The following is a 115,343-nucleotide window of genomic DNA, read 5'->3' as shown; positions in this document are numbered from 1 at the left end:
GTAGCTTCGGAGCCATAGTTGCGTTTCCATCATAAGACCACATGATAAATGAGCCTTTTTGATTTCCGGTCAGTTTGAAAGATATATTATTATTTCCAACGCCAGCAGGAAACATATCTATCAATAAATTGGTTACATCTGGTGTTGTATATTCTTTATTAGGTACACATACGGGAGTATCCCATACCACCGAAGCACCTGTATACTGACGTCCTCTTATAGAGGTAGCAGTATTTACGGTAGCAGAGGGAGGATATGCATCAGAATTTCCAATTTCGCCGGTTATGCCTATAGTGGTACCAACTGAACTTGCTGTTCTGCCATAGAATATGATATTTGCACTTTTTATAACTGCATCAGCAGGTAATGAAATTCCCTGAAAACGAAGATAGGTTTCAGTAGGTTCAGTAGAGGTTCCTCCATGTAAATACAAACCTGTACTTGTATAGTTAACAGCATTGGATGTAGTAGTTATTGCAACATCATTGTAGCTGTTTTTAAGAGGTAGCTGTGTTTTTTGTTGTGCAATTAGATAACTGCTACTAAAAAACAATAAAAACAAGAAAAAGGTGTAGTTTTTTTTCACCGCATTTGTAAGTTTATTATTTATAATCAATTTTAAAAAATCGAGTAAATTTATAAACATGTTTAAATGATATTTTCTCTTAAAAGTTTTTATTATATCATTTAAGGGTAAAAATTAAAATAATACCTATTTATGCGTAAGGTTTTGATAATTAAAGGGATTTATTTTGATTTTAAATAGGAGTGAGCAAATTTGTGTAAAAAAACAGAAGTTAAATTTGCTGTAAATAAAATTAGCCGGGAATTCACAAATTTGCTAACTTATGAATTCCCGGCTAAGAATTTTATTTTTTTTTGATTATCTGTTATTGTAAACCAATAAAGCTTCCTTTAAAATGTTTACGGCTGTAATCAAATCTTTTTTGTTTAGAACGTAAGCAATACGAACTTGATTAAGTCCCATTCCAGGTGTCGAGTAGAAGCCTTTCGCAGGAGCAATCATTACCGTTTCGCCATTTAAATGGTAACTTTCAAGAAGCCATTGTGCAAAATCGTCTGAGTCTTCGATCGGAAGTTCAGCAATGCAATAGAAAGCACCTTTTGGTTTGGTTACCACAACGCCTTCAATCTTATTTAATTCGGCAATTAAAGTATTGCGGCGTTCTTTGTATTCTCCAATTACTTCATCAAAATAACTTTGAGGTGTGTCAATGGCTGCTTCGCAAGCAATTTGCTCTATAGTTGGCGGACTCAAACGTGCTTGGGCAAACTTCATTACAGTTGCCAAAACATCTTTGTTTTTGGTTACCAAACAGCCAATTCTTGCTCCGCACATGCTGTAGCGTTTAGAAACAGAATCGACCATGATTACATTTTGCTGTACATCTTCTAGATTCATTACAGAAAAATGCACATCATCGCCATCATATAAAAACTCGCGATATACTTCATCGGCGATTAGGTATAAATCGTGTTTTTTAATTAAGCTGGCAAGCTGTTTAATTTCTGCTTCAGAATATAAATACCCAGTCGGATTTCCAGGATTGCAAATCAGAATGGCTTTTGTTTTCGGTGTAATTAATTTTTCAACTTCATCAATGCTTGGCAATGCAAATGCAGTTTCAATAGTAGAAACAAGAGGCACTACGGTTGCACTGGTAGAAGAAGCAAACGCATGATAATTAGCATAAAAAGGTTCCGGGATAATGATTTCATCTCCAGGATCTGTTATTGTGGCCAGTGCAAAAAGTAAGGCTTCAGAACCACCAGTTGTAACAATGATGTCTTCTGTGTTAACGTTTACATTTTGGCGCTGGTAAAAATGAGCTAATTTTTTTCTATAGCTTTCATATCCGGCAGACGGACTGTATTCTATAATACTCAAATCAATATTTTTTACCGCCTCGATGGCCACTTCCGGTGTTTTGATATCCGGTTGACCAATGTTTAAGTGATACACCTTGTGTCCTTTTTTCTTTGCTAAATCAGCAAAAGGAGCCAGCTTGCGTATCGGAGATTCGGGCATGTTTTTTCCCTTGAGTGAAATTGTCGGCATGAGTATAAATTATTGAAGTGCAAATTTGCATATTTTTTTCGTATTTACCGTAAATAATAAGGGGACTTCTGAAAATGTAACAATAATAAATATATTTGCTAATTTTATAATAAAATATTGTCAATGAAAAAATATATAGTATTGTTTTTTGGGTTATTCTTACCTTTTTTGCTTTTTGGACAAGGCGATTTTTTATTGGAAAACAATGCGACAAAGGCCATAATCCCTTTTAAATTGATTAATAACCTTGTTTTTATTCCTATAAAAGTGAATGGAGTAGAGCTAAATTTTCTGCTCGATTCTGGAGTTGAAGAAACAATTCTATTTAGTATGGAGGAAAAGCAGGAAGTCAGTTTTAATAATGTGGAGAAAATAAAACTTCGCGGTTTAGGTAGCGAAGAAGAAATAGAAGGCCTAAAATCGACAAAGAATATTTTAGAAACGCATGGTTTGAAATCGAATGACCATATGGTTTTTATTATCCTAGACCAAAGTTTTAATCTCTCTTCTCATATTGGAATTCCTGTTAATGGAATTATCGGCCATAAATTCTTTCGAAATAATTTGGTTGAAGTTAATTATCAGAAAAAGAAAATAATTGTTCACGCTAAGAGTGATAAGTATCAGGAAAAACTCGACAAGCAGTTTAAAATGGCTCCGATAACTATAGAAAAATCTAAGCCTTATATCATGACGACCGCTACAGTTAATAATGAAGAAATTCCGGCGAAGCTTTTAATTGATATTGGAAATAGCGATGCTTTCTGGGTTTTTGAAAATAACAAAATAAAACTCCCAAATAAAAATTTTCCTGATTTTTTAGGAAAAGGATTTAGCGGTGATATTGAAGGACATCGTGCCAAAATTGATAAGTTCGCTATTGATGAGTTTGTTTTTAAAAAGCCAATAGTTTCCTTTCCCGATTCGGCTTCGGTTCGTAACGTTAAGATGGTTCCAGGACGTATAGGATCTGTTGGAGGTGAAGTTTTGAAACGGTTTACTCTTGTTTTAGACTATCAAGGAAAAAGACTTTACTTAAAAAGAAACAGCAAATTTGGAGAACCTTTTACCTATAACAAGAGCGGAATCACAGTGCAGCACAACGGACTTCAGTGGGTACAGGAAACTGTGCATTTAGAAACTGTAAGAGTTGCTTCTACTATGGATGAGCTTCAGGAAAAAGATAAAAATGATAATAATTTTAAATACAAATTTGCTCTTAAGCCTGTTTACGAAATTGTAAATGTACGCCAGAATTCTGCTGCCGAAAAATGCGGACTGCAAAAGGGGGATATTATTATTAGCATCAATAAAACGCAACCCTACAAATACAGTCTTGAGCAGATAAATAATCTTTTGAAATCGGAAGATGATGTTTGGATTAATCTCGAAGTAGAACGCAATAGTGTGGTGCTTAAATTTAGATTTAAGCTAGAAGATGAATTGTAAAAAAACGTTTAATCGTGTTTTTTTAGATTTATGATAAAACTACGTTTTACGATGCTGTATTGCAGGAATGTCTTCTTTTTGTGAAAATAAGTTTACTAAAAAACATGATTTTTGTTAAATATTTTCTTATGTTTAACAAAAAATTAATCTATGGCAAAAAACTACATTAGCTACCTCCATTTTGTATTGTTTTTTATTTTTTTCACTCTAATTTCTTCAAAAGCATCTGCCCAATGTGCTGGCGACGATAATGTAAACGAATTAATTTGTGACATCGCCAATCCTATTTATCAATCGGTAAATTTATTTTCTCTATTAGGGGGTTCTCCAGTTCCTGGCGGAACATGGACAGATGATAATAATTTAAGAGGACTAGATACTGCTACTGGTATTTTGAATGCGCAGGTTATTCGCGCTGGAGGAACTTATCAGTATACTTACACAGCCCCTGTAACTTCAGGATGTACAGATAATAAAGCTGTAGTTACCATTACGATAGGAGCGTATGCTGGAGTGGGATCACAAGCGACAGTTTGTAACGACGAAGGAACTTTTAATCTTTTTACGGCTTTTGACAGCAAAGTAATGGGACCACACACAAACGGTAGATTTACTTACATTACGGGAGAGCCTGTAGAAAACCCAATAAAAATTGGGAATTTAAAAACCAAAACTACGTTTCGTTTTGTTTACACTGTACCTGCTGTGCTTGCCTGTTCTCCAGACGACAAATCGACTAATCTTGAAGTAACCGTTTTGATTGCTCCGAAAGAAGGAAAAGCAACAGATTTAATTTTATGCGGAACGACAGATTTGGCAGGATACACTGATTTAGATTTAAACGATCAGCTTGATGGTGAGGATAGCGGAGGAACTTGGACAGGAATAGGAATAACTTCTTTGACAGACCATAACATTAATCTTCAAGAATTGTTTGATACCAATGGACCTGGAGAATACGCTTATACTTATAAAGTTTTAGCAATTCCTGATAATAATATATGTCCAGATAAAGAAGCTACCGTAAAAATTACTCTTGAAAAAAGACTTGATTTTACAGGATCGAAAATTGAAGTTAGCAAAGATATTTGCGAATCTGAAATTGCAACGGCAACTTACTCCGCAAAAATTACGCAAGGCCCTGATGGTATTCCGAATGGAACATACGATGCTACTTTCAGCGTTGTTGGGCCAGGTGTATCTGGATTTGAAAACGTAAGGGGAAATTTTGTGAATGGAGAATTTAACTTTCCAATACGATCTTCTTATTTTAAACAAGTAGGGCAGTATACGATTACAGTTACGCGAATTGTATCGACATCGAGTAAAGGAAAATGTGTCAATATTTTTAGTCCGTTTTCGACTATTTTAACGATTTATCCTTTGCCTCTTTTGACTAATGCAACATTGACATCACTTCCAATTTGTCAAAATGATGCGGCAACAATTCAAGTTACAGCGCCTCAATTGTTAGACGGAACTTATCGTATTACGTACAATATAAACGGAGATAATCTGGCGTTAGGCGAAACAGCACAAATGCAGTCCGTTGGAGGAAAAGCAACTTTTACAATTCCAGGAAACTTGAGTACAAGAAGCGGACTATCCGTAATAAACATTTACAGCATAACCAATATTACAAATCCTTCGCCTCAGTGTACCAACATTGCTAATGTGGCAGGAAATCTAAATATAAATCCGTTGCCAAATGCTTTGACTGTAATTGCAAAAGTTAATGATTATTGTTTGAATGCGCCTGTTACCGTTGCAGTTTCAGGTTTGGGAACTTTAACCAATGCCAGTATTTCTTATGTGCTTTCAGACAGCAATACATCTGCGGTACAAACCATTGCTAAGGCAGTTGCAAATGGAAAATTAGATTTTGTTATTCCTGCCGAATTGCTTTTAAATACGGGTACAACAAAAATTACTTTACTGAATTTAACCAATACGGTTACAAATTGCGATGTAGATTTAATAAACGTTACAGACGATTTTATAATAAATCCAATTCCGTCTGCTCCCATTGTTGCAGATCAGAAATTCTGTAAGGTTGATGAAGCGGTTATCGCCAATTTAGAGCCAAAAGGATCGCAATACAAATGGTATAATTCTGCAACAGCAACTAAGCCGCTTGCAATTGATTATGTTTTAAAAACGGAAGACTATTTTGTTCGGGAAACTTCTCCTCAAGGCTGTACTTCAGAACCAGCAAAAATTTCGGTTGTTATCAATGACACGCCAGCTCCAGAAATGACCGAAGCGGCAGATTTCTGCGGATTGGCCAACCCGAAAATTAGCGATCTTTCTAACAAAACAAATGTCTCTTCGACCGTCTCGTGGTACGATGCTGTAGACGGAAATTTATTGTCTTCAACTACATTATTGGTTCATAATGCAATTTATTACGGATACGATTTAAACGCAGTAACAGGATGTCTGTCAGAAAACTATAAGGAAGTGAAAGTTTCGCTTCAGGACTGTGAGGTTGCCCAATACGAGTTCTTTGTTCCAGACGGATTTTCGCCAAATGGAGATGGTGTAAACGATTCGTTTGTGATAAAAGACATTGAATTTTTATACCCAAATTATACGCTTGAAATTTATAATAGATACGGAAACGGAATGTATAAAGGAGATAATAGTAAACCTGCTTGGGATGGCAAAAATTACGAGAAGAGCGGTATCGCTGGAGGCGTAGCACCCAATGGAGTTTATTTTTATGTATTGCATTTCAATAAAGACAATAAGCCGCCACAGCAGGGCCGTCTTTATTTAAATCGATAAATTCTCTTTTTACATTTAATATAATTTTCAAATGAAAAAAATCATACTCCTTATAAATTTCCTTTTCTATTTGTCCGTTTCTGCCCAGCAAGATCCAGAATACACGCATTATATGTATAATATGAGCGTGGTGAATCCGGCTTATGCGACAGGAGTTCCAGCCATGATGAATTTTGGCGGATTGTATAGAACGCAGTGGGTTGGCGCTTACGGTGCTCCCAAAACATTTACATTTTTTGGACATACGGCAATCAATGATAAAATAGAAGCGGGTATTTCATTCATTTCAGATGATATCGGAGACGGCGCCAAAAAAGAAAATAACGTTTATGCCGATTTTGCCTATGTTTTAAAATTAGGTGGAAAAAATAAATTGTCGCTGGGACTAAAAGCTGGATTTTCATCTATGCAAAGCAATTTTAACGGATTCAGATTTACAGATCCTCAAACAGATTATGCTTTTTCAGAAAATATAAATGCAACCAAACCTAATATTGGGGTTGGAGCTTACTATTTTAGAGACAATCTCTATGTTGGATTGTCTGCTCCGAATTTATTGAAATCCAAATATATTGAAGAAAAGTCGGGAGTTAATGCTTTTGGTTCCGAAGAGATACATACTTTTTTGACGGCTGGTTATGTTTTTCAAGTCAATGATAAATGGAAGTTGAAACCTGCATTTATGTCAAAATTTGTAAAAGGCGCACCCATAACTTTAGACGTTACAGCCAATGTCCTTTACAACGAAAAGTTCGAATTTGGAGCTGCCTACAGAATTGACGATTCGGTAAGTGCGCTTTTTAATATCAATGTCACGCCGACACTGAGAGTGGGCTATGCCTACGATTACACGCTTACAAACTTCGGACAGTTTAATTCGGGAACACACGAAATTATGCTGCTGTTTGATTTGGACTTGTTAGGAAAAGGATTTGATAAATCTCCAAGATTCTTCTAAAATGAAAAATAGGAAAAAATTACTCGTTATTATATTCGTGTTTTTAATGCAGTTTATAAACGCGCAAGATCAGGAACTGGCTAGAGCAAAACGTTTTTTTTATAAAACGTATTATAGCGAAGCCATTGTTTTGTACCAAAAATTAGCAGATGAAAAACCTTCACAAGAAGTCATTAAAAACCTAGCCGATTCTTATTTCTATACCAATGATTTAGTCAAAGCGCAACGCTATTATCGTCTTCTGATTTCAAATTACAGCAATAATTTGGATCGGGAATATTATTTTAGATATGCGCAGACTTTAAAAGCAACAAACAGCTACGAAGACGCAAATGCCAATTTAAAAGAATATTATTCTAAATCAGCGAATGCAGAAGATAGTGCCAATTTTGAAAAAGAGCTGAAAACCTTAGAAAATGTCACCGCCATTGGCAAACGTTTCGAAATTAAAAACCTTGCGATAAATACGCCAAATTCTGAGTTTGGAGCAGTAAAATACAAAGAGAATCTAGTTTTTGCAGGAGTAAAGCTGAAGCCTGGTTTGTTTGATAAGAAATACAAATGGGACAATGAAACCTATTTGAATCTCGTTTCGATTCCGCTCAAGAATATTAATTCGGCTGATTCTATCGTTCATTATTTTGCTAAAGAATTAAAAACCGGAATGCACGAATCGAATGCTGTTTTTACAAAAGATGGCAAAACCATGTATTTTACGAGAAACAATTCGAAAAACGGAAAAAAGAAAAAAGACGATAAGAAAATCTCCAATCTTCAGATTTTTAAAGCAGAATTAGTAGAAGGAAAATGGACGAATATTACAGCGCTTCCATTCAATAGTCCGAATTATTCTGTGGAGCACCCTGCTTTGAGTGCCAATGAAAAAGTACTGTATTTTGCTTCGGATATGCCGGGATCTTTCGGCTCTTTTGATATTTATTCGGTAAACATCAATAAAGGAGCTTTTGATACTCCGAAAAATTTGGGTCCAGAAATTAATACCAACAAAAGAGAGCAGTTTCCTTTTGTTTCGGCAGACAACAAACTATATTTTTCTTCAGACGGGCATTTGGGTTATGGCTCTTTAGATGTTTTTGTTTCTGAAATTAGTGGAAACGAGTATTCAAAACCAGTAAATGTTGGACTTCCCCTAAATTCTAATTTGGATGATTTTGCTTTTAATATTGATTCTAACACCAAAGAAGGATTTTTTGCTTCAAATAGAGAGGGAGGAAAGGGAAGCGATGATATTTATCAATTTAAAGAAATAAAAGATTTAATTGTGGAAGACTGCAAACAGTTTATTGCAGGAACGATTACAGATGTTGATACGCAATTGGCGCTAGAAAATGCAACAGTATTATTGCACGATTCTGAAAACAAGACTTTAAATACGATTACAACTTCTGCTGACGGAAAATTCAGTTTTACGGTTGCTTGCGAGGCTTCGTATAAGATTGCTGCTTTCAAAGAAAATTATACCAATGCTTCAAAAACGCTGACTTTAGATAAAACAAGAGACAAAGTGAATGACGCTTCTTTGGCATTAAGATCTTTAGAAGCCATCAAAAAAGAAGAAAAACAAATTGCTGAAAATAAGAGAAAGCAGGAAATTATAATTGAAGAAGAAAACAAGAAAAAAGAAGCTTTGGTTGCACTTGAGTTAAAAGAAAAAGAGAACAAAGCCAAAGAAGCGGCAATTGTTGCAGCTGAAGTTAAAAAGCAAGAAAAAGTTAAAGAAATTTTAGCTAAGGAAAAAGATGTTGTAAAAGACAAAGACCATTTGATCATCAAAACAGATCCGATTTACTTTGATTACGATTTGTGGTACATTCGTAAAGAATCCAAAGTGATTTTAGGAAGAGTGGTCGAATTGATGAAAAAGTATCCTGACATGGTAATCGAAATTGGATCGCATACCGATTCGAGAGGAAACGAAAAATACAATGCCGATTTATCTCAGAAAAGAGCCAATTCGACTAGAGAGTTTATCATTCAATCTGGAATAGAAGCCAGAAGGGTTTCTGCGAAAGGCTATGGAGAATCTGTGCCAATTATAAAATGCAAAACAGATGAATCTTGTTCGGAAGAAGAGCACGAATTGAACAGAAGGTCTGAATTTGTGATTAAAAATTTATAAAATTATGATTAGTAGAAAACCTTTTTTCTTAATTTTATATTGATATCAATAAAATGAAAAATATTATGAGAAATCTAACCTTGTCTTGTTTGCTTTTATCCTTCGTCGGATTGCAAAGCTGTAAAAATGAAGAAAAACAAAAAGCCGCTGAAGCTGCAAAAGCAGAAGGTGAAGTAGTCGTAAGCACCGCATGCTACAAAGCAATTTATGAAAAAGACACAATAGATTTAAAATTGAATACTTTAAAAAACGGAAAGTTAGCTGGTGATATGATTATGAGAGTCGCGCCTTCAACGGTTAGAACTGGAGAAGTGGCAGGTGAGTTTCATGGTGATACTTTGTTTGTAGATTATACCTTTAAAGACAATGTGAATGGAAACAAAACATTTAAAAACCCAATGGCATTGTTAAAACGTAATAATCAGCTTATTTTAGGAAACGGAACTATGCAGACTACAATGGGCGTTACTTATTTGGTAAAAGACAAACCAATTGATTTTGATAGCGTAAAATATAAATTCGATACAGCAGAATGTGCTGAGAAGAAGTAAAGAAGAAAGATTTGAGAAGCAAGATGCTTTTTTCTATAAAAATAAAGCCGTTTCTAAACTTAGAAACGGCTTTTGTATTTTAGGAATTTAAATTCTTATTGAACTTCACCCTTAATTTTAAGAGCTACTCTTCCGTCAGGATAGTTTACTGCGTTTGTTTCAACAGTAATTGTTTTACGAATAGGTCCTGTGACCATATTATATTTTACATCTATTTTTCCTTTTTTGCCTGGCAAAATTGCTGCCGCAGGTTTGGTTACAACGATCGAACTTAGTGTAGATTCTGCACCTGTAATTAATAAAGGCGCATCACCAGTGTTTGTAAATTCAAAGGAACGAAGTCCGCTGTCACTCTTAGAAATTTTTCCATAATCAATTGTATTGTCTGGGGCTGCAAATTCAATTTTAGGGCCATTTTGCGCAAAACTTATTGCACTAAACAATAAGACTGCAATAAAAGAGGCTGCATTTTTCATATGAAATTGTTTTTTAATTGTAAGTAAATATACATTCTTTTAATTAACACACAAATTATTATTTCTCTTTTTATAGTGTACTTAATTATTTACTTTTGCTGTCAGTTATAAATACAAAAATTGAACCATTTTTTTGTTTAACTGTTTAATCGTTTATTTGTTTAATCGTATGGATGATTTGTAAATGATAGCATTAAGACAGAAACAATTAAATGAGCAGTTAGCATTCCAATTAATCGAAAACGATTAAACAGTTAAACAAATAAACGATTAAACAACCTAAGTAAATGACAATTCCAGCACAATTTGACGCTAAGACGATTGAGAGTAAATGGTATGATTACTGGATGAAAAACAATTATTTTCATTCAGAACCTGATCATAGAACACCGTACACCATTGTAATCCCACCGCCAAACGTCACTGGAGTCCTTCACATGGGACATATGTTGAACAATACGATTCAAGATGTTTTAATTCGTCGTGCACGTCTTAAAGGATTCAATGCTTGTTGGGTTCCTGGAACAGACCATGCTTCTATTGCAACTGAGGCAAAAGTAGTAGCCAAATTAAAAGCAGAAGGAATCAATAAAAATGATTTGACCCGTGAAGAATTCCTAAAACATGCTTGGGAATGGACAGATAAATACGGTGGAACAATCTTAGAGCAACTTAAGAAATTAGGAGCTTCTTGCGATTGGGAACGCACAAAATTTACTATGGATCCAGATATGTCGGCATCTGTAATCCGTTCTTTTGTTGATTTGTACAACAAAGGATTAATTTACAGAGGATACCGAATGGTAAACTGGGATCCAGAAGCTAAAACGACTTTATCTGACGAAGAAGTAATTTATGAAGAACAGCAAGGAAAACTATTTTTCTTGAAATATAAAATAGAAGGTTCAGAAGATTTCTTAACTATCGCTACAACTCGTCCTGAAACTATTTTTGGAGATACTGCAATCTGTATCAATCCAAACGATGAGCGTTTTACACATTTAAAAGGTAAAAAAGCGATCGTTCCAATCTGCGGAAGAGTAATTCCAATTATCGAAGACGAATATGTAGATGTAGAATTCGGAACAGGATGTTTGAAAGTAACACCTGCACACGATATGAACGATAAAACGTTGGGTGAAAAACACAACCTAGAAATCGTTGATATTTTTAATGAAGATGCAACTTTAAACAGCTTCGGATTACATTATCAAGGAAAAGACCGTTTTGTAGTTCGTAAAGAAATTGAAAAAGAACTTCAAGAAATTGGAGCTTTAGCAAAAACAGAAGTTCACCTAAATAAAGTAGGGACTTCTGAGAGAACAAAAGCGGTAATCGAACCAAGATTATCTGACCAATGGTTCTTGAAAATGGAAGAATTAGTAAAACCAGCGATTAAGTCGGTTTTAGAAACAGGAGATATTAAATTACACCCAAAACGTTTCGAAAACACTTATGCGCACTGGTTAAACAATATTCGCGATTGGAACATTTCTCGTCAGTTATGGTGGGGACAGCAAATTCCAGCGTATTATTATGGAGACGGAAAAGAAGATTTCGTAGTTGCAGAAAACATCGACGATGCATTAGCGTTAGCCAAAGAAAAAACATCTAACAACTCACTTACAACATCTGACTTAAAACAAGATGTTGATGCATTAGATACTTGGTTTTCTTCTTGGTTATGGCCAATGTCTGTTTTCGGCGGAATTATGGATCCTGAAAGTCCAGATTTTAAATACTATTATCCAACAAATGATTTAGTAACGGGGCCAGATATTTTATTTTTCTGGGTTGCGAGAATGATCATTGCAGGTTATGAATATGCAGGCGAAAAACCATTTACTAATGTATATTTGACTGGTTTGGTTCGTGATAAACAACGCCGTAAAATGTCTAAATCATTAGGAAATTCTCCTGATCCTTTAGATTTAATCGATAAATTTAGTGCAGACGGAGTTCGTGTTGGATTGCTTTTAAGTGCTTCTGCAGGAAACGACATCATGTTTGATGAAGAATTATGCAGTCAAGGAAAAGCGTTTTCAAACAAAATCTGGAATGCCTTCAAATTGATTAAAGGATGGGAAGTTTCTGAAACTATTGCGCAGCCAGAATCATCAAAAGTGGCAATTGAGTGGTACGAAGCTAAATTGCAGCAGACTTTAGTTGATATCGAGGATAATTTCGAGAAATACAGAATTTCAGATTCTCTTATGGCCATTTATAAATTGGTGTGGGATGATTTCTGTTCTTGGTTCTTAGAAATGATCAAACCAGCGTACCAACAGCCAATTGATAGCGTAACTTTCGCGAAAGCGATCGAAATGTTAGAAAACAACTTGAAGTTATTGCATCCGTTCATGCCTTTCTTGACAGAGGAAATTTGGCAATTAATTGCTGAAAGAACGCCAGAAGAAGCTTTGATTGTTTCGACTTGGCCAGAAGTAAAACCATTTGACGCAAAATTAATTTCTGATTTTGAAAACTCAATTGAGGTAATTTCTGGGATCAGAACGATTCGTAAAGACAAAAATATTCCGTTTAAAGATGCAATAGAATTAAAAGGAATCAATAGCGAAAATGTTTCAACTTATTTCGATTCTATTATTACGAAATTAGGAAACGTTTCTGCTTTCGAATATGTTTCTGAAAAAGTAGATGGTGCTTTGTCTTTCCGTGTAAAATCGAATGAATATTTCATTCCGATTACAGGAAATATCGACGTTGAAGCTGAAATTGCAAAACTGACAGAAGAATTGAATTATACAAAAGGATTCTTAAAATCTGTTGAAGCAAAACTTTCAAACGAGAAATTCGTAAACGGAGCTCCAGAGAAAGTCCTTAATCTAGAAAAACAAAAACAAGCCGATGCGTTAGCAAAAATCGCTACGATCGAGCAGAGCTTGGCTGGTTTGAAATAAGAAATCAACTTGGCTTATAAAATTAAACCCGACAGTTTTTGAAAGCTGTCGGGTTTTTTGTTTTTTTTCGCCACGAATTCACAAATTTATTTTTTATAATCTTTGAGCAAAATAAATAATTCGTGAATTGCTACACGCATAGATAGTAAAAAATAAATTCGTGAATTCGTGGCTATTAAACATGCTATTTTACAGGTTCTCTGAGTATTGTTTTCAGTTTTTCAGGAGCTGTTTTTCGAAAATCTGAGAGATAAATTTCATGATGAAGTCCATTTTGCTGTAAATTGTTTTCGGTGCTAAATTCCAGAATTTTTTTTAGCGTTTGCGGTTCATCTTCAAAAGGGCCAATATGAAGAATCTGGATTGCTTTGCCTTCTGCCATTTCAAACAATTTGATGGTTTTTGCCAATTCATTTTGCTTTTTGTTTACCGCAACATTTATAGCTTCCTCAACTTGTTTTTGCGTTACAAAATCGGGAATTCTAATCATAATTCTGTAATTCCATTCAGAACGCGGAATTTTCAACGGAGCTTCTTCCATTGAAACATTTGCGTATTTTTCATTATCAAAACTCCACAAAGCTTCTAGCTTTGGAACAACAAAATCATTATCCAATGCTTTATGCATAAATTTAATGACATAAGCTGTAGTGTATAATGCTTGAATTTTTTCTGAAAATGCTTCACCCGACGGATCTCCTTTGCCTGTGATTGAGATATAATTTGTTTTTTCTATATAAACGATTTCAGGATTTGTTTTGGCATTATAGTATACTTTGTCGGTTTTGGTTAGATCTAATTTGCTCATCTTTTTTTGTTTTTATAATGCAAATTAAATAGCTTGAGGTGACAACGGTATGTCAGCAGAAATTCTATCGTGTCCTTTTAAGTAAACCAGACCCGACATGTTTTTAGTTTTTTCCCATCAATTACTCCATCTATTCGTTATCGCTTGGGGTACGAATTTTATTTTCATATAAAGATTGTAAAAAATAAAATTCGTGAATTCGTGGCTATCTTTTCTTCCTCAAAACCAAAAACAAAGGATAAGAAATAATCGCAATTCCGACTATAATCATAAAAGCTTTGGGATCACTGTAAATAAATCCTAATAAAAGACTAATCGACATAATAATTGCAATTATAGTACTCCAAGGATACCAAAACGAACGATAAGGTCGTGGTAAATTGGGTTCTTTGGTTCTTAATTTCAGAAGCGAATAATAAGCCAATCCCCAAACGATTATCGAGATAAAAGCGGCAAAAGAAAACAATATTTCAAAAGAGCCAATGCAAATTAAAAACAAGCTGAAAAATGATGAAACCAAAAGCGCAACAATTGGTGTGCCGCCTTTGTTTACGGTAGTTCCTTGTTTGATAAAAAATCCATCACGGCTTAATCCGTAAAGGATTCTTGGCGGAATCATCATAAAAGCATTCAAAATACTAATTAAAGAAAAGATCGAGATTACCGTTACGATTTTAGCCCCGCTTTCGCCAAAAAGAATTTTAGCCACATCGGCAGCAGCTAGATTTGATTTGGCTAATGTTTCAATTGGAAGAACATGAAAAAATGCGGCGTTAACCAAAATATAAATGGCTACGACAAGTAAAACTCCGCTGTATAAAGATTTCGGAATGTTTTTGCCTGGATCATCATTTTCTTCGGCAAAAAAGCAAACAGCATTCCAGCCATTATAAGTTCCAATAATAAGTTGTAAAGATTTAAAAAATCCAAAAATAAGTCCGATTTGAAAGATCGAATTGTCTGTTTTTATTGATGGAACTTCAATTCCAGAATACATAAAACAAGCCACAACCAGAGCTGCAAAGCAAACTACTTTTAGTAAACTGGTAATCTGCTGAATCAGGCTTCCGTTTTTAACGCCACTTAAGTGCAGCAATACAAATGCAACCAATAAAGAAATGGATAATACGGTAGAGTAATTGGCCAATTGCGGAAATAAAATAATCGTGTATTCGCTAATTACGATGCAATAGAAAGCAGGAGGAATGGCATTGACAATATAATCGTACCAACCGGAAAGAAAGCCCGCATACTCGCCCAAAGCTCTTTTGATGTAATTGTAAGATCCGCCGGCTTTTGGCAACATAGTTGCTAATTCCGAATACGAATTGGCTCCCAATAAAACATACAAACCTCCAAATAGCCACGAAGCGAGAATAAGCCAATAATTGTTTAGCATTTCTGCTATAGTACCGGGTGTTCTTAAGATTCCGACACCTATTGTTCCTCCAATTAAAACGGCGATATTAAAGCTAAGCCCTAAACTTTTTTGCAATTGGTTCTTCTTGGAATCTGACATTTTCAAGTTGGTTTTACGGATTATAATTTCGGACAAAAATAGTGTTAATTGAATTAGCATTTAATATAAAATAAAAATCCCAAGATTTTCAGTTTTACTCGAAAATCTTGGGATAAAATCAAAACTCTAATTCAATATTTTAGAACTTATAACGCAAGCTTGTCATAACTTGACGAGGAGCGATTGGGTTCACGCTATAATTCTCGTGAACGGTATAGTTTAATGTGTTTGTAATGTTTGATAATTTGCAAAGAATAGAGAATTTTTTCCAAGAATATCCAACAGATGCATCAATTGTAACGTAACCTTCTAATGGGATTTCTCTATGGTAGATTCCGTCAGGATATTTAGTTGTATCTGTGCTTATTTGATCATTCCATCCACCTAAACGATCACCGATATAATTTCCAACTGCTCCAACAGATAAATTTCTTAATATACCTTCTTGTACAGTGTAAAAGAAACTTAAGTTAGCTGTGTTTGCGGGAGTTCTAACAAGACGATCACCTTCAATAAAACTTCCGTTTAAACCAGATGTTTTAGTATAACGCATGTCGTTGTAGCTATATCCTGCCATGATGCTAAGTCCGTCAATTGGTCTTGCAGTAATGTCAACTTCAACACCTTTACTTTTAGTTTCTCCGCTTAAAACTTTCACGTTTGTATCTGTGTTTAAACTTCCATCAGCTTTAAATTCTGCAGTTTGAGCCAAGTTACTGTTTGTGATTTGATAAACAGTAACATTTGTGCTTAATAATCCTTTAAAGAAATCAGTTTTGATACCAGCTTCATATTGATCAATAATAGATGGTTCAATTGGTTTTAAATCTGCTGTAGTTCCTGTGTTTGGAGTAAACGAAGTAGAATAGCTACCAAATATAGAGACGTCTTTTCTTGGCTGGTATATTAATCCGAATTTTGGAGAAAATGCGTTGTCTAATTTTTTAGCTCCTACTGTTGGTACAGCATTTTCAGGTTTAACGGTTTGTTTGCCGTTAGCAAAAGTTTCTTTGTAAGTTGTAACTTCAGCTTCCTGCCATGACCAACGTAAACCTGCTAGTACTTTAAATTTATCCGTAATTGAAATTAAATCTTGAAAATAGACACCAAAACGATTTGTTTCTGTTTTTGCAATTTGAGTTGCTCTCGCGTCAGGAATATCATTTCTTTGTGTTGACGGATCAAAGTTAAAAAGATTAATTGTGTCATAATTTGCAGGAGTAAATGCAAAAGTATATGCTGTAGCAAATGAGTTTTCCCAGTCAGCACCTGTAAATACTTGATGTTTTATTGATCCTGTATTAAAGTTTCCTTGAAGGCTTAATTGATCTCCTAATATTTGTTCTAAATTTTCATTTTGAACTAAAGGTCTTGTCCAGTCTCCATTTGGTTGTACTGTAGATAATTGTGCTGTAGATTTTGAAGCTCTATTGTAAGTTTGATATGAGCTATTGAAGTTTAGCTTCCAGTTTTTATTGAAATCATGATTTAATAAGACAGATGCGCTAGCAGATTTTGTATTACCATTAGACCAAAGTGATCCGTAAAAAGCACTTCTAGGTAAATCAAGAATTTGTGTTCCAATGATTCCCGTTCCAAAATCTGGTGTCCAATCTGCGCTTAAATAATCTCCTTGTACAGTAATTTGAGTTTTAGGACTAATTACAAAAAGTAATGATGGATTTACATATATACGTTCGTTTTTTACAACATCTCTAAAGCTTTCAGAGTTTTCATAAGAACCATTGATTCTAAATGCGATTGATTTTGTTAAACCTCCATACAAATCAAATGCTGGTTTGTAGTAAGAATAGCTTCCAATTTGCATTGAAACTTCTCCTCCGCTTTTGAATTGAGGCGTTTTGGTAACCAAATTAAGAACTCCTCCAGGCGCTACGTTTCCGAATAATAAGGCGGAACCACCTTTAAGAAATTCTACTTTATCTAGACCAGAAACATCCGGAATTGATCCTGCATTATAACGGAATCCGTTTTTAAACATATTATTTGCCGACATGTCATAACCTCTAGAGAAGAAAGACTCTTGAGCACCACCACGAGCCGATCCTACATAAACACCATTAGCATTTTTAAGAACCTCGCTTAAACGGATAGCTTGCTGCTGTTCGATAACTTCAGAGCCAATTACTTGAATGCTTTGCGGGTTATCCATTGGTTTTAATCCAGAGCGAACTGCTGTTACTGGTTTTGGTTCTTTGGTTTTAGTAACAACTACTTCATTTAAAATTTCTCCTTTTTTATTCTTAACAGTATCGTTTACTGAAGAAGTAGCTTCGGCGCTTGAATAGTCTTGGCTATAAGATGCAAAACTCAATAATCCTAATACAAATAGTAAATTATATTTCATGGTATTTATTTAGATTCAATAAAAATAGATCGGCGCAAATATACAATTGCACGAATGTGTTAACGAAATTTAAGACACGTTTTCTTTCTTAAATCTTTCTTATTTTTTTCTTAAGATTAGCTTAAGTATTTTCTAATATTATTTTAATTTAGTACAAATAGCAACAAAAAAACCTTGCCGTTAAGCAAGGTTTTTCAATTGAAATTAAACTCTAAGAATGAAATTTTCGGATATTATTTTACTGCAATTTGGTAGGTAGCCATTTTCCAGATTTTGTCATATTTTTTGCCATTGTGCTCACCAGCAGATTTCTCTGTATAAGCAAACTCAACCATGTATTTTCCAGACCAGATAGGATTAAAAGAAATTTCTCCTTTGTCATTTGTCCATAATTCTTTTTCCCATCCGTTTGGAGCAATTACTTTAATTTTCTGAGATTTTGCTATAGCGCCTTCATACAAAGCAGAAACATTGATTATCGTATTTTTTTTCGCGATATCGGCATTTTCAGAGAAAACACTAATTTTATTAGGATTGGCTCCAGCTATATTTCCTGCCAACTTGTTTCCTACAACTACAGTTGCACTCGAATTATAGTCTAGCTTCATTGTTCCATAAATATCTCCAACCGTGTGATGCATTACAATGGTATAAACACCATCTTCATCTGGTGTAAAGAAAGCCTGATATTTATTTTCTAAAGCTTTTGCTGTAAGTTTTGTTTCTTTTTTTGAAGGGGAAATCACGACTAAAGAAAAATCTTTTAAATCAGAAAACCATTTATCCGCTTTTGTAATATCATTATCAGAGAATTCTCCAAAGTAAACAGAAATTTCCTGAGCTTTTCCTTTTGTTCCCGTTGCTTTAGTTTCGATCCAAAGCGCATGGGCAAAAAGTTGAGGTGCAGCAAAAAACATTAGAAATAAAAAGCTTGCTATTTTTAAAGTATTTGATTTCATGAGATGAAGTTTAAATTATTTAGAATGATATTATTTACAAACATAAGTTTTTATTTAGAATAATTAAAAATAAAAACTTAAAAAAGCGAAAACCTTTAGGTAAATCTAAAGGCTGTCTAGATAAAATTAAAATTTAATAGTCAGGTTAATTGCAAAGTTTGATGGTGTTTGTGCCATACCATAAGAGTCCCAATATTTTTTGTTGTTTAAATTATTAAATTTAAGACCAATTCTCCAGTTAGGCTGATCGTAAAATACGGTTGCGTTGTAAACAGAATAAGAAGGACTGTAGAAGCTCTGGTCTTCAAATTTATATTGCTTGTCTACATAGTTTCCGCCAAAACCAAGTCCGAAGTCTTTAAGTGTGTTTTGAAATTTGTAAGAGATCCAAAAATTAAATACATTCTCTGGCGCACCACTTGCTTTATTGCCTTCAATAGAAGCGTCCGATGATTTTACGATACGATTATCATTATGCGCATATCCTGCATTAAGGTTTAAACCAGCAAAAGGATTAGCAATAAGTTCAAAATCCAGACCTTTACTGACTTGTTTGCCGTCCTGAATGGTAATACCATCAGAGTTTGTTCTGGTAGCATTATCAATTGTGATGTTGTAATAGCTTAAGGTTGTGCTTAATTTATTATCAAAAGCTTCTACTTTAACACCACCTTCATACTGATTGGCGTAAATTGGTTTTAAAATCAATAGCGATCCGTCTGGCTGATTAACCGGTCCGGCATTTTGAAAACCATTCATATAATTTCCGAACAGAGAAATCTGATCTTTAACTAGCTGGTATACTAAACCTAATTTAGGCGATAAAGCGGTCTGATTATAACCAGGGGTATCGGCAAGTTTCTTTTGTACAAAATTATCCAGGCGAAGGCTTAGCATAGCCGATAAGCTATTTGTAAAACTAATGACATCTGAAGCGTAAATGCTGAAAGTTTCTTGATCTGGAACACCCCAGTTTTGCTGAGATACAACTGCATCTACTTGTTTTTTTCTAATAGGATCGAAGGGCTGAGTCACATCAACAACATCTATAAGTCCAGTTGTGCCATATGTAAATGTTCCTTTGGTAAACCTGTAATTTACACCAGTCAGTAATTTATGTTTAATACTTCCTGTAGAAAATTCACCGTTAATATTTTCCTGAATATTAGTAAACTGATTGTATATTGGTCCAAAAAGAGACACCATTCTTTGTACTTCGGTAGAGGAATTCCATACGGTATAGTATTGATAGCTATGATCTACATTTTCATCTATGAAAGAGAACAGAGTAGTAGATTTCCAATTATCTGCTAATTTATATTCGGCTTGAACAAAAACTTTTGCAGATGAGGTTTTGGCATCTAAATCATCATGAAACAAACTTTTTCTGTAATCGATAAGTAAATCTGTCGGGTTGGTAAGTCCGGCAGCATACGAACGTCCGTAAGTTGGGCGCGTATTGTTTGTGTTATACATTTCGGTGTCTAGCGTAAAAGTTAATCGTTCTGTTGCTTTAAAAATAAGGCTTGGAGCAAATAAGAAAGTTTTATTGAACCCGTAATCTAAGAAACTTTGTTCGGTATTGTAAGAAGTATTTAATCGAAATAATACTTTATTATCCTGTGTTAAAGGCGTATTCAAATCGATGGCGATTCGGTTTAAACCAAAACTTCCGCCAGTATATGATATTTCAGTTTTTTTAGCTTCAAAAGGCTTTTTTGTAACCAGATTGACTACACCGCCAAAAGAAGAAACTGAGGAACCAAACAAAGTTCCAGATGGACCTTTTAATACTTCAATACGTTCAGCATTATCAATAGAAATAGAGCTTCTTCCTGTCATGTTTTCCATGCCATTTCTGGCATTCACCCCTGTACTAAATCCTCTGAAAGAAATCTCAAGTCCGCCTGAAGGATAAATTTTTGTCGTTACGCCTGGCGAGTTTTGCACAGCATTTCTGATGTCTACTACAATTTGCTCTTTTAGGAGTTCTTTGCTTACAATACTATAAACCTGTGGGTTTTCGAGATTGTTTAATGGCATTCTGGCCACGTAATCTGTTTTTTTGGTTATCATTTTATTGTTTTTAATGATAACTTCCTGAAGTTCTTTATTCGAGACTTTTAATTGTAAATCGAGTGTTTTGGTTTCGTTTTCTGTAACTGTGATTTCCTGTTCCAAAGTTTCGTAACCAGATAAGGATATCTGTATCGTATACGAATTGGCTTTTACTTTGGCAAATTCAAAAGCGCCATATTCATTAGAGGTGGTGCCATATTTTGAATCTTTCAGAATTATATTAACGTCTGCTGCGGGTTTACCGTCAGAAGTAGAGATAATTCCTTTTATTTTTCCGTTATTCTGCTGTGCAAAAATGGATAAAAATGAGAATAGGAAACTGATTGAGAATAGTAAACGCGAAGTTTTCAAAGGGAGGTAATTCATTACTTTTTAAATTTGGTTTATAATAAATTTATTTAGAATAAATAAAAACAGTGCAAATGTAAAAATTAAAATAACGTTAACAATTTTTATTTTTGCCATTTGTAGGCTAAATTGTTAAATGTTGATTTTAGAGTGATTAATCCAAAATTCTTATTAGAAGTTGTAGTGAGATAAAGTATAAAAAGACTTAATTTTGCAGTCTGAAAAACGATTTCATGATTTTACCATTCTTTAAAAAGATTCAAAATACACCTCGAGGATATCGTATTGCCAACACTGTTTTTTTCTTTCTCTCCGGTTTTGGCTATTCTTCATGGGTTTCGAGAATTCCACATATACAAGCCCAATTGCATTTGTCTGAAGCCGAATTTGGTGCCGTTTTATTTGCTTTTCCAATTGGCTTGATGTTAACAATGCCTTTTACAGGAAAATTATTGAATAAATACAGTAGCCGATATATTATGCTTCTTGGTGCGGTTATGTTCAACGTGGCGCTGTCTTTGCCGGGTTTAGCAGCATTTGTTTGGCAGTTGGTTATTATCCTTTTGTTTTTTGGAGCTTCTCGTAACATTTTCAATTTATCGATAAATGCACAATCTCTCGAAGTCCAAAAATTATATCCAAAATCGATTATAACCCGTTTTCATGCCGTTTGGAGTATTGCCGTTTTTTCAGGTGCAGGCTTAGGGTATGTAATGGTTACCCAAAAAATTGCGCCGTCTCATCATTTACTCGGAGTGAGTATTTTTATGCTGGCACTAACAGCTTGCTTTTATCCGTTAAGTATTCACAACGAACCTGTTCCAGTTAAGAAAAAGTTCTTCTCGATGCCAGAAAAGAACCTGATTAAATTTGCTTTGATTTGTTTCGTTTCTATGGCTTGCGAAAATACCATGTACGACTGGAGCGGAATTTATTTCGAAAATATATTAAAAGCTTCACCAAAATTAACCAGTGCTGCGTTCGTCTTTTTTGCTTCGGCAGTAACGTTAGGACGTATTTTTGGAGATTATGGTGTAATGAAATTTGGGACTAAAAAAATCCTGCTTTATAGCGGAATATTAATCACAGCTGGTTTTGGTCTTTGTTTTATTCTGCCTTATGCGTATCCAACTATTTTTGGTTATGTTTTAATTGGATTTGGGGTTTCTTGTGTTGTTCCGTTAGTATTCAGCATTGCTGGAAGATCTTCAAAATTAAGCAGCGGTTCTGCTTTAACCTCTATTTCTACAATTGGTTATTTAGGATTCTTATTAGTTCCACCAATGGTTGGTTTTATCTCTGAATATTTAAGCATGAAATGGGCTTTTCTGATTATGGCTCTTCTTGGAATTCTAATGATCTTTATGGTAAATAAGATCGGGGAGAATGAGTGATTTTTTTTTGAGTTGCTAAGATTCTAAGGTTCTGAGTTTTTCTTATTGGGACTTTTTTTACCGCAAAGGCGCAAAGATTTACGCAAAGTTCGCTGGATTTTTTTTGTTTATTATGTGGAAAAAGCTCGCAAAGAATACGAATTCCGTAGGAATGCAGCATATTGTAGCAACGGATTTTAATCCGTTGGGATTTATGATCGCATAGTTAGAAGTTCCGGAGGAACGAACGATTTTTATCAAAAAAACTTTGCGACTCAGCGTCTTTGCGAGATTAAAAACTATTTCTTCGTCATTACAAACTTCTCAGAACTCGGTTTTCCGTTCAAATTTCCAGAAATTTCAGCTGTTAAAGTATTGTTCGCACCTTTTGTATACGTGATTTTTTGCGGGTAATCGTGTTTTGGATTTTCAAAAACCAATTGTTTGTCTGATTCTAAAGTAGAAGGAAAGAACACTGGTTTGTCGTCGTTTTGCCCTTTTACGGTTGCTTTGTAAGTCAATGTTTCCCCTAATTGCGCTAGAATGATTGTTTCAAAATGAAGCGTGTCTTTTCCTTTAATATAGTAAGAAGAAGCACTAAAAGTACTATCATTTAGTTTTTGCCAGTTTTCAGATAAAACCCCTTCTGGAGAAGTATTTTCCCAGTTTCCGATTAACCAATCTACTTTTTTGATTTTGTCTTTTTCAACTGTTTCTTTTTTCTGGCAAGAAACAAAAGCTATGATAAGGGCGATAAGAGTAATTTTCTGGAACATATTTATGGGTTTTGATTTTGTAATAAAGTACTAAAGTATGAATTTTTTTTTCAGCCACGAATTACTTTGTCTATTCGCTATCGCTCGGGTCATGAATTTTTTTTGATAAACGTAATGGCAATTTTTTTGCGAATTTCTCGGATTTTTTATTTCACGCAGATTTAAAAAGATTTAAGCTGATTTACGCAGATTAAATTAAATCGTCATGAAAAAATAGCCAAGAATTCACAAATTTTTTATTGATAAACTGGGTGTTTAGTTTGCCAGTAATTTTACTAATTGTAATCGAAAAAAATAGTCAAAAAAAATCGCGCTAATTTGTGTAATTTGAAAAAAATATAGTTGCAAATTTTTTGTTTTGCTCAAAGATTGTAAAAAATAAAATTCGTGAATTCGTGGCAGAAAAACTTCTAAACGCTTTCTGATAAAATCGAATAAACCAATTCTTTAGTAGGTTTTTGATCTTTTAATTTTTCGCGGACTTCATCAAAAGTGACTTTAAAATCGCAACCCGATTTATATTCGGCGCAACCATAAGCCGTTTTGCCTTTTAAGATGGTTCCTTTTTTACATTTCGGACAAACTAAAGCATCCGAGCTTTCTTTTGTTTCGGCTTTTTTATCTGTTTTCTTTGGTTCTAGTTTCAGTTTGTAGTTTTCTTCAAAACGAATTAAACCTTCAACAGTTCCAGAATCGGTTTTGAAGCCTTTTATGTTTACAGTCGAACCTTTCTGAACCAATCGTAAATATTGGCTTTCGGTAATTTTTTTATCATGAAAAACAAAAGGCAGAACAAAATCACAACCCGATTTGTATTCGCTGCATCCAAAAGCTGATTTTCCTTTAATAAGATTTCCTTTTTGACATTTCGGACAAGTTTCTGCTGAAATTCCGGAAGCTTTCTTTTTTTCTTTTTCTGCTTTTGCGACAGGTTTCTGAATCGTTGCGGCATGCGAAATATTAGCATGTTTGGTTTCGCTTCTCACTTCGTAAACCAAAGCTTCGACCATGCGTTTCATGTTTCTAATAAATGCTGCAGCAGTGAAAGTTCCTTTTTCAATATCTTTCAATTGCTTTTCCCAAGTTCCAGTAAGTTCGGCCGATTTTACCAGTTCGTTCTGAATCGTATCAATCAACTGAATTCCGGTTAAAGTCGGTAAAACCTGTTTTTTATTTCGAACAATATATTGGCGTTTGAAAAGCGTTTCGATAATATTCGCACGTGTTGACGGACGCCCGATTCCGTTTTCTTTCATCAATTCACGCAAATCTTCATCGTCAACCTGTTTTCCTGCAGTTTCCATTGCACGCAGTAAAGTCGCTTCGGTAAACTGATTGGGCGGTTTGGTTTCTTTTTTAAGAAACGAAGGTTCGTGCGGACCTTTTTCACCCACAGTAAAACTTGGCAATAAATCTGGTTCTTTTTCTTTAGCGTTTGGATCTTCAAAAACAACGCGGAAACCTTTCTTTAAGATTTCTTTTCCTGTTGCTTTAAAAGTCACATCGGCAGCTTTTCCGATTACTGTGGTATTCGCAACGAGACAGTCATCGTAAAAAACAGCAATAAAACGTCTTGTAATAATATCGTAAACCTGCTGCTGATTGTTCGGCAGATTATTTTGAACTCCCGTGGGAATAATCGCGTGGTGATCGGTTACTTTTTTATCGTTGAAAACCTTTGGCGATTTCTTTATTTTTTTCTCCAAAATAGGCTGAGTCAATTCGGCATAATTGGTTAATTTCTGCAGAATTCCAGGCACTTTTGGGTAAAGGTCTCCTGGTAAAAAAGTCGTATCTACTCTGGGATAGGTAATTACTTTCTGCTCGTACAAAGTCTGTGCAATCTTCAGCGTTTCTTCTGCCGAAAATCCAAATTTCTGATTGCAGTAAACCTGTAAACCAGTCAAATCGAAAAGCTTTGGAGCATATTCGTTTCCGTTCTTTTTGTCCACAGAAACAATTTCGAAATCACTTTCTTTAACTTTTGTCGCTATAATTTCTCCGTCTTCTTTGTTTAGAAAACGGCCTTCTTCATAACTAAAAAGCGTTTCTCTGTATAAAGTCTGCAATTCCCAATAGGGCTGAGGTTTAAAGTTTTCGATTTCTCTAAAACGTTCTACAACCATTGCCAATGTTGGCGTTTGTACGCGCCCGATAGACAAAACTTGTTTGTAGCCGCCATGTTTTACAGTATACAAACGTGTTGCATTCATTCCTAAAAGCCAATCTCCGATAGCTCTAGAAAATCCGGCGTAATATAAATTATCATAATTAGAAGAGGGTTTTAGGTTTTCAAAACCTTCTTTGATAGCTTCTGTCGTAAGAGACGAAATCCATAAACGCTGAATTTCGCCTTTATAATGCGCTTCGTTCATTACCCAACGCTGAATCAGCTCTCCTTCTTGTCCAGCATCCCCGCAGTTTATCACCACTTCGGCTTTTTCAAAAAGACTTTTAATGATTTTAAACTGTTTCTGGATTCCTGAATTCTGAACGACTTTGGTTTCAAATTTTTCTGGAAGCATCGGCAGATTGTTCAAATCCCAGCTTTTCCAGTGCGGTTTGTAATCGTTGGGTTCTTTTAAAGTGCATAAATGTCCGAAAGTGTAAGTCACCGCATAACCGTTGCCTTCGTAATAGCCATCGTGCTTGGTATTGGCACCTAAAACAGATGCGATTTCTCGTGCTACACTTGGTTTCTCGGCAATACAGACCTTCATTTTCTCCTTTCTTGATTAATAGGCGAAATTAGGGAATTTTCTTTGAAGAGGCAAAGAGACAATGGAGTTGCAAAGGTTTTTATCATTTTGGGTAAAATAAAAAGCCGATTAAAAAACTTTCATTGCACTTACGATTTGAACACATCGATTCTTTTCATTGAAGGAATATCCGATTCTAAAAACTGAAGTTTTGTCTCAACGACTTTATCACTTTTATCTCGAGGATTTTTAGCAATAAAACGTGCGGTTGAATTATTAAAATCTAAAATATATTTTGAGTCTAAATCTTCTTTTTTATTTGTCGAAAAAGTAATCAGATTGTCTTTTGCGTTCCATTTTCCTTTTCCATATTTATTTACTTCTGGCGGAACTCCACCTTGAATTTTAGAATACGAATGAAATTCAAAAGTTCCGTCTTGGTTTAAAGTCAATTTATATTCAATTATATGGTTTTCAGAAGAAAGTGAGCGCGTATAATCGCCTGCAAATTGATTGGATTGTGCAGATAAAGTTAAGGTAGAAACAAAAAGTAAAGTCGCAATTAGTAATTTCATTGATTCGGTTTTATTGGTTTTTTAATTATTAATCATCGGGTTCAAATTACCATCCTTATTTCTCAAATCTAATCCACCTTCGTAGACTGATTTAAGATTGGTAAGGTAAAAATGCCAACCATTTGAACAGCCTAATCTGATGTATTGTTTCGAATAATCATCTGTTGGAATATTATGATGGCGAAGTTCTACAATCGTGTAACCATTTGCTTCGCTGAGATTGATATCTACAAGACAGTTTCCTTCAAACGTAAATTGCAATTGATCTTTTCCGTTGGCCGAAACGATTTTTCCTTTCATAGCATCATCATACAAATACCAAAAACCATTCGTAAGTAATGCCTTCCTTTGCATTTTTATCTTTACTTATAGCTTCTTGATTGGCACCAAAAAAAGATACTTTTTCGAGAAACCATTTTTCCAACTCATTTGCCTTTGTCCAAGCATTATAAATGTCTGAAAGCTCAGCTCTAATGGCTATTTTTTTTGTGAAAGAAGTCCAATCGAAGTTTTCCATGATTTTAGTCTTTGGTTTGTGTTACTTAATTTATTTATTTACGGGATCTCATTGCTTGTACTTATTTTTGATTTTGATGTCTTCCCGTGCCTTCAGCATTTCTACAAACGTTAAAAAAGTTTAGCGATATATATTTATTTTCAAAAGTCTTATGTAAAAGTAGTTTTTTTACAAGAAACTAGGTTTTTTTTATCCTCTTCAGGTATTTATTTTAGAAAATTATAGTAAGAAAGTCAGTTGTTAATATAAAAAAAACACCTTAGAGGAATAAGGTGTTTTTTTTTGACTAGAATTGAAATGGTATTATTTTGGTATCAAAAAGCAAAAAATAAAGCAGTGTTAAGATCCAAAAAAAGAAGAACGTAAAGGATAAGAACTCATAAATTTTAAAAGATTTCTTTTTAGTTCGTTCTTTTCTTTGAAAATCTTCATCTGGCTGATAGAAAGCAGCATCTAAATGATGAGCAGATGGGACATTTTTAAATTGTGTAGAAGAAAGGCCACTTAAACTTTTCGGTTCGGAATTTTCATTAATAAAATTGAGGAATTCACGTTTGTTTTCATCGTAGAATGATTTTACTTCTTCAATTTTTTTATCAGAATTTAGATAATTGACAGCTTCTTTTATTTTTTTTGAAAATGCCATGTATTTATTCTCAATAGTTGTAACCTGTTTTCTGGATTCTTCGATTTTTTTTCCGTTTTGCTGATGTATTTCCGAGTTCCTTTGTATATTTTCTTTAAGTTTTATTATGCTGGCTTTTTTGTTTTCTTCAAGTTCTGATATTTCTTTTTCGAAATCTTTTATAAGCAATTGTCTTAGTTTCTTTTTTTCTTCTCTTGTAATTTGTATTTCATTTTCAAACCCATTTTCATCTGTGGTTCTGTAAAGGTTTTTGGCAAGAGTAAAGTCTACAATTTCTTTGTTATCAGTAAAAAAGATTGTATCAAAATTGTTTAGTAATTCAAGCGATTTTTTTAGATTTTGCTGCAGTGTATTTTCGTCTATATGAGAATAAACAACCAGGTTTGAATTGGATAATCTGAAATTATAAGGTTCGCTGATTCTTTTAAGATTAAAATTGAGTTTATCGAAATCTTTAGGAAGATCGACTTGAAAATCATCAGAGTGGTTTACCATAATGGTTTTATCGGAAATATTTCTGCTAACCAGCGTTTCATGAAATTCATTGAGTTTGGTGATAGTCAGATTATCTTCTGCAATTTCATTGGTAAACAAAATGCTGGCGCCTACAAAAGTTCCTCCTCTGTCTGAGTTTTTTTCTTTTGCAAATGAATATTTGGAGTAGGCAATGGTATTTAACCCATTTACAGATTCTTTTCGGATAGAGTACAGGATACTGTTTTCGAATAATTTTATAGCATTAGTATTCAGATCAAATGTTCTGATTGATTTAGCAATATTTTGATTTCCTAAGAAGAAAGTTTGTCTAAAACCATAAGGATTTCCAAATGTGCCAAAGGCTAGCAAATATATATTTTGTATCATTGAGTTTTAGAAGCTAAATTTTAATCGTTCCCAGAAAGTTCCTTCATAATCTAACGGATATCCTACAATGCTTTGGTAAAGCCAGTTGGACAATACTTCAGCAGGAGCGAGATTTAAAAGTGTAATTCTTTCGCCACCACCGTTATTTTCGATACTGCCAATTGTAAAATAAGTTTTATTAAGCTCATAAGAATTAATTCGAGTATTTGTTCTTGGTAGACGTTCGTTAATAAAATTTTCGAGTTCGTCTTCATTTGAGACGTCTGTTCTACCAGATTTGTCCCATTTAGAAATAACCAGAATAACATTTATCGATTTAAGGTTTTTTCCTTTTCTTTCAAGCTCATCTAAAAATTCATTTATTAAAGTATCTTCTAAATGTGCATTGTCATAACTGGTTACAATTATAAATGTAAGCGGAATATTGGCATTTAAATACGCTTCGATACTGCTGTGATATGTGCCGCCTCTACTAATATCTTTGTGGTTTTCTCCTGATGTTTCCAGAAAAGTCAAGTTAATAGGAGGCACTTTTTTAGATTTATTATTAGGTTCAAATATTAAATCTAATCTTGTTACTTGATCACGTGTCGTTCTGTTAGGCAGTATGCCTTGTCTGATATTTTCAAAAAAATCAGCAAGTAAAACTTGTGCTTCTTTGGTATTTGGAGTGCCTAATTTTGGACGTAAAACACCAGCCTGAGAACTTAAATAATACAAGATGGAGGAAAGAATAACTGATTTGCCTGATTCTCCTACGCCGAAGAAAAAAATAAAATTGCTGTCTTTATTTTTAATCTGGTTAGTACTAGCATTTGCTAAAGGAATAAAGTCAGATTTCGTATTAGTTGAACTATCTGTCGAAACTGGTTTTAGGTTTTTATCCTCAAGAATTAATGGTTTTAAAGTTTTGTTATCGGGAGTCATCTTGTTTAGTTTTTAGCAATTAATACTTTACCACTTCTTCTGCTTCCAGTAAATATGCTTGAATTATTACTGTTATTTTCATTGCTAGGAGTTGCCAGAAGTACAATGATTACAATAACAAAATCAAGAAGGATACATCCCATTAGTACAACAAACTGGTACATTCCAAAATTCTTAACAGCATGGTCAAAGGCAAAGCCAATTTTTCCGACATCTTGTGTCTTTGAAATTTCTGGAGTGAATTTAAATTTATCATCTCCCAAAACCGCATGTGCTCTATTTCCCAGCTTATTGTATTCAGATAAAGAATCATCGATTAATCCCTGAGATAGATCGTCTTTTTCTTTTTTAGAAAGCAGTAGTAAATCTTGAATTTTTTTATTCCATTTTAATACCGCATTGTTTATATCGTTTTTTAAGGCTTTTTCTTCAGGAGAAAGATCAGAAATCATATTGTCAATCTGCATTCCCATTCTTTCTGCTAAATCATTGTAATCATTGGCAACAGGAGTAAGAAAGTCAACTTTTTGTCCAGTCAATTTTTCGATATCTCGTATTAATGACTGAGCTCGTGAACCTATTCCTTTATTCCCAGGATCTTTAATTTGTTCCATCATCTGCTTCTTTTTTATTTCAATATCCTGAGCAGTTTCTTTGTTATATTTATAGCTTAATTTTGATTGGACATCGGCTTCAAGATTATTAAAACGTTCGTTAATATCTCTTAGCTCTGTTGTATAAATATCGGTTTTCATAAACCTTGTATACAAAGCATTAAAATTGGCGATGAAACAAAAAGAAGCTATAAAAACATAAATGCCTACTAAATTAGAAGTTGAGCGTCCATCTACTTTCGCACTTCTAATCATCCATACTAAAAACAATAGTAAAAACGATAAGACTAAAGCAATAATGAAGGATGCCGGACCAAAAATCTGATCTAATCCAAGCCAGGTCTGATAAAAACTGACACTGATTAACAAAACGGCAAGTATTGCCAGAAAAATGTCGGTAACGTGAATTGATTTTTTACTCATTTTTGTAAAATTTAAGATTAATTATGTGTTTTGGGTTTTATTCTTTGTAGAATATCTTTAACCCGTTAAGAAGTTTACGAAGCAAATGCTATTGTCAATTTGTTATCCAAAACTAAAGGCTTTTAAATCAGTGGTTTTACGGAAATCCGTAAATGGAGGAAATAATTACGGATTTCCTTTTTTTGTTAAGCAATGTCTTTCCTTTTTTTGTAAGAAAAAAAAGTCGTATCTTGCCCCGATAATTGATATTATAATGGTCACTGCAAATTTTTATTTAATAAACAGCTGTTTGATGTGCTTAGTGTGCACGTTGCTGTATTTGCATGACGATACTTTCTTAAAAAGTTCAAAAGAGTTTATTCCTTTTGCCCTGTCACAACTCTAGGCAGGGAAATCTTTTCCGATTTAATTACTCATTTATTTTAATCTTCATTTTTATTCAGGATATGATATCGCTGAATAACTCGTTTTTGCATATTTAGCGAAGAGTTGTGTCATGTTTTAGATAAAATGGAGCAAACAAGAAAGTCATGTCACCAAACATTATATTAACAACAGGAACATATGATTTAATTAAAGATCATATAAGAAGAAAAAAAGTAACCGCGCAGGAGGAAGAATTGTTATTGAATCAATTAAAAAATGCCTCTCAGGTATTGCGAAAAAATCTGCCTGAAGATATTGTTTCAATAAATAGAAGAGTTACGTATAAAGACCACACAAAAAATGAAGAAAAAACAATTTTGCTAGTTGGTCCAGAAAAAGTGAAAATAAGCAAAAACAAGATTTCGGTTCTTTCAGATGAAGGCATTGCAATGGTGGGCTATAAAGAAGGCGATATTATCGAATGGCCTGCTAAAAAAGGCAATTTAAAACTGGAAATTTTAAAAGTAGAAGAGGCGTAATCTTTTTGATACTTTCGTTTTAAGTTTAGTAGCATCCCAAAAGAAGAATTTCTTTTGGGATGTTTTTTTATGAAAGCATATTCTTGTAGAATTGAATTGTGTCATTCACATAAAGAACCACCTCAAAAACAACGTTAATCGAAAGCTTAAAATAAGTATATTCGTTTATCTCAATTTAATCATAACCAATTAATAATGAGTATGAAACAAGCAGAAAGTATAAACGAAGTAATTCTGTTTTTGGACGAAATAATAGAACGATCAAAAATAGAGCAGAGCAATCTAGGCTTATTTGCTATTTTATATCGTGAAGTTACGGTAAGAGTAAAAGAAGGCATTCACGCAGGCTCTTTTCAGAATGGCGAACGAATGGAAAAATTAGACGTGATTTTTGCCAATAGATATCTGAAAGCATATTATCAATATCAAGCCAAAGAAAAACCATCTGAATGTTGGGCATTTGCTTTTGAACAAGCCGAAAATTTTTGGCCCATTGTTTTACAGCATTTGCTTCTCGGAATTAATGCCCACATCAACCTCGATTTAGGAATAGCTTCGGCAGAAGTGAGCACCGCAGAAAATATCGAAGATTTAAAACATGATTTTGACCAAATAAACTTCATTCTCAGCAATTTGGTTGCGGGTGTTGAAAAATGCTTAATTAAAATCTGGCCAACGCTCACATGGATTCTAAAATTTACAGGCAAAGTAGACAATTTCTTCATCGATTTTAGTATGGAAACCGCGCGAAATGGTGCCTGGAAATTTGCCAACGAATTTGTGGCAGTTCCAGAAAACGAAAGAGAAGCCTGCACTCAGTTAAGAGATAAAAGAATAACCGAAATCGCTCGATTAGTTTCTAATCCAGGATATCTTGTTAGTGCTGTTTTCAAATTCATTCGTCTATTTGAACGAGGCACTATCGCTCAAAAAATAATCGATATGCAAATCATAGAAGAGAAGAATATGGAATGCGCTGTGGCTTGATTTATCGCTGAACTTAAATGGTTTCTGGAGCTATAAGCTTCTTTTTAGAATCGTTGGTTAAGGCGATAACCAAGGCAATTCCGCAGAAAAGCAAAGCAATAATTGCACGTACAATTTCATTTCCTCCGCCTACGGTTGGGTTTTCAACAGCATCCTGGATATGGAAGAAAAGGAAAAAAAGCATGAGCATTAAAGCCAGAAGAAGCGAAATGGGTTTGATCCAAAGTTTGAAAATAATAGAAATACCCGAACAAATTAGCGCAACGCCTACAAAATAAGTCCAAAACATAGTTCCTGGCAACCATTTCGGAACCATTGTAGAGACAAAAGCTGCAAAAAGAAAATGGCTTAACCCAAATAAGATCATTAAAAGTGAATAGAAAACTCGCCCAAACGGAATAAGTTTTTCGAGAAACGAAGCAAATTTGTTTTCGCTTAGACTTTGTTCTGTAAACGAACCTGCCAGTACAAAGGCGCCTCCGCTATACGTTAGTTCTTCCAGAGCGTTAATCCAGATTTGTGTGGCGTTGGTTTTATCGGTATTAAAAATAAAAATAAAAGGTAGGTGAGAAAGAATAAAAGCGGCAAGAAAACCAAATCCTAAATAAAGACAGACTTTTTTGGTATCGACGATTTTAATTTTGACTATTCCTGAAATAATAATTCCTACAGCTATTAAAATGATACTGGTAAGGATAGAAAAAATAGGATATTGATGTGCCCAAGCGGGAAAAGGAGCTAAAATTTCTGAACGAAAATCTTTGATAATAAGCTGATGTACTCCCAAAGCGATTATGCCGATACCGTAAAATAAACGGCCAATTTTGATAAGTCCTTTCATTAATAGTGGTTTTTAGATAGTAAATAATTTGTTTTTGGTGCAGATCAAATATATAAATTTATTACTAAAATACTGATTTAATGAGTGTTGGATTTTGTTTGGATTATGGTGATAAAAGTTTCATTTGTCACACAGTCTTATCTACAATAGTTTGTTATTTTGATGTAAGGAGGCTCGAGCGATAGCGAATAGGTGAAGCAAATCTTTGCAAGTAGCTCTATAAAGTGTTTCCGATACTAATTTGTACACATAGGATGACAAACTGTATGTATAAACTTTGTGTAGTCGTCTTCGCTAGCGCGGATTTGCAATCCGTGCTCGCAAAGATTGGCTCGTTTTCTTTTTGATTTACAAAGTGTCTTACTGTTGCGGGCACGGATTGCAAATCCGCGCTAACGGATTCAGTAAGTTGAAGGATGATTTTTTTTCTTTTTTTCAATGCCAATTTTATACAAATCTTCATCAAAGCAACTGACAATTGCATCTAATAAAGCTCTGCCCGCAGCACCACGTCCAAAAACATCTGCTGGAAAACACCCAGCAAAATTAATTTCATAAACTAATGGTATTCTTTTGCCTTTTATTGTACAAAACCAATTTGTGATAAATTCGGCATATTTTATAAGCTCTTGTTTAGCATATTCATAATTTTCTATAGGGAATTGATTTGGATCTACATTCCAATTAAAATAAGAATAGTAATAGTCAAATTTTAATTTATCTTTTTCAGGATGATTGTCAATATGATAGAGTTTTAATTCAATTAAGGCGTATTTATCATGTTTTCTACAGCAACCAATCCCATCTAATGTTTCAAAATTCCAATCTCTTGCCTTATCGATAATTTTAGATAAGCATTCATTACCATAAATTAAATTATTTAGTTGTTCCATTTTTAATATTTTAAAATATCAGTTGTATACACCCGATTGTTTACGATCACGTAAAAATAATCTATTCTTTCTAATTTCGATTCAAAGAAAAACAACTAAAAATCATGGAAATACAAAACAAAGAAAGAGCTGAAGAATTGTTAGAATTAATAAATAAAGGAAGATATTTTACGAAACTAAAACCAGAACCTAAAGAAAACAATTCGTTTACAATACCGCTAAAAGTATCTTCTTATAACGAATTAAATCTAATGGTTTCAGATTTACTAAAAGCAAGTATTATTTTGCTTAATCCTGAAGCTAAAACTTTGTCGAGTTTTACAAAAGACAATGATCTTAATGTAATGACGCTTCTTGAAATTGCTTTGCAGTTATTGCCAGAGGATGAAATGGAATTGTTAGATGAGGTTTATAAGGTTGGGAGTTGATTTCTGTGAATAAAAAAAACGCAAAGTTGTAGACATTTGCGTTTTTTTTCTGTTGTACACTTTGCGGAGCAAAGAGGCTATTTTATATTATTTTTGGTTTGTTTTGATTTGTTTTTTAAAAATTTAAATAACAAGTATATCGTATACAAGATAAATAAAGTAAATATAATTACAATGACTTGCCAAATACCGACAGATAGGCTAAAATCGTTAAATGTCTTTTCCATAAATTTATAATTTTAATTTCTAATTCCTGATTCAATATGTCCATTCAGATTGTTAACAACAATTTCGTAAGTGACAGTTTGAGAATATACGTCACCTATTTCTCCTATACCAGTTCCATATGTAATTTTACCTATGAGCGTTATATTTGTTTTATTTCCAACAGTAGCTTGGTAGTACGTTGTTTGATGCCAATTGTAACCTAATGTGAGCCCCCAACTATCACTAGTTACCGAATCTATTGAAAAAGGTTTTCCAATATTTTTATTCTGAACTACATTGACCGTAATTCCTGCCCAGGGAAGAAGATAAAAACTCACCTTGGCCAAAACTTGATTTTTTTGCTCCTGTGTTAATTCAAAAAAAGTCATATTAAAAGCTGATGGGTCACTTTCATTAATGGTTTGTAGTAATTGCCAATCTGATCCTACAGCACCACTTCCATCGGCACCACCGCCATATCCTCCGCCACCAGTGCCATCGCCAGTGCCACCACCGCAAGAAATCAAGTACATTATATCGAAACTACCATCATCATATGTTTTAACTAAATAAAGACAAGTTTCATCTTCAAGTTTTATTTTACTATTTATTGCAGATGATATTGTTTTATTTCCGCGAATACTAAAGTAATAAATTTTATTTTGAGAATCTAAAACAGTAATAAATCCTTCAAAATTCGATCTTATTTTATAAAAATTGAAGTTTTTATCATTTGTAGCGAAATCACTTTCGTTAGTTGAAATTACAATATGAGATAATTTATACAGATTGCTTTTATCTGTAACAAAAATCAATCTATTATATGTTTTAAGTGATTTGTCATCATTCTTTACAGCAATTTTGTCATCCAAAATTAAAGGAACTTCAACTATTTTTCCTTTTTCTCCATCTGTAACTATCGCTTGATCCCAATCTATTTTTTTTGTGTATTTGAGAATCGATAGTTCGGGTTTGCTTCGTTCCAACCATTTTTTTGCATTAACAATTGAAGAGTCTTGATTGCTGACATCAGTACTTTCATTTTCACAATTCGTTAGCATCATCGCAATGGTAAAAATAAGAATTACTCTTATCACATTTTTGATTTTTTTTCTCATCTTTTTGGTTTTTAAATTAATAATTAGCAAAACAGTACCTAGGTTTGTTAGATTTTTGTTAGTTTATGTTTTTCTAGTGTTTTGTTTTCTTTAGCCAGAAAATCAAAACTACATGATTTGTAAGCTAAGTCTTAACCTATAATCGGGTATCTTTAGTCGAAAATCGAATAAGGATCAATAAGCTGGATGAAATATTGACTTTCCTTGAAATTGTTTTGCAGTTATTACCAGAGGACGAAATGGAATTGTTGGATGAGGTTTATAAGGTTGGCAGTTGAATTTTAGGTATAAAAAAGCTACATGATTTATTTGTGGCTTTTGTATTTGATACTTTTCTATTGTGGTTTACTGTTGCGGGCACGGATTGCAAATCCGCGCTATCGGGTTTATAGTTAAAAAAAATACTTTGTCATTGATATGAATTGTAATTTGAAACTTTCAAGTTTGATTAAATAAAATGTAGAAAATAATACAATTCAACCAATAAGGGTCAAAAGTAAATTGGTTATGTTATGACCTTCGAATTCGGCATATTGACAAAAAAAGCCGAAGAAAATGAGCAAAATAAAATTATACAGAAACGCATTTTTTAAACTCATTCGAATGCATCCTGTTAAAAAATTCCAATTTTCTAAATGATCTAAAATTATGATTTTTGAAGGATTAGAAAAATCGATTACCACATTTTGTGAAAAGTCAAGAAAAACGACAATAGTTCCATTTTTAACTTCGAAGTTGTAATTATGTTTTTCTAAAACATCTACAATTGTATTAGGGACCATATTATGTTTAATTTTAGGTATTTTTGTACTAATTAAAATTCAAAAATATATAATTTGTAGATAAAAACCTACTTTTAATGAAGTATTGTTAGCCTACAAAACTTTATACAACTCATCCAACAACTCCATTTCATCATTTGGCAGAAGTTTTAGAACAATTTCAAGCAAAAGCATGGCATCGATAGCAGTTTGAGAATTTTCATGCTGTAGCGTGTTGATACTTGTTCTTACCAGAGAAAAAATTGTTTGCATCAATTCGTTGTAACATGTTATAGGGAGATTAGTTTTTAGAATATCGTCATCTTTTAGCTTCGGCTTCAGCTTTGTGAAATAATTGACATTGGTAGCAAATTTTAAAAAATCGTTTAGTTTTTCTTCTGATATTTCTTTCATGGCTTTTAGTGTTTTAGGTTAAATAATGAGTCAACTTTTTATTAGTCTAAAGCAAAGATAATAAAAATTCGACTTATAAGTCGAATTTCTTTTAAGGATTCATGATGTTACTTCTTTTTCTTTGTTTTATGAAGGCGATTGATAAATTAGAAGCAGAAATAGTTGATAGAATCTATAAACTTTTCCTAGAAAAATATGCAGGAAACAAGAGTGCTTTTGCAAAAGCAAGTAACTGCACAGAGACCACTGTACGAAGAATTTTAAGAAAAGAACAAGGTATTACGATAAATCTTCTGATTAGAATGGCGAAAGCGCTTGATACAACTTCTAGTGAGCTTTTGAAAGACTTATATCTTAAAAATGAAGTATAAATGGCGCTCTTAGAAGTGCGTTAATTTTTTACCATTAATAAAGTTGTTGAACTATACGAACGTTTGGTTCAAGCTGAAAAGGAGAAAAATGAATATTTAGAGAAAATGTTAGAAAAGAAATAGTTTTTTCTTATTTATAAAATAGAAATGCGCAAGAGTTTTTTAGACTTTGCGCATTTTTTTATTTACGATAGCGCAGATTTGCAATCCATGCTCATAAAGATTGGTTTTTCTATTTGATTAGAAAGTGTCTCACTGTTGCGGCACGAATTGCAAATCCGCTATCGGTTTTAAATTGGATTTGCAACCGAGATATCGGGTTTTCTGACAATCATTCTTCTAATCTGGCAATTTGTAATAAACTCTCTCCATCAGCTGTTATTGTATACATTTTTGCACTATTTACAGCATTTCTTAAAAATTTAATTAAACCAAGTTCTATAAATTTATCTGTAGATTCAATACTATTGGATATTGCATTTCCTTTATTAATTTGAGTACATATGTAAAGAAAATCCTTTAATAATTTTCTTTCTTTAAGTTTTTGTAATAATATCTCTGATGAAGTTACTACTGTTTTTTGATTAACAGTTTCACCACTTTGTTCTCTCATGCCTTCAGCATTTACTTTAGTTACTTCAATTATTTCATTTTCTAAATTTTTAATTCTTATCTCAAGTCTTGATTTCGCTTCTCGCTCTTTATCAAGTCTAACTTGTAAGTCATCATTTTCTGAACGAATTCTTTCGTATTCGGTTTTTAAAACAATAGACTTTGAATCAGTAATTTTATAAATTAAAGGTGTTAACTGTTTCTCAGAAAAGTTAACTATTAATCGCGATAAATTCAACAATATATAAGTTAGGATTAATAAGCCAAATGCCCATAAAATATTTATTAATAGATTGTCAATAAATGTATTGTCTTTGTAATATTTGAAAATAAAAGATTTCTTGTCATGTAGAGTAGAATTTTTATCAAAATTAAAAAGAGTGTATATTAATTCCCAATTTCTAACACTCCAAACTAATAAGTATGTTCCTAGAAATGGATTTTTTGTTTTTTCTTTAAAATTATCTGTAAATGAAATTAAAAAATCTTTGATCATAATATGCTATAAGTTACTTGGTATTTAATAGTTATGCAATTCATGTATCTTTATTATGCACTACACTCATTACTTTTTTGGTTTTGATTATTTGCATTTCACTCATAATGGTATGATTGTTCCAGTAGGAGATACATAGCAGAATTTAAGGAATGATTTATAGTTACAATTAATTTTTAGCTAGTATATCCAATCCACTGATTTGTATTGTCAAATACAACAAATTCCCCATTATTAGTTGGTTCCATATGCCCTAAATATGTATTGTTTAGATTAAAAATAGCATAACCACTTTTTGAATGTAGAATTCCAAATTTGATAAATTGATTGTTATTATAGTCAAAAATCAAAATAAAATTATTTGGTGTGGAAACTGTATATTCTATTGGAGAATTATTTCTATTGAATATATAATGCCCAGAAATTGAATTGTTATAAGCTGGTGATAGGTTGTGATTAAAAATGGGATTAATTGTATGATTAAATGCAGGATTGATTGTATGATTAAATGTTGGGTTGACTGTATGATTAAAAGTTGGATTAATCGTATGATTGAATGTTGGATTAATTGTGTGATCGAAAGTTGGATTAATCGTATGATTGAATGTTGGATTAATAGTATGGTTAAATGTTGGATTAATTGTGTGATTAAATATTGGATTTCTTGTATTTATCATAATATTAATTTTAAAAGTTTATATTCACGATCAGATTTTTATAATGCTCTATTGTATTTAATATTTGTACACGAGTCTTCCATAGACTTTTATATTGCTATTCGGAATAATTGTCAATCGAATTCCAGCTCCTAGACTAATACTAAAGCTAGAATTTTTAACAATTTTTCCTTTTGAATCGAAAAATTGTTTTGAAGAGGGACTATAAGCAATTCTGCCGTTATCATGAAATGCTACTCCTGAGGAATTTAAAGCAATTCTTCTATTGTCATGAAAAATTGTACCAGATGAATTTCGAGCGATTCTTCCACTTGAATGAAACGATACTCTAGAAGAACTTAAGGCAATTTTTCCGTTATCATGAAATGCTACTCCAGATGAGTTTAAGGCAATTTTTCCATTCGGATGAAAAGCTATACCATTATTATTCCATTGTACTTTTCCATTTTGATGATTTGTTTGCATATTTTATATATTTAGATTATTTAATTTCCTTCAACATTGTAAGTAATTCAGGAATTTTCGCCACTTGGGTTTCTGTCCAGAAATAATGCCTATAATCTGTCAAACCATTATCTTTAAGATATATTGATATTCTTCTTGTATTTTTTTGAATGTAAAAACTAAATGTTATTTCTTTAGAATTAAATATATATGTAGTCGATTGGTTTTTTTCAGTTTTGTCTTTAAGATTTGGAATAACATATTGTTCGATAAATAATATAAATTCATCAACTTCATTCAAATCAATCCAAGAAGATTTAAAATAATTTTCGGTTAATGCCATTTCTACCTGTAATGCTTTTATTTTAGTGTTTGATTTTAAATCAATTGCTTCAACAGGGAAGAAAACTAACACCTCTTTCAATCCAGTAGTAAATTCGGCTTTTATATTCCAATCCTTATTTATTTGCATGATTTCTGCGTTCTCGATAAACTTGCGGGCTTCAGAATTCTTATTTTGAGAATAATTTTGGTTTATTGCGAAGAGCAATAAGAATAGAGCAAATGGTTTTTTCATTTTAAAATGTATGGTTGTTAGTTTAGTATGTTTTTTAAAACTAAGGACTTAAAACCTAAATGCATTACGGAAAAACGTAAATGCCTTAATTGATAATCTAATTTGTCTAGCTTGTACAAACTTTATTTCATTTAGTTAGTTTAGTAAGTCAAACATCGTATAAAATTTAAATTCACGAGTAAGTAAAAACCCCTGATTTAAAAAAAGCAAAATCATCAAAATCCGCCTCAAAAACCACAAAAAAACAACACTAGAATTTTCCACAAAAATTTTGTAATTTTGCAGTCCAAATAAAGGAAAAAGAAAATGTTAGATAGACTTCAATATGTAAAGCAGCGATTTGATGAGATTTCGGATTTGATTATTCAGCCGGATGTTATTTCTGATCAAAAGCGTTATAAGCAGCTGAACCAAGAATATAAAAGTATTAAGGCTTTGGTTGAAAAGAGAGAAGAATACATTATAGTTTTGGCAAATATCGATGAGGCTAACGAAATTATTGCTGATGGTAGCGATGCCGAAATGGTAGAAATGGCCAAAATGCAGTTGGATGAAGCTAAGGATCGTTTACCAGAATTGGAAGACGAGATCAAATTTATGTTGATTCCGAAAGATCCTGAAGATGCTAAAAACGTGATGGTAGAGATTCGTGCGGGAACGGGTGGAGATGAAGCGAGTATTTTTGCAGGTGATTTATTCAGAATGTATACTAAATATTGCGAAAGTATGGGGTGGAGAACCTCTGTTGTAGATATGAACGAGGGTACTTCGGGTGGTTTCAAAGAGGTTATTTTTGAAGTTACTGGAGAGGATGTGTACGGAACTTTGAAGTTTGAAGCGGGTGTTCACCGTGTTCAGCGTGTTCCGCAGACAGAAACTCAAGGTCGTGTGCATACATCGGCTGCTACGGTTATGGTTTTGCCAGAAGCAGAGGAGTTTGATGTTCAGGTAGATATGAATGATGTTCGTGTCGATTTCTTCTGTTCGTCTGGTCCTGGAGGTCAGTCGGTAAATACAACAAAATCGGCTGTACGTTTAACGCACATTCCAACAGGATTGGTGGCGCAATGTCAGGATGAAAAATCGCAGCATAAGAATAAAGATAAAGCTTTGATGGTATTACGTTCTCGTTTATACGAAATGGAATTGGCTAAAAAGCAAGAGGAAGATGCTAAAAAACGTAGTTCTCAGGTAAGTTCTGGAGACCGTTCGGCTAAAATCCGTACGTACAACTACGCTCAAGGCCGTGTAACCGATCATAGAGTTGGTCTTACGCTTTACGATCTAGGAAACATCATGAATGGTGATATTCAGAAAATCGTAGCCGAGCTTCAGTTGGTAAACAATATGGAGAAATTGAAAGAAGCGTCAGAAGTTTACTAACGTAAACTTCTTAAGGTGCTAAGATACTAAGATGCTAAGGTTCTAAGTTTTTTACTTAGATGACATAATAAAAAAGCCGAACTTATGTTCGGCTTTTTTATTGTTAAAGATAAGGAGGAAAAACTCAGTGTCTTAGAGTCTTAGTATCTTAGAACCTCAGTACCTCAGTACCTTTAAAAAAAAATATATATTGAAGGTCTTTTTCATCAACCGTTTCCCCAAAAACGTATGATGAAATTAGACGCCTAAAAATACTCTCGTATATTCTAAACATTTATATAGATTCGAGTAAACGTATACACCTTTTTTTATCATTATTTCGCTAATTTTTTCCATAATAATTCAATTAAGTTTGACAAATTACTCTCTTGATGGTTCGTATTGTGATGATTCTTCTTCGTCATCAGAAGAAGTTTCATGATGAGGTTTCGAAACCAGATTGGTTACAATAAGCTGAACGATAGAGCCTAAAACTCCCTTAAACATCGAATCGCCTTTTCCGACAATAAATCTCTTTGCCAGATAACCAATTCCGATACTGATGGCCGATTGTGCAATATGGCTTTTAAAACCCACTGTTTCGTTGATTTCTTCAACTGTGTTTCTAATCAGGTTTATCGGCTTTAAATTGTCTTTAATCTCGTCAATATGATCCTTTATTGCACACCATTCTGTATTTTGGCGAACTTCTAATTCCTCAATTTTTCGATTTAACTGATCAATATTGTAAATGGCTTCCATAGTCTTTTAAGTATTAATTCGTTAAATCAGTTTTTTGTTTCTTTCAGTATGCTTGAAATAATAGTGTTTCCAATCGGAGTTTTTATCAATTTATGATGTGATTTTACCACCACAATTACCACAAGAAGATAAAATAGCGCCATGATAAAAAAACCATAGTAATACTCGCCAAGCTCTTTCCCGATCCATAAGCTAATTCCAATATTGAGGAACAAGGTAAAAAATGCAACAACAATACCAATCGCTATCTTTGATGCCAATGATGAAGCACCATCAGCAACTGAACATACCGTTTTTAGTTTTAATAATTCTAAACTTGTTTTAGCATAGTTTTCAGCTTTTTCATAAAGATTTAAGTCCTCGTTTGTTGTTGCATTTGGTTCCATGATATAGGGTTTTATGGTTTGAAAATTTCACTAATTAATACTGCAGATTAATAGTTTGATTTTACTGTTTTAGCATCATCTTTGATCGTATTGAAGTCATCTTTTACTTGGTTAAGTTTAGATTTTCCTTCTTCAATAATATCTTTACCATTTGAAGTAATCGTATTTACGATACCATCAAATTTGGTTTTAAGATTATCTCCGTAATCTTTAGATTTATCTTTGATTTTTTTTCTAGTGTTTGACCCTTTGTCTGGTGCAAATAAAACACCTATGAATGCTCCCGCCGCTGCGGCTCCTAAAATTCCTAAAATTGTGCTACTAGTTTTCATAATAAATTAATTTTAATGGATTAATATTTAATAATTTGTTGATTTAATAATGTGATTTTATACTTCTCGACCTTTAATTAGTCGAAGCAATACGGCAACGATGGCAATTACCAATAGAATATGGATAATGCTTCCGAAACTGTAAACAAAGAACCCAAGAGCCCAAAGTATTACCAGAATCACTGCGATTGTATATAATAAGTTTGACATGGTCTTTTATTTTAGCGGTTAATAATTGATTTTATCGTTTAGTTTAACTTGTACGATAGGTATAGTGTCAAGTTGCTATTTTTTGCATCAGGAAACGTGTATGTAGTTCCTGCAACAGTTCTTTCTTTACCCACAGTAGTTAAACCGTAATTGTAACGCAATCCTATGCTAATTGGATTAAAATCTACTCCAACACCAGCAGAAATACCTGCATCAAATTTGTTGAGATCATCTGTGTCAATGTCTTGGTCAAAATCAAAAGAACCATTTCCGCTTACTTTAGAGCTTACTAGATAAGAAGCATAACCACCGGCGTGAATGTTAAAGTTTTTAGTAACATTAACTCGCACTAAAAGCGGAAGCTCGATATAATTCAGTCTAAATTTTGCATCCCCACTTGCTAAAGCGTTATTGTACTCTAATTTTGCACCTTTTGTGGTAAACAAAAGCTCTGGCTGAATGGCAACAAAATCTGAGATTGGAAGCGTGGCATAAACCCCCGCGTTAAATCCGTATAAAACATTGTTGTCATCTACATTATCTCCGCTACCATATAAGTTAGACATGTTGAATCCTCCTTTTACTCCAAATTCGGTATTTACATTATTGTCTTGTGCGTGCAGCATTCCAAACGAAGCTGATAAAAAAAGTGTTAAGGCGCATAAAAAATTGGCTTGTAATTTCATAGTTAAAAATTTAGTTAATTGAATAAATAATTAATAGGCGTTTATTCATTTTGTTTTTTTATTCTTTCAGCCTCCCGTAAGAGTTTGTATTGTTCGGGCAAAAATCTAAGAACGAGTTCGAGAATTTGTTTGTCATTTGTTTCTCTAGAAATCGTTTCAAGTAACTCAATCTGATCGCATATCGCTTCTGTCGTCGTATCCAAATAAATACTGTTAAAGTCTTTACTGCTGGCATCAAGGAGGTTGTACAGGTCTCGTTTGTGCGTGGCGTTTATTTCAGTGATGACAATAAGCTTTGATGTTGCCATTTTGGTTATTTCATCTAGCAATTGATTTTCTTGAACTTCAATTCTTTTGCTTAATTCCTGAACAATAACATCTGAACTTTTTTGTTGTGCAATTTGACTTTTTGAAATAATAGATTTGCTAATATTCGCCGCTGAGATAAAAAAGAATACTTCTGTTTCTTCTCTATCATTTTTTGCAAAAGCTTGATTTTTCAAAGTGTTTTCGATCGGATTAATCTTTCTGCACGACGTGATGCAAACCACTAATACGAATAAGAAAAAGACTTTAAAATAAGTAGCTTTTAAAGGGGGAATTGCTTTCATTATTACTTCCTAAAGTATTACATTACAAAGATGCTAACGAATGAAAGATTTTGCTTTACAGCATAAAAAAGAAACGTTATATAATTCCCATAACGGATTTATATAACGTTTTTTATGTGTTTTTTTGAGGGTGTCTAATCGGGAAGAAACACTGTAAATACCGAGCCTTTTCCTAAAATACTGTCGGCAATAATGCTTCCTTTATGGTTCTCGACAATCTTCTTGCAGATCGCTAATCCGATTCCGGTTCCAGGATAATCTGTTTTAGAATGAAGACGCTGAAAAAGAATAAAAATAGTTTCTTTAAACTGCGGGTCAAATCCCATTCCGTTATCTGTAAAAGTGATTTTATGAAATTTCTTTACAGACTGTTCTAAAATTTCTGGATAATCGGCAGAGTTGACTTTTTCGCTAGAAATTGATATTTCAGGTTCAACATCAGGCTGACTGTATTTTAATGAATTTCCAATTAAATTGATAAACAGCTGTTCGATCTGATAGGGTATAACAGAAAGTTTTGGAAGTTTAGAAGCTTTAATAACTGCTTTCTTTTCTTCAATCATTTCAGCCAGTTCAGATTCGGCGTTGTGTAGAAGTTCGGTTAAGCTAACTTTAATGAATTCTTTTTTGGTGGTATTGGTTCTCGAAAACAGCAGCAGATCGTCTATTAAAACGCGCATTCTTTTGGCTGAGCTTTCAATTTTAGTGATGTAATTTTTACCGCTTTCAGACATTACTTCCTTATCGGCATCAGAAACTCTCGAAATAAAAGTCTGTATTTTTCTAAGCGGTTCCTGCAAATCGTGACTTGCAACGTGGTTAAAAGAAGCCAGCTCTTTATTGCTTTTTTCGAGTTCTTTATTTCGTTCCTGCAGTTCGATATTAAGAAGATGCTCGTCTGTAATGTCAAAATTAATACCAAGCAAAATTTTGCTGCCTTGCTCGTCGGTTACTAATTTTCCTGTTGTTTTAAAATAACGGACTTCAAAATCTGGGCGTACAATTTTGTAGTACACAAACGGAAGCCCTTTTTTGTTTACAATTTCGTCTATGGCTTTGGCAACAGATTCTTTGTCGTCTGGATGAACGTATTTTAAAAGTGTGGCTTTGTTTGGCGCAAAAGATTTTGGCTCTAGGCCTAATAAACGAAATTGGTTGTCTGAAAAATCTATTTTATCAGAATCTAAGTCCCATTGCCAAGTGCTGAATTTTCCAATATTTTCAGATTCAGAAATTAATCCGCTTGAGATTAAAAGTTTTTTGTTGAATATTTTTAAACGCTCAAAATCGCGGCTTATTTGTCTGTACGATAATAAAATAAAACTTAAGGCAACCAAGAATAGCGAAATTGAAAAAAGCGGACTTAATGAGATTTCCGCGTCGTAAATTTTAAGCCTTTTTTTTAGATATGCTTTTTCAATATCGTTCATTTCGTCGACCTTAAAACGAATGTTTTCCATTAAGATCCTGCCGCCAAACATGTGGTTGTCGAGCTTTCTTTTGTCGTATGTTTTGGGATCGCTGTATTTTAAACAGTTTTCAAAAGAAACAAATCGCAATGTTATAAGCTTAAAAAGTTTTTGGAGGTTTTCCTGTTGCGGCTTATTGTCGGCAGTAAGTTTTTTTAAGGTAATAAAAGAAGTATTTACCTTGTCGCGCGAATAGATGTAAGGTGTTAAAAAACGGGCATTGCGAGTGATAATATATCCTCGCTGGCCCGTTTCTGCATCTTTTATAGCCGACATTAATCGTTCGAGCTGGATGTTGATTTCGTATGTATGCATAACCAGCTTACTCGATTCGTTCAAGTCCTGATTATGTTTGTAAGCAATTGAAGAAAGAAATAACAGAATGAAAACTGCGATTACAAAAATAACTCTCAAAGAGTTTGAAGAATTAAAATTTGGTATCCATTTCATTGGTATGCTCTTATTTTAGTCGCAGCAAGAAATTATCACGGTTTAACCCAGATGTGTGATAGTGCCAATTTACAGTCACGACTTCATTAATTATTTTTTTCAATGTATTGAAATCGCTTGGCTTTTTGATATAAATATTAGCACCTTGAATAAACGTATCTTCAATATCTTCTTCAGAGGAAGAAGTGGAGTAAATGGCAATAATTATATCTTTTAAATGGTCCGTTTTTTTGATTTCAATTAAACATTCTTTACCTGTTTTCTTAGGCATGTTTAAATCTAGAAACAAAATATCAGGAAGTTTATTGTCTGGATTTAGTAAATGATCCATTAACTGCATCCCATCATGAACAAAACTTACGTTTGTCTGTATTTTTATTTCTTCAAACGCATCTTTAAAGAAAAGACGGTCATCTTCATCATCATCGGCCAATAAAATGTGTAATGCGTTTTTTTGCATTTTGATTGTGGTATTTGGGTTTTATTTTAAATTTTCTCTTCGTTTCTTAATAATTCTCTGAAAAGCAGACGGAGTAATACCGGTTGTATTTTTAAACTGTGTACTCAAATGGGCAACACTCGAATAGTTAAGTAAAAAAGCAATTTCGGTCAAACTCATTTCATTGATAATAATTAGCTGCTTTGCTCTTTCAATTTTTTGTAAAATTATAAAGTTTTCAATAGAAGAATAGGTTACTTCTGAGAAAACATTAGATAAGTAGCCGTAACTGTGGTTTAATTTTTCTGCCAAAAATACAGAACTCTTGTAATTGTTATTGTCGTCCATAAAAACAAGTTCGATAATGGCATCTTTAATTTTTTGAACAAGCACACTTTTTTGATTTTCAACTACTTCAAAACCGCATGGAGCCAATTTGGCTTTTAAATTCTCCAATGCTTCGGCATCCAGATTGTCTTCAATCTCAATTTCACCAAAACCTAGTGTTGTAAAATTTACATTGTTTTGTTCCAGGTTTTGTTTAAGATAAAGCGAGCAAATGGTATTAATGTCGAACTTTATAAATAGTTTCATTTTATAGAAATTTGGTTAAAGATACTTATTTTATTTGTTGTTTTTGCTTTTAATTGGCACTGAATTACAAGTAAATGTGATTTTAAAATAAATTTTTCAAAAAAATACCGTCTAATATTTTTACTAGACGGTATTTCCCTGATTGAGTTGCAAGGATTTACAATTCTGACAGGATTTGATGAAATTCCTCTTTTGTTTTTCCCAGTTTTTGCTGAAGTCTTCCGTACATTTCGTCTTCTTTTCCTTCAGCAAACATCAAATCGTCATCTGCTAACTCAGCATATTTTTGCTTTAGTTTTCCTTTCAGCTCATTCCAGTTTCCTTTTATCTCGGTGGTATTCATGATATTCTTTTTAAGTTTTTTTATTGTATTGTAAAATTGCAAATTGTCGGCCAGCTTAATGTTACATTTATTTTTCTGACTGTTGCATAATTTTCATTTCTGAATGGCTTTATTCTTGGTATCTTCTCAGGATCCAAGCCATTTTTTCGTGTTCTTGAAGCAATCCGGTTACAAAATCGGCAGAACCTGCATCATTGGTTTCGTTTTCAAAAACAGGAATATAATCTCTAAATTCTGTGATAAGCTGTTCGTGGTTTTCTAAAAGCTCAGATAGCATGTTTTTTTGCGAAGCATATTCTTTTGGAGATTCCTTCAAAGTAGAATTATCTATAAACTCTTTCATTGTTCCAATTGTTTTTTCTCCCAACTGGCTAATGCGTTCTGCAACTTCATCAATATTCGCCTCAAGAACACGATATTGTTCTTCAAACAATTTGTGAAGTTCCATAAAACTGTTTCCAGAAATATTCCAGTGAAATTTTCTTGTTTTTACATATAATGTCATTTCATTAGATAAAATCGTAGCTAAGATAGAAGCGCTCTTTTTTAAATTTTTTGGTGTAATTCCAATATTAGGGCTCATAATTTGTTTCTTTTTAAGTTGTATTCAAAGATACTTTTGAGTTCTTTTCTAGAATTACACAATTTTTAATAGTTGTTGTATGAATTCAATGTTAATTAGATTATTAGATAATATGTCAATTAGCCAATTAGAAAATGATTTAAGCATCGCTTATTAATTATCTAATTATCTCATTTTCTAATTGACACATTTTCTAATTGGCATATTTTCTAATTAGCACATTATCTAAATTATCTAATAGACACATTTTCTAATTATCATTTTGTAATTTTGCCGCACTAGTAAAATACAATATGACAACACAACAGCTACACGAACAAATTCTTCAAAAAAAATCATTTTTATGCGTAGGCTTGGATCCTGATTTAACTAAAATTCCACAGCATTTATTAGAAACCGAAGATCCTATTTTCGAATTTAGTAAAGCAATTATAGATGCTACACATGATTTAACTGTTGGTTACAAGCCCAATACCGCTTTTTTTGAAGCATACGGAATAAAAGGATGGATGTCTTTGCAGAAAACGATTAATTATATCAACGAAAATTATCCGGATATTTTTACTATTGCAGATGCAAAACGAGGCGATATCGGAAATACTTCTAGCATGTATGCAAAAGCCTTTTTTGAAGATTTAAATTTTGATAGTGTAACCGTTGCTCCTTATATGGGAAAAGATTCGGTTGAGCCTTTTCTTGCATTCGAAAATAAACATACCATAATGTTAGCTTTGACTTCTAATGAAGGAGCTTTCGATTTTCAGACTTTAAATACAAACGGAAAGGAACTTTACAAACAAGTTTTGGAAACATCTAAAACTTGGAAAAATAGTGAAAACCTAATGTATGTGGTTGGCGCTACCAAAGCAGAATATTTTACAGAAATTAGAAAAATCGTTCCAGATAGTTTCTTGCTAGTTCCAGGAATTGGCGCTCAAGGCGGAAGCTTATCTGAAGTGTGCAAATACGGAATGAATGATAAAGTGGGGCTTTTGGTAAATTCTGCTAGAGCCATTATCTACGCTTCAAAAGGAACCGATTTTGCTGAAAAGGCTAGAGAAGAAGCTTTGAAAGTGCAAAAGGAAATGGAAGAGATTATTGGTTCGAAGTTTCAGGTTTAATAATTGTTAGCCACGAATTCACGAATTTTATTTTGATATAGATTGCGATGATTATCTCAAATTTAATCAAATAATATTATTACAATAGATTTGGTAAAAATTAGAGAAATAAACCACAAAGTAGAATTAGAGAAAATTCGTGAATTCGTGGCGAAAAACTACACGAATTAAAAAAGAAATTCGTGAATTCGTGGCTGAAAAACTTCTTCTTAAATAAACATGAAACAATTAACCGACCAAATAGGAACTGTTCATACTTTTGAAACCGCTCCAAAACGCATTATTTCACTTGTTCCTTCGCAAACAGAATTATTATATGATTTGGGTTTAGAGGAGAAAATTATCGGAATAACGAAGTTCTGTGTTCATCCGTTTCATTTTAAATCGACCAAAAAGAGTGTTGGCGGAACGAAGAAAATTCATTTCGAAAAAATAAAACTTCTCGAACCCGATATTATCATTTGCAATAAAGAAGAAAACACGCAAGAAATTGTAGAGCAATTAAGAGCAATTTGTCCCGTTTGGGTTACGAATATCGTTTCTATTGAAGATAATTTTCAGATGATTTCAGATTTCGGACAATTGTTCAATTGCAGAACCGAAGCGCAAAAGTGGAACGACAAATTAGCTTTCGCTTTAAGCGATTTCAAAAATTATATTCAAAATATAGAAGAAAAGAAAGCAGCTTATTTTATTTGGAAAAACCCTTATATGGTTGCTGGAAAAGATACATATATAAATGAATTGCTGAAACTGAATCACTTTAAAAATATTTACGAAGATAAAGGACGCTATCCTGAAATCGAGTTAAAGAAAATGCGTTTAGAAGGCGATCCAGATTTAGTTTTTCTTTCTTCAGAACCGTATCCTTTCAAAGAAGAAGATGCTTTCGAAATAGGAAGATTTACACACCACGCCAAAACCATTTTCGTAGACGGCGAAATGTTCTCTTGGCATGGAAGCCGATTGTTAAAAGCATTCACGTATTTTAAACTGCTTCATGAAAGGTTGAAGAACTAGTTGTTTTGTTTCAGGTTTCAAGTTTCAGGTTTCTTTACTTTGAACATATTTTTTTAACGCAAAGCACGCAAGGATTTTTTGTCAAGTATTGTGAATATAAACGCAAAGTTCGCAAAGTTTTGTAGATAGAAACTTTGCGAACCTTGCGTAAATCTTAGCGAACTTTGCGGTTAGATCAACAGCCAAAGAAACCTGAAACTTGAAACCTGAAACAAATCAAACAAATTTAATAGAAAAAAAGAATGCCGGCATCTCGAAGACGCCGGCATCATTTAACTAACCAAAACCAAAATAATAAATAACCAGTTTATTACATTACAAATGTCCGACATATATCAATCTTATGCTGTTAAGGTTTTGTTATTACTTTGTTGGTCATAAGTTAAGATTTTTCTAATCCCTGTTTTGAGCTTTATGCAACGTTAAATATCGTTTGGCTATTATAATCTAATAACAATTGGTTTTGTTTATGAATCTGCTAAAGATGATTTTGTTTAGTTGTTAAAGCTTTAAAAGTCAATAGTATGTAGTTGTGAAAGAAATTAAGATTTTAGATAGAAATCCTTGTTTTTTATCTCTCTTTTTAGCTTTTAAGTTGCTGATATTCTGATGTAAAAGTTTTAAAAAAAAGAAAACCCAGCAAGTTTAAAAACCTGTCGGGTTTGTTATTTGTGTTCAAAGAATAGAAAAGCTTAGAATCTTAGTACCTCAGAACCTTAGCAACTTTTAAGAAAAAACAACCGTTTTATTGCTGTAAACCATAGTTTTTCTTTCAGCATGCAATTTAATTGCTCTAGCCAGAACGATACGTTCTAGATCACGCCCTTTCATGATAAAATCTTCTACAGAATGAATATGAGAAACTCTCGCAATATCTTGTTCGATAATCGGACCCTCGTCTAGTTCTTCTGTTACGTAATGGCTTGTTGCACCAATAATTTTTACACCACGTTTAAAAGCTGAATGATATGGTTTTGCACCTGGAAAAGCTGGTAAAAACGAGTGGTGGATATTGATGATTTTATTTTCGTAAAGCGAAATGACTTTTGGAGTAACAATCTGCATGTAACGCGCCAAAACAATAAAATTGATTTGATATCTTTTCAAAAGCTCTATTTGTCTTGCTTCGCCTTCTTCTTTGTTGTCTTTTGTAAACGGAACATAATGAAACGGAATATCAAAACGTTCTGCAATAGAACGCAAATCATTATGATTGCTGATAATCATCGGAATTTCGACACCTAATTCATCAGCGCTGTAACGGCCTAAAATGTCAAATAAACAGTGGTCGTATTTAGAAACAAACAACGCCATTTTTGGTTTTTGTTCCTTATTGTATAAGTCCCAAGACATATTAAAATCGGCAGCGATAGTCTTGCTGAACTCCTCTTTTACGTTTTCTATATTACTACCTTGGTTCGTAAATTCACACTCTAAACGCATAAAAAATACATTCTGCTCTACATCAACATGCTGGTCAATATAGGTAATGTTTCCTTCTACCTTTGCAATAAAAGTAGTCACTGCCGCTATAATTCCTTTCTGATCTTTACAGTGAATGAGTATTGTAATTTTTTGCATTTTAGTTGTTTTTTTTGGGTTAGTGACAAAGTAACAGAGTGACAAAGTTCCTAGGGCACTTTGTATCTTTGTCACTTTGTAACTCTGTATCTTGTATAAATTTATTTTCCATCCTGCATTGCAAAAACCTTCTGTAATAAAGGCGTTGTTCTTGCAGAAATATTATTTCGGATTTCTTTTTCTTCCACAGCAATCATTTTAAAAACTCCAGACAAAGCTTGATTGGTTGTGTAATCAGTCAAATCTGGATTTACTTTTTTTACTAATGGAATAGTGTTGTATTTTGTTATAATTTTTGTCCAAACTGCATCAGCGCCAACTTTAGCAAAAGAGTTTTTAATTACAGGATTAAATTTGGCATATAATGAAGTTGTCGTACTGCCTTGCAAATAATTTGTTGCGGCATTGTCGCTTCCTAAAAGAATGTTTTTAGCATCTGTAAAAGTCATGTTTTTTACAGCGGTTACAAAAATAGGAGTTGCTTCTTTTACAGCATCTTCAGCAGCGCGATTTAGCATTTTAATTCCTTCATCTGCTAGAGAGCTTAAACCCACTTTACGCAGGGTTGCATCTACTTTTTGTAATTCTTCTGGCATTAAAATTTTTACGGCTTCGTTTTTATAAAAACCATCTACCGCAGTTAATTTACTTACTTGTTGTGTAATTCCTTTGTTTAGCGCTTCTTTTAAACCTGAAGCAATGTCAACACCTCCAACTCCTGGAATTTGAGAAGATATTTGAGGGTATTGATTTAAAGTCTGTTGTACCTCTGCGCAAGAAGTAAGCGAAAATGTAACGGCTAATAGTAAAATCTTTTTCATTTGGGGGTTTTATTTAAGTTTCAAAAGTACTACTTATTCAAAAACAACGCCACAAATTTTATTTAAAGAAAACTAACATTTTGTTGCAAACTTAACAAGGATTGATTTGATATCATAAATCACGCTATGGCCAAGACATTCTAACAGTATTTTGCCAATATTCTTTTGATGAAATATAGCTAGGATGCTGTCGTGTTATGGGTTGATAGCTAGAGTCGAATAGACGAACGCGAATAATTTTCTCATTGCTATCGTCTTTCATATCAATATTACCTTCGGCATCGTCAATTAATTTCTTCTTTTTGAGATATAATTCGGGTTTTTCAATTGTGTATTCGATGACAGCTTCTCCATGTAGTTTTAAATTGCATCCAATTAATTTTCCGTTGCTATCAAACGATTCGATTTTTTTCAAATAGCTGTTTTCATAATAATATATTTCAAAAGCGATATTGCAGGAACCTGTTTGAATTTTGTGGTTTTTTAATCGAAAACGCAGTATCTGATTTTTAGGATTTGTAAATTCTATATAGCCATTTCCTTGTGCATCTACATGGTTGTAGAGTATTCTGGAAGGCTTAGAAAATTGTGCAATTCGCGTTGTATAAGCTTGGTAATTATTGCTTGATTGGGCAAATGATGTGATGTATAGAGCAAGTCCGAAGAGCAGACTAAAAAGAGATTTCATTCTAAAGTTGTATTTGATTACTAGATTTTATTTCTTCAATAAATCTATTTTCTCTTTTGTGTTTTCGATATAAACAGACATTTCACTGTATTTCCATGTTCCTCTTTTTTCACCCACAACAAACAAAGTTCCTTTGCCTTTAGGTCCTTTTAACGGAACTTGTACATCGCAAGTTCGAACATTGTTGTGAGAAGTAACAGTTCCAGAAACCATTCCGTCTGTTTCTACAGGAGATCCAAGTTTTTCAACTACGAGTTTATTATTCTCTACCGCTATCATAGATTCTTTATACGCCTCAGAATCTTTAAGAACCGAAGTTACTTCATAGAAAATTCCGCCAATAAATAAAGCAACTAATAATAAGAGAGTCAAGCACCCGCTGGGAATAAACCATTTCCAGTTTCTATTCAGCCAGCTTTGTTTTTGTACTAACTCGTTTGAATCTTCCATAAATTTGAGTTTTTGGTAAAATAACAAAGCTAAAATAAGGATAATTTCTTATTTATTTGGCATTTTTTTAATGGAAAATAGTGATGTTCAATTTTAAAAGTCTTTATTTTTTCTGATAACTTGGACAAAAAAAAATCACCCTATAAGAATATAAGATGATTTTTAGGAAAGTTTTTTGAGACTTACTAATAAGCTAATGTAAGTTGAGGCGTATAAATTGGACTATTGGTGTCTAAATCTTTTAATATAGTCTCAGTATAATCTTTCCCACCTTTCATTAGATAAAATAATGATTTCATGATGTAGATAGGCGTGTACGGAAAAATATGCCAGCTTAGAGACAAATTCAAAAAAAAAGTGTTTCAAGGCATACTTAAGTGTACTTTCGTTTGGGCGTATAAAATAGACATTCGAATCTTTGATCCTTTTTACCATTTCAGAAATAATAAAAGGAAACATAATAAACTTTCCTCCCTGCTGAATTAAAACGTTTATTTCAAACGCTGTAAGACCTTCTATATTATTTGTTTTCATAATAGTTTAGATTTTAAACATTTACAAAAAAAGGGGCTGAATTCTACTGCAAAATAAAGAAGGGATTAGAAATGTTTTTGCCCTTAAAAGATTTAAGAATAATACTTTACGGTATTTTTTTAACTATTATTAAAATAAAAAGAGAGAACCTATCAAAACTAAATTTGATAAACTCTCTCAACTTTAAAATAAGATTTTGCAAGTGCAAAAAATACTTTGTAATTTGATTGTAGTTTTTTTGATTTACTCTTTGCCTTGATGAATTTAATTTTGTTTGGGACAAAAAAGGGCTTTAAACGTATTGTAGGCAATATAAATTTGGATTGTAAATTGGATTGATTTGATTTAAATCGGCCAATACATCCAGCGTGTAATCTTTACCGCCTATTGCCATGTAAAATAAAGATTTGGAAATATAAAACGGTCTTAAAGGAATGTGTCGCCAACCATGAGATACATTTTTTAAAAAATGTTTTAAAGCATATTTGAATGTTTTTTCGTGAGGACGAACAAAGTAAATGCTTTTAAGTTTAGACATTAGATTAGGAAACATTACAAATCTTCCACCTTGTTGTATCAATAGATTAATTTCAAAAAGTGTCAATCCTTCAATATTTTCAGTTTTCATGATTAATAAAATTTAGTGGTATTAATATGAAGCAAAGGTCGGCAGGAACTAAAAATATTTTTAGACTTAAAAGTTTTAAAAACAATATATTAAGGTTTTTTTACTGCAAAAAAAATCGGAAACCCAACTGAATGGGTTTCCGATTTAATGTAATGCTAAAAAAGAATTAATTTACAGTAATAGATGTTTCCGTATTAGTTACATTAGCATCTCTTTCATAAACATCTTGAAAGAAACCTACTTCTCCCTTATCATTTACCAATGTAGTAAAATAAGTAATGTAAATCGGTACTTTTTTAGTAAGTTTAAAAGTGTTTTCTACTTTACCCGCCATAGCTTTATCAATTTTTGCCTGAGTCCATTCAGGATAATCTTTCAGCATCGCAACGGCTAATTCTTTGGCCATTTTCACATTAATGCATCCGTGGCTGAAAGTTCTTTTTTCAAAATCAAACAAAGTTTTAGATGGCGTATCGTGCATATAAATATCATCAGGATTTGGGAACATAAATTTTACCAATCCTAAAGAATTGTCTGGTCCTGGTTTTTGTCTTACTTGGCCGTTAATCATTTCCATGTTTTTCTCCGCAAGATAATTTGGATCTGAAGCAATTTTAGATTTTAATTCGTTTTGTACAATACTTTGCGGTACTGTCCAATAAGGGCTAAAAACGATTCTATCAATTTCGCCGTTAAAAATGGTTGTTTTTGTTAGCGGTGCTCCAACAAATACTGGCGAAGTCAGTTGAACTTTTCCGTTTTTCACATAAATCAATTCGTATGAAGGAACATTTACCAAAACATACTCGTCGCTAGCGGCAATAAGAGCCGAAATTTCACGGCATCTTTCCATATTAAGTTTTAAAGTTGCTACCTTATCTTCAAGCGGAGTATTCATTTCTTTAATATGCTCTTCAGACAAAATATAATTAGGTTTAAAACCATTACGGACTTTATATTTCATTACTGCATCCATCAATTCACGATCATAAACATCGCTTTTAGAATCGGTTTTCAAATCTCCTAACAAATACAAACGAGTTCTTACTTGGGCAATCGTATTAGAAACTGCATCTGGACGTAAATCTTTGTATGGCGTTTCTGCCGGAACAATTGGTTTCCATTTGCTTGATTTTTCTAATCTTTTGTATTTTTTAAGAACATCTTGCAATTTGTAATACTGGTCATATTCCACTTTTGCATCAGTACTGGCAGTTGTGGTACTTTCTTCTATTGTACTGTAATTCAAAAAGTCTTTCAGCATGGCATCATATGCAATTTTTTTCTTGTCTGCATTACTCTTTTTAGTATACACTATATACAAAGAACTTAAAAGCATATCTGCATCAGTTTGAGACAGCGTACTTTTGTCTGATGAAGCGCTAAACAACAGATCTATTTCTTTTTGATAAGGAATTACCAAATCATTTGTTTTTTTTGCTTTTTCATACAAAACAGATCCAAATTCATTGATTTCGTCTTCATCAAACCAAATCGTTCCAAGAGCTCTGTTTTTGTACAACGACATCACCTCAGATTTATATTTTTTCAAATCTGAATATCTTTTAAAGAAGCCGTTTGAAATTTTGTCTACTTCATTATCGTTGTAAACAGTTGAATGGTTTGAAGCTTTATATGTAAGTTTATTGTTTTCAATTCTGTTAAAAGAAAATACAAAAAAACTCAAACCTAAAATTACGGTGAATGAATAAAATGTTCTCATTTTTTTAATTTTTACGTTATTACTTTTGCGTAAGTTTTTAGGTAAAAATTTGGGGCTTTTCTACAATGCTAAATTAATTTAGGAGCGCTTAAAACACGTTTTCATATTTTATTTAAATGTTGCGAAATTGCCATGTCTTTAAGCTTTCTTTAACTATATCAATTATTTACGTAAATTGTTACCCCAGTGTTTTACGAAATCGATTTAATTTTGTTAACATAAAGCTATTGTCCTGATCAAATATTAAAATATTTTGTACATTGGTCGCTTAAAATTATCATATTCATAAAATGGAACAACAAATACCATATATTCCTAAAAATAAAGTAAGAATTGTTACTGCTGCTTCGCTTTTTGACGGACATGATGCTGCCATTAATATCATGCGTCGTATCATACAGTCTACAGGCGTTGAAGTGATTCACTTAGGCCACGACAGAAGTGTTGAAGAAGTGGTAAATACCGCAATTCAAGAAGATGCCAATGCGATTGCAATGACTTCTTATCAAGGCGGACACAACGAATACTTTAAATATATGTATGATTTGCTTCGCGAAAAAGGAGCAGGACACATTAAAATCTTTGGAGGCGGAGGTGGCGTTATTTTGCCTAGCGAAATCGAAGAATTGCATGAATATGGGATTACCAGAATTTATTCTCCAGATGATGGGCGTTCTTTAGGGCTTCAAGGAATGATTAATGATTTGGTGCAGCGTGCCGATTTTCCTATTGGAGACAAATTGAATGGAGAAATCGATCATATCGAAAATAAAGTGCCAACCGCAATTGCTCGTTTGATTTCTGCAGCAGAAAATTTCCCAGAAATTGCAAAACCTGTTTTCGATAAAATTCACGATAGCAACGCTACGTCTAAAATTCCGGTTTTGGGAATTACAGGAACAGGTGGAGCAGGAAAATCTTCTTTGGTGGACGAATTGGTTCGCCGTTTTTTAATTGATTTCCCAGAAAAAACAATCGGATTAATATCTGTCGATCCTTCGAAAAGAAAAACGGGAGGAGCGCTTTTAGGAGACAGAATCCGTATGAATGCGATTAATAATCCGAGAGTTTATATGCGTTCGCTGGCAACACGTCAGTCGAATTTGGCCTTATCTAAATATGTAGCCGAAGCAATTCAGGTTCTAAAAGCCGCAAAATACGATTTGATTATTTTGGAAACTTCAGGAATCGGACAGTCTGATACCGAAATTATGGATCATTCAGACGTTTCTTTATATGTAATGACACCAGAATTTGGAGCTGCAACACAATTGGAGAAAATCGACATGCTTGATTTTGCCGATTTAGTGGCTTTAAACAAATTTGATAAACGTGGCGCGCTTGATGCTTTACGCGATGTAAAAAAACAATACCAGCGCAATCATAATCTTTGGGATAAAAATCCTGATGAAATGCCAGTTTTCGGAACCATTGCTTCACAGTTCAACGATCCTGGAATGAATACGCTGTATAAAGCGATCATGGATAAAGTGGCTGAAAAAACCGATTCTGACTTGAAATCGACTTTTCAAATCACTAAAGAAATGAGCGAGAAAATATTTGTGATTCCGCCAGGAAGAACACGTTATTTATCTGAAATTGCCGAGAATAATAGAAATTATGATGAGACTGCAATTGCACAGCAAAAAGTAGCTCAGAAATTATACGGAATCTTTAAAACGATAGAATCGGTTTCTGGAAAAGTGCCACAAATTACAAAAGCAGGAATCGACGATTCGACTGTTTTATCTGGAGGATTTCAAGAACACGACGAAAACAGAATCTTTTTAAATCTTTTGCTTAATCAATTTGATAAAGTAAAAATGGATTTAGATCCGTACAATTGGGAAATTATCCTGAATTGGGCTGATAAAGTAGCCAAATACAAAAATCCAGTTTACTCATTTAAAGTTCGCGATAAAGAAATAAAAATCGCGACACATTCTGAAAGTTTATCGCACTTGCAAATTCCAAAAATTGCCTTGCCTAAATACGAAGGCTGGGGCGATATTCTGCGTTGGAATTTACAGGAAAATGTTCCTGGAGAGTTTCCTTTCGCATCTGGATTATATCCGTTTAAACGTGAAGGCGAAGATCCGTCAAGAATGTTTGCGGGCGAGGGCGGACCAGAAAGAACCAACAAACGTTTTCATTATGTAAGTGCAGGAATGCCTGCAAAACGTCTTTCTACGGCTTTTGACAGTGTGACTTTGTACGGAAACGATCCAGATTTGCGTCCGGATATTTATGGAAAAATTGGAAATGCGGGAGTTTCTATCTGCTGTTTAGACGATGCTAAAAAACTATATTCAGGTTTCGATTTGGTTCATGCGTTGACTTCGGTAAGTATGACGATCAATGGACCTGCGCCAATGCTTTTAGGTTTCTTTATGAATGCCGCAATCGATCAGCAATGTGAGATCTACATTAAAGAAAATGGTTTAGAAAAAGAAGTTGAGGCTAAAATCGCCAAATTATATGCAGCAAAAGGAATCGAAAGACCGAAGTACCAAGGCGAACTTCCTGCAGGAAACAACGGTTTGGGATTAATGCTTTTGGGCGTTACGGGAGATCAAGTTTTGCCTTTGGATGTTTACAACGAAATAAAAGTAAAAACCTTAGCTCAAGTTCGTGGAACTGTTCAGGCCGATATTTTAAAAGAAGATCAGGCACAGAATACTTGTATTTTCTCAACTGAATTTGCACTTAGATTGATGGGAGACGTTCAGGAATATTTTATTACCAAAAACGTTCGTAATTTCTATTCGGTTTCGATTTCAGGATACCATATTGCAGAGGCAGGAGCGAACCCAATTACGCAATTGGCGTTTACGCTTTCAAATGGTTTCACTTACGTGGAATATTATTTGAGCCGTGGCATGAACATCAACGATTTTGGACCAAACTTATCGTTCTTCTTCTCGAATGGAGTAGATCCAGAATATTCAGTTATTGGTCGTGTGGCACGTAAGATTTGGGCAAAAGCCATGAAATTGAAATACGGAGCCAACGAAAGAGCGCAAATGCTGAAATACCATATTCAGACTTCAGGACGTTCGTTGCACGCACAGGAAATTGATTTCAATGATATTAGAACCACTTTGCAAGCTTTGTATGCGATTTACGACAACTGTAATTCATTGCATACCAATGCTTACGACGAAGCTATTACAACTCCAACAGAAGAATCTGTACGTCGTGCCATGGCGATTCAGTTGATTATCAATAAAGAATTAGGTTTGGCGAAAAACGAAAATCCAATTCAAGGTTCGTTCATCATCGAAGAATTAACCGATTTGGTTGAAGAAGCCGTTTTACAAGAATTCGACAGAATTACAGAAAGAGGCGGAGTTCTAGGCGCAATGGAAACGATGTACCAGCGTTCTAAAATTCAGGAAGAAAGTTTGTACTACGAAACCTTAAAACACAACGGAGATTTTCCAATTGTGGGTGTCAATACGTTCTTGAGTTCAAAAGGTTCGCCAACGGTAATTCCGGCTGAGGTAATTCGTGCCACAGAAGAAGAAAAACAATACCAGATTACGATGCTGGATAACCTACATAATTTCCACGAAGCAAAAGTAAATGAGCATTTAAGCCAATTACAAGAAGCCGCAATTAAAAACGAAAACCTATTCGATTATTTAATGGAAGCTACAAAAGTTTGTTCGTTAGGTCAGATTACTTCAGCGTTGTTTGAAGTTGGTGGGCAGTATAGAAGGAATATGTAGAATTTATTATTTTATAGATTTATCGAAAACCTCTCAAGATTTTTTGAGAGGTTTTTTTGTTTTTAAGGTGAAAATTTAAGTAATTAATGATTTAAAGAAAAATACTATATTTAAATCAAAAAAACGGATGGATATTCTAATAGTATTTGTTTCTGGTCTAGTTCCAACTTTAATTACACTTTGGTTGAATGAAAGAGTAAAAGGAAGTGTTCAAAATACTTTCAATAAACAACTTGAAGAAATAAAAAAAGAACATTCAAAAGAACTTTCTCAATTCCAATCGGAACTTAATTATTTGAAATCAAAAGAAAGTTTCAAGTTTACTAAACTTCATGAAAAGAGATTTGAAGTGATGGCAGAAACTTATAAGTATTTGACTGATGTTTTGATTAAGCTGAGACTTTATGTAGCCCCATTAAAAAGTAGTCTTAATGATGAAACGGCTGAAGAAATTAATCATAAACAATCTTGTGATTATCATGATGCTCATAATAAATTTCATGAGTATTATAGTTTCAACAAAATTTATTTCAATGATGAAATTGAAGAATTGTTAGAAAAATATCTAGCTTCTTCATTAGAAATTTCTAATCAACATTTTCAAAAAGAGTATCTAGGCAGGGAAGGGACTTTTTATAATACTAAAGTCTTTATTTCGGATGGAACTGCATATGAAAAAGTTCGAGAATTAATAGAGCCAATTCAGTTTGAAATAAAAAATAAATTTAGGGAAGTTTTAGGTGAATAATTATATTCAGAAGTGTGTCATTTTAGAGAATCCAAAGTTTGTCATTAAGAATTTTTAATACAAGACAGATGAAAAAATGTATCTGGTGTTCAAAATCTGAAGAAAAAGTTGAATTTAAAAAATTAGCTCACACGATACCACAATCACTTGGAGGTAAAATGATTTGCGTAAATGTATGCGATGATTGTAATGCTTATTTTGGTAATATTCAATTTCAAACGCCTTCAATTGAAACAGTAATCAAAGAAACTTTTAATATAAGTAGAGCTAGATTTCTATCATCATTTGGCGAAATGGGTAAAAATAAAGCACTAGCAAAATTTACATCAATCTTCTTTAATGTAAATTTTAGAACAGGAACTATAACTGTTAAACAGAAGTATAAACTACAAAGGCATTTTCAAGAAAAAATTTCAATCCTATTAAAAAGGGGAATATATAAAATCTTTCTTGAGGAAACGGAAAGACAAAATGGCGATGCACACGATTCTAAATATGATTTTATAAGAGCTTTTAGTCGTTATGGTTTAGGAGAAGAGTTACCACTGTTTTATTTTGAACGAAAATATGGAATATATTTAAATGTACAAGACGATATTAAATATCCTGTATTATTATTTGACAAAGACAAAAGAATGAAATATTTAGTAAACGAGCCTTTTTTTTATGAATTTGAACTATTGGGGCATGTATTCGCAATACCAATATCTAAGAGTTGGCAAATTGGATTTGACAATTATATAACAGCATCACTTGAAGCTAAAAAAGATTTTTTCGTAGGTTATAAAGTAATTAAATATTTTAATGAAATTGATCTAACATTACAAATAATGAATGATTAAGTACTATCTATTCTATAGCGTGAGCATCTCGCTCTTGAACCCAAAGTTTATACTCTCCAATTTGTCATTTCGAGGGAGGAGAAATCTCCACAAGTAGCTCCGCACAGAATGTCGCCAATCTTTGTAGAGTTTCTCGCGGAGATTTCTCCTCCGTCGAAATGACAAGATTGCGAGTATTTCTTAACAAGTTCTATAAAAGTTCCGAAGGAACGTATTATATTATAGGGATGGATTTTAATCCATCCAGCGCATAGTTTGTCGCCAATCTTTGTAGAGTTTCTCGCGAAGATTCTTCGTTCCTCAGAATGACAATATTGGGAGGTATTTTCCAACGTGATTCTATAAAAAGTTCCGAAGGAACCAATCATATTGTAGGGATGGATTTTAATCCATCCAACGCGTGGTTTGGCAATTATCATTGTCGAGCTTCGATTGTCATTTCGACGTAAGGAGAAATGACAATATTGTGGTTAAATTCTATAAAGAATCATCCAATTGGCTTATATCACACCTCATGGTTGTCGTTATTGGTGCAAATCCCACCTTTTTATAAGCGTTGACTGCCGCTTCATTTTCAGAATAAACCTGTAATCTAACTTCGGTTATTCCTTGAGATCGAACCCATTTTTTAAGTTCGTTAATTAATAGTTTAATTAGACCTTTTCCTCTAAATTCTGGATCAACATACATAAAACCAAGATATCCGTATAGTTCATGTATTTGATAGGGTAGAGCAGTTCGAATTTGAGCATAGCCGCAACCAATAATCTGATTGTTAAAATCTACAACCAAAACTTCGCTCTTGCTGTCTAAAATAAGCTCCTTTATATCATAATAAAAAATCTCACCCTCTTTTAATGTTGGGTCGTAGGGTCTTTCTGCATTTACTAAAAATTGTAGAAATTCGGCAAGTTTAGGTAAATCTGCAATTACAGCTCGCCTTATTGTTATGTCTTTTGTATTTTCATTCATATTTCAAATATATTGAAAATAAACTTCTTTCACTAGCCAGTTTCCTCTTTCAAAATGAAAATGTTGCAGAAAATTTACAGGGTAAAAAAATAAAACCTCTCAGATTCTGAGAGGTTTTATTGTATCTGTTTTAAACCTTACTTTTTAAAGAACTTTTCGGTTTACGTTTTAATTTTTCGATAAGAGCATCGGCTTTTGCATTTTGCGAAATAGAACGCAACGATTCGGCGTAGCGGTAATAATAAACGGGATCTAAATCGGTAGTTAAGGCGAAGAGTTCGCTATACCATTCGGCTGCTTTTTCTAGTTCGCAATTAGAGTAAGAAGAATTTCCCAGTTTTTGAAATAAGTCTACAGATTTATAGCCTTTTGCAGCCACCTTTTCGTAGGTTTTTATGACATCAACATACACGTACTTTTCGCCGACTTTGTCAGTTTTATAATAGGTTTCATTTTGCGCAGCTGCACGAAATGAAAATACGATTAACGGTACTAAAAGGGCTAGTTTTCTCTGCATAGGTTTTAGTTTTGGTTGTGGTATTTAATCGTATTTTGAATTGTTTTTGAAAATCTTTTTCAACGCAAAAAATTGCATTAAGCAATTATAAACTTCAAAAAAATGGTTTTATTATATGCTTAATGCAATTTTTGCTACAAATATATGGAAATCAGTAACATGAATCGATTTTAGACGACGTTTTTTAAATAAACCTGTTGTATTGCACTTTTAGAATCAATTGATTATGAAAGTTTTGAATATAGATAAGATTTTATAGAGAAATAAAACAAAAAAAGCAGCTCCTGGTACGAGCTGCTTTTCTAATTTCTTAGGGGGCAAAAAATTAACGACGGAAAGATGGACTATGATTAACAGATTCGTCCAATTTTACTGCCTTTACTTTTTTAGCAGCAACTTTAATTTCGTGTTTCGCAACTTTGTCGTTTGCTTTCACTTCAAGAACATAAGTTCCAGCAGGAAAACTTTCTAAACTAATTGTTTTAGAAACCTCTAATTTGTCTGCTGCAGATTCTCCCGCATAAAGTAAATTGTGATTCTCGTCGTAGATAGAGAAAGATGCATTTTCGACAGTGTCTAAAGTAAAGCTAACTACTTTTCCGTTTCCTGTTCTGATATTTAAAATGTAATCACCTTTTCCATCAATGGCGTAGGTAAACACAGTCGCTAAAAAAAAGGCAGCAACTAAACCAGCTTTGGTAAATTTTGTCATGTTTTTTTTAAATTGTTAATTACTAAATGTGGAACGCGCAAAACTACAAATACAAATTTAATTTTTAGCAATAAATGGATATTTTTAAATGCTTAAGTTGTTGAATTGTAATCATTTCTGTATTTTGTTTGAATTATGTACGTAATTACTGGGCTTACGGATTGTTTTTTGAGAATATTTTTTAAGGCTTAAAAATCAAAGAGTTGTAATTAATAAGAATAATTTTCAGAAAATTTCTCTGTTTCAAGATTTGGATTTAAATCTTAAACAAAAAAACAGCTCTATAGCCAAAAATGCAGTTTAAATTTAACCGCAAAGTGCGCAAAGATTTACGCAAAGCACGCTAAGTTTTTTTTGAGTAAATTTTATAAAATAAAAAAATTCGCAAAGCTATATGGATAAACCTTTGTGAACTTTAAGCTTGCGAAATTCTTAAAAAAAAACTTTGCGAACTTTGCGTGACCTTAGCGTCTTTGCGGTAAAAAAAATCTTTGCAGAAAAAAAAACAGCTCCATAAGCAAAAATGCCGTATAAATTTAACCGCAAAGTGCGCAATTCCGATAGCTATCGGGAACGCAAAGCACGCTAAGTTTTTTTGAGAATAATGCAAATTGCTTGCAAAGTCGCTAAGACGCAAAGAATTTAAAAACTTCGCGTCTTAGCGACTTTACGAGATTAAAAAAATTGCGAACTTTGCGCGACCTTAGCGTCTTTGCGGTAAAAAAATCTTTGCAGTAAAAAAAAACAGCTCCTATAAACACAAAGAGCTGTTTCTTAAAACGTAATTTTTAAATTTTCTAAACTTAATTTATGCCTTTTTTGTGGGCATAAATCCTTAACGAGCAGCAACACTTGAATTTTTGGCAAAACCTGCTTTGTAAGCATAAGAAATTGCATTTCTAGATAAAACAGCGCTATCAGTTATTGTAATTTCATATTTTGCTTTTTTTACATTGTCTTCTACTTCTAAGAAATAAGTTCCTTCAGGAAATTCTTCTAGACTGAAAGTTCTTAAAATACCTTCTTTACCAGAAGCACTTTCAGAGTAAATTAAAGTCCCGTCTTTGTCGTAAATAGCTAAATTGGCTTTCTGTACTCTGTTAAGTGCGAAAGTGATTTGTTTTCCATTAGCTTTTAATACATGAAGATTAAATTCTCCATTTCCATCAATTGCGTAAGTGCTAATTCCTGTGAAAAGCAACGCCGCGACTAAACTCAATTTTGCAATCTTTTTCATGGTACTTAGTTTTTAAATTAATAGTTCTAATTCTCTGATGCTAAATTACTTATATAGTACGGTGAAAAGCGCAACTGTATTTTCCGATTTCTATGCTATATTCTCATTTACGAAACCGTTATAGGTTAAAATGTGAATTATATTTATCGTTTTTGTTAATTCAGTTATTATTTTTCAATGTTTTGGTTGATTTTAACTTTACAATGGATTAAGGATTTCTTTACAAAATACGGTATGGGTTTAACCGCAAAGTGCGCAAAGATTTACGCAAAGCACGCTAAGTTTTTTAGAATAAAAAAAGTTCGCAAAGTTTAAAAATAAACTTTGCGAACTTTGCGAAATCTTAGCGTCTTTGCGGTAAAAAAAAAGCAAAAAAAAACAGCTCAGTAACCACAAAGAGCTGTTTTTAAAACTTTTGAAAGTTTTTAAACTTACTAACTATCTAACCTCACTTTTTATACTTATGAAAAGCATAAACTTTTTTAGCGTGCTGCCACGCTTGTATTTTTAGCAAAACCTGGTTTGTAAACCGAAGAAATAGCGTTTTTAGATAAAACGGTAGCATCTTCAGTTATTGTGATTTCGTATTTTGCTTTTTTTGTATTGTTTTCTACTTCTAAGAAATAAGTTCCTTCAGGAAATTCTTCTAGACTGAAAGTTCTTAAGATACCTTCTTTACCAGAAGCGCTTTCAGAATAAATTAGAGATCCATCTTTATCATAAATAGCTAAGTGGGCTTTTTGCGTTTGGTTAAGACCGAAAGTAATCGATTTGCCATTAGCTTTAATTACATGCAGATTAAAATCTGCTGTTCCATCAATTGCATAAGTGCTAATTCCTGTGAAAAGCAACGCTGCTACTAAACTTAATTTTGCAATCTTTTTCATGGTACTTAGTTTTTAAATTAATAGTTCTAATTCTCTGATGCTAAATTACTTCAGTTGTAAGTAGAAAATCACAACTATATTTTCCAATTTATGTGCTATATTCTCATTTACGAAACCGTTATAGGTTAAAATTTGAATTATATTTATCGTTTTGACTAAAATGCCTATTATTTTTCAATGATTTTAACGCTTTTAAATTTATAATACCGTAAAAATTTCTTTGAAAATGTAAGAATTTCGAAAAATAGCTAGGATTCTAAGTAGAGGCGCACTACAGTGCGTCTTACTGATTGCAATTATATATTCGAGTGGAAGAAAAGACTTTTTAAATCTTTATTGTGTTGTTTACTTTACCGCAATCCTGATAGCTATCGGGAGCGGAGGTTTACGCAAAGAAAATAATTTGTATTTGAGTAAATTTTACAAAATAAAAAGTTTACAAAGCTATAACGATAAAGCTTTGCAAACTTTGAGCTTGCAAAATCTTAGAAAAAAACTTTGCGTCCTCTGCGACAGAATCTTTGCGAACTTTGCGTAACCTTAGCTCCCGATCACTATCGGGATTGCGGTAAAAAACAAAAAAAGTATAAAGCAAAAAAAAACAGCTCAGTAACCACAAAGAGCTGTTTTTAAAACTTTTGAAAGTTTTTAACTTACTAACTATCTAACCTCACTTTTTATACTGTATTAGAGTATAAAGTTTTAAGTGCCGTGAAGAATTGCACTTAACGTTTATATTTTCTTAGTTAACAGAAACCGTTCCTTTTGAAGACAAAACAGAACTGTTTGCATTTACCGTAATATCGTATTTTACTTTTTTGAAGCTATCAGCAACTTCCAAAATATATTTTCCTTCTGGAAATTGTTCTAAACTGAAAGTTCTAAGGATTCCGTCTTTACCAGAAGCATTTTCAGTATAGATTAATTCACCATTATCATCATATATACTAAGAACTGCTTTTTGCAATTGATTAATTCCAAAAGCAATTACCTTGCCATTTCCTTTTAATACATGAAGATTTAACGCTTCATTTCCATCAATTGCATAAGTACTTATTCCTGTTAGAAGTACTGCACATACTAAACTTAATTTCATAATCTTTTTCATATTCTATAGTATTAAATTTTTTTCGTTCATTTCTCTGAGGCAAAGTTATAGCAGCATGTGTGTTATTTTAACAACTATATTTTCCAATTTCTATGCTATATTCTCATTTACGAAACCGTTATATGTTAAAATTTAGCTTTAATGTTGTGTTTTTGTTAATTTGATTGTTTTTCTTTAAAGTTTTTTAAAAACTACATACTTCATAAAATTTCCATATTTCTTACAATTTTTAACAGATTGGTATAAAATCGGGTTTTAAATAAGATAAAGGAAAAAAAAGTCGCGAAAAAAAATAAGACCCTAAAAAAAAGCCGATTTTGATGTGGAATATTCAGTGTTATAAACGTTATTTTAATGTAAAATTCGCATTTACGAAACCGTTATAGGTTAAAATTTAAATTTTTTTAGGCGTTTTTGTTAAATTTGCTATTATTTTTTAAAGAAATTATCATGAAGACAATTGCCCCAGCTCTTGAAGTGATAACTAACTCATACGGAAGTTCTTTTACCTACACTAAACACGCCGAAAAGACCAATAGCAAAGCTCATTTATGGCACTATCATCCAGAAATTGAGTTGGTTTATATAAATGGTGGGGCCGGAAAAAGACAAATAGGAAGCCATGTTTCTTATTATACCAATGGTAGTTTAATTTTAATAGGAGCTAATTTGCCACATTGCGGTTTTACAAATGAACAAACAGGAAATACAACTGAAACCGTAATTCATATAAAACCTGAATTTTTAGGAAGCGATTTTTTTGTTGCTCCAGAAATGAGAAAGGTGCAGAATATTTTGAAACAAGCTAAAGGCGGAATCGCTTTTGGCGGTGAGACAAAAAAACGTATCGGAAATAAAATTGAAATGATGGAAAATGAACCGCCATTTCAAAGACTGATTACGCTTTTGAGCGTTTTGGACGAATTGGAATCGGCTGAAGAATATACCATCTTAAATGCAGACGGATTTTCGATGGAACTTCAAACTCAGGATAACGATCGTATGAATGTGGTTTTCAATTTTGTGAAAGATCATTTTCAGGAATCAATCTCGATAGATGAGGTTTCGAGTCTGGTAAGCATGACCACGCCTTCGTTCTGCCGTTATTTCAAAAAGATTTCGAACAAAACATTTACCGAATTTGTAAACGAATACAGATTGGTGCATGCTTCTAAGCTTTTGGCGGAACAGCCTATGAGTATTAATGAAGTTTGTTATGAAAGCGGATTTAATAATTTTAGCCACTTTAGCAAATCATTCAAACAATATACAGGTAAAAGCGCCTCGCAATACCGTCACGAACATAAGATTATAATTAGTTGAATTTTATTATTTGCCACGAATTGCACAGATTTGCACGAATTGAATTTTATAAAGTAAGACGAACTCATAATTCATATCCGATCAGCCCTAAGCTGGTCGGATTTTTTTTGTCTGTTTTATTGAGATGATTTTTTTTATCTAAATATATAATAACTCCAATTAATTAGTGGAAATTCGTGCAATTAGTGGCATCAAAAACGAGTCGGATTTTTCATATGTTTTATTCTGAAAAAAGTTATATTTACAAACCCTAATCAGAAAAAATATCGAAAATGAAAAAAATCAAAATGTTATTGTCTGCATTTTTGCTCTGTCTTACCACCATGACATACGCAGCAAAAGTAGATACCTTACAAGTTGCCAGCACCGCTATGGGAAAAACCTATAAAGCTGCGGTGGTTTTACCCAATTCTTATGCGAAAAGTAAAACTGCTTTTCCTGTTATGTACTTGTTGCATGGCGCATACGGACACTTTAGCGATTGGCTTAAAAATACGCCAAACAAAAAGCTGGTTCACAATCTGGCAGATCAATACAATATGATTATTGTAATGCCAGAAGGAGAAACATTTAGTTTTTATATTGATAGTCCTGTAAATAAAGAAAGTCAGTTTGAAACTTTTATTACGCAGGAAGTGATTCAGAAAGTAGATAAAACCTATAAAACAATTGCCAACAAAAGCGGTAGAGTTATTACAGGCCTTTCTATGGGCGGGCACGGCGCGCTGTATCTCTCTGCAAGGCATCCTGACTTGTTTTGTGCAGCAGGAAGCATGAGTGGGGCGGTAGATATGAGTACAATGCTTAACAGAGATTCTTCGGCACAAATTGTAAAATTGATGCAACCTGTTTTTGGAGATAAAAGCGGAAATACAGAATTGTATGAGCAAAATTCTGTTTTGAGAATGGCTGATAAATTAAAAGCAAATAAACTTCCCTTAATTATAGATTGTGGTGTAGATGATTTTTTAATTGAGCCGAATAGAGAACTGCACAGAAGGTTGGTTTATAATAAAGTGGATCACGATTATACCGAAAGACCAGGAGCTCATACATGGGACTATTGGGAAAATTCGCTTCCGTATCATGTATTGTTTTTCAGTAAAATATTATTTAAAGCTAAAACGAAATAATTACAAGAATAAATGCTTTGTTTTAGAAATTAATAAAAAAAACAGCTCTTCATTTCTCAAAAATAAAGAGCTGTTTTTTTATATGTTAAATTGTAGCATGTTACTTTTCTTACTTGTCCTATTCCGTTCATCGATTATTTTTGAATAATATCGATTTTACTTCTTTTTAATGAAGAGCATTTATGTTATTAACTAATTTTAACAAATGTTTATCCCCCCTGATCGTTAATGTCAGATTTTTTTCTGAGGGTCAAGTCTTTTTATAAGAGTTTTTTAGATTTTGTGCTTCATAACTTTTGAAGATGGTTTATTATTTAAATGTAATTGCCAAATCTCTAAACTTTCTGGTTTTTACTAATGTAATGGTATTCTAAATACTATTATCATGAAAAAAACTATTTTTTATCACATGAAGATTATACATGAATTATGTAAAATCATTCGTTGTTCTTTTATTAGTTTAATTTTCTCAAATTTTAATTTGCTGAAAATTATTATGCGCAAAAAGTATCAATTTTATTTGATGGTACTTTTTATGCTATTGGCTTTCCATCCTTTTTCGTATTCGCAAGCGATATCTGGAGCAGCTGTACAGGCTAACTTTGGTATCGATGCTGACGTTTATGCAAACAAAGAGCAATTTTTAGTTCCCCCGACGGTTTCAGGTATTTATGATGACTGGTTTTTTAGCTCGGCTTTTGCTACTGGAAGCGGTCAAAATGTTATCGATCAGACCAATGCGGCGGCACTAAAAACATCAATCCAGGCTAACAATAATTTTACATTCGAAAAAAGAATGTCGAAACCCAAAAATACCATGGTTGGTAATTTTTTGTGGATTGATGCTGTTTATGGACGCGATGGAAATTCAACTCAAAGCAACAACGACTCTAATACTTTTGCCGGAAATTCTAACAAGAATGGTGACAACCCAGCTACTTGGGCTTTAGGCGCAGGGAGTATTCCTCAAAAAGATGATATTATTGATGTGTACGGCTATTTAAGAAGAGATTTATCTCCAGCTGCTTTAGCAATTAATCCTAATGGAGTTTTATGGGGATATGGAGGAGCATCTAAAATTTCTTCTGATGGGAATTCACATTTTGATTTTGAATTTTTCAGAACAGAAGTTTCCTTCAATGGTAGTGCATTAGTTGGTACAGGTAACCAAGCAGGGCACACCGCATGGACTTTTGATGCCACTGGAAAAATACTTGTCCCTGGAGACGTACTTGTAGCCATCGATTTTGAAAATGGTGGTACAAAACCACTTGGTAGTGTAAGAGTTTGGATGTCTAGTGCTGATGTTGCCAATTTTAACTCAAAAACCAACAGACCTTTTGATCTTACTGGTGTTTTTGACCAAGGCAATGGCGCGCCTCCTTACGGATATGCTGAAATAAAAGCAAAGGGAGGAGGTATACTTACAAATGTTTTTGCAGTTGTTAATGTAACGGCTACTACATTAGGGCCGCCTTGGGGAACCTTAGAAGGTTCGCAAGCCTCTTTTCAAGATAATTATAAAGCATTGCAATTTACAGAGTTCGGGCTTAATTTGACAGCATTAGGACTCGATAGCCGAAATGTTAACCAAGAACCATGTTCCAATTTATTAGGTAGCCTAATAGTAAAAACAAGATCATCATCATCATTTACTGCAGAATTAAAAGATTTTTCAGGACCTTATTTATTCGGAAATATTACGGATGTAGCCGTAGCAGGTAATGTTAGCAATCCATTGACTTGTACTACTACAACGGCTACGTTAACAGCAACGCCAACTCCGGCAAATGCTACTATAAAATGGTACGGACCATCACCTGATGGTATAGCCGATGGGCCTTTTATAGCAGGAAATGCACCGGTTGTATCTGTTAAGGGAGTTTATACGGTATATGCTTATACAAATTTGGAAGGCTGTTTTGCAAAAAAAACAGTCACAGTTCTGGAAAATAAAGAACCGCCAAATGTTAATGCAGGAGATGATAAAGCCTTAACTTGTTTGATAACGTCAATAAAATTGTCTGGTTCATCAAGTACGCCTAATGCTACCTATTTATGGAGTACATTGGATGGAAACATTGTTTCGGGCGGTACAACCCTCACACCAACAGTTGATAAGGCAGGAACATACACATTAACAGTTACCGACCCAGCAAACGGATGCCAGAAAGCAGATACGGCAGTTGTGGTAAATACTCCGCCAACACCTATTAATATAACTTGTCCTGGAGATAATATAAAAAGTTCTTGTTTTTATGCCGATCAGGCAGCAGTTAATGCCGCTTTTGATACCTTTAAGCAAGGCTTTACAGCTTCAGGCGGTAACGGAACCTTAACAATTACAGGATTAGAGAATCTGACTCCCCCAGCTTTATGCGGAGGAACAGTAACCGTAAATTACAATGTCACTGATGCTTGCGGATTACAGAAATCATGTTCTGCAACTTTCACCATTACCGCTCCATCGGCTGTAGTTCCTGTGGCGCCTGATGCAGTCAGCGCCTCAGCCTGCGCGTATGCCGATCAGGGCGCATTGGATGCCGCTTTCGAAACCTTCAAAGCGGGCTTTAAAGTGAGCGGCGGCTGCGATGCCAAAGGAGAGATCCAAGGCAGTCCGATTGCGCCAAAATTGTGCGACGGAGGAACCGTGACCGTAAGCTATAAAGTGACAGACAAATGCTATGAGGCTACCATCAGCAGAGACTTCACCATTACCGCTCCGTCAGCCGTAGTTCCGGTGGCGCCTGATGCAGTCAGCGCTTCAGCCTGCGCGTATGTCGACCAGGCCGCATTGGATGCCGCTTTCGAAAGCTTCAAAGCGGGCTTTAAAGTGAGTGGCGGCTGCGATGCCAAAGGAGCGATCCAAGGCAGTCCCACAGCGCCGAAACTGTGCGACGGAGGAACCGTGACCGTAAGCTATAAAGTGACCGACAAATGCTATGAGGCTACAATCACAAGAGACTTCACCATTACCGCTCCATCGGCCGTGGTTCCGGTGGCGCCTGATGCAGTCAGCGCTTCAGCCTGCGCGTATGCCGATCAGGCCGCATTGGATGCCGCTTTCGAAACTTTCAAAGGGGGCTTTAAAGTGAGCGGCGGATGCGATGCCAAAGGAGCGATCCAAGGCAGTCCGACTGCGCCAAAATTGTGCGACGGAGGAACAGTGACCGTTACCTATAAAGTGACCGACAAATGCTACGAGGCTACAATCACAAGAGACTTCACCATTACCGCTCCTTCAGCCGTGGTTCCGGTGGCGCCTGAAGCTGTCAATGCCTCAGCCTGCGCGTATGCCGATCAGGCCGCATTGGATGCCGCTTTCGAAACCTTCAAAGCTGGCTTTAAAGTGAGCGGGGGCTGCGATGCCAAAGGAGCGATCCAAGGCAGTCCGACAGCTCCGAAACTGTGCGACGGAGGAACAGTTACAGTCTCTTACAAAGTGACCGACAAATGCTACGAGGCTACAATCACCAGAGACTTCACCATCACTGCTCCATCAGCCGTAGTTCCTGTGGCGCCTGATGCAGTCAATGCCTCAGCCTGCGCTTATGCCGATCAGGCCGCATTGGATGCAGCGTTCGAAACCTTCAAAGCAGGCTTTAAAGTGAGCGGCGGCTGCGATGCCAAAGGGGCGATCCAAGGCAGTCCGACAGCTCCAAAACTGTGCGACGGAGGAACCGTGACCGTGAGCTATAAAGTGACCGACAAGTGTTATGAGACTACAATCACCAGAGACTTCACCATTACCGCTCCGTCAGCCGTGGTTCCGGTGGCGCCTGATGCTGTCAATGCTTCAGCCTGCGCGTATGCCGATCAGGCCGCATTGGATGCCGCTTTCGCAACCTTCAAAGCGGGCTTTAAGGTGAGCGGCGGCTGCGATGCCAAAGGGGCGATCCAAGGCAGTCCGACAGCTCCAAAACTGTGCGACGGAGGAACCGTGACCGTGAGCTATAAAGTGACCGACAAGTGTTATGAGACTACAATCACCAGAGACTTCACCATTACCGCTCCGTCAGCCGTGGTTCCGGTGGCGCCTGATGCTGTCAATGCTTCAGCCTGCGCGTATGCCGATCAGGCCGCATTGGATGCCGCTTTCGCAACCTTCAAAGCGGGCTTTAAGGTGAGCGGCGGCTGCGATGCCAAAGGGGCGATCCAAGGCAGTCCGACAGCTCCAAAACTGTGCGACGGAGGAACCGTGACCGTGAGCTATAAAGTGACCGACAAATGCTATGAAACCACAATAAGCAGAGACTTCACCATTACCGCTCCATCGGCCGTAGTTCCGGTGGCGCCTGATGCAGTCAGCGCTTCAGCCTGTGCGTATGCCGATCAGGCCGCATTGGATGCGGCTTTCGCAGCTTTCAAAGCGGGCTTTAAAGTGAGCGGCGGTTGCGATGCGAAAGGGGAGATCCAAGGAGATCCAATTGCTCCGAAATTGTGCAACGGAGGAACCGTGACCGTGAGCTATAAAGTGACCGATAAATGCTATGAGGCCACAATCAGCAGAGACTTCACCATCACGGCTCCTTCAGCAGTAAGCGTGGAAGCTCCGACAGCAGTGAATGCCTCAGCCTGCGCTTATGCCGATCAGGCCGCATTGGATGCCGCTTTTGCAGCTTTCAAAGCGGGCTTTAAAGTGAGCGGCGGCTGCGATGCCAAAGGAGCGATCCAAGGCAGTCCCGTTGCGCCGAAACTGTGCGACGGAGGAACAGTGACCGTGAGCTATAAAGTGACCGATAAATGCTATGAGGCCACAATCAGCAGAGACTTCACCATCACGGCTCCTTCAGCAGTAAGCGTGGAAGCTCCGACAGCAGTGAATGCCTCAGCCTGCGCTTATGCCGATCAGGCCGCATTGGATGCCGCCTTCGCAACTTTCAAAGCGGGCTTTAAAGTGAGTGGCGGCTGCGATGCCAAAGGAGCAATCCAAGGCAGTCCCGTTGCTCCGAAATTATGCGACGGAGGAACAGTTACAGTCACTTACAAAGTGACCGACAAATGCTATGAGACTACCATCAGCAGAGACTTCACCATTACCGCTCCGTCAGCCGTAGTTCCGGTGGCGCCTGATGCAGTGAATGCCTCAGCCTGCGCGTATGCCGATCAGGCCGCATTGGATGCCGCTTTCGCAACCTTCAAAGCGGGTTTTAAAGTGAGCGGTGGCTGCGATGCCAAAGGAGCAATCCAAGGCAGTCCTGTTGCGCCGAAACTATGCGACGGAGGAACAGTGACCGTAAGCTATAAAGTGACCGACAAATGCTATGAGACTACAATCAGCAGAGACTTCACTATTACTAAAATTAGCTTGCTTGATGTTTTAAGCCCTCCCAACAAAACAGTTGCTTGCGGTGAAAATCCAGATACTGCATTTGCAGCTTGGATTGCTGGATTTAAATTCACTGGTGGATGTGCTGGAAATGTTCAGGTTACAGATTTATCTCAATTTGTGAAACCTCAGATAGGAACGCCATTAGTAATTGAATATGTTGTTTCGAACAATTGTGGAACGATTAAAAAAGTATCAACATTTTTGATCACTCCATGTACGACTCCAATTTGTACTTATACTCAAGGAGCTTATGGAAGCCTTGGCGGTACTGCATGTGCAGGAGGCCAATCTTACAATACCGTACAGCTTATTTCGAAAGCATTAAGTAGTTATCCAGGAGGAACAATGACAATTGGTTTAGTTGGAAAATCTGTTTTAGTATCTAATAATCAAACTGATATTAACGGTGTTATAGCAGTTTTACCAGGAGGAGGAGGAAGCAGTGTGTTGGCAAATGGAAATCCTCATATTAGCGCATTACCTGCATCTTATCTTAAAAAAGGGAAAATCAATAATACCTTATTGGCTCAAACCATCACTTTAGGACTTAATTTGGGTATTGATAGTCAGTTGAGCACATTCAAATTGCAGGCAGGTATATTGGCAGTAGCTCAACCTGAAGGTGGTTGCGGATCTAAAACTCCAAAAACACGTTCTTGCAATCCTGACGGAACAGTAAGTAATGAATACAAATATTACAACATTCCGAACAATGTGGTTAGTAAACTAGGAGGAAATAAAACAGTTGGTGATTTGTTTAACTTAGCTAATCAAGCATTAGGAGGCGGAAACACTTATGGACTTTCACTTTCTGATATTGCAAGCTTGGTAGATTTGATAAATAATGCATTTGATGAATGTAGAATCGCAATAGGATACAACATTCAACCACTTGCGTGTGGAGCTAGTCAACAGTCAATTGTTACTCAAGCGCCTACTACTAAGGAAACAACTGTAGTGGAAACCACAGCAAAAGAAAGTAAAAAACCTAGTTTTGATGTTTATCCTGTTCCATTCAAAAATTACATTACCATTCGTTATAACTTTGATTATGCTAGCAATGTTAAAATTGAATTGTTTGATATAACAGGAAAATTATTGTCTTCAAAAACTGATACAGATTCTTATCTAGGAAAAGAATATAACTTTAATATTGATTTCTACGTAGGTAAATTCCAAGTTTACATTCTACAAGTTACGACTAACAGAGGCAGTAGTACTAAAAAAATCATTTCTGACGGTAATTAAATTAATTTATAAATCTTATTTTAAAGCATCCGCTAAAAGCGGGTGCTTTTTTTTGAAAGTTATTTTTTTTTGTTTATCCCTTAATTACATGTGTTTTACAAGTGGAATACTTTAGCCAATACAGATGCGATTAAAAAAAATAAGGGAAAAATGATGCTTTTCTTTTTTTTGGTTTAATTTTTGAAATACCTTTATAGTATAATCCTTAAAAAAAATAATTATGAAAAAGATACTTACCTTATTTGCAGTTATCGGTTTAATTGCATTTTCTAGCTGTGAAGGACCAGAAGGACCTCCAGGGCCTCCAGGGCCAGAAGGACCAGCGGCTGAAGTTATTGATGTAAATAATGTTTCGTTTGATGCAAATGGAAATGGTGGCGTTAGATCTTTTGGTTTTACACTTTTCCCTGGCGATGTGGTTTTGGCTTATAGGGCAGATGGAATATCTGCAGGCCGTACTGTTTGGGTCCAAATCCCAGAATCTCATTATTATAATGATGGAACTTTGTTTTTTACATACAAGTTTAATTTTACTTTAGTTGATTATGAACTTTATCTGCAAGGTTTTGAATTAAATACTGTTCCAACTGATTTAAGAACCGGACAAAAATTCCGTATTGTAGTTGTTCCAGGAAATAATCCTGTAAATACTAATAAATCAGTTAATGCGCCTGATTACTCTGATTATTATGCTGTAATTAAAAAATATAACATTGATGATAGTAATGTTAAACAAGTGAATTAGTTTTTTTAAAATTAATATAAAAAAGGAAATCTTAACGATTTCCTTTTTTATTAATATCGATTAATCTGTTTTACGATTATAGATTAAACAATAAATTTTTACCGACGGCCTGGAGGTGGACTTGTTACCAATGAATTATCAAAAGGTTTTTCTGTAATAGTAATGTTTTTTAATAACATTGTGTATGAATTTTTTGGTATTTTTGCGTTAATACCATTTATACCCATTGATGGAATTAATGAAATTAAAAGTGCTTTCTTAGCTTCGGTTGTAAGGAAGTTAAATTTTAAATTTTTATTTTCTTTAATATTATTATCGAGTGTATATGATTTTATATAGTTTGAATTAGGTTCTCTAGATTGAAGAATTTTATCTGTTTCACATGACTCTGCATTGTCTACTATTATGCCAGAGTCCCTTAATTGGGCATACAAGGTTGGGAAGCCATTACTATGTTTACTTTCAGTAATTGGAATATTGTCATTAAAGTATGTTGTTATTGAAACTTCATAAGTTTTGTTTTCTTTGAATGGAAATTCTATTGAAATATTTGATCCACGACTTATGTTACAATTAATAATTTGTTTTCTATTATCCTCGATTTGTCCTCCCCTATTGCTGGCGATTAAAACTAATGATCCATAATAGAGATTTTGATGAGGTAATCCAAAACCTCTTACTAAACATGAATTGCCATCTGAAGTTGGATGAGGATACGGGTTAAATCCATATACTCCTTGATCTGTATAGTATGCTTCGGTGGTGCCATATTTGTATCTTTTCACCTGACATCCACTTTGTGTAGATTCGCCTATTCCGTAATTAAAGTTTAAAACGGTAGTTTCGTTTGATGCTTTTAATGTTTGTTTTTTTATTGTTCCATTATCGGTACTTTTAGGAATATCATATATAAATATAGGCTTTTTAGGTTTTGAACCATCGGTAATTTCAGCTTCATATACAATGTCTCCGTTAATAATATAAGTTTGAGTAGGGTTCTTTGTAGATTGACTTTTTGATGATAATTCTTCTTTGCTATCGCATCCTGTAATAATGAAAGGGGCTAATAAATAAAAACAGATCTTTTTCATAATACTTTGTTTTAAATGGTTTATAGTGAGATAAATATATTTAAAATAAAGATTAGTTTTACTTTTTTATTGTTAAAATGTAGGTTTTTATTTATTTTTTTTCAAATGGTTTAAATAAAAAAGGAAATCACTACGATTTCCTTTTTTTATATCTATGTGTTTTTTTTAAAACTATTCTTTCTCAGAATCTGTCAATACTTTTTCTGGTCCAAATTTTAGAGAAACCAAAACTCCAACTAGAAGAGAGAGAGCGATAAATCCTAACGAAGCCCATTCTGGAACTTCAATAAAATCGTGCAACAGCATTTTTAATCCAACAAAGGCTAAAATAGCAACTAAGCTGTATTCTAAATAGCTGAATTTTGCCAGCATATTTGCTAAGAAGAAATACATAGAACGCAATCCTAAAATGGCAAAAATATTAGAGCTAAATACTAAAAAAGGATCTTTTGTAATAGCTAAAATTGCAGGAACACTGTCTACTGCGAAAAGCACATCCATAACTTCAATTACGATTAAAGCAACAAATAATGGAGTAGCCGCTTTTTTTGCTGTTTTGGTTGCGATAAAGAATTTTTCTCCATCTGTTTCTGAAGTAATCGGAATAACTTTCCCTAATGTTTTGTATATAAAAGAGTCTTTCGGGTGAAAGTCTTCTTCTTCGCCAGAAAATAACATTTTTATAGCGGTAAAAATCAGGAATATACCAAAAAGATAAGTTGTCCAAGTAAATTTGCTAATTAGCATTACGCCAAAGAAAATCATTAAACCACGGAAAACAATAGCTCCCAGAATTCCCCAGAATAAAACGCGGTGCTGGTATTTTTGCGGAATTTTGAATGAAGCAAAAATAATAGCAATCACAAAGATATTATCGACACTTAACGAAAGCTCAATCAAATAACCTGTAATAAACTTCATAGAAGCAACCGCTGGTTTCAATTTGTCAGGGTTTGCAATATAGTCTGTGGTGTAGAGCCAATAAATTACTCCCGAAAACAGGAACGATAAAGTAACCCAAACCAAGGTCCATTTGCTGGCTTCTTTAGTGCTGATAATATGGGGTGTTTTGTTGAAGACACCTAAGTCTAAAGCAAGAATAAAAATTACAGCAAGTAAAAAGAGAGTCCAGACTATCATAATAATTTTGTTTAAATGATTTACAAAGATAAGTTTTGAAGTTTAACTTAAAAATTAAATTTATAAGAAACTTACTTTTAAAATTATAAGTTATGAGTTATGAGTGAACTTTGTCAAAGTTTGAAACTTTGACAAAGTTGAACTTGTTAAGATTGTTTCAAAAAAAAAGTGCCAGCAAATAAATGTGGCACTTTTTAGAGTATAATTTAAGCTTTGAATTATAGCGCTGATTTAACAGTTTTGATAATTCTAGCAGCAATTTTGTAAGGGTCTCCGTTTGAAGCTGGTCTTCTGTCTTCTAACCAACCTTTCCACCCTTTTTGAACAGTCATTAAAGGGATTCTGATAGAACATCCTCTGTCTGAAACTCCATAAGAGAAATCGTGGATAGAAGCAGTTTCGTGCTTACCAGTTAAACGCTGATCGTTGTAAGCTCCGTAAACTGCGATGTGCTCAGCAGTAACAGGACGGAAAGCTTCGCAAATTCTTTCGTAAGTTGCTTGGTCTCCACATGTTCTTAATACAGTGTTAGAGAAGTTAGCGTGCATTCCAGAACCATTCCAGTCAGTATCTCCTAGAGGTTTTGGGTGATATTCGATATAGTAACCATATTTCTCAGTTAAACGGTCTAATAAGTAACGAGCAACCCAGATTTCGTCTCCAGCTTTTTTAGCTCCTTTAGCAAATAATTGGAATTCCCATTGTCCGCAAGCAACCTCTTGGTTGATTCCTTCAAAGTTGATTCCTGCAGCGATACATAAGTCAGCATGCTCTTCAACTAATTTTCTACCGTGTGTGTTTTTTCCACCTACAGAACAGTAGTACATCCCTTGTGGAGCAGGGTATCCTCCAACTGGGAAACCAAGTGGAAGTTGAGTTTTAGTATCCATGATGAAATACTCTTGTTCGAATCCAAACCAAAAATCATCATTATCATCATCAATTGTAGCTCTACCGTTAGAAGGGTGTGGAGTTCCATCAGCATACATAACTTCAGACATTACTAACCATCCGTTGATACGAGTTGGATCTGGATAAATTGCAACAGGCACTAAAAGACAGTCAGAAGAACCACCTTCAGCTTGTTTAGTTGACGAACCATCAAATGACCAGTTTCCAAGTTCTTCTAATGTTCCTTTGAAGTTTTCATGCTCTTCAACTTTAGTTTTACTTCTAAGATTTTGAGTTGGTTCATATCCGTCTAACCAAATGTACTCTAACTTAATTTTAGCCATAATAATATAAATTAATTTTTTTGTTTTTTTTCGTTGGGTCAAATATAGATTTATTTTTTTAGTCCCAAAAATTAGGGGGCTATTTTGTTTTGCTAAGTATAATTTTTTGGATAAGCGTAATTTTGAGAGGGGTATATTTTAAAAAAAGCAATTTTAATAAGCTTAAAAAAACAAATTCGTAATAATTACGGCCGATTTTTGAATTTATAAGTTAAGGAATTATGAAAAAATGTTTATTTAATCAATATTACCGTACAGTTTTGTTATATTTCTGTAATTTGAATTCATTATTCTTCATAAAAAGCGTCTTATGTTGATAAATCGTCGACTAAAAATGTATAATTTATCTTTACAATAGGCTTATTTATTGTTTATATTTGTCTCTTCTTTTTTTAATGAAAATTATTACGAATTTAAACTTTACATACCATGTCAACATTACGTTTTCAAGCTTTACAGCAAGCTTCAAACAGAAAGCCGGTGCACTTTGAAGAAATGGGCCGAAAATCAAATCTTTTTGGATCAAATGTGTTTAATGAAAAAGCAATGAAGCAATACTTGACTCCTGATGCTTTTAGAGGTGTAAGAGATGCCATTCAGCACGGGACTAAAATCGACAGAAAGATGGCAGATTATATCGCCATGGGAATGAAAGAATGGGCTCTGGCGAAAGGAGTTACGCATTACACGCATTGGTTTCAGCCTTTAACGGGAACTACTGCAGAAAAACATGATGCTTTTTTTGAAACTTCTTATGATGGGAGTGATCCTGTAGAGAAATTTGGCGGAGCGCAATTGGTGCAGCAAGAACCAGATGCATCAAGTTTTCCAAACGGCGGAATCAGAAATACTTTTGAAGCAAGAGGTTACACCGCTTGGGATCCTACATCTCCAGCCTTTATATATGGTACCACTTTATGTATTCCAACGGTTTTTATCGCTTATACAGGTGAAGCTTTAGATAATAAAATACCTTTATTAAGAGCATTGTCTGCAATTGACGAAGCGGCTACAGAGGTTTGTAAATACTTTGACAAAAACGTAAAAAAAGTAACGGCAACTTTAGGATGGGAGCAAGAATATTTCTTGATTGATAAAGCTTTGGCAAATTCTCGTCCTGACTTAATGATGACAGGAAGAACATTATTAGGACACACTTCGGCAAAAGGACAGCAGTTAGACGATCACTATTTTGGCTCTATTCCAACTCGTGCTCTTACTTATATGAGAGATTTAGAGCAAGAATGCATGTTGTTGGGCATTCCAGTAAAAACGCGTCACAACGAGGTAGCGCCAAATCAGTTTGAGCTGGCTCCAATTTTTGAAGAAACAAATTTAGCGGTAGACCACAACTCTTTATTAATGGATGTAATGCAGAGAGTGGCAGAACGTCATGATTTTAAAGTTTTATTTCACGAAAAACCATTTAAAGGAGTAAACGGTTCTGGAAAACACAATAACTGGTCGTTGGCTACAGATACGGGAGTTAATTTATTGAGTCCGAGCAAAACGCCAATGAGCAATTTACAGTTTTTGACTTTCTTTATTAATACCATAAAAGCGGTAAACGATAACGAAACTTTATTAAGAGCTTCTATTGCAACAGCAAGTAACGACCACAGATTAGGAGCAAACGAAGCGCCGCCAGCAATTATGTCGGTATTTATTGGAGCTCAGTTGACTAAGGTTTTATCTGAATTGGAAAGTGTAACAACAGGAAAACTTTCGCCAGAAGAAAAAACAGATTTAAAACTAAACGTGGTGGGTAAAATTCCAGACGTATTATTAGACAACACTGATCGTAACAGGACTTCGCCTTTTGCTTTTACAGGAAATAAATTTGAGTTTAGAGCAGTAGGTTCAAATTCAAACTGTTCCAATGCGATGACAACTTTGAACGCGATTGTGGCAAAACAATTAATTGACTTTAAAAACGAAGTGGAAAACTTGATCGAGTCGAAAGACATGAAAAAGGACGATGCTATTTTTAATGTCTTAAGAGAATACATTAAACAATCTAAAAAAATCCTTTTTGAAGGAGACGGATATAGTGAAGCTTGGGAAAAAGAAGCGGCTAAAAGAGGATTAAGCAATTTTAAAACAACTCCAGAAGCTATTAAAGCAAAAGTTTCTAAACAAGCTTTAGATTTATTTGAGCAATTAGGAATTTTTAATCATGTTGAAGCCGAAGCGCGTTACGAAATCGAATTGGAAGAATACACTAAAAAAATCCAAATCGAAGGACGAGTTTTAGGAGATATTGCAAGAAACCACGTTATTCCAACTGCAATTCGTTACCAAAATACATTAATTGACAATGTAAAAGGATTGAAAGAAATTTTTGGAAAAGACTTTGAAGCTTTAGCTAAAGAGCAGATCGTTTTAATTAAAGAAATTTCAGGCCATATTGAAGGAATCAATTCTAAAGTGTTGGCCATGACTAACGAAAGAAAGAAAGCAAATCAATTGACTGATGCTCAAAAAATGGCAGAAGCATATTGCAATAACGTAAAACCTTATTTTGAAGATATTCGTAATCACTGCGATAAATTAGAGTTATTAGTAGATGACGAAAGTTGGACATTAACAAAATACAGAGAATTATTATTTACGAAATAATCGTTTTTATTAAATAGCTTTTTGCCACGAGTTGCACAAATTCACACCTGTTTATTTTTTACAAAGAATAGAAATTGGTGAAAATTAGTGTAATTCGTGGCAAACTTTTTTTGAATCAAGCATACGAATCATTCAAAGAATTAAAAAAAGGGATTATCTTTGCAGCACATCAACACAAACTAATTTTCATGAGTTCAGATTCTAGCAAGAGATATGCACAAAGAGGTGTTTCGGCATCAAAAGAAGACGTACATAACGCTATAAAAAATATTGACAAAGGTTTATTTCCGCAGGCATTCTGTAAAATTGTTCCCGATTATTTAACTCAAGACGACGAGCATTGCCTTATTATGCACGCCGACGGAGCGGGTACAAAGTCATCTTTGGCTTATATGTACTGGAAAGAAACAGGAGATCTTTCTGTTTGGAAAGGAATTGCTCAAGATGCCTTAATCATGAATATTGATGATTTATTATGTGTTGGTGCAACAGATAATATTTTGCTTTCTTCTACAATTGGAAGAAATAAAAACTTAATTCCAGCTGAAGTGATTTCGGCAATCATCAACGGAACAGAAGAATTAATCAACGAATTAAAATCTTTTGGCGTTACGATTCACTCAACGGGTGGAGAAACTGCTGATGTTGGAGATGTAGTTCGTACTATTATAGTAGATTCTACTGTAACCGCTCGTATGAAACGCAGCGATGTTGTAGATAATGCAAACATCAAAGCAGGAGACGTAATTGTTGGTTTGGCTTCTTTCGGACAGGCAACTTATGAAAAAGGTTATAACGGAGGAATGGGAAGCAACGGACTTACTTCTGCACGTCATGATGTTTTCGGAAAATATTTGGCAAAAAAATACCCAGAAAGTTACGATGCAGCAGTTCCAGAAGAATTAATTTATTCTGGACAAGTTAATTTGACTGATGAAGTAGAAAACAGCCCAATCAACGCAGGACAATTAGTGCTATCTCCAACGAGAACTTACGCTCCAATTATCAAGAAAATTTTAGATAAATATACTCCAGAAGATATTCACGGAATGGTACACTGCAGCGGCGGTGCACAAACTAAAATTTTGCATTTCGTAAAAGATTTACATGTTATAAAAGACAATTTATTTCCAGTGCCGCCATTGTTCAAGTTAATTCAAGAACAATCAAAAACAGATTGGAAAGAAATGTATCAGGTTTTCAACTGTGGTCACCGTATGGAGCTTTATGTTCCAGAAAATATTGCACAAGATATTATTGAGATTTCAAAATCATTCAATGTTGATGCACAAATCGTAGGTAGAGTAGAAGCTTCAGATGCTAAAAAACTGACTATCACAAGCGAATACGGAACATTCAATTATTAAAAAATACTTAAACCATATAAGTTATATAAGTTCATTTTAATTTGACAGATCAGATTGTCAGGCTGAGAAGTCGAAGCCCAATTTTTTTTCAGAAAGAATTTATATTTACTTATATAACTTATATGGTTTCAAAAAACACATAATATGTACGAATTACTTTTTTGGAGATATCTAGATGAAATTTACCTGAACAATCAGGAAGTTTATGAAGCTCTTGTAGAAAAACAAGAAGTTGAAGGTCTGGCTGAACTTCAAGTTGAAGTAATCGTAAACAGAATCAATTCAGTCTTTTCTGAATGGGAAAGAGTAGATCAAAACAGTTGGAAAAATCCAAAAGGCAAAGGTGCATTTCAAGTTATTACCACGCCTCAAAGCATAAAAATTGACTGCTACGGAACAGAAGGAAAAACCATGAACAAATTAGTAGACATCATGGAAGAATTCAAATGTCCGCTTTATGACCCTCAAGTTCCAGAACGTTATGATGAAATGAGCGAGTAGGTTTTTGAGTTTTTTTTTGTTTCAAGTTTCAAGTTTTTCCGCAAAGTTTGGAATTTGGAATTTTAAAAAATTGGAGTTTTAAATCTACCCATTTTTCAAAAGCAAATCCTGTTCTTTTCTCATTTTTTCTAATAACTGATTAACATACGTTTTTATTTTCTGCGGAAGCGTATTCCAATTTTGATCTTTTTCAAAACTTCTGCAACTGTCCAAATCGCATTCTACTGCTCGGATAACGTATTTTTTGTTCTTATAAACCGTAATAATTTTAACGCGACGTATATAACCATCTTCCGTTCTACTTCCATAAACGATTACAGGATCAATATAGCCGTCGCCATCAACATCTTTGGTGCTGCAATATTTTGTCCAAAACCAGATGTTTGTTTCTTTCGGAGTAGTATTTTCCAGCAAATCGTTAATTCTCCATTTTTCTAAGAATCCGCCGTGATCGTTAATTACACAAATCGCCTGTATTTTGGTGTTTAAAGTATCTTTCTTAGAAATTGTTTTCTGGTTTTCGCCTAAAACCAATTCGTACATACCGCCTTTATCGCTGAATTCAAATGCTTTATAAATGGGAAATTCAGTTGCATTTTCAAGTTCACGTTGTGAAATTTCTGGTTTAGTTAATCTGCGGCTTTCTACTTTTTGAGAAAAAATAAACGGCGAGTAAAAAGAAAGTATAATTAAAATATATTTTTTCATGCTTTGGTTGCGCTTTTAGTATATCAAAGATATTTAAACCTTTCGATTCCTGCTAAATTTATGTTTTTTAAAAATAGATTTTGTTGTACTTTTCTGCATTAAAATATCAGTAAAGATTTCTAAGAAAAACGATAAAAATGATTCAAACAAAGTGCAGTAATTTTCTTCTTGGAGCATTGGCTCTACTACTCTCTACAAATGCAGTTGTAGGACAAAAGAAGACAGGCGAAAAGCAAAACCTTATTCAATACGTAGACCCAATGATTGGTACAGCCAGAATGGGACATACTTATCCAGGAGCGACAGTTCCTTTTGGGAGCGTGCAATTAAGCCCAGAAACCGACACCATTGCGTACAGTTTAAATGGGAAATACAACGGAGAAGTGTATAAATACTGCGCTGGTTATCAATACGAAGATAAAACAATTGTGGGTTTTAGCCATACGCATTTCAGCGGAACAGGACATTCTGATTTAGGCGATTTCTTAATCATGCCCACAACAGGAAAACTGCAATTGAATCCAGGCGTGGCGTCAAAACCTTTGTCGGGTTATAGATCGGCATTTTCGCATTCGACAGAAAAAGCGGAGCCAGCTTATTACAGCGTCTTTTTAGAGGATCATAAAATTAAAGCAGAATTGACGGCAACAACTCGCGTGGGAATGCATCAATACACTTTCCCAAAATCTAGTGATGCGCATATAATTTTAGATTTGACTTCAGGAATCTACAATTACGATAAAAAGAATGTTTGGACGTTTGTTCGTGTAGAAAATGATACTTTAATAACAGGTTACCGTCAGACCAACGGATGGGCGAGAACGAGAACGGTTTATTTTGCCATGTCTTTCAATAAGCCAATTAAAAGCTACGGACAAGCCGCACAAGAAAAAAGCGTTTACAGAGGTTTTTGGGGAAGATTTGACCAAACAAAAAACTTTCCTGAAATGGCAGGCCAAAACCTAAAATTGTTCTTTGATTTTGATACCAATGAGGGAGAAAAAATCAAAATTAAAATGGCGCTGTCTCCTGTGAGTTCTGCGGGTGCATTAGAAAATATGAAAAAAGAAACTCCAGGTTGGGATTTCGAAAAAGTAAAAAAACAAAGTCAGGACGTTTGGAATAGAGAATTGAATAAGGTTCAAGTTGAAACCATTCAAAAAGAAGACTTGGTTAATTTTTATACCGCAATGTATCATGCCTTTTTAGGTCCAACAGAATACATGGATTTAGACCGAAATTACAAAGGTTTGGATATGAATGTGCATAAAGCTGAAAACTTTACCAATTACACCAGTTATTCGCTTTGGGATACGTATCGCGCTTTGCATCCTTTATTCAACATTGTGCAACCAAAAAGAAATGCCGATATGGTAAGCTCCATGCTAGCGCATTCTGATCAAAGCGTTCATAAAATGCTTCCCATCTGGTCACATTATGCCAATGAAAATTGGTGTATGATTGGTTATCATTCCGTTTCGGTTGTGGCAGATGCCATTGTAAAAGGGAATATCAATTTTGACGCAGAAAAAGCGCTTCAAGCCTGTGTGAATACCGCAAAAGTGCCATATTATGACGGTTTGGAGTTTTACATGGACAAAGGATATGTTCCTGAAGATAAAAACGGAGCTTCAGTTTCTAAAACTTTAGAATATGCCTATGACGATTGGGCAATTGCGCAAGCTGCTAAGAAATTAGGGAAAACTGAGGTTTATAATGAATTCATCAAAAGATCGAAAAATTATAAAAATGTCTATGACGAAAAAACGGGTTTTATGCGTCCGAAATTGAATGACGGAACTTTCAAGAAAGAATTTGATCCGTTAGACACACACGGACAAGGTTTTATTGAAGGAAACTCTTGGAATTACAGCTTATATGTTCCGCAAGATCCTGCCGATATGATTCAATTGATGGGAGGAAACGAGAAGTTTAAAGTCCGTCTAGATTCGCTGTTCAATATGCATCTTCCAGATAAATATTTTGAAAACACTGAAGATATTACCAGAGACGGAATCATCGGGAATTATGTTCATGGAAACGAACCTTCGCACCACGTAGTTTATTTGTACAATTGGACCGATTCTCCATGGAAAGCCCAAGATAAAATTAGAATGATCTTGAAAAAAATGTACAGAAATGGCGCTGATGGTTTAGGCGGAAATGACGATTTCGGGCAAATGAGCGCTTGGTATATTTTCAGCAGTTTAGGGTTTTATCCAGTTGCTCCAGGCTCTGATGAATATGCTTTAGGAAGTCCGTTATTGAAAAACGCGGTTTTAAGTTTAGAAAACGGAAAAACTTTTGAAGTCGCAACAATTAACCAATCCGATAAAAATGTGTTTGTTTCAAAAGTGCTTTTAAACGGAAAAGAACTTTCTAGACCTTTCTTAAAACATGAAGATGTTATGAATGGCGGAAAAATTATTTTTTATATGGCGAGTAAACCGAATAAGAAGAATTATAAAAATTAAACATTCGATGCGTTATTAAACCCGACAGGTTTTAAAAACCTGTCGGGTTTATGTTAAGATATTTAAAATCGAGAAAATTTATCCAATTCATGGCAAAACAACAAAAAACTTCACGAAATTTGCACTTCAAATAAAGAAAACGAGATATGAAAATAAATCTAAAATCAGGAATTGATAAACTGCTTTTCGGAATGAAGCAGAATGATGTAACAGCAGTTTTAGGAAAACCTGATAAAAACTATAAAGACGAAGACGACAACGTAATTTTTGTTTACAATGCTCATAAAATGAGATTAACTTTTTATGAGGAAGAAGATCTTAAATTGGGATATATTGTAGCATCAAGCAGTAGCCTAGAAGTTTTCGGATTCCAATTAATCGGAAGAAAAATTGCTGATGTAAAGAAAGATTTCGCAGCAAAAGGAATCACAAAATACACTCAAGAAACTTTTGATACTTTCGAAAATTACTTCAACGAAGACAATTGGTTTATCCTTCAAACAGAATTTGATGAAGTGGTTAAGTTTGAAATTGGAGCCATCATCAACGGCAAAGATGAGTTTGACTGGAAATTTCCGGTGAAGAAGTAGTTTTAAATAATTCTACACAAAGTCATTGCGAGGAACGAAGCAATCTCACTAACATAAGTGAATTTTGTGAATAAAGATATTCTATATGTGATTGCTTCGTTCCTCGCAATGACATAAAAAAAACCGTCTCGTTAATAAAACGAGACGGTTTTTTTTATGTCGTAAAAAGAAATTATCCTTTTAACCATGCATTTTTAAGTTTCTCTTTTGAAGCGTCTGTTGCTTTAAAAGTTTCTGATTCTTCAAAAGGCAATTTTACAGTTCCTTTTATAGTTTCTTCTTTTGTGCCACGTTTGATTTTAAGCGTGATAGGATCGTTTTCTTTCCAGTTTTCACTTTCTGTAATCAAATCGTAAATGTTATCCAGACTGTATGATTTATTATTTACAGCAAGAATTTTATCGCCACCTTTTAAGTTCAGATTTTTAAAGAACGCTATTGATTCAGAGTCAGGACGAACCATGATTTCTTTTGTTTGCTTATCAACTGTAATGTAAGGAGTTTGTCCTTTTATAAACGGATTTCCAGCTTTTTTCTCGCTTGCTTTTGTAACACCAACTTTAGCTAAATAAAAATCGTAAGGAATTGGAGTAGTTCCTGCAACATACTTGTTTAAGAATTCGCCCACTTCAGGATACGTCAAGGAAGTGATTTTAGCAAATAATTCGTCATCGTTGAAAGGTTTTTCAATACCATATTCATCAGATAATTTGTGCATTAAGTCTAGAATTCCTCTTTCTCCATTGCTTTTTTCTCTAATGATAATATCGATGCACATACCAATTAAAGCACCTTTTTGGTATACATTTAAGTATTGGTCTTTGTAAGGCTGTTCTAAAACATTTTTACTCATTAGAGTAAATGACATTGTATCATTTAAACCTTTAGCTTGTTCAATTTTATCAGCAATACGAGTATAGAATTCTGCTTCGGTAATTAAACCTTGATTGATTTGGAAAAGATTAGCAAAATACTCAGTAACACCTTCATACATCCATAAATGCTCAGACATTTTTGGTGCATTGTAATCAAAATATTGGATTTCTTTTGAGTGAATAGTTAACGGAGTAACGATGTGGAAGAATTCGTGAGAAACGACATCTTTCATAGATTCTACCAATTTTTCTTTTGGCATAGACTCTGGTAAAACCACAGTTGTTGCAGTTGGATGCTCTAAAGCACCAAAACCGTGAGCATCATCTTTTGCCATGCTTGACAAATACAATAAAACAGTGTATTTTTTAGTCGAGTTTACTTTTCCTAAAAAGTTTTTCTGCGCTGTCATCATTGTTTTCATCTCTGGAGTAATGCTCTCCGCAGTATATTTTCCAGTAGGCGAGTACACCGCGATTAAGATATCCATTCCGTTTACATTAAAAGTAGTGTAATCAGGTTTAGAATACATAATTGGATTTTCTACCAAAATAGCATAACGAGAAGTTGTAAATACATCAGACGTATTGCTTGCATCTTGATCTGTCATGGAAGTTGCTCCCCAAAGCGTTTCAGGATGCGTAATCGTAACTTTGTACGGAACATCTAGTTTATCTTGAAAATACCCTACAAAACCATGTGTATTAACCATGAAATTTTTTCCTGCATCGATATTTGTTCCTGCTGGAGAAAAAACGTCATCATTTCCAAATCCAGTTCCTTTTTCAGTATCGAAAGTATCGTTTACCAGATAAGTGATTCTTTTTAATGTTTTTGCGTTTGAGATAGACCAAGAATTATCGTCTAATCTTTTTACCGTAAGCGGATTTCCTTTGGCATCAAATGCTCTAAAATCTTCAGAATATTTTCCGTAATTATCTGTAGAATAAGTACCCGGAACGGTTTTTGGAATGCTATAAACAATTTCGTCTGTTTTTATAGCTGGTGGAGTAACAGTTACTAAAACTTTATCGTCTTTAACATCGGTAAGATTGATATTAACTTCAACTATATTGCTTTTTGCGGCTCCAGTGCTCCCTGTTTTACAGCTCCAAAAAGTTACCGCTAGAGCTAAGGTGTAAAGTATTTTTTTCATTTGTATATGTTTAGTTAATTATATTTGACACAAAAAGTGACGAAAAGTTACTGAAAAATAACATTATTTTTAAAATAAAAAAAACTCCTGCAAAAACAGGAGCTTTATGTTAGTCTAATTTATTCTTGATATAATATTTTCCGTCCAAATCTTCATCAAAATCATCTATTTTTACTGGTTTTGGTTTCGGTTTATTTGCAATTGCCTTCTTTTTCCACATTTCAAATTTTTCAAGAGGCATTTTCTTTTTCATGAGGTCTAGGACTTCTTTCTCTGCCAATCCAAATTCTTTTTTAATAATTTCAAATGGATTTCTTTCTTCTAAAGCTAACGAAACAAGTCTTTCGGTTTGTTCCGGAGTTAATTCTTTGCGGCTACTCTTTTTCATCTCGTGAAAATTAATTCAAAATAGGGTGTTAATTATTAATAGATTGATTTTCAATTCTTGTATCAATATTATAAAAAAAAATAATAAGTTGTTTCAGTAAAGTATACTTTTTTTAATGATTTTGGCTGTTTTTGAAGGATCTTGATTTTTGAAATGGAATTTTTAGCAGATTCGCCAATTGATTATTTTCTTCGGCTGTCATATGAGTATCTACACCGTATACGAGCTGATCTTTTGGCAGATAAGTAAAGGTTCCAAAAAGCCTGTCCCATACAGAAAATATATTTCCGTAATTACTATCTGTGTAAGGCAGAACATAATGGTGGTGTACTTTGTGCATATTGGGAGAGACAATAAAATAACTTAAGAATACATCCAACTTTTCTGGAAGCGAAATGTTGGCGTGATTAAATTGTGAAGCAATAACAGATAATGACTGATAAAGAAAGACCATCCACATTGGAGTTCCCACAATTAAAACGCCTAAAGTGGTAAAGACAAAACGTACGACACTTTCTCCTGGATGATGCCTGTTTGCTGTTGTTGTATCGATCCAAGTATCGGTATGGTGCACTAAATGGAATTGCCAAAGAATTTTTACTTTATGTTCTACAAAATGCGCTAAATAAGCCCCAATTAAATCCAAGAGCAATAAACCAATTAAGGTATAAAGCCACATTGGCATTTGTGGTAGCCATTGCAGAATTCCAAAATTATGATCTACAGTCCAAGCTGCAGTTTTTATTAAAATAAAGGCCAAGATAAAATTGACAACAATAGTAGTAAAGGTAAAAAACAAATTTATTCCGGCATGAGGCCACTTTTTGTACTGCATTTTAAACAAAGGGAAACTGTTTTCAATGAGCCAGAAAATAGTAATGCCGCCCACTAAAATCAAACTTCTATGCGAAGAAGGAATCGTAGAAAAATAATTAATAATGTCATTCATGATCCATAAATATTTGAATTAATTAAAGCTTTCTTTCGGTTTTCCTCAAAGAAAAAAGAGAAAACCAAATATAAATATATCTGATTTTCTCTTTCAAAATTATTATTTAAGGCATTATTTTTTGATAAGGCTTATTATAAACAATAAAACCCAAGCGCCTCCAACAGCAATTATAATCTGCCAGAGAAGTCCGCCACCGCCAATACCAAGTTTGCCGGCAATCCATCCGCCTATAAATCCGCCAATAATTCCAACTACAATATTACCAATTAGCCCAAAGCCGCCGCCTTTCCAAATTTGGCCAGCTAGCCATCCAGAAATAGCGCCAATGAGCAAGAAATATAAAAATCCCATGATTCTGTTTAGTTTATTTGTTAGTGATTTCTAAAGATACATTATGCTTCTGCATGATTTTGCAAGAGCGTTTTATAAAGGAAACCTCCAGCTAATGCACCAAGAATAGGGGCAACCCAAAACAGCCAAACTTGAGACAATGGCTCTCCACCCACAAAAATAGCTTGAGATAAAGATCTCGCTGGGTTTACAGAAGTGTTGGTAATTGGAATACTGATTAAGTGAATTAAAGTTAAAGCCAAACCAATTGCAATTCCTGCAAATCTGCCGTTTGCAAATTTATCTGTTGCTCCTAAAATCACTAATAAAAAGAATAAAGTAAGAACAAATTCAGCGATGAAACAAGCTTGAAGCGAATAACCATCAGGAGAAAAAGCTCCAAAACCATTAGATGCAAAGGCTCCCGCTTTTGTACTATCAATTGCAAAACCCGCTTTTCCAGACGCTATTGTGTATAAAGTTCCCGCAGCAGCAGCAGCTCCTACGCATTGTGCAATGATATAAGGAATAAGATCTTTGGCAGAAAATCTTCCGCCAGCCCATAAGCCAAAAGAAACAGCTGGATTAAAATGACCGCCAGAAATATGGCCAACAGCGTACGCCATTGTAAGTACCGTTAAACCAAAAGCTAGTGCAACACCTGCAAATCCAATTCCTAAATCTGGAATTCCTGCTGCAAATAGTGCGCTTCCGCATCCTCCAAAAACAAGCCAATAAGTTCCAAAAAACTCTGCAAATAATTTTTTCATAATAAAATAATTTTAATGGTTAATGTTTAGACTGTATATTGGTAAGCCCAATAAATTAAAACAATTTGTAAGGGCAAACGTACAAATAAAATCCATGATGGTAAACCAAAACCTGCTTTTTTATTTTGATACATGTACAAATTGGCAGGGAAAACAGCAATTAATAGCATTATAATTCCCCAGGCGGCAATATGTGTTGAAAAAGGCAGAATTAGAAAGATGCCCAGAATAATTTCAGAAGCACCACTTAAAATATTTATTAATTTGGGGTTTTTAAATGCGGGCGGAATGATTTTGATATACATTCCAGGTTTTCTAAAATGATTTATCCCAGCAAGAATATATAAAGAAGCCATTAAATATAAATGCCAAGGTAAAATCATGATATTTAGTTGTTTATCACTAAATTATAAAAAAATTAACAATTATTGCATTACAGATGTGATTTTTTTAATAATGTGTATTTGGCGTTATTTTTTGGACTTGAAATTTACATTCATAATAATTATGGCAAGTATAATCAAAACAATACCAACCCATTGAGAAAAGATTACTTTTTCGTTTAATAATACAAAGGCCATCATTACCGAAACCGGAAGTTCAAGAGCAGAAACAATGCTCCCCAATCCGATTCCTGTTAAAGGAAAACCTGCTGTCATTAAAAGTGGCGGAATAATAGTTCCAAACAAAGACAATACAATTCCCCATTTTAAGAAAATGTCTAGGTTAAAAGCAGTTACTTGTGTAGCAAATGCAAACGAAAAAACAATAATAGCACCACCCAAAAGCATATAAAGGCTTCTTTGTGCTGATGAAATTTCAGTTGCAACACGATTGGCAGTAAACATTGTTGTAGTAAAAGAAGCTGCAGCCAGCATTCCCCAAACCAAACCTCTCCAGTCTAATTCGATATCATTATTAATGATGTTGGTGGCTAAAACAGTCCCAAAAAGTACTATAAAAACCGCAATGACTTTTTGTTTTGAAGGCAGTTTTTTTTCTAAAAACATTTCGAGTAAAACTCCCATCCAAACCGTTTGCATCAATAAAACGATTCCGATAGAAACTGGAATGTATTTTACAGCCAAGTAATAGAATAAACTTGTCATTCCTAACGAAGTTCCTGCAAGCATTAAACTGAAAATGTTTTTTGAAGAAGCTTTTACAGCTGTATTTTTGTTTTTAACGCGCTGAAAAAGATTGATGATAAGAATACCTAGAATTCCGTATATGAACTGTGATGTCGTTACCTCTGCAGTTGTGTATCCTTCGGAATAGGCCATTTTTACAAAAGTAGCTAGCATTCCGTAAGTAGTGGCTCCTAAAGCAACCAAAAAAACACCCTTTAATACATTGTTTTGCGACGTCATAAATTATCTGTTTTAAAAAAATTAGCCGGCAAAGGTAAGCTATTTTGTTTAGGATTTTATCGTACTATGTTGAAAATAGTAATTTAATGGCAATAAAATTGATTTTTAAACTCTTGAAATAAGAATTCTTTAAAAAGTGAAAATATAGAAAAAGAGAAAGCCATCAAAAATATTTCTGATGGCTTTTTATCTGTAAAGAAGAAATGTTCTCTGTATTAATTATTTAGGCTGATTTTGATATGTTTCGATCTCGAAAATCAAAGTAGCATTTGGTGGAATCACACCTCCAGCACCTTTTTCGCCATAAGCTAAATTTGAAGGTAAGAAGAAAATTGCTTTTTCTCCGTCAGTCATCATATCCAAAGCTTCAAGAAACCCTGGAATCATTCCGTCTTTTTTACCTACTGTAAAAGGAAAAGCTTTATAACCGCCTTGAGCATCTCTACTAGCATCATATTTTCCGTAAGCTTTTGCTACTGGAGCCATGCTGCTGTCGAATAAGTTGCCATCTTCAAAATATCCAGCGTAGTGAAAGTAGATTGAAGAGCCTTCTGCACCTTTAACACCAGTGCCTTTTTGAGTAATTACGTATTTTAAACCAGAAGCTGTTGTAGTTGCTTTTGCTTTTGCATCTTTAAAATAGGCCGCTTTAGCACTTATAACTTTTTTTGCCTCTTCTTTTTTAGCAGCTTCTTTTTTGACATCATCGCTTAAAACTTTTAAAGCATCAAATTTCTTTGCTGCTGCACCTTTGCGTGTAATAACAATTTTTGTCATTACATCATCCTGAACAATTTTATTTACGACATCCATTCCAGAAACTACATGGCCGAAGATAGTATGTTTTCCATTTAACCAAGGCGTATCTTTATGCGTAATGAAAAATTGGCTTCCGTTTGTTGCTGGACCAGAATTTGCCATTGCAAGCACACCGCCTTTTTCAAATTTTAATTCGTCTACAAATTCATCTTTAAACGAATATCCAGGACCGCCAGAACCATTTCCGTCAGGATCTCCACCCTGAATCATGAAATCATTAATAACTCTGTGAAATTTTAATCCGTTGTAAAATGGTTTTCCTTTAAGTGACGCTTTAACGTTAGGATTTGTACCTTCTGCCAAAGTAATAAAATTTGCCACTGTAACCGGAGCTTTTACATATTCTAAAGAAAGAACGATATCTCCTTTTGTAGTAGAGATAGTAGCAAAAATTCCGTCATCAGGATTTGATGCTGCAACTGCTTTAGTAGTAGGTTTTGCTGCTGGCTTGGCAACAGGCTTTTTAGTTTGAGCCTGAATATTTACTATGGCTAAGCAGAATAAAAATAGAAATTTAAATTTCATTGCTTTTTAAATTTTAAGTCTATAATTCAATTATGGTTTGTCTGAAATCTGGATCTCGAAAATAATATTTGCATTTGGCGGAATCACTCCTCCAGCACCAGTTGCTCCATAAGCTAAATGCGATGGAATGAAAAGAACAGCTTTGTCTCCATAAGACAATTGCTCAACTCCTTCGATAAACCCAGGAATTAGACCGTCTTTTTTACCCGCTTGAAATTGAATTGGCTGATATCCATGCTGTGCTGCTCTTGCTGGGTCAAGTTTTCCAAATTGTTTTGCCACTTCTTCAATGCTAGTGTCAAATAAAGTTCCGTTTTCTAAGAAACCAGCGTAGTGAATGTAGATTTGACTTCCTGCAGCAGGTTTTTTACCGCTTCCTTTTTCTGTAATTACATATTCTAAACCGCTTGTTGTTTTAGTAGCTTTTGCTTTTAAAGCAGCGTAAGAATCTACTTTTTCTTTTTGAACTCCAGCATATTTTTGCTGTTCTTTTGCGATGTCAGCAAAATAATCGTGGAATACTTTTACAGCGTCAAATTTTTTCGCTGCTTCACCATTTCTGATAATAGTTACAGAAACGATATTATCACCCTGAACTACTTTGTTTACCACTTCCTGATCTTTTGCACTTACAACATGACCAAAAATAGTATGCAGGTTATCTAACCAAGGAGTTTCAACGTGAGTGATAAAAAATTGACTGCTGTTTGTTCCAGGACCATTGTTTGCCATTGCTAAAACTCCAGCTTTGTCAAACTTTAAATCTGAGAATTCGTCTTTAAATTTGTATCCAGTATCTCCAGAACCAGTTCCTAAAGGATCACCACTCTGAATCATGAAATTTTCAATAACTCTGTGAAATTTTAAGCCATCAAAAAAAGGTTTATTTTTTAATTGTTCGTGCGTTACAAACTCATTTTTACCTTCAGCTAAAGTCACAAAATTAGCTACTGTTATAGGTGCTTTTTTGTAATCAAGTTCTACAATGATGTGGCCTTTGTTTGTCTCGATATCGGCGTATAAACCATCTGGCAGATTGCCGTGATCGTCTTTACAAGAATAAAATGAGCTTACTGCTAATAGTAATAATAAAATACTCTTTTTCATTTTAAGATGTTGTTTTTATGGAGTTAATGTGTCTTTTTTAGCTGGAACAGCGGGTTTTGCCACTGCTGGCTTTGGTGTTGCGGTTTGTGCTGGCTGTGCAGCAGGCTTTACTGTTTGTGCCGCAGGATCTGGAACAAAATTTCTAAGTGTTACCGTAACCATTAAAGATTCGTTCGGCCCAATTTTTTTGTTGTCACCATGGTAGCCGTAAGCCATGTGCGATGGAAATAAAAACGTAACGGTTTCGTTTTTATGCATTCTTTTAATTCCGTCACGAAGCCCCATCATGATGTCTTGCTTGTCAACATAATACGTTTGTGGGCCAAGATCTGAGTCTGAATAAATGGTAGCGCCTTTTATGTCTTTTATTTCCATGTTAAAGTAAGCAATATCGCCTTTTCTTGGAGCTGCCGTTTCATTCACGTTTTTTTCGTCGTAACAAAACCAATAGCCTTTTGGCGTAGCGTAATACTTTACTTTCGGATTGCTTTTTATTATTTTTTTAATGACATCTTCTTCATTGGCCACTAATTTTTTATTGCGATCAGCCGATTTTTTCATGAATGTTCCCGAAGCTCTAGAAATGGGTCTTCTGGCTTCTTCATGATGTTTACAGCTGCTTAATAAAACGGTAAAAAGCAAAGTGTAAATGCTAAGTTTTAGGTAATTCATGATTTGGACTATAATTTTAGTTTTTTTACTAAATCTTCAAATTTATTAACTGTTTCTTCCATTGAAGCCTCAGATCTTCCGCCAGCAGCATTACTGTGTCCGCCGCCGTTGAAATGATCTCGTGCAAACTGATTTACATCAAAACCTCCTTGCGAACGGAATGAAATCTTGATAATGCCTTCTTCTTTATTTTCGATAAAAATAGCAGTAAAAACAATACCTTTTATGCTTAAACCATAATTAACAATTCCTTCGGTATCACCTTTAACATAATTAAAAGAATCTAGTTCTTCTTGTGTTAACGTAGTATAGGAAGTTTTATGATCTTCAAATATTTTCATGTTTTGCAAAGCGCGACCTAATAGCTGCAATCTGCTGAAAGAACTATTGTCGAAAAGCAATACGGGAATCTGAGTATTTTCAACTCCTAAATCAATTAATTCGGCTATGATTCTATGCGTGTTTCCTGTGGTTCCCGGAAAACGGAACGAGCCTGAATCGGTTAGAATTCCTGTATATATGCAAGTTGCAATGGTTTTGTCAATATCTTCTTTTTTGTTTAAAAAAGTGATAAAGTTATAGACCATTTCGCAAGTAGATCCGTATGAAGTGTCTGAGTAGGTGTATGTAGCGTAATCATCAGGTTTTTGATGATGATCGATCATAATAAAAGTGGCCTTCAATTTTTGTAAAACTTGCTCCATCATTTCGCCTGTACGGTGAAAAGCATTAAAATCAAGCGTAAAAATAATTTCGGCTTCTTCTAAAATCTGCGTGCAGATTTCGGTTTCTTTTTCGAATATTTTTACCGTTTCAGATCCTGGAAGCCAAGCTAAAAAATTAGGAAAATCATTCGGAGCAATTACTGTTGCCTGATGATTGTTTTTTATTAAAAAATGGTATAAACCCAACGTAGAACCCATTGCATCGCCATCTGGTCCTCGGTGCGGAATGATGACAATTTTCTTTGGGGTGGCGAGTAATAATTGAATCGCTTGAATATCTTGTATTTTCATAGTGTGCGAATTTACATTTTTTTAGTGTAATGCTGAAAATAATTTTAGTACTCAGCGATAGTGGTCAGTGTTCCGTTTTTTTGTGTTCTGTCTTATTAAATGTTTTTTTAAATTTTTAGATGCTTAGTTTTTGAACGCTGATTTAACGGATTCGCTATTGCGAAGGCGCTGATTTAAACCGATTTTATTTCTAATTGGGAACGCTTTGTTTTTTGGCAACTTGAAATTTGAACGCTGATGAAACAGATTCGCTATCGCGAAGACGCTGATTTACACGGATTTTTATTTATGTAGTTTATAAGTTCCGTAGGAAGACTCTATTTTGTAGCAACTCCCGATAGCTATCGGGATTAATCCGTTGAGAATTATAAACGCACCAGTGCAAAAGTTCCGGAGGAACGAAACATATAAATTGAAGGAATTTGGAATTTTAATTTTAGATTTTGGGATTTGGATTTTAAAAAATTGGAATTTAACTAAAGATTCTGTAGTTCTTCTTTACGAAACTTTTGATACAATTTGTATTTCGCGCCTTTCACGATTTGCGATTTGTAAATTCCCACAGAACCAGAAGAGAAATACGCAATTGTACAGGCAATGGCAATGAAGATTCCAGGAGCGATTCCGAATAATTCCATTCCCATAATGGTGCAGGCAATAGGAGTGTGGGTTGCGCCAGAGAAAACAGCAACAAATCCGATTCCTGCTAAAAGAGCGATTGGCATCGGAATTACAGTTGATAAAGCACTTCCTAAAGTAGCGCCAACAAAGAATAATGGCGTTACCTCACCACCTTTAAAACCTGCTCCTAAAGTAAATCCAGTAAACAAGATTTTCAGCAGAAAATCGTACCACTGATTCGGATTTGAAAATGAATCGACAATTACGGGAACTCCTAATCCAGAGAATTTGGTATAACCTAAACCGGCAATTGCAATAGCCAAAACAACGCCGCCAATTACGGGACGAAGTGGCGGATATTTGATGTTTTTTGAAAAAAGCGAACCCCAAAAGTGAGTACTTCTTGAAAATAACAAAGCGGCAAAACCAGATAAAACACCAACAATAATGGTATAGAAAACATTGCTTAAACTAAGTGCTGGAATTGTTGGAATATTGTAATGCGTATGTTTTATTTCCCAAAATTCGACGGTGAAATAGGCCGCATAAGCAACTAAAAAAGAAAGTACAACGCTTTTGAAATTGATTTTACTAAAATATAAAACCTCCAAAGCGAAAATGGCACCAGCTAATGGAGTTCCAAATACCGAAGCGAAACCCGCACTAATTCCGAGAATGATTAAAATTCTGCGTTCTGAATTATCAAGTTTAAAAAGTTTTGTAAACTGATCGGCAATTGCTCCTCCCATTTGCACTGCAGTCCCCTCACGTCCTGCAGATCCTCCAAATAAATGAGTAAGCAAGGTTCCTAAAAGTACTAAAGGCGCCATTTTAAACGGAATCACTTTTTTAGGATTTTCGTATTCTTCGAGTAAAAGATTATTTCCTTTTGAAACAGATTCTCCCCAATAATAATAGCTCAATCCAACCAGGAATCCGCCGAAAGGCAAAAGCCAAATAATCCAATCGTGCTGAATTCTAAACTGCCTAACCCATTCTAAAGAAACTAAAAAAAATGCTGAAGCCGATCCTGACAGAATGCCAATTAAAGCACAAATGAGAATCCATTTCGGAATATCAAGCAGTAATTGTTTTGGATTTAGGGAATTCATTAAAAGGTAAAATGTTTTAGCCACGAATTTCGCTAATTTTCACGAATTAAAAGAAATAATTAGTGCAAATTAGCGAAATTCGTGGCTATAAAATAATTACTGAACCACGGCAGTAAATTCTATTTCAACCAAATATTCTGGAGCAACCAGTTTGCTGATTTCATAAAATCCTGTGGTTGGTTTTATATCTTTAAAGAAAGCAGAGTGCGCTCTTGCTACTTCTTCGAAAGTAGTAACATCGGTTGTGAAAATTCTCGTTCTAATAACATCTTTCATGCCTACATTTAAATCTTCTAAAACTTTCTCAACTCGCTCTAAAATATTATAGGTTTGAGCATAAGCGTCATCAGCTTTTACTTTTTCGCCGTCAACAATGGCTACAGTTCCAGAAACTTCAACGATGTTGCCAATTCTTACCGCTCGGCAATATCCCATTTTGTCTTCCCACGGAGATCCAGTTAAGATGTTTTCTCTTTTCATTTTTTGTAATTTTTGCGAATTTGATTGTCTGATTTTAAAAGCAAATTCAAGTTAGTTAAAGATGCTGCAATTTAAGGATTATGGTTGTCGTAGCCATTAAAAAAAGCTTGAAATCAATCGAGAAATCAAGCTTTTTTGTGATATTAATTGTTATTCGGTTTGCTTTTCTTCGTAAAGGCGAAGCTTGTTTTGAACTGTATTTAAATTTTGCTGTAGTGCCTCAATTTTATTTAGAAGATTGGCAATGGCATCAATTCCTTCGAGATTAATTTTGAGATCATAATGCATACGTATCATTTTTTCTATCGTAGGAAGCTGTTCAGTCTCTAGATATTCGTCATTTTCTTCGGTAATAATATGAATGAGTCCGTAATTATGAAGTTCGGTTATAAAAGTATTTTCAATTTCGTGATAGATACAAAACTGTTTGATCTGGATTAAGTTTTTATTTTTCATGACTTTCTTAGTTTTGCTAATTCTTCAAATAACTCTTTTTCTTTGTCCGACAGTTTTGTTGGAATTTTTATAGTGTACGTGATGTACAAATCACCAAACTGATTTTCTTTTTTGTAAACAGGAAAACCTTTTCCTTTCAGCTTTACCTTAGTTCCAGGTTGTGTTTCTGGTGGGACTTTAATTTTTACTTTCCCATCAAAAGTATTAATGTGCGTTTCTCCGCCTAAAACAGCTGTGTACAAATCAATCGGCGCTTTGGCATATAAATTGTTGCCTTCACGTTTAAAATCTGAATTATTAGAAATTATAAAAGTAATGTACAAATCGCCGTTTGGACCGCCATTTACACCAGGCCCACCATGATTTGGAATTTTAATTACCTGTCCGTTTTCTACTCCTGCAGGAATGGTGATTCGGATATTTTTGCCGTTTACAGTTAGATTTTGTTTGTGTGTGGTATAAGCAGATTTAAGATCCAGTTCCAATTCCGCATTAAAATCCTGACCTCTATATTTAGATTGCGATCTGCTGCTTCTCCCGCTGCCATACATCGAATTGAAGAAATCAGAGAAATCGCTTCCAGAAAAGTCTCCGCCAAAACCAGAAAAATCACCTCCTGAATATTGAGAACTGCTTTGTCTGCTTTGCTGCTGATTTGGGTCGTAGCCTGCTTTTTCAAATTCGTCAGCATGTTGCCAGTCTTTTCCGTACTTGTCGTATTTTTTTCGGTTTTCGGGATTGCTTAAAACTTCGTTGGCTTCATTGATTTCTTTGAACTTTTTTTCGGCTTCCTTATCATTCGGATTCAAATCAGGATGGTATTTCCTCGCCAGTTTTCTATATGCTTTTTTGATGTCTGCCTCAGTAGCAGATTTGGTAACATCCAATACTTTGTAGTAATCTATATAATCCATTTTAGTATGATTTTATAAATGGTAAATAAAGACTTCAAGGTAAGAATAAGTTGCTAATTATCAAAATACTGCTTTAAGTTTTGAAGTAAAAATAACATTCGTTGGGATAGTTCTTGGAATTTGGATTTTTAAAAAGTTGGAATTTATTTTTCGTGAAGCGAAAAATCAGTTTGGCAGGTTTTTTGATTCCAAAAATTAGCTTAATTATATGTTATAAAACTCCTAAAGTTGTAGCAACTAACGAAATTATACTATTTTTGTGATGCTAGACTTTTGGTTTATATTAATTATAAAAGCCGATTCGATAATACTTTTTTCAATGAAGCACATTTTATTTTTCATATTATTTTTTACTGCACTGTCTGTATCAGCCCAAATTGAGTCTAGTACTAAATTCAAAACTATTCCGGGTGGTAAATTTACCGCAAAGCCTAAAAAGACTCCAATTCCTGACGTAAAAGATCCGCAGGCAAATACTTTGGATGTTCCGAGTATCAAAACACCAAATGTTTTTGAAAACACAACTATAACTCCAAAATCAAAATTTCAGATTGGAGAAGAAAAAAGCAAATTTACCATGTCTACAGAAACCGATTTTGCCAATCCTGGCGATCGTTACGTAGCAAAAATGGAAAAAGATTTGGATAAGGCTCTCAAAGATGCTGGTTTGCGAGAAGGACGAGGCGTACTGGTAAAGAAAAATATTTCGTTGGGTGATTTTAAAACCAAATCGGAATATTTTATCGTAAAGTTCCGAGACTTCGGGGCAATTGATGGCGATTTAGTAAGAGTGTCTTGTAATGAAACAGTAATCAGAGAACGCATTTTATTGGATTCCAACTTTCAGCAAGTTAGAATCAATCTCGGCCAAGGATTTAATAAATTAGATTTCGAAGCCTTAAACATTGGTTCGCTAGGAGGAAACACAGCAGAAATACAAGTCTACGACGATAAAGGAAATCTAGTAACAAATGATTATTGGGATAACCTTGCAGCAGGATTTAAAGCGTCGATAGTGGTGACGAAAGAATAGCGCGCTTTTGGCGCTAGTTACAAAGTAACAAAGGTTCAAAGCGACAAAGTTTTTACACTTCGTTTCTTTGAACCTTTGAACCTTTGTCACTTTGTTACTTTGTCACTTTGAACCTCAGACTAAAACGGATCCGCAGTAACCTTAAACTTCATATCTGCTCTTACAGTTACATCTTGCGTTAGAGTTTCTTTTAAAGTTACTTTAGTTCTTATTTTGTAGCTGTCTGCTTTAATGTATTCGTCCAATCTTTTATCTGTACAGGTCAAATCGATTGAATTGCTAGATACATTGATATTGTCTGCATAAGCTAATTCGATTTCTTCTGAATTGGCTGTTGAGATGTACAAATGAACCGATTTTAAAAACGTAAAAGTTTTATCAGACGGATCTGTAATCGACAATTTAAGCGATTTGATTCTAACATCTTTCACTAAGCTTGCCTTCGTTTTATTGTTTTGAAATTCAGCCGAAGAATTGGTAGTTACTTCTGGCGTAATAATCTCAGAAGGCAAATTAATTGGCGAAGTGCTTTGAATCTTAATCGAAGTATTATTCGAAATGGTAAAAGTCAATAAATCATCAACAGTGTTGCAAGATGAAAATAAAATTGACAGAAAAGCAGTCAGGGCAATAAGTTTTGATTTCATAGTTAATTTAAATGGGTTTTTGTCTAAATACGAATTTTTGGATCTGTTGGTTTTTTCTTTTTTAAGTTTCTAAGTTTTGAAGGTGCTAAGATGCTAAGTTTTTTGTTCATTTTAAAGAGAATAACTCAGAAAATTAGCAGCTTAGTATGTCGGTACTTAAAAAGAAAAAAAAATCAAAAATCAATTTTTCAATTTCAAATATAAAAAGTACTTTTGCGCATGCAACACAACGTACTTATTTTAGATTTCGGATCGCAATATACTCAGCTTATTGCGCGTAGAGTTCGCGAATTAAATATATTCTGCGAAATTTTTCCTTACAATCACATTCCAAGTGATTTATCAAGTTATAAAGCCGTAATTTTAGGAGGAAGCCCTTTCTCTGTAAGAGGAGAAGATGCTCCACATCCTGATTTATCGCAAATTAGAGGTAAAATGCCTTTGCTTGCTGTTTGTTATGGAGCTCAATATTTGGCTCATTTCAGCGGTGGAGAAGTGGCTGCTTCAAATACAAGAGAATACGGTAGAGCTAACTTGTCTTATATTAAAGAAAATGAAACTTTCTTTGATGGAGTTTCTCCAAACAGTCAAGTTTGGATGAGCCATAGTGATAGTATCAAAGCTCTTCCAACAAATGCTATAAAATTAGCAAGTACGCATGATGTAGAATTCGCAGCTTATAAAATTGAAGGCGAAACTACTTATGCAATTCAATATCATCCAGAAGTTTACCACTCTACTGAAGGAGCAAAAATGTTAGAGAATTTCTTGGTGAAAATTGCTGAAGTTCCTCAAAATTTCACTCCAAATGCTTTCGTAGAAGAAATGGTGGCCGAATTGAAAGAAAAACTAGGAAACGACAAAGTAGTTCTTGGTCTATCTGGAGGAGTAGATTCTACTGTAGCAGCTGTTTTATTAAACAAAGCAATCGGACAAAACTTATACTGTATTTTCGTTAACAACGGACTTTTACGTAAAAACGAATTCCAAAATGTATTAGATCAATACAAAGGAATGGGATTAAATGTAAAAGGAGTTGATGCTGGAGATCGTTTTCTTGGCGAATTAGCCGGAATCAGTGATCCTGAAACAAAACGTAAAACAATTGGTCGTGTATTTATCGAAGTTTTTGATGATGAATCGCACTTATTAGAAGACGTAAAATGGTTGGCGCAAGGAACAATTTACCCAGACGTTATCGAATCTGTTTCGGTAAAAGGACCATCTGCTACCATTAAATCACACCACAACGTGGGTGGATTGCCAGATTATATGAAGTTGAAAATTGTAGAACCTCTTAGAATGCTTTTCAAAGATGAAGTAAGACGAGTAGGAGCTTCATTAGGAATAGATCCAGAATTATTAGGAAGACATCCTTTCCCAGGACCTGGATTATCAATTAGAATTTTAGGAGATATTACGCCAGAGAAAGTTAGAATTTTACAAGATGTAGATTCTGTTTTCATCGAAGGATTAAAATCTTGGGGATTATACGATAAAGTTTGGCAAGCTGGAGCAATTTTGCTTCCTGTAAACTCTGTTGGTGTTATGGGCGATGAGCGTACTTACGAAAAAGTAGTAGCGCTTAGAGCTGTAGAATCTACAGATGGTATGACGGCTGACTGGGTTCATTTACCTTACGATTTCTTGATGAAAGTGTCAAACGACATTATCAATAAAGTAAAAGGCGTGAATCGTGTAGTTTACGATATTAGTTCAAAACCACCTGCAACAATTGAGTGGGAATAGTAGCATAATTTAAAATTAAGGTCTTACATTTGTAAGGCCTTAATTTTTTATAACCTACTATTTATGAGAGAACTTTTAACGATTTCTCTTGTGTTTATTTTGTCTTTTAACAAAATAACTGCACAAGATGCAATAATTGAACACAGAATTCAAAAAGGAGAAACCGCTTTTTTCATTGCCCAAAAATACAAGGTTTCTATAGACGAGATTTACAAACTCAACCCCGAATCGCAAAACGGAATCAAGGACAATCAGATTATAAAGATTCCAATTCATCCCTCAGAAAATACAAATTTAAAGCAGCAAACCCATATTGTTGCGCCCAAAGAAACATTGTTTGGTTTATCTAAACAATATCATGTTTCGGTAGAAGCTATTCAAAATGCCAATCAAGAAATTCTAGCCAACGGACTCCAAATTGGTCAAGAATTAATCATTCCTCAAAATTCAGATCATACGGCAAAATCAGAAGTTGCTGTTTCTTCCAAAACGACACATCAAGTTGTAGCAAAAGAATCTTTGTTCAGCATTGCTAGAGAATATAATGTTTCGGTTCAGGATTTGGAAAATCTAAATAAAGACATTTTGATTAATGGATTGCAGATCGGACAGACGATTTCAATTCCGAATAAAAGAAAAACGCTCGACGGAAGAGTTCGCGTAATTAATCAGGAAACGGTTTTTCATGTGGTAGAACCCAAAGAAACAAAGTTTTCAATTACTAAGAAATACGGAATTTCAATTGATCAATTAGAATCTCAAAATCCAGAAATTGTAAACGGATTAATTGTCGGAAATAAATTAGCCATCAATACCAAAGCAATTAAACCGGCAAACGAAAGCGAAGAGTTGATGTTGGCTTTGGCCGAAAAACAAGTTGTAGTTGAAAAAACAAAAGCCAAAACAGTTGAAATCGAAGATTTGAAAGATCGCTTGGTTGTTCAGAGAGAAATGAATCACAAAATTATAAAAATTAACGATCTGAAAGTGAATCTGAATGATATGAACGGTTCTAAAGAAAATTCGGTAGAAAAATTACGTTTGGTCCTAGAAGCAAACAAAAATGTTCAAGATGTTTTAATGGCAAAATTAGATTCGCTTGTTACGGCAATGAACGATGATTTGAAGGAATTAAAGCGAATGGATATTTTGAATGTTGAAGAATCAAAGAGATTGGAAAAACAATCTTCTGAAGGAATTAATAAAACCAACGAATTATCATCTCAGCTGAAAACGGAACTGGCAGAAAACAGAAAAGTGTATGCCGGTTTGATGAATAAAGTGGAAAAAATTGCAGTTGAGGAAAATCAGGAGTATAAGAGGAAAATCCGCGAAAGCGAAAAGAATAATAATACATCTTCTTTGCAGCAGCGCTTGTCTTTAGAAGAAATAAAAAAATATAAAGCAGAGCAGGAGAAAGGCGATGCGCAAAATCAGCTTTTGATTGCAAAAATCGATTCGTTGGATACTCAGAAAAAAATTGAAGTTAAAAGACATATTAGCAAAGCTTCTTATTATAGCATGGAAGCGAGAAAATTTGATGATAAACTGGCTTTGGTTAAATTGAAAAAATATCAGGACGAAGCGGTTAAAAAGCATCAAAAAAATAATTCGGGAGAAAATTCAAAAACAATTTCATTGGAAGAAATGAAACAAGAATTGAAAGACAATCCGTTGAGGACTGATAAAACCGTAAAAGTAGAAGTTTATGATAATCTTAGAGAAGTTTCAAACGGGTATTACTTAGTTTTAGGTATATTTACAGACGCAGTTGACCGAGATAAGCTCATTATGAAACTCATTGATTCTGGTGAATTTAACGCTAGTTTCTTTTTCAATATCAACAGCCTTTCCTACTATGTTTACACGGATAAATTCGAAAACATGGAAGAAGTGCTATACAAATGCAAGAAAAAAGAAGAAGATGAGTTATATAAAGAAATCATTATTGCTAAAGTAGAAATCGATTTGAGGTAATTTTTACGGCAATAGACAAACGGCGCGAATTTTGCTTTTGGTAAAATTGTAACTTATTTTAGAATTAGAAATTAAATTGTTTTTAGCCATATTATGAAATATTATTTAACAGTATTGTCTCTCGTGTTTTTTATGACTTCAAGCGCGTTTTCGCAAGAAAAAGTAGTGAAGTACAAAGTATCGAGCGGTGAGACGATTAATCAGATTGCACAAAAATTTAAGGTAACGCCTTATGATATTTACCAGCTTAATCCAGATGCTAGAACGGGATTGGTTCCAAATTCTGTGCTGTTGATTCCAACAAAAACAGGAGAAGCAAAAAAAGAAGTTTCTGAAACTAAAACTGCTGTTGCTTCAGGAAAAGAGATTATTCATGAGGTACAGCCAAAAGAAACGTTTTATAGCATTGAACATAAATACGGAATTTCGGATGAAGCTTTAAAAGCTGCAAATCCCTTTTTGGAAAAAACAGGTGTTCAAATCGGACAGAAATTGGTTATTCCTGCAAAAGGATCTGCTCCAAAAGCTGCAGCAAAACCTGCAAAAGAAAAAGGTCCTGAAAAATATGTATATCACGATGTACAACCAAAAGAAACAAAATTTGGCATTGCAAAACAGTACAATATGACTGTTGACGAATTGGAAAAACGCAATCCAGATATCGTGAGCAATTTGCCTGTTGGTTATAGATTGACTATAAAAGGAACTGCTCCGAAAACAGAAGCGCCTGTAGAAACGGCAAAAGCTGTAGAAAGCAAAAAGCCTGCTGAAACGTCTAAAAAAGCGGTGACTTATATGGAGTATCAGGTAAAACCAAAAGAGACTTTTTATAGTTTAGGGAGAGTTTTCCATTTATCGCAAGACGAATTAGTGGCTTTAAACCCGTCACTTTCTGAAGGTGTAAAAGAAGGAATGGTTTTGAAAGTGCCTGCTGGATATATAGCTCCGGCTCCAATTGTTACAGCTCAAATACCTGATAAACCAGCTGATTCTTCAGTAAACAAACCAGTTGAAAATACAGGAGGCGGAATTAAAATTGTTGATAAAGTAAAATCGACTGAAAACGAAGATGCAGAAATTGTAGAATTAACGAAAAAGAAAGGAGTTGAACGCAAAAAAGTAGTTTTATTGCTTCCTTTTAACATGGCAAAAGTGCAAAGCGATACTTCTGGAACAGCTAACAGAATTAAAAACGATAAGTTCTTAAACATGACTTTAGATTTTTATGCTGGAGCTATGATGGCGATCGATTCTGCAAAAGTTTTAAAACTGCCAATTGATGTTGCGATTTATGATTCTCAAGAAACTAAAACTACTTCTAATGTGGTAGGTTTAACTCCAAAACTTCAAGATGCAGATGCTGTAATTGGACCATTTTACCAAACTAATGCTGAGACGACTGCCAATATGCTGCGTTCGTATAATGTTCCTGTAATTTCGCCTTTATCAAAAGATATCGCCAATCCGATTGAAAATTTATACCAAACTATACCTTCGAATGACGTGATCAAAAATGCAGTTTTTGATTATATGCGTTCTAAAAACGGAAATATTGTAGCTGTGGTAGATAAGAAAAAAGAATCGGTTATCAATTACATCAAACAAAACCAAAAAGGTGTTGCCTTTGCTTCTTTAACAGAAACAGGTGGTTTGGATGTGGCTAATTTAAAAAGCTTGCTGATTCCAAATCGTATGAATTATGTGGTGATGGAAACGGGTAATACGGCGATGGTAAAAGCTACGATTAAAGCATTGCTTGATTCTCAAAAGACATGTCAGGTGCAATTGGTAATTTTAGAGCCAAACAGCACATTAGATACAGACGAAATCAGTTTTGATAATTTGGTGAAGTTGAAATTAATGTATCCTTCTGTAACGCGTGAAAGCGACGAGCAGCCGGTTTTAATTTATGAGAAACAATACCGTTTGAAAAACAAAGCCAATCCGACAACTTATGCAACGAGAGGATTTGACGTGACGTTTGACACAATGATGCGTTTATCTCAAGGAAAAACATTTCAAGAAACAGCTGATTTGATGACAACTCAGCAAGTAGATAATAAATTTCAATATTATAGAAAAGAAGATGGCGGACACGCTAATAAAGGTGTTTATATCTTATATTATGATAGTGACTTAACTTTAAAAGTAGCAAATTAATGACATCAAAAGTAACCTATTTAGGAGATTTAAGAACAAGTTCAATTCATGTGCAATCAGGAAGCGAAATCATTTCCGACGCACCATTAGATAATAACGGAAAAGGTGAAGCATTTTCTCCAACAGATACTGTAGCTAACGCACTAGCAAGCTGCATGATGACAATTATGGGAATTAAAGCTCGTGATATGGAAGTAGATTTTGTTGGTTCTACGGCTGAAGTAACAAAAATCATGAACGCTGAACCAAGAAGAATCGGTGCAATCGAAATTGTATTTGAAATGCAAGGTGTAGCCGATGAGAAAAGCAAAACAATCTTAGAGCGCGCTGCAATGACTTGCCCTGTTTTCTTAAGTTTAAGCAGTGAAATCGAAAAAAGAATTACGTTCAACTGGAACTAATTTTTTAACCAAATAATAAAAGCCATCTGAAAATATCGGATGGCTTTTTTGTTTTTACGTATGGTCTAAAACAGACAAGAGAGCAACATCTACTTTGCCCTCTTGTCCCTCTCTAACTAACCAATATATTTATTCTGAAAACTCTAGTTTTTTAAGTTTGTTCCAGCCGCCACGAGTAAAATCGGGTATTTCTACAGGAGCAGAATTATGATCTAATGAAATTTCTGTTAATGGTCCAAGGCAAGACCATTCGGCTAAATCGTAAACGTCCATATCCAGCGGAAGTCCTTTTTGAAGGCAATGAATTAAACGATAATCCATAATAAAATCCATTCCGCCGTGACCGCCTACTTTTTTGGCTTGTTCTTCAATTCCTTTTGCAATCGGGTGTTTGTATTTTTCCATTAAAGCCTTTTTCACTTCTTCAGGAACGAAAGAATGGGCGCTTAATTTTTCATGATTTGGTTTTACATCGTCGCTTAATTCTTTTCCGTCAAGCGCATAACCTTCAAGCGGATATTTGTTTGCAAAACCTTTTGTTCCACTCAACTGATACATTCTGCTGTACGGACGTGGAGAAGTAACATCATGCTGAATTTGAATTGTTTTTCCGTTTTCAGTACGAATCATCGTCATGGTATGATCTCCGTTTCTAAAATCTTTAATTTCCTGTCCTGATTTTTCTTTAATGTAAGCAGGATTTCCAACGGCTTTGGTATCCATAGAAACCAAGAAATTCATTTTGTCACCACGATGAATGTTTAATGCCTGACAAGCTGGTCCCATCCCGTGTGTGGCGTAAATATCTCCACGGTGTTTAATGTTGTAGTCCATTCTCCAGTTGTTCCAATATTCTCCCCAAAATGGCTGTAAACCGTGAATATAAGAACCTTCAGCATGAAGAATTTCTCCAAAAACACCTTGTTGGGCCATATTTAATGTGGTCAATTCGAAGAAATCATAAACGCAGTTTTCTAATTGCATACAATGTTTTCTTGTTTTTTCAGAAGTGTCAATCAGTTCCCAAATCTCTTTCATGGTTAAAGCCCCAGGAACTTCTATGGCAACATGTTTCCCGTCTTTCATAGCTTGAACTCCAATTATAGCGTGATGTTTCCAATCTGTAGCAACATATACTAAATCAACGTTTGGTAAAGCGGTTACTTTTCTCCATGCATTTTCGTCACCGTAAAATTCTTGTGCTTTTGGAAAACCAGCCTTAGTCAAAATCTCATTTGATTTTGCTGTGTTTTCCTGAGTCATATCACACAATGCTACAATTTCAACACCTGGAATATGCGTCATTCTTTCTACAGCTCCTGGACCACGCATACCCAATCCGATGAAGGCAACACGAACGGTCGGAATTGGATCTGCTGCCATTCTAAGCACATCTTGCTGTCCCTTTGGACGAGATGGTGTTTTGGTCTTAATCATTTGTGCGGAGGCAATTGTCCATCCGAACAAAAGAAAAAAAGTTATAGTATATTTTAAAAAGGTAATTTTCATAAGTAATAGGTTAGTGGTAATTTATTCTAAAAATAACCTCTCTAATGAACCAGATTAGAGAGGTTTTCAAAAACAAAACAATCCAAGGATTTTTTAATTATTTTTGACTACTAAATCTTTTCATTAATGGCGTTACATGTTTTTTAGTATCGTCGTCTAATGATGTTAATGCTTTTTCACCTTCAGCAGGAGCGTATTTGTTTAATCCTGCAATTCCTGCAGCAATTACATTGTACGATTGTTCTTTTGTGCTTTCTTCCATTAAAGTTTTATAGGAAGTATCGCCTGTAGAAGCTAATTTTACAATAGCATTTGCTCTGGCAATTGTTTTTGTATCATTTTTAGCAATATCAAGAAGTGTTTTTAAAACTTGATCCTTAGTTGAATTGTCATACAAATCAATTGCTTTAATGCTCAAAACTCTTAAATCTTCTTGCGGATCTTTTAAGCCAGCCAAAAGAATAGATTGCCCTTCGTTGCTTTTTTCTTTTGAGGCATATTTTATAGCTTCAATTCGATTATAATAACAAGGAATGTTTTTGTATTGATACCAATAATCAGCAGCTGTTTTTTTATCTACTTTAATTTCGCCAACTAGAATTTTATCAGGATCTAAATCGATAAATTCAGGTTTTGAAGGAAGGTCAAAACTGAAGGTTTGTTCTCTTTTATTAATTAAAATATCCTTTCTTATTTTAGTTCCGTTTACGTAAAAATCAACTTTTAAAGGCAATGTGAAAGTTTGTACCGCGCTATCCTGAGACTGACTTATTGTAATGATAATTTTTCCATTATCGTATTTGTAAGACACATCCAGAATCGGACTTCCCGCTTTAAAATACCATTGATCAAAGTAAGGCAACCAGTCTTTTCCTGTAACGTCTTCCATTGCTAAACGCAACTGATGAGGTTCGCCAGATTTGTAGGCATTTGTTGTTAAATATTGGTTTAAAGATTTAAAAAAGGCTTCGTCGCCCATTTGATTTTTAAGCGCATATAGAATAATCGAACCTTTTGAATAGCTGATGTTATCAAACATATCATCTGCTTTTTTGTAATGAAAACGAGCTAAAATTTCGCTGTTTCCATTTTTTTGAGAACGAAGATAGTTTTGAAGTTTTTCATAACGCGATCTATCTTCTCCATCTTGTCCAGCGTCGTGACCATGCCATAAAACTTCTCCAAAAGTGGCAAAAGATTCGTTCATCGTTAAATTTGACCAAGATTCAGCGGTTGCCAAATCTCCAAACCACTGATGAAAAAGCTCATGTGCGACAGTGCTTTCCTGATTATCATCTAATAATTCTCTGGCTGTTTTTTGCACATAGGCACCGTGAACTGTTGCAGAAGTATTTTCCATTGCGCCCCCAAAATAATCCGTAACCACAATTTGCGAATATTTTACCCACGGATATTCTACACCTAACATTTTGCTGTAGAAATTCATCATATCAGGCGTTTTTCCAAAAATCTGTTTAGCGTAAGGCGCATATTTTGGCTCTAGATAATAGCTGACTTCTTTTCCGTTATAAGAATCTTTATAAATTTTAAAATCGCCAACCGCCATCATAAATAGGTAAGGTGCATTTGGCTGTTCCATTTTCCAAATATCCGTTCTTGTTCCGTCTTTGTTTACTTTTTGAGAAGCTAATTTTCCGTTTGATAAAGTCGTGTATTTGGCTTCGACTGTCATGGCAATTTCAGAAGTTGTTTTCTGATTGGGCTTGTCGATTGTTGGAAACCAGCAAGAAGAAGCTTCTGTTTCGCCTTGTGTCCAGATTTGAGTTGGCTTATCTGCTTTTCCATCAGGATTTATAAAATATAAACCTTTAGAATCAACGATCGATTCTCCTGCTTTACTTTTTAGCTCTTCTGGTTTTGCGGTATAATTAATGAAGATTATATACTTTTCAGTGTTTTTGTATTTTCTGTTTAATACAATAGAAAGTTCTTCATTATCGTATTTGTATTGTAACGGAATACTTTTTTTACCGTCAATAATACTAATTTCTTTAAACTCCATTCCTTTTGCATCAAGCTTAAGCGAATCGCTTTCGTAAAAATGCGGTTTCAATGTAATCCATTCTTTTCCGTACAAGTAACGCTTTCCGTAATCAAAAGAAACTTCTAATTTGGTATGAATTAAATCATGTGTTTTCGTAGGAGTAGCGCGATAAATCGATAATTCATCTGCTTTATTTTGTGCTTCTATTTTTGGAGCTGCTAAAAGGACAAGACCCAAAAAAGTATATTTTAAAAAATGCTTTTTCATTTTTATTGTTTTAGAAAGTTCTTTACAGTTTTTCGATAATTCTAACTTCACCATCTTTTTCGTCTTCGCTTAAAATATTCGATTGTTTTTTGGTGTAAGCCAATAAACTCCACTGAATTATTTTGTTTGTAGGATATAAATCAGCTTGATTTTTTAACCATTTTTCAGCTTCTTGAGAAGTAGCCGTTTTTTCAATCGCCCAAGCCGAAACCAATTGATTTGCCGGTAAAAAGTTCATCACCGTATTATCAACTACTGGATGAAAAGCCACGATTTTATCTAAAGATTTAGAAGCCATTTCTTTGTTTCCAAGACTAGAGTAACATTGATAATCTAACCAGTTTTCTAATCTTTCGTCGATATTTTCATCATAAGGTTTTCCAACTCCTAAAT

General features: G+C 34.2%; 103 protein-coding genes and 1 pseudogene (2 of these 104 only partly in view). 32 read left to right on the top strand and 72 right to left on the bottom strand.

The genetic code is table 11. From position 1 onward, the window contains the following. Both J7574_RS16200 and J7574_RS16195 read right to left on the bottom strand, forming a co-directional pair. A protein-coding gene (locus J7574_RS16200) for a T9SS type A sorting domain-containing protein (protein WP_290970751.1) crosses the window boundary here: on the bottom strand, positions 1-586 show its start. The gene continues 5,945 nt to the left of window position 1, outside the view; the window shows 586 of its 6,531 coding nt (coding positions 1-586); the start codon lies at positions 584-586; the stop codon falls past the left edge of the window. Between the two features lie 297 nt (positions 587-883). After that, positions 884-2,080, bottom strand: coding sequence for a pyridoxal phosphate-dependent aminotransferase (locus tag J7574_RS16195; protein WP_290970748.1), 1,197 nt, complete (start codon positions 2,078-2,080; stop codon positions 884-886). 123 nt (positions 2,081-2,203) lie between these two features. On the opposite strand from J7574_RS16195, the gene J7574_RS16190 reads away from it, so the two are divergent. From J7574_RS16190 to J7574_RS16170, 5 genes are all read left to right on the top strand, one after another. Beyond that, the gene (locus J7574_RS16190) at positions 2,204-3,529 is read left to right on the top strand and encodes a PDZ domain-containing protein (protein ID WP_290970745.1); all 1,326 of its coding nucleotides are present in this window, start codon (positions 2,204-2,206) and stop codon (positions 3,527-3,529) included. A 150-nt stretch (positions 3,530-3,679) separates the two neighbouring features. Then, positions 3,680-6,316 (top strand): gliding motility-associated C-terminal domain-containing protein, encoded by a 2,637-nt coding sequence (locus J7574_RS16185; protein ID WP_290970742.1) that lies wholly within the window; start codon positions 3,680-3,682, stop codon positions 6,314-6,316. Positions 6,317-6,347: 31 nt separating this feature from the next. After that, the gene (locus J7574_RS16180) at positions 6,348-7,274 is read left to right on the top strand and encodes a type IX secretion system membrane protein PorP/SprF (RefSeq protein ID WP_290970739.1); all 927 of its coding nucleotides are present in this window, start codon (positions 6,348-6,350) and stop codon (positions 7,272-7,274) included. Positions 7,275-7,320: 46 nt separating this feature from the next. Next, on the top strand, positions 7,321-9,414 hold the full coding sequence (locus J7574_RS16175; protein ID WP_290970736.1) for an OmpA family protein: 2,094 nt from the start codon (positions 7,321-7,323) through the stop codon (positions 9,412-9,414). A gap of 65 nt (positions 9,415-9,479) precedes the next feature. Continuing rightward, positions 9,480-9,965, top strand: coding sequence for a hypothetical protein (locus J7574_RS16170; RefSeq protein ID WP_290970733.1), 486 nt, complete (start codon positions 9,480-9,482; stop codon positions 9,963-9,965). Between the two features lie 95 nt (positions 9,966-10,060). Here J7574_RS16170 and J7574_RS16165 read toward each other — a convergent pair whose 3' ends face one another. Beyond that, positions 10,061-10,441, bottom strand: coding sequence for a DUF1573 domain-containing protein (locus J7574_RS16165; protein WP_290970731.1), 381 nt, complete (start codon positions 10,439-10,441; stop codon positions 10,061-10,063). Positions 10,442-10,728: 287 nt separating this feature from the next. Here J7574_RS16165 and J7574_RS16160 point away from each other — a divergent pair, with 287 nt between their 5' ends. Then, a complete protein-coding gene (locus J7574_RS16160; RefSeq protein WP_290970728.1) occupies positions 10,729-13,362 on the top strand; it encodes a valine--tRNA ligase in 2,634 nt (877 codons plus the stop codon). 184 nt (positions 13,363-13,546) lie between these two features. Here the strand turns inward: J7574_RS16160 and J7574_RS16155 are convergent, their stop codons facing one another. The 5 genes from J7574_RS16155 to J7574_RS16135 form a co-directional block, all read right to left on the bottom strand. Next, the gene (locus tag J7574_RS16155) at positions 13,547-14,170 is read right to left on the bottom strand and encodes a GyrI-like domain-containing protein (RefSeq protein WP_290970725.1); all 624 of its coding nucleotides are present in this window, start codon (positions 14,168-14,170) and stop codon (positions 13,547-13,549) included. A 205-nt stretch (positions 14,171-14,375) separates the two neighbouring features. Continuing rightward, positions 14,376-15,689, bottom strand: a complete 1,314-nt coding sequence (locus J7574_RS16150; RefSeq protein ID WP_290970722.1) for an APC family permease — start codon at positions 15,687-15,689, stop codon at positions 14,376-14,378. Positions 15,690-15,828: 139 nt separating this feature from the next. Further along, positions 15,829-18,057 carry a TonB-dependent siderophore receptor gene (locus J7574_RS16145; protein WP_290970719.1) on the bottom strand — a complete coding sequence of 743 codons (2,229 nt, stop codon included), beginning with the start codon at positions 18,055-18,057 and terminating at the stop codon, positions 15,829-15,831. 233 nt (positions 18,058-18,290) lie between these two features. Continuing rightward, positions 18,291-19,016: a hypothetical protein gene (locus J7574_RS16140; RefSeq protein WP_290970716.1), complete on the bottom strand. Its 726-nt coding sequence runs from the start codon at positions 19,014-19,016 to the stop codon at positions 18,291-18,293. Positions 19,017-19,142: 126 nt separating this feature from the next. Then, positions 19,143-21,461, bottom strand: a complete 2,319-nt coding sequence (locus J7574_RS16135; protein ID WP_290970713.1) for a TonB-dependent receptor — start codon at positions 21,459-21,461, stop codon at positions 19,143-19,145. A 215-nt stretch (positions 21,462-21,676) separates the two neighbouring features. Between J7574_RS16135 and J7574_RS16130 the strand changes: the two genes are divergently transcribed. Then, the gene (locus tag J7574_RS16130) at positions 21,677-22,837 is read left to right on the top strand and encodes an MFS transporter (RefSeq protein ID WP_290970711.1); all 1,161 of its coding nucleotides are present in this window, start codon (positions 21,677-21,679) and stop codon (positions 22,835-22,837) included. Positions 22,838-23,115: 278 nt separating this feature from the next. Here J7574_RS16130 and J7574_RS16125 read toward each other — a convergent pair whose 3' ends face one another. The 8 genes from J7574_RS16125 to J7574_RS16090 form a co-directional block, all read right to left on the bottom strand. Next, positions 23,116-23,592, bottom strand: coding sequence for a DUF6265 family protein (locus J7574_RS16125; RefSeq protein ID WP_290970708.1), 477 nt, complete (start codon positions 23,590-23,592; stop codon positions 23,116-23,118). 410 nt (positions 23,593-24,002) lie between these two features. Next, positions 24,003-26,312 carry a type IA DNA topoisomerase gene (locus tag J7574_RS16120; protein WP_290970705.1) on the bottom strand — a complete coding sequence of 770 codons (2,310 nt, stop codon included), beginning with the start codon at positions 26,310-26,312 and terminating at the stop codon, positions 24,003-24,005. 128 nt (positions 26,313-26,440) lie between these two features. Next, on the bottom strand, positions 26,441-26,866 hold the full coding sequence (locus J7574_RS16115; protein ID WP_290970702.1) for a copper resistance protein NlpE N-terminal domain-containing protein: 426 nt from the start codon (positions 26,864-26,866) through the stop codon (positions 26,441-26,443). 21 nt (positions 26,867-26,887) lie between these two features. Further along, positions 26,888-27,220: an SRPBCC domain-containing protein gene (locus tag J7574_RS16110; protein WP_290970699.1), complete on the bottom strand. Its 333-nt coding sequence runs from the start codon at positions 27,218-27,220 to the stop codon at positions 26,888-26,890. Continuing rightward, positions 27,174-27,383 carry a hypothetical protein gene (locus J7574_RS16105; RefSeq protein ID WP_290970696.1) on the bottom strand — a complete coding sequence of 70 codons (210 nt, stop codon included), beginning with the start codon at positions 27,381-27,383 and terminating at the stop codon, positions 27,174-27,176. The genes J7574_RS16110 and J7574_RS16105 overlap by 47 nt, the downstream gene beginning before the upstream one ends. A gap of 286 nt (positions 27,384-27,669) precedes the next feature. Next, positions 27,670-28,893: a hypothetical protein gene (locus J7574_RS16100; protein ID WP_290970693.1), complete on the bottom strand. Its 1,224-nt coding sequence runs from the start codon at positions 28,891-28,893 to the stop codon at positions 27,670-27,672. Positions 28,894-28,899: 6 nt separating this feature from the next. Then, positions 28,900-29,820 carry a hypothetical protein gene (locus J7574_RS16095; protein WP_290970691.1) on the bottom strand — a complete coding sequence of 307 codons (921 nt, stop codon included), beginning with the start codon at positions 29,818-29,820 and terminating at the stop codon, positions 28,900-28,902. A gap of 5 nt (positions 29,821-29,825) precedes the next feature. Continuing rightward, positions 29,826-30,857: a hypothetical protein gene (locus J7574_RS16090; protein WP_290970689.1), complete on the bottom strand. Its 1,032-nt coding sequence runs from the start codon at positions 30,855-30,857 to the stop codon at positions 29,826-29,828. Positions 30,858-31,387: 530 nt separating this feature from the next. Here J7574_RS16090 and J7574_RS16085 point away from each other — a divergent pair. Beyond that, on the top strand, positions 31,388-31,762 hold the full coding sequence (locus J7574_RS16085) for a GreA/GreB family elongation factor (protein ID WP_290970687.1): 375 nt from the start codon (positions 31,388-31,390) through the stop codon (positions 31,760-31,762). A gap of 201 nt (positions 31,763-31,963) precedes the next feature. Then, on the top strand, positions 31,964-32,749 hold the full coding sequence (locus tag J7574_RS16080) for a DUF5995 family protein (RefSeq protein ID WP_290970685.1): 786 nt from the start codon (positions 31,964-31,966) through the stop codon (positions 32,747-32,749). Positions 32,750-32,762: 13 nt separating this feature from the next. On the opposite strand, the gene J7574_RS16075 is transcribed toward J7574_RS16080, so the two are convergent. Continuing rightward, positions 32,763-33,590, bottom strand: a complete 828-nt coding sequence (locus tag J7574_RS16075) for a hypothetical protein (RefSeq protein WP_290970683.1) — start codon at positions 33,588-33,590, stop codon at positions 32,763-32,765. A gap of 401 nt (positions 33,591-33,991) precedes the next feature. Continuing rightward, the gene (locus J7574_RS16070; protein WP_290970682.1) at positions 33,992-34,483 is read right to left on the bottom strand and encodes a hypothetical protein; all 492 of its coding nucleotides are present in this window, start codon (positions 34,481-34,483) and stop codon (positions 33,992-33,994) included. Between the two features lie 104 nt (positions 34,484-34,587). Here J7574_RS16070 and J7574_RS16065 point away from each other — a divergent pair, with 104 nt between their 5' ends. Further along, positions 34,588-34,911, top strand: a complete 324-nt coding sequence (locus tag J7574_RS16065) for a hypothetical protein (protein WP_290970680.1) — start codon at positions 34,588-34,590, stop codon at positions 34,909-34,911. A gap of 239 nt (positions 34,912-35,150) precedes the next feature. Here J7574_RS16065 and J7574_RS16060 read toward each other — a convergent pair whose 3' ends face one another. The 3 genes from J7574_RS16060 to J7574_RS16050 all read right to left on the bottom strand — a co-directional run bounded on the left by J7574_RS16060 (position 35,151) and on the right by J7574_RS16050 (position 37,411). Next, positions 35,151-36,236, bottom strand: coding sequence for a hypothetical protein (locus tag J7574_RS16060; RefSeq protein ID WP_290970679.1), 1,086 nt, complete (start codon positions 36,234-36,236; stop codon positions 35,151-35,153). A 476-nt stretch (positions 36,237-36,712) separates the two neighbouring features. Beyond that, on the bottom strand, positions 36,713-37,018 hold the full coding sequence (locus tag J7574_RS16055; protein WP_290970678.1) for a hypothetical protein: 306 nt from the start codon (positions 37,016-37,018) through the stop codon (positions 36,713-36,715). Between the two features lie 93 nt (positions 37,019-37,111). Continuing rightward, positions 37,112-37,411, bottom strand: a complete 300-nt coding sequence (locus J7574_RS16050) for a hypothetical protein (RefSeq protein WP_290970677.1) — start codon at positions 37,409-37,411, stop codon at positions 37,112-37,114. 128 nt (positions 37,412-37,539) lie between these two features. Between J7574_RS16050 and J7574_RS16045 the strand changes: the two genes are divergently transcribed. Continuing rightward, positions 37,540-37,782 (top strand): helix-turn-helix transcriptional regulator, encoded by a 243-nt coding sequence (locus J7574_RS16045; protein WP_290970676.1) that lies wholly within the window; start codon positions 37,540-37,542, stop codon positions 37,780-37,782. A gap of 33 nt (positions 37,783-37,815) precedes the next feature. Beyond that, a pseudogene (locus J7574_RS16040) lies at positions 37,816-37,905 on the top strand (transcriptional regulator); the annotation flags it as partial. A 208-nt stretch (positions 37,906-38,113) separates the two neighbouring features. Here the strand turns inward: J7574_RS16040 and J7574_RS16035 are convergent. The 4 genes from J7574_RS16035 to J7574_RS16020 all read right to left on the bottom strand — a co-directional run bounded on the left by J7574_RS16035 (position 38,114) and on the right by J7574_RS16020 (position 40,588). Then, a complete protein-coding gene (locus J7574_RS16035; protein WP_290970674.1) occupies positions 38,114-38,890 on the bottom strand; it encodes a hypothetical protein in 777 nt (258 codons plus the stop codon). Positions 38,891-39,066: 176 nt separating this feature from the next. Further along, positions 39,067-39,567 carry a hypothetical protein gene (locus J7574_RS16030; RefSeq protein WP_290970672.1) on the bottom strand — a complete coding sequence of 167 codons (501 nt, stop codon included), beginning with the start codon at positions 39,565-39,567 and terminating at the stop codon, positions 39,067-39,069. 57 nt (positions 39,568-39,624) lie between these two features. Next, entirely contained in the window at positions 39,625-40,032 is a 408-nt protein-coding gene (locus tag J7574_RS16025) for a hypothetical protein (RefSeq protein ID WP_290970670.1), read from the bottom strand. A gap of 16 nt (positions 40,033-40,048) precedes the next feature. Further along, positions 40,049-40,588 carry a hypothetical protein gene (locus J7574_RS16020; protein ID WP_290970667.1) on the bottom strand — a complete coding sequence of 180 codons (540 nt, stop codon included), beginning with the start codon at positions 40,586-40,588 and terminating at the stop codon, positions 40,049-40,051. Between the two features lie 306 nt (positions 40,589-40,894). Between J7574_RS16020 and prfA the strand changes: the two genes are divergently transcribed. Next, on the top strand, positions 40,895-41,971 hold the full coding sequence (gene prfA, locus J7574_RS16015; RefSeq protein WP_125719152.1) for a peptide chain release factor 1: 1,077 nt from the start codon (positions 40,895-40,897) through the stop codon (positions 41,969-41,971). Positions 41,972-42,331: 360 nt separating this feature from the next. On the opposite strand, the gene J7574_RS16010 is transcribed toward prfA, so the two are convergent. From J7574_RS16010 to J7574_RS15960, 11 genes are all read right to left on the bottom strand, one after another. Further along, positions 42,332-42,712 carry a hypothetical protein gene (locus tag J7574_RS16010; protein WP_290970660.1) on the bottom strand — a complete coding sequence of 127 codons (381 nt, stop codon included), beginning with the start codon at positions 42,710-42,712 and terminating at the stop codon, positions 42,332-42,334. Between the two features lie 26 nt (positions 42,713-42,738). Further along, positions 42,739-43,098, bottom strand: a complete 360-nt coding sequence (locus tag J7574_RS16005) for a hypothetical protein (RefSeq protein WP_290970656.1) — start codon at positions 43,096-43,098, stop codon at positions 42,739-42,741. A gap of 47 nt (positions 43,099-43,145) precedes the next feature. Then, positions 43,146-43,430 (bottom strand): YtxH domain-containing protein, encoded by a 285-nt coding sequence (locus J7574_RS16000; RefSeq protein WP_290970653.1) that lies wholly within the window; start codon positions 43,428-43,430, stop codon positions 43,146-43,148. Positions 43,431-43,487: 57 nt separating this feature from the next. Beyond that, positions 43,488-43,640: a lmo0937 family membrane protein gene (locus tag J7574_RS15995; protein WP_290970650.1), complete on the bottom strand. Its 153-nt coding sequence runs from the start codon at positions 43,638-43,640 to the stop codon at positions 43,488-43,490. A gap of 38 nt (positions 43,641-43,678) precedes the next feature. Beyond that, positions 43,679-44,326, bottom strand: coding sequence for a porin family protein (locus tag J7574_RS15990; protein ID WP_290970647.1), 648 nt, complete (start codon positions 44,324-44,326; stop codon positions 43,679-43,681). Positions 44,327-44,367: 41 nt separating this feature from the next. After that, complete coding sequence (locus J7574_RS15985) at positions 44,368-44,829, bottom strand: DUF4142 domain-containing protein (protein ID WP_290970644.1); 462 nt, start codon at positions 44,827-44,829, stop codon at positions 44,368-44,370. A 242-nt stretch (positions 44,830-45,071) separates the two neighbouring features. Beyond that, entirely contained in the window at positions 45,072-46,856 is a 1,785-nt protein-coding gene (locus J7574_RS15980; protein ID WP_290970640.1) for a CHASE3 domain-containing protein, read from the bottom strand. Between the two features lie 10 nt (positions 46,857-46,866). Beyond that, positions 46,867-47,316 carry a response regulator gene (locus tag J7574_RS15975; RefSeq protein ID WP_290970637.1) on the bottom strand — a complete coding sequence of 150 codons (450 nt, stop codon included), beginning with the start codon at positions 47,314-47,316 and terminating at the stop codon, positions 46,867-46,869. Between the two features lie 21 nt (positions 47,317-47,337). Beyond that, positions 47,338-47,889, bottom strand: a complete 552-nt coding sequence (locus tag J7574_RS15970) for an AraC family transcriptional regulator (protein WP_008462349.1) — start codon at positions 47,887-47,889, stop codon at positions 47,338-47,340. Positions 47,890-48,046: 157 nt separating this feature from the next. Continuing rightward, a complete protein-coding gene (locus J7574_RS15965) occupies positions 48,047-48,232 on the bottom strand; it encodes a CsbD family protein (protein ID WP_290970593.1) in 186 nt (61 codons plus the stop codon). A 109-nt stretch (positions 48,233-48,341) separates the two neighbouring features. Then, positions 48,342-48,815 (bottom strand): DNA starvation/stationary phase protection protein, encoded by a 474-nt coding sequence (locus J7574_RS15960; protein WP_290970590.1) that lies wholly within the window; start codon positions 48,813-48,815, stop codon positions 48,342-48,344. Positions 48,816-49,108: 293 nt separating this feature from the next. Here J7574_RS15960 and pyrF point away from each other — a divergent pair, with 293 nt between their 5' ends. Both pyrF and J7574_RS15950 read left to right on the top strand, forming a co-directional pair. Continuing rightward, on the top strand, positions 49,109-49,936 hold the full coding sequence (gene pyrF / locus J7574_RS15955; RefSeq protein WP_290970587.1) for an orotidine-5'-phosphate decarboxylase: 828 nt from the start codon (positions 49,109-49,111) through the stop codon (positions 49,934-49,936). Between the two features lie 219 nt (positions 49,937-50,155). After that, entirely contained in the window at positions 50,156-50,956 is an 801-nt protein-coding gene (locus J7574_RS15950) for an ABC transporter substrate-binding protein (protein WP_290970584.1), read from the top strand. A gap of 726 nt (positions 50,957-51,682) precedes the next feature. Here J7574_RS15950 and purU read toward each other — a convergent pair. The 7 genes from purU to J7574_RS15915 form a co-directional block, all read right to left on the bottom strand. Beyond that, positions 51,683-52,537 carry a formyltetrahydrofolate deformylase gene (gene purU, locus J7574_RS15945; RefSeq protein WP_290970582.1) on the bottom strand — a complete coding sequence of 285 codons (855 nt, stop codon included), beginning with the start codon at positions 52,535-52,537 and terminating at the stop codon, positions 51,683-51,685. A 101-nt stretch (positions 52,538-52,638) separates the two neighbouring features. Further along, on the bottom strand, positions 52,639-53,358 hold the full coding sequence (locus J7574_RS15940; RefSeq protein WP_290970579.1) for a DUF4197 domain-containing protein: 720 nt from the start codon (positions 53,356-53,358) through the stop codon (positions 52,639-52,641). A gap of 124 nt (positions 53,359-53,482) precedes the next feature. Further along, on the bottom strand, positions 53,483-54,046 hold the full coding sequence (locus J7574_RS15935; RefSeq protein ID WP_290970576.1) for a hypothetical protein: 564 nt from the start codon (positions 54,044-54,046) through the stop codon (positions 53,483-53,485). Positions 54,047-54,073: 27 nt separating this feature from the next. Further along, positions 54,074-54,496, bottom strand: a complete 423-nt coding sequence (locus J7574_RS15930) for a cytochrome c oxidase assembly factor Coa1 family protein (RefSeq protein ID WP_290970573.1) — start codon at positions 54,494-54,496, stop codon at positions 54,074-54,076. 252 nt (positions 54,497-54,748) lie between these two features. Then, positions 54,749-55,030 carry a hypothetical protein gene (locus J7574_RS15925; protein ID WP_290970570.1) on the bottom strand — a complete coding sequence of 94 codons (282 nt, stop codon included), beginning with the start codon at positions 55,028-55,030 and terminating at the stop codon, positions 54,749-54,751. Positions 55,031-55,322: 292 nt separating this feature from the next. Then, positions 55,323-55,658 carry a hypothetical protein gene (locus tag J7574_RS15920; RefSeq protein WP_290970567.1) on the bottom strand — a complete coding sequence of 112 codons (336 nt, stop codon included), beginning with the start codon at positions 55,656-55,658 and terminating at the stop codon, positions 55,323-55,325. Positions 55,659-55,824: 166 nt separating this feature from the next. Next, entirely contained in the window at positions 55,825-57,381 is a 1,557-nt protein-coding gene (locus J7574_RS15915; protein WP_290970564.1) for a L,D-transpeptidase family protein, read from the bottom strand. A gap of 290 nt (positions 57,382-57,671) precedes the next feature. On the opposite strand from J7574_RS15915, the gene J7574_RS15910 reads away from it, so the two are divergent. From J7574_RS15910 to J7574_RS15900, 3 genes are all read left to right on the top strand, one after another. Further along, entirely contained in the window at positions 57,672-61,112 is a 3,441-nt protein-coding gene (locus J7574_RS15910) for a methylmalonyl-CoA mutase family protein (protein ID WP_290970561.1), read from the top strand. Positions 61,113-61,239: 127 nt separating this feature from the next. Then, entirely contained in the window at positions 61,240-61,860 is a 621-nt protein-coding gene (locus tag J7574_RS15905; RefSeq protein ID WP_290970556.1) for a hypothetical protein, read from the top strand. Positions 61,861-61,928: 68 nt separating this feature from the next. Then, positions 61,929-62,702, top strand: a complete 774-nt coding sequence (locus J7574_RS15900; protein WP_290970553.1) for an HNH endonuclease — start codon at positions 61,929-61,931, stop codon at positions 62,700-62,702. A gap of 477 nt (positions 62,703-63,179) precedes the next feature. Here J7574_RS15900 and J7574_RS15895 read toward each other — a convergent pair whose 3' ends face one another. The 6 genes from J7574_RS15895 to J7574_RS15870 all read right to left on the bottom strand — a co-directional run bounded on the left by J7574_RS15895 (position 63,180) and on the right by J7574_RS15870 (position 68,135). Then, the gene (locus J7574_RS15895) at positions 63,180-63,674 is read right to left on the bottom strand and encodes a GNAT family N-acetyltransferase (protein ID WP_290970550.1); all 495 of its coding nucleotides are present in this window, start codon (positions 63,672-63,674) and stop codon (positions 63,180-63,182) included. A 130-nt stretch (positions 63,675-63,804) separates the two neighbouring features. Next, positions 63,805-64,191, bottom strand: coding sequence for a flagellar motor protein MotB (locus tag J7574_RS15890; protein WP_290970548.1), 387 nt, complete (start codon positions 64,189-64,191; stop codon positions 63,805-63,807). 325 nt (positions 64,192-64,516) lie between these two features. Beyond that, positions 64,517-64,903, bottom strand: a complete 387-nt coding sequence (locus tag J7574_RS15885; RefSeq protein ID WP_290970544.1) for a secretion protein — start codon at positions 64,901-64,903, stop codon at positions 64,517-64,519. 835 nt (positions 64,904-65,738) lie between these two features. After that, entirely contained in the window at positions 65,739-66,140 is a 402-nt protein-coding gene (locus tag J7574_RS15880; RefSeq protein ID WP_290970541.1) for a secretion protein, read from the bottom strand. Positions 66,141-66,622: 482 nt separating this feature from the next. Next, a complete protein-coding gene (locus J7574_RS15875; RefSeq protein ID WP_290970538.1) occupies positions 66,623-67,027 on the bottom strand; it encodes a T9SS type A sorting domain-containing protein in 405 nt (134 codons plus the stop codon). A gap of 742 nt (positions 67,028-67,769) precedes the next feature. Further along, positions 67,770-68,135 carry a secretion protein gene (locus J7574_RS15870; protein WP_290970535.1) on the bottom strand — a complete coding sequence of 122 codons (366 nt, stop codon included), beginning with the start codon at positions 68,133-68,135 and terminating at the stop codon, positions 67,770-67,772. Between the two features lie 450 nt (positions 68,136-68,585). Between J7574_RS15870 and J7574_RS15865 the strand changes: the two genes are divergently transcribed. The 4 genes from J7574_RS15865 (at position 68,586) to J7574_RS15850 (ending at position 77,916) form a co-directional block, all read left to right on the top strand. After that, positions 68,586-69,458, top strand: a complete 873-nt coding sequence (locus tag J7574_RS15865) for an AraC family transcriptional regulator (RefSeq protein WP_290970531.1) — start codon at positions 68,586-68,588, stop codon at positions 69,456-69,458. Positions 69,459-69,730: 272 nt separating this feature from the next. Then, a complete protein-coding gene (locus J7574_RS15860; RefSeq protein WP_290970528.1) occupies positions 69,731-70,591 on the top strand; it encodes an alpha/beta hydrolase family protein in 861 nt (286 codons plus the stop codon). A gap of 385 nt (positions 70,592-70,976) precedes the next feature. Beyond that, positions 70,977-77,171: a T9SS type A sorting domain-containing protein gene (locus J7574_RS15855; protein ID WP_290970525.1), complete on the top strand. Its 6,195-nt coding sequence runs from the start codon at positions 70,977-70,979 to the stop codon at positions 77,169-77,171. 220 nt (positions 77,172-77,391) lie between these two features. Beyond that, complete coding sequence (locus tag J7574_RS15850; protein WP_290970522.1) at positions 77,392-77,916, top strand: hypothetical protein; 525 nt, start codon at positions 77,392-77,394, stop codon at positions 77,914-77,916. A gap of 98 nt (positions 77,917-78,014) precedes the next feature. Here J7574_RS15850 and J7574_RS15845 read toward each other — a convergent pair whose 3' ends face one another. From J7574_RS15845 to J7574_RS15835, 3 genes are all read right to left on the bottom strand, one after another. Then, positions 78,015-79,007, bottom strand: coding sequence for a hypothetical protein (locus J7574_RS15845; protein ID WP_290970519.1), 993 nt, complete (start codon positions 79,005-79,007; stop codon positions 78,015-78,017). A gap of 171 nt (positions 79,008-79,178) precedes the next feature. Further along, the gene (locus tag J7574_RS15840; RefSeq protein ID WP_290970516.1) at positions 79,179-80,147 is read right to left on the bottom strand and encodes a TerC family protein; all 969 of its coding nucleotides are present in this window, start codon (positions 80,145-80,147) and stop codon (positions 79,179-79,181) included. A gap of 218 nt (positions 80,148-80,365) precedes the next feature. After that, the gene (locus J7574_RS15835) at positions 80,366-81,382 is read right to left on the bottom strand and encodes a glutamine synthetase beta-grasp domain-containing protein (protein WP_091491476.1); all 1,017 of its coding nucleotides are present in this window, start codon (positions 81,380-81,382) and stop codon (positions 80,366-80,368) included. Positions 81,383-81,811: 429 nt separating this feature from the next. Between J7574_RS15835 and J7574_RS15830 the strand changes: the two genes are divergently transcribed. The 3 genes from J7574_RS15830 to J7574_RS15820 all read left to right on the top strand — a co-directional run bounded on the left by J7574_RS15830 (position 81,812) and on the right by J7574_RS15820 (position 85,869). Beyond that, positions 81,812-84,001 carry a glutamine synthetase III gene (locus J7574_RS15830; protein WP_290970511.1) on the top strand — a complete coding sequence of 730 codons (2,190 nt, stop codon included), beginning with the start codon at positions 81,812-81,814 and terminating at the stop codon, positions 83,999-84,001. Positions 84,002-84,189: 188 nt separating this feature from the next. After that, positions 84,190-85,368, top strand: coding sequence for an AIR synthase related protein (locus J7574_RS15825; protein WP_290970508.1), 1,179 nt, complete (start codon positions 84,190-84,192; stop codon positions 85,366-85,368). Positions 85,369-85,512: 144 nt separating this feature from the next. Next, entirely contained in the window at positions 85,513-85,869 is a 357-nt protein-coding gene (locus tag J7574_RS15820; protein ID WP_290970505.1) for a hypothetical protein, read from the top strand. Positions 85,870-85,953: 84 nt separating this feature from the next. Here the strand turns inward: J7574_RS15820 and J7574_RS15815 are convergent, their stop codons facing one another. Then, entirely contained in the window at positions 85,954-86,577 is a 624-nt protein-coding gene (locus J7574_RS15815) for a M949_RS01915 family surface polysaccharide biosynthesis protein (RefSeq protein WP_290970502.1), read from the bottom strand. 137 nt (positions 86,578-86,714) lie between these two features. Between J7574_RS15815 and J7574_RS15810 the strand changes: the two genes are divergently transcribed. Together J7574_RS15810 and J7574_RS15805 are read left to right on the top strand one after the other, a co-directional pair. Next, positions 86,715-89,051, top strand: coding sequence for a GH92 family glycosyl hydrolase (locus J7574_RS15810; RefSeq protein ID WP_290970499.1), 2,337 nt, complete (start codon positions 86,715-86,717; stop codon positions 89,049-89,051). A 146-nt stretch (positions 89,052-89,197) separates the two neighbouring features. Further along, positions 89,198-89,641, top strand: a complete 444-nt coding sequence (locus J7574_RS15805) for a hypothetical protein (protein ID WP_290970496.1) — start codon at positions 89,198-89,200, stop codon at positions 89,639-89,641. A 172-nt stretch (positions 89,642-89,813) separates the two neighbouring features. Here J7574_RS15805 and J7574_RS15800 read toward each other — a convergent pair whose 3' ends face one another. The 15 genes from J7574_RS15800 to J7574_RS15730 form a co-directional block, all read right to left on the bottom strand. Then, positions 89,814-91,670 carry a peptidase M61 gene (locus tag J7574_RS15800; RefSeq protein WP_290970494.1) on the bottom strand — a complete coding sequence of 619 codons (1,857 nt, stop codon included), beginning with the start codon at positions 91,668-91,670 and terminating at the stop codon, positions 89,814-89,816. Positions 91,671-91,779: 109 nt separating this feature from the next. Further along, positions 91,780-92,058, bottom strand: a complete 279-nt coding sequence (locus tag J7574_RS15795; RefSeq protein WP_160782332.1) for a DUF2805 domain-containing protein — start codon at positions 92,056-92,058, stop codon at positions 91,780-91,782. A gap of 112 nt (positions 92,059-92,170) precedes the next feature. Continuing rightward, a complete protein-coding gene (locus J7574_RS15790) occupies positions 92,171-93,007 on the bottom strand; it encodes a sterol desaturase family protein (RefSeq protein WP_290970487.1) in 837 nt (278 codons plus the stop codon). Positions 93,008-93,121: 114 nt separating this feature from the next. Next, complete coding sequence (locus tag J7574_RS15785) at positions 93,122-93,361, bottom strand: GlsB/YeaQ/YmgE family stress response membrane protein (protein ID WP_290970485.1); 240 nt, start codon at positions 93,359-93,361, stop codon at positions 93,122-93,124. Between the two features lie 41 nt (positions 93,362-93,402). Continuing rightward, complete coding sequence (aqpZ, locus tag J7574_RS15780) at positions 93,403-94,110, bottom strand: aquaporin Z (RefSeq protein WP_290970483.1); 708 nt, start codon at positions 94,108-94,110, stop codon at positions 93,403-93,405. 26 nt (positions 94,111-94,136) lie between these two features. Then, positions 94,137-94,493 carry a DoxX family membrane protein gene (locus J7574_RS15775; protein WP_290970482.1) on the bottom strand — a complete coding sequence of 119 codons (357 nt, stop codon included), beginning with the start codon at positions 94,491-94,493 and terminating at the stop codon, positions 94,137-94,139. 87 nt (positions 94,494-94,580) lie between these two features. Beyond that, positions 94,581-95,480, bottom strand: a complete 900-nt coding sequence (locus tag J7574_RS15770; RefSeq protein WP_290970480.1) for a DMT family transporter — start codon at positions 95,478-95,480, stop codon at positions 94,581-94,583. 219 nt (positions 95,481-95,699) lie between these two features. Further along, complete coding sequence (locus tag J7574_RS15765) at positions 95,700-96,824, bottom strand: peptidylprolyl isomerase (protein ID WP_290970477.1); 1,125 nt, start codon at positions 96,822-96,824, stop codon at positions 95,700-95,702. Between the two features lie 30 nt (positions 96,825-96,854). Then, positions 96,855-97,931 (bottom strand): peptidylprolyl isomerase, encoded by a 1,077-nt coding sequence (locus J7574_RS15760; protein ID WP_290970474.1) that lies wholly within the window; start codon positions 97,929-97,931, stop codon positions 96,855-96,857. 15 nt (positions 97,932-97,946) lie between these two features. Beyond that, positions 97,947-98,603, bottom strand: coding sequence for a gliding motility-associated peptidyl-prolyl isomerase GldI (gene gldI, locus J7574_RS15755; protein WP_290970471.1), 657 nt, complete (start codon positions 98,601-98,603; stop codon positions 97,947-97,949). A gap of 8 nt (positions 98,604-98,611) precedes the next feature. Next, positions 98,612-99,619, bottom strand: coding sequence for a bifunctional oligoribonuclease/PAP phosphatase NrnA (locus J7574_RS15750; RefSeq protein WP_290970468.1), 1,008 nt, complete (start codon positions 99,617-99,619; stop codon positions 98,612-98,614). A 476-nt stretch (positions 99,620-100,095) separates the two neighbouring features. After that, entirely contained in the window at positions 100,096-101,352 is a 1,257-nt protein-coding gene (locus J7574_RS15745) for a voltage-gated chloride channel family protein (protein WP_290970465.1), read from the bottom strand. A gap of 96 nt (positions 101,353-101,448) precedes the next feature. Beyond that, a complete protein-coding gene (locus J7574_RS15740) occupies positions 101,449-101,832 on the bottom strand; it encodes a RidA family protein (RefSeq protein ID WP_290970462.1) in 384 nt (127 codons plus the stop codon). 150 nt (positions 101,833-101,982) lie between these two features. Continuing rightward, on the bottom strand, positions 101,983-102,288 hold the full coding sequence (locus tag J7574_RS15735) for a chaperone modulator CbpM (protein WP_290970459.1): 306 nt from the start codon (positions 102,286-102,288) through the stop codon (positions 101,983-101,985). Then, positions 102,285-103,202 carry a J domain-containing protein gene (locus J7574_RS15730; protein WP_290970456.1) on the bottom strand — a complete coding sequence of 306 codons (918 nt, stop codon included), beginning with the start codon at positions 103,200-103,202 and terminating at the stop codon, positions 102,285-102,287. Before J7574_RS15730 ends, J7574_RS15735 begins: the two co-directional genes overlap by 4 nt. A 319-nt stretch (positions 103,203-103,521) precedes the next feature. Between J7574_RS15730 and J7574_RS15725 the strand changes: the two genes are divergently transcribed. Then, positions 103,522-104,235 (top strand): hypothetical protein, encoded by a 714-nt coding sequence (locus tag J7574_RS15725; RefSeq protein ID WP_290970453.1) that lies wholly within the window; start codon positions 103,522-103,524, stop codon positions 104,233-104,235. A gap of 119 nt (positions 104,236-104,354) precedes the next feature. Here J7574_RS15725 and J7574_RS15720 read toward each other — a convergent pair whose 3' ends face one another. Then, on the bottom strand, positions 104,355-104,882 hold the full coding sequence (locus J7574_RS15720; protein WP_290970450.1) for a hypothetical protein: 528 nt from the start codon (positions 104,880-104,882) through the stop codon (positions 104,355-104,357). 219 nt (positions 104,883-105,101) lie between these two features. Between J7574_RS15720 and guaA the strand changes: the two genes are divergently transcribed. From guaA to J7574_RS15700, 4 genes are all read left to right on the top strand, one after another. Beyond that, positions 105,102-106,631 carry a glutamine-hydrolyzing GMP synthase gene (guaA, locus tag J7574_RS15715; RefSeq protein WP_290970447.1) on the top strand — a complete coding sequence of 510 codons (1,530 nt, stop codon included), beginning with the start codon at positions 105,102-105,104 and terminating at the stop codon, positions 106,629-106,631. Positions 106,632-106,694: 63 nt separating this feature from the next. Next, positions 106,695-108,608: a LysM peptidoglycan-binding domain-containing protein gene (locus J7574_RS15710; RefSeq protein ID WP_290970444.1), complete on the top strand. Its 1,914-nt coding sequence runs from the start codon at positions 106,695-106,697 to the stop codon at positions 108,606-108,608. Positions 108,609-108,701: 93 nt separating this feature from the next. After that, positions 108,702-110,768, top strand: coding sequence for a LysM peptidoglycan-binding domain-containing protein (locus tag J7574_RS15705; protein ID WP_290970441.1), 2,067 nt, complete (start codon positions 108,702-108,704; stop codon positions 110,766-110,768). Next, positions 110,768-111,169: an OsmC family protein gene (locus J7574_RS15700; RefSeq protein WP_290970438.1), complete on the top strand. Its 402-nt coding sequence runs from the start codon at positions 110,768-110,770 to the stop codon at positions 111,167-111,169. The genes J7574_RS15705 and J7574_RS15700 overlap by 1 nt, the downstream gene beginning before the upstream one ends. A 129-nt stretch (positions 111,170-111,298) precedes the next feature. Here J7574_RS15700 and J7574_RS15695 read toward each other — a convergent pair whose 3' ends face one another. From J7574_RS15695 to J7574_RS15685, 3 genes are all read right to left on the bottom strand, one after another. Further along, positions 111,299-112,678 carry a Gfo/Idh/MocA family oxidoreductase gene (locus tag J7574_RS15695; RefSeq protein ID WP_290970435.1) on the bottom strand — a complete coding sequence of 460 codons (1,380 nt, stop codon included), beginning with the start codon at positions 112,676-112,678 and terminating at the stop codon, positions 111,299-111,301. Between the two features lie 97 nt (positions 112,679-112,775). Next, a complete protein-coding gene (locus J7574_RS15690; RefSeq protein WP_290970430.1) occupies positions 112,776-114,950 on the bottom strand; it encodes a M1 family metallopeptidase in 2,175 nt (724 codons plus the stop codon). Positions 114,951-114,972: 22 nt separating this feature from the next. Continuing rightward, positions 114,973-115,343: the final stretch of a DUF5107 domain-containing protein gene (locus tag J7574_RS15685; protein WP_290970427.1), read on the bottom strand. The gene runs 2,725 nt beyond the window's last position; 371 of the gene's 3,096 nt are visible here — the last part of the coding sequence; its start codon lies off the right edge, out of view; the stop codon is at positions 114,973-114,975.

The sequence above is a fragment of the Flavobacterium sp. genome (genome assembly GCF_017744675.1).
GTDB lineage: Bacteria > Bacteroidota > Bacteroidia > Flavobacteriales > Flavobacteriaceae > Flavobacterium.
Note: the sequence above shows the minus strand (reverse complement) of the source record. Positions and strands in the feature narration are given on the sequence as shown.

Coding starts and splice junctions, on each gene's coding strand:
- J7574_RS16195 (WP_290970748.1), bottom strand. CDS start 2,080: ATGCCGACAATTTCACTCAAGGGAAAAAACATGCCCGAATCTCCGATA.
- J7574_RS16190 (WP_290970745.1), top strand. CDS start 2,204: ATGAAAAAATATATAGTATTGTTTTTTGGGTTATTCTTACCTTTTTTG.
- J7574_RS16185 (WP_290970742.1), top strand. CDS start 3,680: ATGGCAAAAAACTACATTAGCTACCTCCATTTTGTATTGTTTTTTATT.
- J7574_RS16180 (WP_290970739.1), top strand. CDS start 6,348: ATGAAAAAAATCATACTCCTTATAAATTTCCTTTTCTATTTGTCCGTT.
- J7574_RS16175 (WP_290970736.1), top strand. CDS start 7,321: ATGCAGTTTATAAACGCGCAAGATCAGGAACTGGCTAGAGCAAAACGT.
- J7574_RS16170 (WP_290970733.1), top strand. CDS start 9,480: ATGAGAAATCTAACCTTGTCTTGTTTGCTTTTATCCTTCGTCGGATTG.
- J7574_RS16165 (WP_290970731.1), bottom strand. CDS start 10,441: ATGAAAAATGCAGCCTCTTTTATTGCAGTCTTATTGTTTAGTGCAATA.
- J7574_RS16160 (WP_290970728.1), top strand. CDS start 10,729: ATGACAATTCCAGCACAATTTGACGCTAAGACGATTGAGAGTAAATGG.
- J7574_RS16155 (WP_290970725.1), bottom strand. CDS start 14,170: ATGAGCAAATTAGATCTAACCAAAACCGACAAAGTATACTATAATGCC.
- J7574_RS16150 (WP_290970722.1), bottom strand. CDS start 15,689: ATGTCAGATTCCAAGAAGAACCAATTGCAAAAAAGTTTAGGGCTTAGC.
- J7574_RS16145 (WP_290970719.1), bottom strand. CDS start 18,057: ATGAAATATAATTTACTATTTGTATTAGGATTATTGAGTTTTGCATCT.
- J7574_RS16140 (WP_290970716.1), bottom strand. CDS start 19,016: ATGAAATCAAATACTTTAAAAATAGCAAGCTTTTTATTTCTAATGTTT.
- J7574_RS16135 (WP_290970713.1), bottom strand. CDS start 21,461: ATGAATTACCTCCCTTTGAAAACTTCGCGTTTACTATTCTCAATCAGT.
- J7574_RS16130 (WP_290970711.1), top strand. CDS start 21,677: ATGATTTTACCATTCTTTAAAAAGATTCAAAATACACCTCGAGGATAT.
- J7574_RS16125 (WP_290970708.1), bottom strand. CDS start 23,592: ATGTTCCAGAAAATTACTCTTATCGCCCTTATCATAGCTTTTGTTTCT.
- J7574_RS16120 (WP_290970705.1), bottom strand. CDS start 26,312: ATGAAGGTCTGTATTGCCGAGAAACCAAGTGTAGCACGAGAAATCGCA.
- J7574_RS16115 (WP_290970702.1), bottom strand. CDS start 26,866: ATGAAATTACTAATTGCGACTTTACTTTTTGTTTCTACCTTAACTTTA.
- J7574_RS16110 (WP_290970699.1), bottom strand. CDS start 27,220: ATGCAAAGGAAGGCATTACTTACGAATGGTTTTTGGTATTTGTATGAT.
- J7574_RS16105 (WP_290970696.1), bottom strand. CDS start 27,383: ATGGAAAACTTCGATTGGACTTCTTTCACAAAAAAAATAGCCATTAGA.
- J7574_RS16100 (WP_290970693.1), bottom strand. CDS start 28,893: ATGATACAAAATATATATTTGCTAGCCTTTGGCACATTTGGAAATCCT.
- J7574_RS16095 (WP_290970691.1), bottom strand. CDS start 29,820: ATGACTCCCGATAACAAAACTTTAAAACCATTAATTCTTGAGGATAAA.
- J7574_RS16090 (WP_290970689.1), bottom strand. CDS start 30,857: ATGAGTAAAAAATCAATTCACGTTACCGACATTTTTCTGGCAATACTT.
- J7574_RS16085 (WP_290970687.1), top strand. CDS start 31,388: ATGTCACCAAACATTATATTAACAACAGGAACATATGATTTAATTAAA.
- J7574_RS16080 (WP_290970685.1), top strand. CDS start 31,964: ATGAAACAAGCAGAAAGTATAAACGAAGTAATTCTGTTTTTGGACGAA.
- J7574_RS16075 (WP_290970683.1), bottom strand. CDS start 33,590: ATGAAAGGACTTATCAAAATTGGCCGTTTATTTTACGGTATCGGCATA.
- J7574_RS16070 (WP_290970682.1), bottom strand. CDS start 34,483: ATGGAACAACTAAATAATTTAATTTATGGTAATGAATGCTTATCTAAA.
- J7574_RS16065 (WP_290970680.1), top strand. CDS start 34,588: ATGGAAATACAAAACAAAGAAAGAGCTGAAGAATTGTTAGAATTAATA.
- J7574_RS16060 (WP_290970679.1), bottom strand. CDS start 36,236: ATGAGAAAAAAAATCAAAAATGTGATAAGAGTAATTCTTATTTTTACC.
- J7574_RS16055 (WP_290970678.1), bottom strand. CDS start 37,018: ATGGTCCCTAATACAATTGTAGATGTTTTAGAAAAACATAATTACAAC.
- J7574_RS16050 (WP_290970677.1), bottom strand. CDS start 37,411: ATGAAAGAAATATCAGAAGAAAAACTAAACGATTTTTTAAAATTTGCT.
- J7574_RS16045 (WP_290970676.1), top strand. CDS start 37,540: ATGAAGGCGATTGATAAATTAGAAGCAGAAATAGTTGATAGAATCTAT.
- J7574_RS16035 (WP_290970674.1), bottom strand. CDS start 38,890: ATGATCAAAGATTTTTTAATTTCATTTACAGATAATTTTAAAGAAAAA.
- J7574_RS16030 (WP_290970672.1), bottom strand. CDS start 39,567: ATGATAAATACAAGAAATCCAATATTTAATCACACAATTAATCCAACA.
- J7574_RS16025 (WP_290970670.1), bottom strand. CDS start 40,032: ATGCAAACAAATCATCAAAATGGAAAAGTACAATGGAATAATAATGGT.
- J7574_RS16020 (WP_290970667.1), bottom strand. CDS start 40,588: ATGAAAAAACCATTTGCTCTATTCTTATTGCTCTTCGCAATAAACCAA.
- prfA (WP_125719152.1), top strand. CDS start 40,895: ATGTTAGATAGACTTCAATATGTAAAGCAGCGATTTGATGAGATTTCG.
- J7574_RS16010 (WP_290970660.1), bottom strand. CDS start 42,712: ATGGAAGCCATTTACAATATTGATCAGTTAAATCGAAAAATTGAGGAA.
- J7574_RS16005 (WP_290970656.1), bottom strand. CDS start 43,098: ATGGAACCAAATGCAACAACAAACGAGGACTTAAATCTTTATGAAAAA.
- J7574_RS16000 (WP_290970653.1), bottom strand. CDS start 43,430: ATGAAAACTAGTAGCACAATTTTAGGAATTTTAGGAGCCGCAGCGGCG.
- J7574_RS15995 (WP_290970650.1), bottom strand. CDS start 43,640: ATGTCAAACTTATTATATACAATCGCAGTGATTCTGGTAATACTTTGG.
- J7574_RS15990 (WP_290970647.1), bottom strand. CDS start 44,326: ATGAAATTACAAGCCAATTTTTTATGCGCCTTAACACTTTTTTTATCA.
- J7574_RS15980 (WP_290970640.1), bottom strand. CDS start 46,856: ATGAAATGGATACCAAATTTTAATTCTTCAAACTCTTTGAGAGTTATT.
- J7574_RS15975 (WP_290970637.1), bottom strand. CDS start 47,316: ATGCAAAAAAACGCATTACACATTTTATTGGCCGATGATGATGAAGAT.
- J7574_RS15970 (WP_008462349.1), bottom strand. CDS start 47,889: ATGAAACTATTTATAAAGTTCGACATTAATACCATTTGCTCGCTTTAT.
- J7574_RS15965 (WP_290970593.1), bottom strand. CDS start 48,232: ATGAATACCACCGAGATAAAAGGAAACTGGAATGAGCTGAAAGGAAAA.
- J7574_RS15960 (WP_290970590.1), bottom strand. CDS start 48,815: ATGAGCCCTAATATTGGAATTACACCAAAAAATTTAAAAAAGAGCGCT.
- pyrF (WP_290970587.1), top strand. CDS start 49,109: ATGACAACACAACAGCTACACGAACAAATTCTTCAAAAAAAATCATTT.
- J7574_RS15950 (WP_290970584.1), top strand. CDS start 50,156: ATGAAACAATTAACCGACCAAATAGGAACTGTTCATACTTTTGAAACC.
- purU (WP_290970582.1), bottom strand. CDS start 52,537: ATGCAAAAAATTACAATACTCATTCACTGTAAAGATCAGAAAGGAATT.
- J7574_RS15940 (WP_290970579.1), bottom strand. CDS start 53,358: ATGAAAAAGATTTTACTATTAGCCGTTACATTTTCGCTTACTTCTTGC.
- J7574_RS15935 (WP_290970576.1), bottom strand. CDS start 54,046: ATGAAATCTCTTTTTAGTCTGCTCTTCGGACTTGCTCTATACATCACA.
- J7574_RS15930 (WP_290970573.1), bottom strand. CDS start 54,496: ATGGAAGATTCAAACGAGTTAGTACAAAAACAAAGCTGGCTGAATAGA.
- J7574_RS15925 (WP_290970570.1), bottom strand. CDS start 55,030: ATGAAAACAAATAATATAGAAGGTCTTACAGCGTTTGAAATAAACGTT.
- J7574_RS15920 (WP_290970567.1), bottom strand. CDS start 55,658: ATGAAAACTGAAAATATTGAAGGATTGACACTTTTTGAAATTAATCTA.
- J7574_RS15915 (WP_290970564.1), bottom strand. CDS start 57,381: ATGAGAACATTTTATTCATTCACCGTAATTTTAGGTTTGAGTTTTTTT.
- J7574_RS15910 (WP_290970561.1), top strand. CDS start 57,672: ATGGAACAACAAATACCATATATTCCTAAAAATAAAGTAAGAATTGTT.
- J7574_RS15905 (WP_290970556.1), top strand. CDS start 61,240: ATGGATATTCTAATAGTATTTGTTTCTGGTCTAGTTCCAACTTTAATT.
- J7574_RS15900 (WP_290970553.1), top strand. CDS start 61,929: ATGAAAAAATGTATCTGGTGTTCAAAATCTGAAGAAAAAGTTGAATTT.
- J7574_RS15895 (WP_290970550.1), bottom strand. CDS start 63,674: ATGAATGAAAATACAAAAGACATAACAATAAGGCGAGCTGTAATTGCA.
- J7574_RS15890 (WP_290970548.1), bottom strand. CDS start 64,191: ATGCAGAGAAAACTAGCCCTTTTAGTACCGTTAATCGTATTTTCATTT.
- J7574_RS15885 (WP_290970544.1), bottom strand. CDS start 64,903: ATGACAAAATTTACCAAAGCTGGTTTAGTTGCTGCCTTTTTTTTAGCG.
- J7574_RS15880 (WP_290970541.1), bottom strand. CDS start 66,140: ATGAAAAAGATTGCAAAATTGAGTTTAGTCGCGGCGTTGCTTTTCACA.
- J7574_RS15875 (WP_290970538.1), bottom strand. CDS start 67,027: ATGAAAAAGATTGCAAAATTAAGTTTAGTAGCAGCGTTGCTTTTCACA.
- J7574_RS15870 (WP_290970535.1), bottom strand. CDS start 68,135: ATGAAAAAGATTATGAAATTAAGTTTAGTATGTGCAGTACTTCTAACA.
- J7574_RS15865 (WP_290970531.1), top strand. CDS start 68,586: ATGAAGACAATTGCCCCAGCTCTTGAAGTGATAACTAACTCATACGGA.
- J7574_RS15860 (WP_290970528.1), top strand. CDS start 69,731: ATGAAAAAAATCAAAATGTTATTGTCTGCATTTTTGCTCTGTCTTACC.
- J7574_RS15855 (WP_290970525.1), top strand. CDS start 70,977: ATGAAAAAAACTATTTTTTATCACATGAAGATTATACATGAATTATGT.
- J7574_RS15850 (WP_290970522.1), top strand. CDS start 77,392: ATGAAAAAGATACTTACCTTATTTGCAGTTATCGGTTTAATTGCATTT.
- J7574_RS15845 (WP_290970519.1), bottom strand. CDS start 79,007: ATGAAAAAGATCTGTTTTTATTTATTAGCCCCTTTCATTATTACAGGA.
- J7574_RS15840 (WP_290970516.1), bottom strand. CDS start 80,147: ATGATAGTCTGGACTCTCTTTTTACTTGCTGTAATTTTTATTCTTGCT.
- J7574_RS15835 (WP_091491476.1), bottom strand. CDS start 81,382: ATGGCTAAAATTAAGTTAGAGTACATTTGGTTAGACGGATATGAACCA.
- J7574_RS15830 (WP_290970511.1), top strand. CDS start 81,812: ATGTCAACATTACGTTTTCAAGCTTTACAGCAAGCTTCAAACAGAAAG.
- J7574_RS15825 (WP_290970508.1), top strand. CDS start 84,190: ATGAGTTCAGATTCTAGCAAGAGATATGCACAAAGAGGTGTTTCGGCA.
- J7574_RS15820 (WP_290970505.1), top strand. CDS start 85,513: ATGTACGAATTACTTTTTTGGAGATATCTAGATGAAATTTACCTGAAC.
- J7574_RS15815 (WP_290970502.1), bottom strand. CDS start 86,577: ATGAAAAAATATATTTTAATTATACTTTCTTTTTACTCGCCGTTTATT.
- J7574_RS15810 (WP_290970499.1), top strand. CDS start 86,715: ATGATTCAAACAAAGTGCAGTAATTTTCTTCTTGGAGCATTGGCTCTA.
- J7574_RS15805 (WP_290970496.1), top strand. CDS start 89,198: ATGAAAATAAATCTAAAATCAGGAATTGATAAACTGCTTTTCGGAATG.
- J7574_RS15800 (WP_290970494.1), bottom strand. CDS start 91,670: ATGAAAAAAATACTTTACACCTTAGCTCTAGCGGTAACTTTTTGGAGC.
- J7574_RS15795 (WP_160782332.1), bottom strand. CDS start 92,058: ATGAAAAAGAGTAGCCGCAAAGAATTAACTCCGGAACAAACCGAAAGA.
- J7574_RS15790 (WP_290970487.1), bottom strand. CDS start 93,007: ATGAATGACATTATTAATTATTTTTCTACGATTCCTTCTTCGCATAGA.
- J7574_RS15785 (WP_290970485.1), bottom strand. CDS start 93,361: ATGGGATTTTTATATTTCTTGCTCATTGGCGCTATTTCTGGATGGCTA.
- aqpZ (WP_290970483.1), bottom strand. CDS start 94,110: ATGAAAAAATTATTTGCAGAGTTTTTTGGAACTTATTGGCTTGTTTTT.
- J7574_RS15775 (WP_290970482.1), bottom strand. CDS start 94,493: ATGATTTTACCTTGGCATTTATATTTAATGGCTTCTTTATATATTCTT.
- J7574_RS15770 (WP_290970480.1), bottom strand. CDS start 95,480: ATGACGTCGCAAAACAATGTATTAAAGGGTGTTTTTTTGGTTGCTTTA.
- J7574_RS15765 (WP_290970477.1), bottom strand. CDS start 96,824: ATGAAATTTAAATTTCTATTTTTATTCTGCTTAGCCATAGTAAATATT.
- J7574_RS15760 (WP_290970474.1), bottom strand. CDS start 97,931: ATGAAAAAGAGTATTTTATTATTACTATTAGCAGTAAGCTCATTTTAT.
- gldI (WP_290970471.1), bottom strand. CDS start 98,603: ATGAATTACCTAAAACTTAGCATTTACACTTTGCTTTTTACCGTTTTA.
- J7574_RS15750 (WP_290970468.1), bottom strand. CDS start 99,619: ATGAAAATACAAGATATTCAAGCGATTCAATTATTACTCGCCACCCCA.
- J7574_RS15745 (WP_290970465.1), bottom strand. CDS start 101,352: ATGAATTCCCTAAATCCAAAACAATTACTGCTTGATATTCCGAAATGG.
- J7574_RS15740 (WP_290970462.1), bottom strand. CDS start 101,832: ATGAAAAGAGAAAACATCTTAACTGGATCTCCGTGGGAAGACAAAATG.
- J7574_RS15735 (WP_290970459.1), bottom strand. CDS start 102,288: ATGAAAAATAAAAACTTAATCCAGATCAAACAGTTTTGTATCTATCAC.
- J7574_RS15730 (WP_290970456.1), bottom strand. CDS start 103,202: ATGGATTATATAGATTACTACAAAGTATTGGATGTTACCAAATCTGCT.
- J7574_RS15725 (WP_290970453.1), top strand. CDS start 103,522: ATGAAGCACATTTTATTTTTCATATTATTTTTTACTGCACTGTCTGTA.
- J7574_RS15720 (WP_290970450.1), bottom strand. CDS start 104,882: ATGAAATCAAAACTTATTGCCCTGACTGCTTTTCTGTCAATTTTATTT.
- guaA (WP_290970447.1), top strand. CDS start 105,102: ATGCAACACAACGTACTTATTTTAGATTTCGGATCGCAATATACTCAG.
- J7574_RS15710 (WP_290970444.1), top strand. CDS start 106,695: ATGAGAGAACTTTTAACGATTTCTCTTGTGTTTATTTTGTCTTTTAAC.
- J7574_RS15705 (WP_290970441.1), top strand. CDS start 108,702: ATGAAATATTATTTAACAGTATTGTCTCTCGTGTTTTTTATGACTTCA.
- J7574_RS15700 (WP_290970438.1), top strand. CDS start 110,768: ATGACATCAAAAGTAACCTATTTAGGAGATTTAAGAACAAGTTCAATT.
- J7574_RS15695 (WP_290970435.1), bottom strand. CDS start 112,678: ATGAAAATTACCTTTTTAAAATATACTATAACTTTTTTTCTTTTGTTC.
- J7574_RS15690 (WP_290970430.1), bottom strand. CDS start 114,950: ATGAAAAAGCATTTTTTAAAATATACTTTTTTGGGTCTTGTCCTTTTA.